This window comes from Paenibacillus sp. F024 (assembly GCF_057814255.1).
In genome coordinates, this window is the sequence record NZ_JBVASZ010000001.1 from 173,015 (window position 1) to 288,357 (window position 115,343).

Here is a 115,343-nt window from a genome sequence, read left to right on the forward strand (position 1 = left end):
TGCATCAGGTAGACGATGATCGACAAGATATAAACAGCGGATCGGACCGAAGTCCACGGAACTTTAATTAAGACGGGCATAGTTCTTACACAGACCTATTCAAAGAAACGGCTTCGTTTCTTCTATATACATAAGAGAATATGAGCAGGAGAATGATTAAACCCATACCTGCAATGTTGCATGAAGGAGATGGAATAACGATAAGCCCCCCCGCCACAAGAGCCCAGCACCGTCGGAACCACCCGATCCTGTGATGAATATAGCCTTGAAAGACAATACCAAAAGCAACGACGCCCAAGATTCCGCTCGATATGGCCAATGCAATCTCCCCATAGCTGCCGATCATCAAATAAGCGGGATTGAGTACGAACATAAATGGAATGACGTATGCCACAAAAGCAAGACGAGTGGCGGACATCGCGGTTAGCATCGGTTTTGACTCGGCTACGGCCGCGGCTGCAAAGGCCGCCAAAGCGTCAGGAGGCGTAATGACCCCTATGGAAGCCCAATACATGACAAACATATGAGTGAGAAGTACCGCATTCGCAGCAATGGCATCTACACCGGTTACCTCCAGCACGGAGATGAGCGCAGGAATGGTAACCGCAATTTGAACGATGTAAGAAGCCGACGGAGGAAGCCCCAAGCCTAATATAAAGGAGGTTAGAGCGGTCAAGGCGAGCGCCAGCAGCAGGTTCCCTCCCGCCAGCTCCCCGAGAGATACCGAAAAACGCAGTCCCAGGCCGGTCAGGCCGAACATACCGCTGATCATGCCTGCCGTCGCTGTGGCTACCGCAATCATCAGCATGCCTTTGGCTCCGTCCCGAAGCGCATCCAGTATCGATTGAAATTTCATTCTCGTTTCTTTGCGCAATGCGGAAATGATGATGATGCTTAATATGGAGTACGTTACAGAGTACGAAGGACTATAACCTAATACTAATAAAACAAGCATAATTACAATCGGCAGCAGCAAATGACCGCGGCGCTTGAGGCTGGACCTCCAATCCGGAAGCTCCTTTCTTGGAATCCCTTCCAGACCATGCTTCACAGCCTCCAAATGAACCATAATGCCAATTCCCCAGAAATACAGCAGAGCCGGCAAAAGTGCATAAAAAGCGATTTCGATATATGGAATACCCGTGTACTGCGTCATAATAAAGGCAATAACCCCCATAACCGGAGGCATGATTTGGCTGCCGGCGGAAGCTGCAGCTTCCACACCACCCGCGAAATGTGCTTTATATCCGGTTTTCTTCATTAACGGGATGGTCGATGTTCCCACCGTCATGACGTTTGCGACTGCGCTGCCCGACAGCATTCCGTGCAAAGCGCTCCCAATGATCGCCACCTTGGCGGGACCGCCTTTCGTATGACCGGCCAAGCCTAATGAAAGATCCATCAACAGCATCCCAAGGCCTGATTTGGCAAGGAATGCGCCGAATAAAATGAATAAAGCAATATAGGAAGCGCTCGCACCGAGCGGAATGCCGAAGGTCCCTTCCGTCCCCATGTAATTCAAATCGATAATACTGCTCAAGTCGTATCCGGCATGCGCGAGGATGCCCGGCAAATAAGGGCCGGCAAACCCGTAGATTAAAAATACTAAGGCAATAATGGGCAATGACGGCCCGGCAAGCTTTCTCGTAGCCTCCAAAACCAAAGCGATCATCGCGATACCCAGCAGGGTCTCCGTTGCGGATAAGGGCGTAATCATCGGATATCGTTCGCCAAGTATGTAATCATAGTTCAAATATAAATAACCCATGGAAAGTACCGTCAACATCATTGCAGTACTGTTAGAAATGATGTTCACGATGCGGCTTCCGGTTTTATACGGATGCAGCAAAAATATAAGCAGCATAGCCATAGACAGATGTATAAAACGCTGCAAGAATGTTTCGAACGTTCCGAAGAACCCCGTATACAGATGATAAATGCTAAAGGCATACGTTATGAATAGCACGAGCTTTTTCAAGAAAATCTGCATGTTCACCAAGCCTTTCTTGGAAAATTCAGTGATGAATTACACCGGCGTATTATTTCAATAAGCCTTTTTCCAGGAAAAACTTCTTTGCCCCTGGATGCATCGGTACGCCAATATCCACCGGCAGTTTTTCCTTAGTCACCGGTCCCATGGCAGGATCGATTTTCTTCAACTCGTCCAGATTGTCGTAAATGGTTTTTGTCACTTGGTAAACCAAATCCTCCGATGCATTCTTATTGGCAATAACGACTAACGGGGATTGAACGGTAACCACATCGTGATCCAGTCCTTTATAGGTTCCCTTCGTCAAAGCAGCTCGAACCAAACCGGGATTGGACGAGGTCATTTGATTGATTTTATCTTCGGGAATCGGTAGCAATTCCATATCTTTGCTTTGAGCCAAATCGGTCAATACCGCAAAAGGTGACGGCACCGTCCAGAACAATACATCCAAGCGCCCGTCTTTCATTTGCTCCACGGAATCTGCAAAGGATAGGTTCTGAACGCTCCCCATATCCTTATAGCTCATGCCATAGGCCTTAAGAATTCTGGCTGCAATATCTTCGGTCAATAACCCTTTAGGACCCACATTGATTTTTTTGCCTTTGATATCTTCGATGTTGGTGATCCCGGAATTTTTCAACACAACGATATGTGTGGTATGCGGGAACAACGAGAGGACATACTGCACATTCTCATTCTTCTCTTTAAACGGAGGATTACCCGCGTAACCGTCCACTGTCGGCATCGCCTGAGAGAATCCCAGCTGCCCCTTCCCTCCGTTAACTGCAATAACATTAGCTACACCGCCACCGGGTTCAATACTGACTTGCTTTACATTACTCATGTTCTTCTTCAACCCTTCGGTAATCCCTACGGCTAACGGATACCATGAACCGGATTGCGGAGCAGCCATGAATCGGAGGTCTATGGGTTGACTGGAGACCGGGGCCGAAGCGACCCCTCCATTGGCTTGCCCTTGCGCTTCCTTCGTTGTCACAGCCGGCTTGGCGCTGCACCCGATCACAAATACAGCTACAAGCGTCAGAAAGGTAAACGTTTTCAATTTTGCATTGTCAGACATACGCTATTGACCTCCTTGACAAAAGTAAAATACGAGATGATTACTTATTTATCTTCGTATGTTTGAGCGGATTAAACAAGATAACCGTTCCGTATTTTGGAACATGCCGAGTTAATTTCACAAATGACGGCTCTAAGCTTCTTCACACAAAAAAGAACAGCACCCTATGCAGAAGGCACTGCTGCACTTTACCTCATTTCAAGGCCGGTATATTTATTACCCATACAACCCGACATACGTGCTCTCATTATACAAAAGGAGGCCTGTGAAACCGGATATAATACGAGAATCCCTTCGCCCGCAAGCTACTGTCAAAATCGGGTGAATGAGAGCCAATCAATGTTCCTACCATAACAGCCTGGGCCAAACCTGGATTATGCGCCACTACAGGATCCAAATAAGCAAGTCCCGCCAAAGTCGCTCCAATAATCAGATGGCTCCCTGTATCCATGTTCTTCATCATCCTCACAATACCATTAGTCTTGTAACTGGATACATGTTAAGAAGCGGATTCCATTCCTTCGTTACAGTCATTTTGTTCCTGATGAATTCCCCATCTTTCCTCAACATTAAACCAGTAGAACCATTGGTCAGGAGTCATTTCGATTTTTTGTTCCAATATCTTATTTAAAGCATTGGTCGCCTCACAACGCTGATGGGTTTCATATTGTTCGTTTAAATATAAGGGTTCGTCAAAAACGAGACGGTGGCGAATACCCTTGGTTCGGTATCCGTGAAAAGAAATGACCGGGATACCATATTCCAATGCGAGATGTGCCGTACCGTGAGGGCTCCTTGTTGCTCTGTTGAAAAACATTGCAGGGGGAAAGCTGCGGCGATAAAAATCACCCATAAGGAAGACTAGACCGTTTTGTTTTAAATGGTTTCGCAGCCTGCGAGTAAGCTGCAGAGGCGGGACGTCATCGTAATCTAACCCGCAGCAGCCCATCTGCTGAAACTTTAGATACAAAGGACGGAGCTCCTTGCTTTCTGCCGTAGCCACAGTCAAGCAGGGATACTTTTGCGACAAATACCAGTAATAGCTGGAATGTACCGGTTGCTTGAAGCAGCTGCTTCATCATATTCCCCAGCACCTTTTTTCTCCATTTTACCGTGAACACAAAGAGCACCCAGCTTAAAAAATAACAAGCTGAAAGAACGGCCCACCGGGGATTAAACCCATCCATCGGTTATATCGATGTTCATGCCTTGTTATTTTTCCTATCCAGGCGTACAATGGAAATCCTCCTTCTCCGGTTAGATGATGTCAAATCACCTTAGGAAATCTTTTTGTAGCTGTCCGTCATCTTTTCAGCTTCCAAAATAATGAAAAAATCCGCTGTATTAAAAATATGATCATAGGCGGGCTCGCCCCCGTTTTCAGCACCTAACCACTTACCCATATGAAAGCTAGCACAACCTTTTCAGCTGAAATCGTTGCACGAGCTTCGGAAATGAAACACTTTACTATTAACTCTATTTTTAAATTAACAGTGAAACATCATCGGATTGTTATACCGGAATTAATTTTTTGTAATTTCGGATTTATCAGATTATACTTTTTAGTACTTTTTTCAACGAACAATGGGCCTTATCCAAGTTGAAGACTTGGATGAGGCCCATTGCTCGTTTATGTTATATCTACTGTTTAAGAGCTACACTCTGTCGAGGTTGACCCGGTTTAAGGTTAACAATTCCGATACCCGAAAGAATCAGAATAATCCCTATCAGGACGCTCCAGCTCAATTGTGTCTGAAAAACGAGTGAGCTGGAAAATACCCCCACAACAGGAACTAGCAATAAACTCATGGAAGCCTTCGTAACCTCGATTTTGGTTAAGATATAAAACCATAATACATAAGCCAAGGAAGAAGCAAGTATTCCTGCGAAGAGGATAGCGATCACGCCCTCCGTACTCCAGGTGACGGCATCGTTTCTTTCAAAAGCCAACGACCCCAGAAGCAGCAGGATGGCTCCAATCAACATTTGATACCCTGTAAACTGAACTTTATCATGGGAATGGAGCACTTTTTTCATGATAATATTGCAAAAGGCCCAGCCTACCGCTCCCAAAAGGATTAATAATTCCATCCACAGCTTTGTTCCATCCCCATCAAGCTGAGCGGGATTAATCTCCATGACCATAACCAGTCCGATAATCCCAATAGAGACTCCCGTTAATTTTATTTTTGTTAAGCGTTCACCGGGAATAAAGAAAGGAGAGATGAGCGTCAACCATAGGGGCATCGTAAAATTCAATACAGATACAAGTCCCGTATCCATATAATGAAATGCATATTGGGATACTGTATAGATATAGGTAATCTGTAGAAATCCGCATATGGCGTACCATTTCCAATCTTCTTTTTTAGGCAGCGGAATCCGCTTGAACCAAATGATTAGGAAAATGACCAAGGATCCTACCAGAAAACGCAGGGCGGAGAACATCATCGGCGGAAAATATTGTCCTCCAATATCCATCACGACCCAATTAAACCCCCATATGGAGCATAAAATAATAATTAACCAATTCACACGTACTCATCTCCCTAAAAAGAAAAAAATAGGGAGCAAATACTCCCTTTTAAGGCGTCAAAAAGATTTTTGCATGATGGACCTTCCCCTGAATCAATTCCTGGAACGCCTGATCACCATCCCATAAGGATCGAACCTCCGACCATTCCGATTCCTGTATTTTCCCGCTGTTCAAGAGTTCAAGCGAGTCGTAAAAATCCTGTTTGTCATAAGAGAAGGAGCCCAAAATAGCAATTTCACTGCGAATACAAACATTGATCGGTATTTGCGTATGATCGATGCCAAGACCTATGTTCATGATGGTGCCGCCCGGATTCACCAGCTCCACAGCTGCAGAACGGGTAGCCTGGAAGCCGGCAGCATCGATGATGACATCAATTCCGGAAGGCCCCATAGCTTCTTTGATCTTACTTATGTAATCCGGCGTCTGGGGAGTAAACACGCCATAGGCCCCTAATTTTTCAGGTGTTCTCAAGCGGGCCTCATTCGTATCGACTACGATGACTTTGGCCGCTCCTAAAATTTGTGCAACCAGAAAGCTTAGTAATCCGATCGTACCCGCTCCAAAAACGACGACGTTGGCAAACGGATGTCTCTCCATTGCTCTTCTGGCTGCCCGAAGCGAACATGCCAAAGGCTCAGCCAGCGCCGACCGAAATGGGCTTATTCCTTCTGGAAGGACATAAGCGGCAGAAGCCGGTACATGAACATACTCCGCAAATGCTCCTGGACGGTGAATGCCGATGATGGCCCGTTTCGCACAAAGCTGCACCAAACCTTTCCGGCAGGAATTGCACGTGCCGCAGGAAAGCAGCGGATTCACCACTACACGGTTTCCTTTGGAAAACCCGTTGGTCTTTGATCCTGCGGCTTCCACGGTTGCACTGAATTCATGCCCCATCACCAGCGGAGGCACACGAAGGCTGTTATGCCCCAAATACCCTTCGATTTCTGATCCGCAAATTCCTACGGCATCTACCTTCAGCAGCAGTTCATCTTCCGCAAATGCGGGAACCGCCGCCTCCTGCACTTCCATTTTTTTAGGCCCTGTCCAAACTAAAGCTTTCATCTCTCATCATACTCCTCAGTAATTATATTTTCAATGCTCATCTTTTTCGCCATTTTAGGAAAATGGGCGTCAGAAGGGTTATTAATGCTAACGCTAAAAGTCCGGCTGTAATCGGTCTGGTAAAAAAGATATCATAGCTGCCTTCAGAGATGACAAGGGATCTCCGCAGATTGCTTTCGGCCATCGGACCCAGGATGAGGGCCAGAATGACAGGGGCGGCTGGAAACCCATAGCGCTGCATAAAATAACCTATGACTCCCGCAATCAGCATAACCCATACGTCGAAGAAGCTGTTGTTTAATGCATAAGCACCAATGACACACAATACTAGGATGATGGGCGTCAAATATTCTTTTGGAACTTCGAGCACCTTCACAAAGAAGCGGATTCCCGCCAAGCCGCAGACAATGATCAATAGATTTGCGATAATCATTCCAATGAATAAGGCATAGACGACGTCCACGTTATTTTGGAACAGCATCGGACCCGGCTGCAAGCCCTGCACCATAAAAGCACCCAGTAAAACCGCCGTTACCGCATCTCCCGGGATCCCCAAGGTCAACAGAGGAATCATGGCTCCTCCCGTCGTTGCGTTGTTGGCAGACTCAGGGGCGGCAACCCCTTCCAAATGGCCTTTTCCGAACTTTTCCTTTTCTTTGGAAAATCTCTTTGCTTCATTATATGCGACAAAGCAGGCTACATCTCCCCCCGCTCCCGGGATCATCCCGATAAACGTTCCGATCCCCGTCGAACGAAGAATGGTTACAATAAGCCTTTTGAATTCCACCCATTTTAGTCCTGCCTTATTCATGACAACGGTAACTTTTTCCTTCAACCTCATCGTTTCCATGGACTTAAACGCTTCTGAAGCCGCAAACAAACCGATCATCACGGGAATGAAATTCAATCCGTTCATCAAATTCACTTCACCGAACGTAAACCGGGAAAAACCGCTGACCGGATCGACACCAATGGTAGCAATCAATAGCCCGATGACCCCGGTAATCAAACCCTTGATCATGGATGCTCCAGCGATGCTTGTAATGATGGAGAGACCGAACACAGCAAGGCCGAACATTTCTGGCGCACTAAATTCCAAGGCCCAATTAGCAAGTTTAGGCGCTAGCAAAATAAGTACGATCACGCTGATCGTGCCCCCGATGCCTGAAGAAAGCGTAGACACCATCAAGGCCTTTTTCCCATGCCCTTGCTGCGCCAGAGCGTAACCGTCGAGAGCAGTCGCCGCTGCCGCCGGAGTTCCGGGCGTCCGCAGCAAAATCGCAGAGATGGAACCGCCATAAATGGCTCCAAAGTAAATACAAATCAAAAGAAGAACTCCCGCAACCGGCTGCATGCCGAACGTTAAAGGCAACAGCAGGGCCACTCCCATGGTGGCGGTCAAGCCCGGTAGAGATCCGATGGCAATGCCAGCGATGACGCCCGCTAGCATCATGAATAATACCTGGATCTCCATTACTTGAACGAAAGCACTGAATAACATGCATGTTCCTCCTTTCTATCCGAATAATTCCCCGCTTGGCAGCGGAACGCCCAGAAACCTTACAAAAAGAAAATAAATGATTAGCGTTACGCCTGCTGACAGCGCGATTAGCGGTATCCACTTTCTAACTCTGACATAAAAAAGAAACACAAACACAACAATCGGGGTAGCGATCATAAAACCAAACCAGGTAAACAACATTAAATAGGCAAATAGGAGTGCCATGACCGTGATAACTCCAAGCAGAGGATCATCAGGTTTAGGGGACCGGTCGCTGAACGATTGAACCAACAATATGATGCCCAGAATGCACAAAAATCCGCTTAGCAGCCTTGGAAAAAACGCCGGTCCAGTTTCCACACCCTGCAGGTCTGGAAAAGACTGTGTCATGGCATACACTGTTCCAGCCAAAGCGATAACCAAAATACTACTGATCAAATTAGCCGTCCTCATAGATGACCCCCATCATAGATTTTGGTAAGAAAGTGTTCAGCTCCACTGAAAATTTCACTTTCATTAGCGTTAAAAAAGGAGACTGAGAACCATCTCAGTCCACCTTGTAAGAGCTTTCTTATTTCACAAGACCCAGGTCAGGAACGATCTGTCCGAAAGCATCATGGCTCTCTTTCATTAATTGTGCAAAGCCTGAGGAATCCTTGATTTCAATCCCCAAACCGCTTTTATTCATATAATCCTTGAATTCAGCCTCCTCGGCACCCTTCATAAAGGCGTCTGTCAACACTTTTACCACATCATCCGGCGTATCTTTAGGAACAACGACTCCGCGCCACGGACCTAGATAAAGAGTCTTCACACCTGTCAATTCTTCCAGTGTTTTGACGCCTTTCAGAGCATCAGACGGCTTCTCATCTACAATGGCCAGCGTTTTTAACGTACCGGCATCAAAATGAGCCTTCACCTCCGCAGGGCTGACGGGAACCATATCAATATGCCCGCCAAGCAAAGCTGTAACGGCCGGAGCCGCTCCATCATAAGGCACATGGTTAAACTCTACCCCCATATCCTTGCCCATGGCGGCCGCAGCCAAATGCCAGATGGATCCTGGTCCGGAGTTGCCGACTTTAACTTTCCCCGGATTCGCTTTTGCATGTTCAAAAAATTCCTGTACCGTGTTCCAAGGTGCATCCGCCTTGACAGTAATGGCGGATGGATCAAAATTGATCTGGGCAATCGGTTTAAAATTCTCATGAGTAATTTGAGTTAATTTCAGATGTGGAAGCGTAGTCAATTCAACGGTAACCATCGTTGCCGTATAACCGTCCGGCTTGGCTGTAGCCCCCTCGGTAAATCCGACCGCACCGCCGCCGCCTGTTTTATTGACAATGGTAATGGTTTGCCCCAAATGTTTTTCGGTTGCTTTAGCCAAAGCCCGTGCTGTAGCATCCGTTCCACCTCCAGCTGCATAAGGTACAATCAATGTAACCGGTTTCGTAGGGAAGTTGGGTTTAGCTTCAGAACCATTTCCACTGCTTGCCGGCGCACTTCCGCCTCCTCCGCAAGCCGAAAGGGCAAGCATGCCTGCCAGTGCTGCGGAAGCATACCATTTGTTCCATTTGTTCCATTTTTTCATGATTCATTACCCCTTTTCCTTTAATTTAGATATGAACCTTGAAAGGCTGCTTGTTCAAACCAGATCAGCTCAATCAAGGAGTGATCTCCCTCGTAATCTTCCACTTCCTTCTTCATGGGCTCGTCGACGCAAACAATCCCTGCTTTATAAAGCGCTTGCAAATCATGTTGGCATTGGCAGCACAGACTACACAATCAACGAAAAAATGGTTTATTATAATAAACCGTGTTTTATATACAAAATGTTACCATCATAATACCATAGGATCATTCCATTATTCAACTGATTATCCAAGATTCATCTTAGCCGCTTCCTTTTTCTAAACCCAAATAAGACTGACCACTTGTGGTGGTCAGTCTTATTTGGAACGATAATACGTATATTCATGAGCCGATTTTGTTCATGAGAGGATATATTCACTGCCTCAGCCGCTCACAACTTATCAAAAAAAATCTGCAGATTGCTCGTGACTGTCTTGCCCTAAAAAATAAGTCACTTCACTGAAAGCCCCCAATGGGGTAATTTCGTATAAATATCGGCGAAGCAGGTCCTTTTCAATATCCGTAACAGAGGTAGATGAGCAGAGCTCAAAATGAATCGTTCCCGTAATCACATCGTAATGGCTAAAGGTTATCCTTCCATTGGAGAACATTTCATTAATCACTTCGAGAATTGAATTTAGATCCAGGCTCCTGTTCATTGCCGCTTGAACGATGGGCTCCGGAAGCCCATCAACTTGCGGTACTTGATCGGTTTGAACCATGTCATAAGATTTCACTTTGTAACAAACATGCTGAAGTAAATGACCGGAAGCATATTTCTTCAAGCTGGTCATATCCTTCTCGGATAATTGCAAATCATCGTCCCACGCATAGATCGTGACTTTATTATTGCCGGTCGTATGGATTCTTACATATCTAAGATGAGGATAACTTTTTCTAATCATATGCTCCGATAATAAGCGAGTTCCCACGGTAATCACCTCGTCAAAGTAAGATGAAGAAGTTCAAAAACCTGTGATAACGCTTACATTCCAAGCTGACTTGCCGTATCCCTGTGTCCCTCCTCCCGTAGAGACATTGATACTACATTCTATTTTACCAAAATACATTTCAGAATCACACCTTGAATTTTGCAGCCCCAATATAAGTATTTTAAAATTTAGATCGTATCAGGGTGGAAAAGCATCTTCCACCCGGACAACTTTGATGGTGTATGCTTACGCCTAAGCCACCCTATGTTGTTTTCTTTTCAGAACGGTTCCTTGTCTGTTTTTCCATACCGATCGCAAAAGTTTTTTTGAATTCCTAACCAATAATCGCTTACGTCGGCCTTCAATCGCAATGAGACGCCTTTTCATGATTTTCTTTCTTCGCATCGACACGGTTCTTCTTACCGGTTTTCTGGGTGTGCTCTTACTTGATTTTCTGAATGTCCTTCTCATTGCTCTTCTTCCAGAGACTTTTCTTTTTAGCCTTGATCTTCTTCGGGCTCCCCTGATTTTCTTGAGACGTGAACCGACTTTCCGTCTCCACTTTTTTCTCCGAGCCTTCTGACGACGTCCCCTCGTACTTTTTGCCGCCGACTCATCCTGTCCCGTATCATCACCTGTCAACCAACGATTCAAATCAATCAGCTGTTGTCCGCTAACCGGATGAGCAAAATAAAAATAAGGATGAGATATCGCTTTTTGTACCTTTGTCAGATCAACCTCTTTGTCATCATTCATCACATTGAGAATCCGGTCTCGGGGATACTCACGGCAGCGTGCTTTTAAAGCAGCGGCAAGTGTGACGAAAAAGAACTCCTCAAACCGCAGGACCTCCGATTCTGTGATTTTGCGGTCCGTATCAGCGTCCGAAATGGTCAAGAGCATTTTTTTCACGATGTCATAGCGATAGACTTGAGCAGGAAAATAAGCCTGGAGAAATCCGTTTTCTCCCAACAGGGAGCTCCACTTCTTCCGTTCTTTCCACATCGAACGCTTGGAGTCGTTATCCGCCTCCTCCTGACTCGAAATTTTCGTCAGCTCCCATCCCATACAATCTGAATACTTCATGGTCCTTTCAAGGAAATCTTCATAACCATGTTTAACAAACAGCATTTGGCTGTCAAGGCTCACTAAGTATTCATACTCCACCTTATTTTCATTCAGCCACTTCATGACGTCCAGCATGAATGGAGCCGCATTTTCCGAACGAACAGGACGGCTATGCGGACATAAAGTCACATTCAGGTTAGCCGTTAAATCCGGATTGGACCCTCCATTGTAAACGACGATGCCCGCATTCGGATTATAATGACGGATGTTCTTCAGCTGGGCGGCCAGCATATGCTCCTCCTGATCGGCCAACAGCGCAAACATGACTTTTTTCTTTTTCAGCACACCGTCATAATGTGTAGGATTCCATTTCACTTCAACTTCATATTCTTTGGTAACGCGCTGAAAATCATCCCATCGGTTCGTCGAGATGTTCTGATATAACGTTCCTCCGCCGACGGGCCGCGTATGCTTCATGGGGACTTCATCGATAATTCCTATTTTTTTATGCGGATAACCGAGCACTTTGGGCCATACGAAATCCAGTCCATAAGCGGCTTGGCTTTTTTCAAACGTAGGCCAGAGCTTACGGAATGCCTGCCTTGAATAAATCGGCACCATAGGTTCAACAAATTGGGAATATCTCAACGAATACTCCGGATTTACACACGTGATTTTATGGGAGTAATACGAATCTTTTGTCAAAGCCGGCTGTGCCAATTCCAGTTCATACTGCATGAACAGTTCAAACATTCGATTGATATCGGAAGCATTCGTGCTGATATCGTCATCCGGCAGCCAAATCGCATCATAATGCTCAATCTGCTTTCCGAATAAGGCAATAATGTCCTTCAATATGGGCCACTTGACCCCGGGTGTTTCATGATAAAAATCACAATCCTCTGAGAACCGCCCCGGCTGACTGTCGTAATAACTGAGGCAAAGATCGAAATTTTTGTCCTTTGCCGGCTGCAGCCACTCAGGGTGGAGAGAAGAGTCCCCTACTCTGGCGATAACCAAAAATCGCTTATCGCCCTTCACCTGAAATTGGTTCATCTCCGTTCTCCTTTCTATAATATCGAGCACTGATTTCAAACTGCCTGCTAAATTGTATGCTCTTATCCAAAGCATGGACATGGACCAGTAACCTGAGTCCTTTAAAATCAGGCGACCGACCATATTTACCGAACACCCGCTTTCGTCCAATCCAATATCCGCATTAACCATACAATATAGGTACATCAGTCACATTCGAAAGAAGGGGTGCTGAATGAACCATGCGAAGTTCAAAGCAAAATAGCCGCGGTAAAAAAATATGTTTCGCCATACTGGTCCATAACAAAAGAGAAGTTATACGCGACCTGACAGATAACATCCGTTATTTTTGCCCGAACAGCAGTATTGTCTTATATAACGGCAGCGACGATCCCGATTTATGCAATGGCATCGAATATCCTGTTTGTCCTGCAAGTAAAAAGCTTAAATACGGATTTCTCGCCTCATTCATGCTGGACATCATGGAATGGTTAGAAGGGATCCATTATGATTATGACTATCTAATCAGCTTGGACTCGGATGTTTTGTTCGCAAGAGAAGGGTTTGAAGAATTTATTATTCAGGCCATGAAGAATACGGAATATATGGGAGTAGATATGACGGTTCCCAGAAAAAGCTGGTATCCCGGGATATTGTTCAGAAGAGAAAGAGAACTGTGGCGTTCCTTATTCAAGGAAGATCCCTTCTTAAAAGCATTTAACGTAGGACAAGTGTTTGGACGGCTGTTTGTTAAGGCCTTACTTTCATGCGATCAATTGAGTTTACTTAAACAAAATTTGAAGAAAACCCATTGTTTTGCTATTGAAGAAATTGTCTTTGTCAATATGGCTAAACTCCTTGGATTTGAACCCAAATCATATCCCAGCCATGTCGGGCGCTCCATTCGGTACCGTCCCCACTATTCCTACGGTGAATTTATTCAATGCATGAATGAAAATACAAGCTCCTTTCTCTTTCATCCTATTCATCGCAGAACAAAAGATGAGATCCGATGGATCATCAGAAATTTGATGAATTCGAGACGGGCCAAGGATCAAAAAAATTGGGCGAAATATATTGACGGCGTCATGCTGGATACGGAAAATATTCTCTGCCCGCCTGCGTTTAACCGCAGAAAGCTTGGCGATAAGGAATGGTTTGAATTTGTTGCTCCATTAAAAGGAGGAGGACTGGGACATTGGCGGCAGAACAATGACGACCGTGGATTACATTGGTTTGGTCCCATGGTGTTCGGTTCCGGACAATTTGATGCGGTGGCCATAATCCACAGCAGATACAACGTGCTTGAGATGGTTGCGCGTAAAGGAGATCAATTGATTCATTTCTGGCGGGATGAGCAATTTGGTTCTGAGGAATGGTTCGCCCAGGATGTCTTTGCAAGAGGAACGAAAGGTGCATTCGGGTTTATTGAAAGCAGTGAAGGTAACTTCGAAGTCGTAGCTCCCCTGAAAAAAGGCGGATTAGGTCATTGGTGGAGAAACAATGACGCGCCCGGTAATCCCTGGATCGGTCCCAAAGTTTTTGGTAAGGGACATGTACATTCGGTTTCACTCATTCAAAATAATTCAGGGAAGCTGATTGCGATAACCGAGTCTGACGGAAAAATAAAATATTACCGGAGAAAGGATGATAAAGCCCTGACCTGGGAAGGACCTTGGACATAAGTTTTCGATGACTATTGATTCTGTTGAAAAGAGGTGATATGCCATGCTTGATGCGGTCCAATATTTAGGGCCGATGGATAGAGGATGGACAAAACCCCAGTTGTTTCGATGTACCGACGGAAAAAAATATATCATCAAATTCAAAAACAATCCGTTAGGCAGAAAAACGTTAAGTAATGAAATCATAGCATACAGGCTTGGGTCGATGTTAAATCTTCCTATGGCCGAGTGTCAGGTGGTTTATTTTTCCGAGGGTCTCATTCACTTGTATCCTGTTTTAAAGAATTTGAATATTGAAAGCGGGCCCCACTTGGGAATTTGTTATTATGATAACGCATATGAAACAAATGATAAAAAGTTGATTTCCAAGTGTAAGAATCTGAATAAAGCGTCCGGAATGATTGCTTTTGACCACTGGATTCATAATTGGGACCGGCATAATCGATCGACGTCCAATCTCTTAATAGCGGAAGAAAAAATCGTTTTGATTGACCATGCCAACTGCTTTGACGGTCCAAGATGGTCCGTTGATTCACTGAGACACAATCAAAACAAAGCTACGGTATATTGGGGCCAAATGTATAAGAGGTTTGTCCAATACATTGATGGTAACGATCCCTTTCAGAATGACCTGAAAGCAATCGATTCGCTGAGCAAATCAGAAATCAAAGAAGCTCTTGAGGATATTCCTAAAGATTGGGGATTAAGACCGGTTGAGATCGGGGCATTAGCCGATTATTTGATTTATCGAAAGTCACGTGTATACAAGGCCATAGAAAAGCTGAAGCAGCATTTTCCAATCTGGTCATCAAATCAAAACTAATCGAACGACGGTATAGAGCCTTTACTAATGATAAGGGCTCTATAACCCGGACCGTAAAATACATAAGCTTCACTTCATCAAAACTTTGTCCACTTTTCATACAGTGACGGGTCCAATGGTTTGACATGTTCTAAAAACGAGTCCAGTAATCCCAAATTTTTCAGGCTGGTAAGCAGCATACGCGGAGCAGAGCTGATATGCCTGTAGCAGTTTGTTAAATCAATAATCTTAAGCTGCGAATTTTCGGTCACAAAGATGTGGCGTGCGGCGGCATCGATCCTCGTGAAGCCTAACCGCTTCATTTCGTGTAACATAAACAAGATTTGTTTCACCATACTTTTGGAAATATACCCTCTATCTGATAAATATTCCTTTATTGTAGGACCCTTAACATATTCAATAATGATATAGTTCGGCCCGTACTCATACAGCTTGGGAATGATCGGCGAGCCTTTTGCCGCCTCATACGCTTTTCGCTCCCTCTCCGCATACTTGCTATTTTTATATACTTTAATACAGCAATTCAAAGAAATCTGAAAGACTTTCCCCTGATCTCCCTCTCCGAGGAAGATATAATCCTTATTGTTATTCGATTCCGTCATCACATGCCTCAGCCTTTCTATTAAATTGATTAAGCAAGGTACTCGTCCCATACATCAGCTGTAAAATCACATAGTGTATCAGGATGAGGAGGTGAAACGAATGACAGACTATAAAGAAAATTACGAGACACTATCATTCTGCTCCTTGCTTCATAATCCATCCTATCGTCATGTTATGATCAGCTAATCCTTAACCTCTTTTTAAATTAGGAGCTGAAGGGTTGTTTTCTATTTATAAGGCGGCGGAGCAAATAGTTCTACTTGTTTACGAAAAATATGTTCATGATCGTCCCGATCCATAATGCCGATTTCAACGGTCCAGGTACCGGGAAAAGGTGCATACTCTCCTTCAGCCGAATATCTTTGGCTGCTATCATCAACCGTATCTTTCTTTAGCGGAATCGTAATCGGAGCGATCTCCGGTTGGCTTTGAAGATAGAGACGAATTTCCGCTCGCTTGGGGTTTACAGCAGGTTCAGAAACCGTAATATCGACAATAAATCGGTTGATACCGCCAGGCGTATTGGGAGTGATCTGTGCTAATATTCTTATCTGGTCCCCCTGCGCCTCCCATGATAGAGGCTTATTGGAAGGAATCGGATTCTGATGAACCAATACACCAACGATCATAACGATGACAACCATCAAGCCCATCTCGTATTTCAGCCGTTTACCTATGCTGGTAAAGCACTTCTGTTTCAAGAAACGATTCAAAACAGCTCCTGCTACGATGACGACCAACACCATCGTGATTTTGATACAAATCAGAACCCCCCAAGAAGAGTAAAACAGATATCGAAGCTTCGGTAAGAACAATATAGCGGAAACAAGGCCTGAAACGGATAATAAAGCGATACACCCCATTGCAGTCGGCGAGAATAAAGATAAAAAATCACGCATGTACAATTGATATCTGCGCCAAAACATGAGGATCAATAAAAGGCCTCCCGCCCAGACCGCCGCTGAAAGCAGATGAACAGTATTCATCGGAACGGTAATCATCGGAGGGCCCTTGGTGATGGCATGCCCGATTAAGCTCTTGAAGCTTATCGTAAGCACGATCCAAATTCCATCCCATAATCTGGAGCGCAGAAGGAGTAAGAACCCGGTAATAGACAGCGCAAGCAGAGCAAGCCAGGCCAGGCCATAAATCGATCCCAACGGCAGCACGAGCTCATCAGTACCTTTTAAGCTGGAGACAATATCTTTTGTTGATAATGACATCAGGATCAGTAAAGCCAGCAGATGAAACTGCTGCAATACAAGAGCGCCGAATTGATAACGTTTCCTTAATTCATATTCATCTGTGAGAGGACGAAACCAAATTCCCCAAAAAACCCAGCCTATCAAAAGAAGAAAGCTTAATAAATATAGTGTATTGGCTCCATATAAAATATATTCGGAAATACCGCGATGTAAAGCTGTATGGTTCAATTCATGATCTTGATCTGATCGGGAAGTCCCGATATAGAAAATATATGTTCCCCGTACAGGATGGCCATCTTCAGATAAGACCCGATACGAGACGGTATACACCCCATTTGCCAAAAGAGGCAAATCTAATGACAAGACTTTTTGATCACCGCTTAGAACCGCTTCCTTGTCCGCTGCTTGCCTTCCCTTTCCGTCAAATACTTTCACATCATAGAGCTGCTGGTCGATGCTTTCGTTGAATGTCAGACGAATTTCTGTCGGTGAAGACATCCATTCGCTATCAGGAGCCGGATTTGCTCCAACAAGGGATGCATGAGCGAAGGTGTCTTTCGGCAGGATTGAACAAAACAAGATTACGTACAGAAGCATACGATACATCAAGCGCAGCTTACTCATTATTTTATAGCCTGCCAGAACTCCCATCCCCTCCCTATAATCGTCTGATGCTTACTGTAAAGCTTCATGCCCTCAATGAAAAACACAATAAGCCGAACGAAATAAAAACGAGGAACGTACAAAATAGGATTAAAAAAAACGGCTCTGTAGAATGCATTCCAAGCATCGGTCCCATCAAGCCGGACATCATCCCGCTTGACACGCCAGTTAATATCGTCTGGTAATCGACCAGCGCTCCAAACAGGATCCCCGTGACGATGGCGATTGTTGTGGTAACAACCGTAACCATAGCCTCATGGGAAGGAAATTGGGAGCCAATGACAGTACCTACAGATAAACCGATCACCCCGCTGGCCGTCATCGCAATATTCATTCCCAGATGATAGCCTATGAGATAGCGGGATTTGAATAAAAAGGTATATGAGCCTGCAGCAACGATAATATAACTGAGCAAAATAACCCAATACAACGAAACCATATGAAATCCCCCTCCTATCACTTTATGAACGGATGCGGTGAATGTGCTTATCTCCTCGAAAAAGGTTGCTTGACAGGTACAGTTTCTATTCATGGCAAATAATCTAATTAGAAAGAAAGGTGGTTTTATCATCATGAACAATTCATCCGACGGCCGTCCGAATCCGGAAGAAGAAAGATTCACATCCCCGGCCAGTCCGCTGCCCGATTATGAGTTAAAAATGCTGCAAAAATATATTCATGATGTAAACCTTCAAAAGCTAAGTGAGGCCTTACCCCGTCATAAAAAGAATCTGATGCTGATCAAATTTTTTAAACATAAGCGAAACCAACGCGTTGAGGTGATATCGACCCTTGGAAATCAGGAGCATCGTACCATAGGAAAGGTGACGATCATAGGGAGGGATTTTGTTGTTCTGACCACTCTGCTGAACCGTTTATGGATACCCTACACACGGATACAATCAGCTAATGTCCCCGTTGGTCTTCCTGATGTTTCCGATACACATCAGCATCTGGTGTTCGATGATTCATTGAGAAAAAAGCTACACAATTTGGCAAGACTGTTGGAGTACATGATATCTTAAAGCAGCAGTTTTATGAGGATTCACTTCAAACCAATCTTCATAGCTGGAAAGGAGCCCGCATCACCATATTCACAAATGCAGCCGTGTATTCCGGAAAGATTGTTCAATCTACCGCCGGCGCTATCACTCTTCAAGAGGCTAATGCTGAAGCAGCCATAAAATTGCGTGATGTGGACTATATTAAGCTTGAAAGAATAACGAGAACAGTCCCTTATGTTCTGAATCTTCTCCTCCGAACATACAACCAAATCCTGAAACGCTGAGAGGTTACGCGGTCCATAAAAAAAGCCCGCAGGGCTGCGGGCTCATCATATTTTTCTTTGCGTCCCCTTGTTTCTCCATCGCCGATTGCCTCCCGGGCTGAGTTCATACCATTCTACTTCGTTTCATCAGAAGGAGTTCTTTCAACTATCTTAACAGGTGCTATCGCGTATATCATGTAATCCTTCAATGGCGCCAAATCTTGATGAAGCTCGCCCAGCACGCGCACGAAACCCCAAAGCCCCAACTCCACGTCCCAGCGAATATTACCTGACCGGTACATATAATCTCCCGGAATATTGTAAATTCCTCCGGCTCCGTAACCAAGATAAAAATCGTCTGAGGAGCCTACAGTATTTTGCCCGCGTACGCTAATGATCGTAGAATTCAAATCGTCAGGATTGCGATACCAATTATGCCCATGGACTACAAAGGCATGGGCCCGCGCCCTATCGGAAGGGAAGACGAAACGAATCGTTACCCGGTCTCCGGCATAAGCCAGAAAAACAGGAGTGGACGGGTCTCCATGAACTTTAGAGCTGAATACTTTTGAAATATCAGGATTTCGCTCGAGCCGATGCCTGAAGCGTTCAGCCCTGTAGTTGAAACCGCGCGAGCCTTGATCCTCAAAGTCTTCAATTTCCGCTTCTTCATTATCCATCCATATCGGCGCTTCAGGGTCAATGATAAGATGGCCTTCTTTATCGACTAATCTTACACCGTCGTGCATGAGCAGGACGAACTCACGGAACTCGCCCAGCAGTGGATTGGAAATAATCACCTGGCTCCCTGTGAGTGTTTCTTTGCGGGTTACGGGATCCAGGTATTTGGAGCCTCTCGGCTCTGTAATCAGAATGCCGAACGCGCCATGATGGCGATGATTTCGTAAATCCGCCATATCCCACAAGTTGCACGAGCCTACATCCAGGTCAACGTACCATCGATAGGTGATACTATCCCCCGGGCCTACCGTTTGATCCGGATTGAAGCCTACAGTGGCGCCATCGGAACCCTGTACATGGTAAACAAGAAACTGAGGATGAAGAGAAATTAAATGATGGAGGAAACGAGCCTTCTACCGGCACTTCGGGGTACCCATGAATCGTCTCATAGTGAACATCGCCTGACAAACGGTTATGCAGCGTAACCTCTACGCAATCTCCGACATTAACCCGAAGAATAAGCGGTTCCGGATTCTTCTTTTTGTTCAAGATGTCCGGGACATCTTCTGCAAGGGCGAACACGATGCCAAAAGGATCGTGGTCTCCCGCTTCGTTATATACGATACATGTTTGCAAAGCAACGACCTCATAACGGCGAATGACAGCATTCGGCGAATACGGGTGCCCAGGGTCCGAAGCTGGAGGCGGCAACTCCCCTGCTGGCACGGGCAGCGGGTTCTTCCTCGCGGGTGGCGGATCCCTATCGGGCAGCGGCAATACATGCGGCACTTCGGTTTGATAGCTGCGAATAAGTCCCCAATTCCCAAGCCACAAGTCATCGATCGATCCAAAGTGGTAAAGCATATCGAAGTCGCCTTCTCCGTCAATATAAAACTCCGCGGTAAAATGTTCCGATAAGCCGATATGCTGCTGCTGCACAAGCTCGGATTCCAGATCACGGCGTTCCTGATGCCATCGCTGCCGGTGCAGATTAAAGCTGTGAGAGTCTTCGTGTGAGCCCTGGAACAACCGGATACGTACGGGATCGCCGTTGTACGTTTGGAGCAGCGGAGTACATGGATCTCCGTGGACATAAGAACTAAACACGTATGCCGGATCGCAGTTTTGCGGAAGGCGAAACTGCAGAGGCTCATTCCGGTAATTGATTGCCATCACACCCGGATCGTCGGGCGAGCTCGGAAACGGCGGCTGGTTCAATGGACGCCCTTTGGCATCGAACAACAGCGCAAAATCGTGCACGAATAAGGTAAACTCACGAAAATCGGGAATCAAAGGATTCACGATCATGGCTTGCGTACCGGATCGTATTTCCTCACCGGTTCGAGGATCAAGATACTTGGAGCCTCTTGCCTGAATGTTAATCCCAGCAAATAACCCATGCTGCTGATGCGAATTCGCGAACAGATGGTCATGAAAGAATGTTCCCCTGAGTTCAACATCCGCGAACCATTGATAATTTCCCGTTTCACCCGGCATCACACTAGAATCATAGTTCCAGCCCACATTCGCCCCGTCTGCCGACAGCGGATCGAATTTCACGAAGTGAATATGCGTAGCCGCTTCATACGTACGGTATAAGAGCTGAAACGCATTACCGCCTAATGTTTCCGGGAGCTTGTTAGTGAATTTTATCTTGATACAATCACCTGCATTGGCGAATATAGTTAAAGGCTCGGGTTTCTTCCGACCGGTACGAATATCCTCCTCATCCTCGGCCAAAACATAGATACGACCCTCAGGATCGTGCCATCCCTGTCTGTTATATATAATAGGAGTCTGCATGGCTACGATATGGTATTCCCGTTTCGGGGTTACTCCTTCCACGCATGGGTTAACGAATACGGCTCCCGGTTGTGCATTGGGAGCAAACTGGTTCTTTTCCAATTTCGTTGCTTTACGCCCTCCTTTAATCCCAAGAGGCGGCCGTGGAGCCTTATATCCTACCACACCGGGGATAAATCCGGGAAAGCCCGGCTTCTTCGGAGTAGGTCTTGGCGGAAGAGGTCGACCAGGCAGCGGTTGTAACGCCTGGATCGGGATTCCGCTCGGGTAACATTGACTTCCATCCTGCAGCGTATTGAATATGCGCTGCATCCCCCACATGCCCTCACCAAAATGGGGGTACAAATGGCAGTGGATAATGACGTCCCCGAATGCGCCCTGCAGACTGCCTGCACCATATAAATGAGATACGGTGTAAGAGGTTTGCGGTGAGATGGCCTGTGAATCGATGATCTCCGAATCCTGATCTTCCGATTCGAACAGCCACTGATGAACGTGATAATGAAATATATGTGTTTCTTTCACACCGCCATGGATAAGACGGATTTTTAAAGGGTCTCCCACGTATGCACGTAAAATCGGTGTAGCGGGATCTCCAAATACCCAGGAATCGTGGTGAACCTCTTCTCCCTCACAGTCGGGACATACGACGCCTTCCTGCATCAGCCGCAGCCGGTTTCGCATCGGCTCCGCACGATAGTTTACGCTATGGGTCGCTTCCGGCTGAAGCGTATGCGGATCGATTGGCTTTTGCCCCGTTAAATCATCAACCTCCATCTCGTCATGGAAAAACCAGGCGTATTCGCGAAATGACGGCAGCAGCGGATGATGCACATCGGCATATACTCCGCTATTCAGGGCTTTACCGGTTACCGGGTCTGTCCACCAAGAGCCCTTAGGTTGAACAATGAGCGCTCCGAACAGTCCATGAACATGGCTTCCCCGTTCACTCGACAACGCATTGCCAAGATCGGAAAACAAATGAATGCCTTCAAGATTCACTGACCAACGATAGATTTGAACATCCCCTGGAGTGCAAGGCGGCGCGGTTGAGTTTTCGTTACAGCCCACAAACGCGCCATCCGACGTCTGTACATGATATTCAGCCCGTTGGATGTGAATGGATGTAGGAAACGGAAGCTGATTTTCAAACAAAATTTCAATATCGTCCCCTACGTTGGCCCGAATAACGAGCGGCTGGACCAAATCGACGGGAGTAAACGGATTGCAGGAAATCTCTTCCTTTACCAAGTCTTCATTTTCTTTAAGAACGTACATCATGCCGTTGGGGTCGTGATCGCCAAAGCTGTTGATCACGATATGAACCGGAATCGCTACAATGTGATAACACCTAAACAAGGTTTTCACTCCTTTCTTCGATCAGCAGTCCAAACGGGGGATTTTTGCCCCATGATCGCCTTCAATATAAAACACTTCAATCTGATCAATATGAACTATCATCTTTCTCCCATCCAACTCGTTAATGTTTGTCGTTTCCGTTTCTATGATTACATAATCGCTGACCACTGTCTCTATGATACCGATAATCATAAAGGGATATTGGGGAATCAAAATAAACGCTCGCTCGTTCTTACCCTTCTTAAACGCTTCAGTTAAGGATACTTGTCTAATGGCATTAATATCCTGCGATTGCCTACTCTGCATAAAAAATAACCTCCTCATTTGATTTATGTTAACGGCAACCGGGTATCGGGATCAAAAGGCATGAAAATGGCAATTTGCTCAATCGGGAAGCGGAGCGGCGTGGGAAAACGATAAAAGGGTGCATTAAACATTTTGATAATGACCGGGTCGAGTGTAATGTAGCCGTTGGCGACATGGGTTAGCTTGCCGGTAAATATGCCTCTGAAGGTTTGTCCCAATAGATTTAATTGAGCCGATTTGGTCACAATTAAAATATTTTGATCCAGCATTTCTATAAACATTTTATTTTCCGGTAATGTAGAATCCGAACCATGTTGAGTCATGCTTTATTCCTCCTCGTATTCATATGCTTTGCTAAACGACGATGCTTTCTTGGGTATTATCATTTCCACACCTTTCTTACGATCTCGAACGCTTCCGCATAGGGGACCCCGACCGTCATTCCCCTGACCCGGGCCAAATAGGCTACGCCGTCATAGGAACGCGGATGCGGAAACGGACGCATTTCTACCTCGTAGTGCTTCAGAGCCGCCAATTTGTCATAGATGGTGTCGCTAATGTCTACATAATAATTGGGCTTAAAAGTTCTATCGTCTGTATGTCCTGTCCATTCACTGGAAGATACGGTTTCAAAGCATACTATTTCCAATAGAGCACTGCCAGGAAGAGGGCGCGCAGCCGTCATCACCGCTTGAAACGTCACTTGATGATCGCGGTTTAAATCACCGTAATGATGAGTAAAAATCATAGCCGGATCGTATGTGGCAATTAATTCTTCGATTTTTTTGTTAACCACATGAAGCGGAGAGCATTCAAGCTCCAGATTGGGAAAATTCAAAAAAATCGTCTCATGGATGCCCAAATGCTGGTTCGCCTTCATTGCTAATTGACGTATATGATGGTCCTCTTCCTTTCGGCCTTTGGCCGTGATGACGGTAATCACCTCATATCCATTTTGAATCAATTTCTTGATCGTCCCTCCTGAACCCAGCAATTCATCGTCAGGATGAGCCGCAATGAGGAGAACGCGTTTCTTCATCTTTGTCATCCTTCCTTAATTGGAATATCGCGCGTGTGGATGCCTTAAAAGACATCTTTTTCTTAGATTATGATAGTTTTATGCAGCAGCAAGACTAAAAGAAACGGTTAGTGCGGAGGTCCTGACAATTTCAATAGACCAAAAAGATACCCTCTGCCTTCCCGGGTACCCAGCTTTATTATCCATATCCTGATCCCTTGTGGGATCATATCATTAAATGTCGATTTCTCTGAGTGACAATGGAGTAACACAGAATTATAATAAGATTACAAAAAATGTTCCATGAGTTTTTTCCGGGATTCTTCCAGTTAGGGGCGATCGATGATGCTACCGTCTAATGTTGAACAAATGAGTCTCGCTATCTTGAATTCACTGATGAATCAAATTGCTTTGATTGATACAAAAGGCACAATTCAATTTGTAAATAACGCTTGGAAAACGTTTGCCCTAAACAATGGCGGTGATTTGTCCCGCTACGGGATCGGCGCGAATTATTTGGATTATTGTGATCAGCACAGTGAGGTGTATGAAGGCATCCTCTCTGTGCTCTCAGAGAAAAAGACATCCTTCTCTTATGAGTACCCTTGTGATTCCGCCGATGAGAAAAGATGGTTTTTAATGCATGTGACTCCCTTAATCGTTGAATTTGAAGTGATAGGCGCAACAATTGCTCACATCAATATCACAGACCGTAAAATCATGGAAGAAAAATTGCTGGAATTAGCCATATTGGATCCGTTAACATCTTTACATAACCGCAGATATTTGGAAAAGAAATTCAAAGAAGAAATGGCCAGAGCCGCTCGATATCATCACCCTTTATCGTTTATCATTTTGGATATTGACCATTTCAAAACGATCAACGATACCCATGGCCATCTCGCCGGAGATGAAGTGTTGGTCAAGATTGCGGACACCGTACTTGAGAGCACAAGAGAAACCGATATTTGCGCGAGGATCGGCGGAGAGGAGTTTGCTATCCTGTTACCGGAAACCGATGAAAAGGAGGCCCTTTCCATCGCAAGAAAAATACATTCCGCCATTCAACATTTACAGATTCCTATGGAAAAATTGACTTTGTCTGTCACTGTCTCCATGGGGATCATGACCAAGTCAACGGACTTCGATATGCAAGAGATGATAGAAGAAACCGACAAAGCGCTTTATTCGGCCAAAAACAACGGGAGAAACAGGATATGCGTTGTTTAAATGGGAAATGGGGCTTCTCGCGGGGCTGTTTTGATTCAAAAATCAAGGATGGCTACAGCTCTCACTGGAGATCCGTCTCCATCCTTAATTTTTAGAGGAAAGCCGTAAAACATAAAGGTTGTGCCGCAGGGCAGCTGTTCCAGATTAATCAAATTCGTATAAGTGATAATGCCTATCTCCAGAAGGCTTCTCTCCAATTCTTCCGTAAGCTTTCCTCCCACAAAAGTCGGATTGGCTTGTTTGATCCGCTCAAACTGTTCCATTCCGATCTCTTCCATAAAAAATAAGCCTTGTCCAACCGGCCACTCCCAATCACAGGTGACTACCTGCGCCGGGCCGCAAAATCGTTCCACTGGGATCTGATCAATGGCTTTACCTTCCTTATGCATATGGGAGAAGGCATCGACATGAGTACCGGCATGGGTGCCCAACGTCATTTTACGCAGCTCCCAGGTATGTTCTTCATGGGTATGGACCACTTCGACCTTCACCTCCGGATCACCCGGATAAACTGGCATACGATCAAAAATCGTCACCGACAAATCAATGACCCTCATGTCTTCCTCCTCTATGTATGCTTGCGCTTTTTTTGTTGAGCCTTACCCGTTTGATCGATTTCATAATCATCTTTAATCAGAGTGATCTGATAGCGTATCTCTTGGGAATGCAGCAGGGTCGCTGGATTCATCATCAATAAGACAAGCAGCAGTATGGGGATCAAGGTTTCTGCCTCGTCAATGAACGGCTAAGTCTATTGTACAAAAAATGGCCCCAGCACTTCAATGGGGCCGTTCGGCTTTTAATCGACTAATCGACTAGTTGTATGTACCATAAATAGGAGGTGCCAATGAAGCAACTTTCCTATTTTGTTTTCCCCGTGTTTTGTTCCTAACCTTCAATAACTCCGCCATAATGCTTATGCTGATTTCTTCAGGTCCTTCCGCTCCTATATTCAAACCGATAGGCGAAAAGATATATTCAGGCAGCGGATCGGGCATTGCTAAACGCTCTGTTCTTCGCCTAGGCCCCAGCACTCCCAGATAGTACGGAGGTGCTTGCATTAAATTACGCAAAATATATTGGTCCCGCTGAAAACTGTGAGTCATAACTAGAACATAACTTTTATCGTCTATTGCTGTATTTTTGAAATACGTTTCCGAATGCTCTACGATGAATTGATCTACCGTCGGGAATTGTTCCTCTCGGCGGAGATCCCCTCTCGGATCAATGATTGTCACATAGAAATCGGATTGGTAAGCCAACCGTGCCACAGGTTCTACGTCGGGTCCTGCGCCAAAAATGTATAGTTTTTCTCTGGGCTCCAATAACTCAAATAACAAGTCCGGGCCGATTTCGGGTAAGCGAAGGAGTTTGATTTTCCTTCCGCTTTCAATAAATTTTCCTACCTCTGGAAGAAGCATCTCCGCAAATGGTTTTATCCTGTCTCCAAGTACCGCTTCCTGATTTGCATATATAATTTGGAACCCCCCGTCAGGATCTTGACTTATGCTTTTTACACTCACAACCGTGTTTCCCGATTCCAATAAAGATTCCGCCTGCGGCCAAACAGGCTCATGATGAAACTGTGGTTTATATGTCCACTCGCAGGGCTCCACATATATTTTTATACTTCCGTTACAACCTGCTCCTTGACCCCAGGACAAATCATCCTCCGATCTCAAGTCGTACGTCAACGTTTTGGGTTGCCGGCGATGAATGACTTCTTGAGCGTGATAAAACAAATCTTCCTCTAAACATCCTGCACTAATCGTTCCATACGTTTTCCCGTGTTCACAAATTAACATCTTCGCTCCCGGGTGTCTGTAGGCGGAACCATCCACATCAATAACGGTCGCCATAGCGAATCTGGTTTTAGTTTTTTCTTTCATTTTCCTTAAAAGTCTGTAAAAATCATTCATGTTCCCGTCCCCCTACCACGTGAATAAGCTGAAGACGCAAAGTTATGCCCAAATGTAAAGTGCCGGATTCCGGGGTGCTGCGTTTCTTTCACAACACCCCGGAAAATCAAATCCGATATCCCAAAGACGATTCCTTAAACGAATCATAGTCTTCGGCAGCTAATAAGCCGAAGCTTCGGTCATGCTTACGTACCGGCGCTGTTGGAGCGCATCACCGCCGCCGCCTGCTTTACCGCACTGACAATGTTCTGGTATCCCGTGCACCTGCACAGATTGCCGCTGATCGCTTCTCGGATTTCCTCTTCTGACGGATCCAGATTTTGAGCAAGAAGATCGTGCGCCGAGAAGATGAAGCCGGGCACACAATAGCCGCACTGGAATGCGTCCTGGTCCCAAAAAGCCTGCTGGACCGGATCTAGTTTTTTTCCATCGGCAAGGCCCTCGATGGTCGTAATGCTTGCTCCGTCAACGCTGGCGGCCAAAATGAGGCAGGATTTCATGGTCTTCCCGTCTACAACGAGGCTACAAGCGCCGCAGTCCCCCCCGTAGCAGCCGATATGAGTTCCCTTCAGGCCCGCCTGATCTCGAACTACTCTAGCAAGCAGATCACGATCTTCGATTTGGACGCTGTGTTCCACCCCATTGATGCAAAGCGAGATTGAGCGCCGGGGAACCATTTGCTCCTTGGAGGACCCCAGCATGGAAGACGGTGTGCTCATATGTTTTTAACCTCCTTTAGATTCTCAATGGCACGTCGGGCCACAACACCCACGACTTCCCGCCGGTAATCACCTGCGGCCAGCACGTCGCTCCAAGGATTTACAACCTTCGCACGGACGATATCGGATATATCAACGCCCTGAAGGATCCCATCCTCATCCATGACCGACGATATGTCAATCCTCAGCGGCCTCGGCTCCACTGCGCCAAGCGTAATCGATTTTTCGCCGGTATCTTCATTGAGGATTGCTGATGCCGTAGCAATCGGCCAGCTGCTTGCACTAATCTTTAATTTGTAATATCCGGCTCGCAATCGGTGACGAGGAATGACCAATGATGTAACGAACTCTCCCGGGTTGAGATCGACACAAAATGCGTCGAGAAAGAAATCCGCAGCAGCCACCTCTCGCTCACCCTCCTTACCGGTGACCTGCAGCTTCGTGCCAAGAGCTGCCAGAACAGCAGGGATATCAGACGATGGATTCGCAAAGCAGGCTGAACCGGCCAGGGTACCCAGGTTGCGCACTTGGCTGCCTCCCGTGATTCCGCGGGCAACCTGCGGAAGCAAAGGAATGGCTTCAGCCAGCGCCTGCGAGGCCAGCACGTCACTATAGGTGACCATAGCACCAAGCCTTACTTGGTCGTCTTCCACCTCAATGGTGTTTAGGCCAAGTCCGCGCAGATCGATAATGTGATTCGCTATGACCTCATGCCGATTCATCCTCGGCAGCAGCCAAGAGCCGCCGCCAAGCACTACCGCATCGTTTTCGTATTCATCCAGCATAGAACAAACTTCCTCTGCCTTTGCAGGACGATGATACTTTAGCTGGGTATGAATCATGACCGCACCCCCGATCGGATTGCTTTTAGAACGTTAGGCGGATTAAGGGGCATATTGTGGATACGTACCCCTAGCGGATGAAGTGCGTCGTTTACGGCATTCGCTATGCTTGCAATAGCTCCGCCTACTCCGCTTTCTCCGGCCCCTTTCATCCCGAACATCGAATAAGGAGACGGTGTTTCCTGATGATCCAGTTTTAGATTCGGTATATCGGCCGCACGCGGCATAAGGTATGTCTTAAAGTTCGTCGCTAAAGGCTGTCCGTCCGGACCGTAGGGACTCGATTCAAACAGCGCGCCGCCAATGCCCATAGCAAGCGCCCCATGAAGCTGTCCGTCGACAAAATTTCGGCTGACGATCGTTCCACAGTCACCGACAGCGAAATATTCCTTCAAATCTACTTTCCCGGTTTCCCGGTCAATTTCGACCACACACAAATGTGTAGAGTAAGGAAAGCTCGGGTACGCAGAAGATCTCCCCTTGTCATCGGGTAGGTTGATTACATTGCCCGGCTGTGCGAAGCGTGTGGACTCCAACTGAGGCTCCTCCAGCCCCCGGATCGCAAAGGCCCTGCGGTAAATCTGATCTACCACATGCTTAAAGGAAAGACTTTTTCCTCCGTCTTTATTCACACGAATTTCCCCGTCTGCGAAAATAAGCTCATCCGGCTCCGCATCTATAAGCACGCCTGCAGCCGTTGCCAGCTTCCGCTTGATGTCTCTCGCCGCAAGTACGGCTGCGGCTCCGCCTATCGTTATGCTCCTACTGCTGAAATTTCCGTAGCCGTACGGAGCTACGTCGGTGTCTCCCTGCAGCACGTCAATATGGTCAACGGATATCCCAAACTCGCGGGCGACGAGAACTGCGATGCTCGTTTCATTTCCTGAACCCGGACTCGTTACGCCGGTCATGACCGTCACACCCCCGGACGGGTTCACCCGGACCGTGGTAGTATCGTAACCGCGCGACAGGCTGCTGGCGAAGTCACCGCCTTCCGGCGTCAGTTCAAAGGCCATCCCCACGCCAACGAGCCGACCTTCTTGCCGGGCCACCGCTTGGTTGCTACGCAGTTGCTCATAATCGGCAAGCTTTAGCAGCTTCTCCAGCGCACCAATATAATTGCCGCTGTCTAGTCTTTTGGACTGTGTCCAATATGGAAATTCGTCAGCCGGGATGAAGTTGCGTCTGCGAACCTCGGCAGGGTCCATGGACAACTTCTCGGCAATAAGGTCAACCATCCGCTCGATGGCAAGCGCGGCCGCCTCTTTGCCGTAGCCGCGCGCCCCTGCCCATGGCCCTTTGTTCGTTACGACAGCAGCCGATTCAACATCATAGTTTGCTACTTTGTACGGACCGGGAAAAGCCATGGCGGCAGGGTAGATCATACTCCACCCGCCCCAGGACGCCAGGGCTCCGACGTTCCCGAGAATCCTGTTACGCATAGCAAGGATTTTCCCTTCGCTGTTGAAGGCGACCTTAAAGCGATGCTCGAACTCGCGGGCGCCGGCAAGCAGCGAATCCGCGCGTGGCTCAAGATACTTTACCGGCGCACCGACAAGCCGGCTGAGGATACAGACAAGCGATTCCTCGTGATAGCCAAAAAACTTTGCACCGAAACCGCCCCCTACACGCGGTTGGACAACTCGAACGCGTGTCTCCGGCACATCAAGTATGGTCGCTAGACTTGTGCGAAGCAGATGGGGATTTTGCGTTGAAGCGTACAGTGTAATCCGGTCTGTAGGATCCCACCATCCTAAATAGCCGCGGGGCTCCATCGGCGCGGTCTGGTACCGCTGAATATGAATTTCATCCTCGATAACGTGCTCCGCCTCCTCAAGGACCCTGTCGGTATCGCCCTCCGCATAGGCAATTCGGACGATTACATTATCTTTCCAATCATCGAAAACCAAGGGTGCATCTGGTTGGAGAGCGTCCGAGAGCTCGACAACCGGTGGAAGAACCTCATATTTTACATCTATGGCATTAAGCGCAGCCTCCGCGTTGGCAAGAGAATCTGCAACCACCGCTGCCACCAAGTCGCCGACAAAGCGCACTTTATCAACGGCCAAGCATCGAAATTCGAACGTCTGGCCGCCGATAAAGGACGGGTCGAAAAATGAGTGCAGCGGACCCGCATATTGTAAAGCTTCCTGACCTGTCAGAACCGCTTTGACTCCAAGTGACGCACGAGCACGGCTCGTATCGATACTGACGATCCGCGCATGCGCGTGCGGGCTTCGCAGAATCGCCGCATGCAGCGTTCCGGGCAGCTCGATATCGTCTAGATATCTGCCTTTACCAGTCAGTACAAGGTCTCCGTCTTTCCTACGAACGCTGCCGCTGGAGTGTGACGTTTGAGATGCTGACGGTATCGAAGAAGTCATATTCATATCGTCCTCTTCCTTTCCATTTTGAGCGGTCACTTACTTAGAAGCCTTATGTAGATGCAATCGTTGGTCACCATGGGTTAGCAAAGAACCCGACTTACATTCTGGAATTTTCTGTAAGTTGGTAAATGGGCATCACCTCCGGATGGAGTCGTTTGAAGCCGGTTTGTGCCTTTTATTTATGATTTGCAGAGAAAGAAAATCAATAGAGGGGATGGATAATGAAGATATGACAGCGCTTTCGAAATGTAATTCTGAAGATATGCCTTAGAAAACCATCCAAAACGGTATTCTCACTGTAAACGATTGAATAGCCTCTAAACCACGGGAATTTTCATAAGAAGCTTCAAAGAACTAATTCTTGGCTAATTTCAAAATCTTTCTTGCTTCATCGGGGGTTGCGATTTCCTTGCCTAACTCGGCAACAATACGCTTCGTTCGTTCCACAAACTCCGCATTGGATTTCGCTAAGACTCCCTTGGAATAATAGATGTTATCTTCCATTCCGACGCGGACATGTCCGCCGAGCGAGAGTGTAGCAAGCAATATGGGAAGATGCATTCTCCCAATACCGAAGGCGCTCCACGTCGCATTTTTCGGAATTAAATTTTTCAAATAGACTAAGTTTTCGACAGAAGCGCCAATACCTCCCGGAGCACCAAGGACAAACTGATAGTGAGGAGGCTCTTCCAATACTCCATTTTTCAAATAATATTCGGCGTTATAGATCATGCCGGCATCGAATATTTCAATTTCGGGCTTCACGTTATTTTCATTCATCTTTTGCCCGAGCTTCTCAAGAAAGCTCGGTGTATTCATGAATACGGATGTATGCCCCCAATTCATGGTACCGCAATCAAAGGAAGCCATTTCGGGCCTCAAACCGATGAATGGCTTCATTCGCTCTTCATCAGAGGCAGCCAAATCGCCTGAGGTGGTTAGGTTGATTACGATATCGCAGCGTTCTCTAATCAGCTTTACCGTTTGTTCAAATTTCTCAAAATTCATTGAACCTTTACCCTCATCGTCCCTAACATGAATGTGGGCTATAGAGGCTCCAGCCTGATAACACGAATAAACTTCATCCGCTATTTCGTTCGGCTGTAAGGGTACGTATGGCGTATCTTTCTTTGAAGGCCACGCTCCTGTAGGCGCTACGGTTAGTATTACTTTTTCCTCCATGTGATCCCTCTTTCCAACGTTCAGATCGATCATTATGTAACATGGATTGACTCATTCATTGAAATGATCTTATGTTCTGTAGATAGGCCAGACATCTTTTCGCCGATGCTCCGGGAGCCGTTAGGAGCGGAACAGAAGAATGCACCTGACCAGCTACATGCTCCATGCTGTATTGAGACAGAACAATCACGTCCACCTTCCCGTCTAACTGCTGAATCATGTTCCGTATTTGTTTGTCATGCTGTTCTTTTTTTCCTTGGAAGAGCAAATGTATAAGTCCTGGTTCTACTAAAGACTCCACATGAATACCCGGTTTTTTTCTTTCTAAGTAGCCTTGTAATGCCACGGGAGTTTCCCTTAGAGAAGAAACTAATCCGATACGATCATATCCCAATGCTTCGTCAAGCATCGCTTCATCCGAACGGAACAGCTTGACGGGATAAAGCGGCTGTAAAATGTCCGTGGCGTCATTAAAAGCGGAACAAGTGAGCTGAATACAATCCACGTCCGATTGTGCAGCTAAATTCAGAAGTAACGAAAATCGCCGGATAATTTCAGGTGTTAGCGATCCTTCCTTCCCTAGCATGGAAAGCAATCCCGTATCCATGAAATGAAACAGCTCTACTTCTTGCGACTCTTGTTGAAATGCTCTAACCATTGGATCTACGGCAGTTGTTGTAGCATGAATCACACCAATTTTCATATGTAACCTCGCATCTGTGGTTAAGGTAAGTTGTATCGTCCATGATCTTTTCAAGAAAATGCATCAGCGCTGGAGCTAAGTGAAAATCCACAACGGATAGTAAGCGTTTTCATCATTATCTTACTACATTTAATCCCGCTGGTAAAATACATATAAAGAATACATTTTATTGAAGATTTGCATAACTCAAAAAGCGGATGGACCGTTAAATTACAATATTATTTAGAGTAATCTATAACCCGATAGAAATAAACTTATCCTCCAAATATTCATCGATTCCTTGGTGTCCTCCCTCACGTCCGATCCCGCTGTGCTTCATTCCCCCAAACGGAGCTTGCGGAACGGCGGGAAGCGCGTCGTTCATACCGATCGTTCCGAATTCCAACGATTCCATCATTCGAATCGCGCGGTTAAAATTCTGGGTATAGAAATAGGCTGCCAATCCATATTCCGTATGATTTGACATTCGAACGGCTTCTTCTTCCGTATCAAACGGGATGATTGGCGCAACCGGTCCGAACGTTTCTTCGCGCATAATGACCATATCGTCTGAAACATTCGTTAGTATTGTCGGTTCATAGAACAGGCCGTTAGCAAATTCATTCCGGTCGAGCCTTCTGCCTCCTGAAATGACACTAGCCCCTTTATCTATTGCGTCCTGAACATGCTTTTCCACTTTGTTAAGGCCTTCAATGCTTACCAAGGGGCCCACTTGTACATTCGGGTCCGTACTGATGCCCACCTGCAAGGACCTGACCTTGTTTGCGAATATCTCTGTAAATTGGTCAATAACCGAACGGTGGACGTAAATACGGTTGGCGCAAATACAGGTTTGTCCTGCGTTTCTAAACTTGCTTGTAACAGCGCCGGCCGCCGCCAGCTCTAAGTCGGCGTCTTCAAATACGATAAGCGGAGAGTGACCTCCGAGCTCCATAGACAGCTTCTTGAGACCCGGCGCCGATTTGGCGACCAATTGCTTCCCAACCTGAGTCGAGCCGGTGAAGGAGATCTTCTTGACTGCCGGATGTTCAAAAAATTCATCGGTGATTTCCCCGTAATGACCGGTTACGATGTTGATCACACCTTTTGGGAAACCCGCCATTTCTACCAATTTCGCAAAAGCTATGGCGCTGACCGGCGATTTTTCAGCCGGCTTAACAACCCCGGTGCAGCCTGCCGCCAAGGCTGGCCCAAGCTTTCTAGTAATCATCGCAAGAGGGAAATTCCATGGAGTGATCGCGGCAGTCACACCCATCGGCTGCCTAATCACCATTAATCTTTTGCTCGCTACGGAAGCAGGGATCGTTTCTCCATAAATCCGCCGTCCTTCCTCCGCATACCAGCCCAGAAAGTTTGAAGCGTAAACAACCTCACCCGCAGCCTCGGTGACCGGTTTTCCCATTTCAGTACTCATGAGCTCTGCCAATTCGTCTTTGTATTCAAGCATTAAACCTTTCAGCTTTATTAAATACTCTGCTCGTTCATATGCCGATAATCGGGCCCATAGCGGAAAAGCGGCTTCCGCAGCCTGTATGGCTTGTTTCGTTTCTTCACGGCCTCCATTAGGCACCTTGCCAACCACCTCGTTGGTCGACGGGTTAGTCACTGTTAATTCCGATCCGTTATACGAGCGTAACCATTCTCCGTTGACATACATTTTCAAGTTAGAAAAATCGATAAGAGATATCATGTAAATGCCCTCCAAATAGATTTAAATGTAATTTTGTCCTTACATTAACGGATAATGACGGATTCACTTACCTTAAAAGCCGCTTCTGTCTTTTCCCGAATTTCTTCAACCGTAACCCCTTCCTGGGTTTCTACCAAAACCATGCCTTCTTCCGTAAAGTCAAAAACGGCCAAATCCGTGATCAAGCGATGAACAACACCCTTCCCTGTTACTGGAAGTTCACATTCTTTTTTCACCTTCGATTCTCCCCGCTTGTTTACATGTTCCATTACGACAAGAATCCGCTTTACCCCGTTAACAAGATCCATCGCACCGCCCATACCTTTGACCATTTTGCCGGGAATGATCCAGTTCGCCAGGTCGCCTTTTTCCGAAACTTCCATGCCGCCTAAAATCGCCAGGTCCAAATGACTGCCGCGAATCATGGCGAATGATTCGGCACTATCAAAGAAGGAGGCACCTGAAACGACGGTCACCGTTTCTTTGCCTGCATTGATTAAATCAGCGTCTTCTTCACCTTCCCAAGGATAGGGACCGATTCCTAACAGACCATTTTCGGAATGAAGCATCACTTTGTAGCTCTCAGGAATTTCGTTGGCAAGGAACGTCGGTATGCCGATTCCGAGGTTTATGACCATACCATCCTGTATTTCCTGCGCAGCCCGTTTAACAATTTTCATTCTGCTGTCCATGATGCCCTCCCCCTCTATGTTTTTATTCGAACGGTTCGCCGTTCTATCCGTTTTTCATAATTGTCACCTTTCAGCAGCCTTTGCACATAAACACCGGGAGTGTGGATTTCGTCAGGGTTCAGCTCTCCGGCTTCAACAATTTCTTCGACTTCCGCAATGGTTATTTTTCCGGCGGTTGCGGCGACAGGATTGAAATTTCGGGCCGTTTTTCGATAAATTAAATTTCCGAACGTATCTGCCTTCCAAGCTTTGACTAAAGCAAAGTCGCCGATGATTCCTTGTTCCAAAATATAGGTTCTCCCGTTGAATTCCCGGTGTTCCTTCCCTTCAGCCACTTGTGTACCGACACCTGTCGCAGTATAAAAAGCAGGAATACCCGCTCCGCCTGCCCGAATCCGTTCGGCAAGCGTGCCTTGAGGTACCAATTCCACCTCAATTTCATTGTTTAATAATTGGGTTTCGAATACTTTGTTTTCCCCGACATAGGAGGAGATCATTTTCTTGATTTGTCTGTTGGCCAGCAGCAGGCCAAGTCCCCAGTCGTCTACTCCGCAATTGTTGCTGACCACAGTTAGATCCTTCGTTCCTAAATCCCTTAAGGCTAAAATAGACTTTTCCGGAATTCCGCTTAAACCGAAGCCGCCTACGATTAATGTAGCCCCGTCATGAATATCCGCAACCGCTTCCACAAACGATTTCTTGACTTTTTCATTTATCATAGGAGCCCTCCCTGCTAAGTCAGTTTTCGATTAATCTTCAAAAATGGCCACAGGACGCGCCCATCCGGCGCTAGCCCCTTTGATCTTCACCGGAAATACAGAAACCTTGAACCCGAACGGTTTCGGCAGCAGCCCCAGGTTAGCCAGTTTTTCAATTTGACAGTACTCTTTATCTTTCCCGACAAAATGAGCAGCCCACAATACTCCATCGCGGGGATTTTTTTTGTAGTCTTCCGCTTGCAATCGAAACGGTATATCCCATCCCCAGCCATCGGTCCCCATCACTTTGATTCCTTGGTCGATAAGCCAATGGGTCGCTTCGGCCGAAACCCCTACGTGCGATTGGAAATAATCGTCCTCATAAAACCTTTTATCCGCATCTGACCTGATCATTACGATATCAAAGGGCTTCAGTGTGTATCCGATATGATCAAGCTTTTGCTGAATATCTTCAACCGAAAGCTCATGTCCGATCGGCTTATCTGTAAAATCCAGCAATACTCCATCCCCGTAAAACCATTCTATAGGCAGTTGATCAATCGTACGGGCTGGTTTTCCTTCACAAGTAGGCCAATAGTGATATGGCGCATCTACATGTGTCCCCGTGTGTGTGGCCAATGTAATATTCTCAAGAGCCCAGGCTTTGCTTTCGGGAAAATCTTCCTTCTTTAAATCAAACAATTTGGCGGCATTGATAGCTCCGGTTTCATGGGATTCATATCTGATTTCCGGAACAAACGGTTCCTTCGCTTCATTATCAATCGGCACACTGAGATCATAGAACCTCATATTCTCTCTTTTCATTCGACATCTTCCTCCCATAGTAGTTTAATATACTGAATATTCGATAAATTCATCACGGTCTTTCCCGTTAACGGTAAAAGGGGGTGTGTCCCTATTCAGTCTTACGGTCTTTCGATGATCGTTGCAATGCCTTGCCCCCCTCCGATACATAATGTAGCAAGTCCGTGACGAGCTTTTCTACGCTTCATCTCATAGATGAGAGTTACCAAAATCCTTGCTCCGCTGGCCCCGATCGGATGACCCAAGGCAATCGCTCCACCGTTAACGTTCATAATGCCGGGATCAAAATCAAAATGGCCGGCAAATGCCAGCGATTGAGCGGCAAACGCTTCGTTCGCTTCGATGAGATCGATATCCGACATTTTCAATCCGGCCTTTTCCAGCGCCAGTTTAGCTGCCGGCACGGGACCAATCCCCATGATCGCCGGATCAACGCCGGCAGCTGCGTTGGATCGAATGACTGCCAGCGGTTCAAGCCCGAGGGATAAAGCTTTCTTTCGGGTCATGATGACTAAAGCAGCAGCGCCGTCATTAATTCCTGAAGAGTTTCCGGCCGTTACCCTACCCTCTTGTTTAAAAGCAGGCCGCAGCTTGAATAGTTCTTCCAGGCTTGTATCCGAACGTGGATATTCATCCCGATCTACACGAATCGGATTCCCCTTGCGCCTCTGAATATCTACAGGCACCGTTTCTTCCAAGAAACGACCCTCCGCCATGGCAGCTCCCGCTTTTTTCTGACTTTCATAAGCAAACCGGTCAAGCTGTTCACGCGTAAGGTGGTATTGGTCGCACAAGTTTTCCGCCGTAATGCCCATATGATAATGGTTAAACGCGCACATCAAGCCGTCGTGAATCATGCTGTCAACTATCGTTTGATCACCCATTTTAAATCCTGAGCGCGCTCCTTGAAGCAAGTAAGGGGATTGGCTCATGCTTTCCATTCCGCCCGCCACAACAATTTCGTTCTCTCCGCTTCGGATCGATTGCCAGGCAAGCTGTACAGCCTTCAGCCCTGATCCGCATACTTTATTGATTGTCATTGCAGGCGTCTTCTGCGGGACTCCGGCGTAAAGAGCAGACTGACGGGCTGGATTTTGTCCTAATCCTGCTTGCAGAACGTTGCCCATGATCACCTCATCGACATCGGCCAGATCGATTTTGGCCCGGTTCAAGACATCTTTTATAACGAGTGAGCCTAATTGAACTGCCGACACATCCTTAAGCATTCCGTTAAAGCTGCCAATAGGGGTGCGAGCGGCACTGACGATGACAACATCTTCGGTTCCCACAACCAACTCCTCCTCCGGTGTTACATAAATCCATAATTGGTATTTTCATTTAATTGTAGTTTACTACAAGCGCTTTCATAGGTAAAATACATATGAAGAATATGATTTATGAATAATGATTATAAATTGAGGTGTGGTTATGGATATGCGTCAGCTTAGCTATTTTTTAGAAGTTGCCCAACACGGCAGTTTTTCCAAAGCAAGCCAGAATCTCTATCTTTCGCAGCCCACCTTAAGCAAAACGATAAAAAACCTTGAAGAAGAGCTCGACGTGCTTTTGTTCAATCGCTCAACACGGCATATCCGCCTTACCGATGCGGGTGAAATCCTGCAAACCCATGCGCAGATTATTATGAATTCGCTTGAGAACCTCAACTCCGCCTTGGCTGACGTGAAGCAGATTAAAAGCGGCAAATTTACATTAGGACTGCCTCCGGTGATTGGAGCCAGCTTTTTCCCAAAGATTCTTGCACGGTTTCACCAATTATACCCGAAAGTCGAGATCCAGCTGGTGGAAGAAGGCGGTAAATTAATCGAGCAGTCTTTGTTGGAGGGAAGCATTGACCTTGGCATCATGGTGCTTCCCGTCGATGAGGAATTGTTTGAGGTTGTGCCTCTGATCGAACGCGAGCTCGTGCTCGTAGTGAATCCGACACATCCTTTAGCCAATTGCAGCCAAATTTCGTTAAAGGACTTAAAGGAGGAATCTTTTATTCTGTTCCGTAAAGGCTTTGCCCTGCATGACCGGGTCCGCGATGCATGCATTCGTAACGGTTTTGAGCCAACCATCATCTACGAAAGCGCACAATGGGACCTTATCAGCGAAATGGTTTCGGCCAATCTCGGCATCTCACTTTTACCGGAAACCATCTGTAAAAAGCTTGATCCGGCTCAAATCCGCTGTATCCCAATGATTGAACCTAAAGTCCACTGGAACATAGCGATCATTTGGCAAAAACACCGGTACCTGTCTTATGCGGCTAGAGAATGGATCCAGTTTGTGGAGAAATTCTTCGGGAGTTATCCTACAAAAATGAACTCTTGATCCGTGTATGCGGTGTTCTTATACGCTTCATTTATCCCCAATTGATTTACTAAATCTTTAGAAACGTGCTTTACTTTCAATGTTGTATTCCATGTATTTTGAAATGGCGTTGGAGTAATTATGATCTCCTTATGGTTAAGCCACCTCGCGCTAAGCGGTTTATCCCCTTCCATGTTAAAACCATTAGAATTTTTAAAACCCGTCATATACCATGGGTGTTCATTTTCTTTCTTTACTCCTGCTTGATTTAAACATACATACAAGGAAATATCATCGCATAGCTGCAATAACCGAAAATGCCTCGAAACAACATTTGGACTTATGTCTTTTAGCGCGACTCTAATTCTTTCTTGTCTATAACGCTCGTGATGATAAAAACGAACACATTCACCATTCGTGGAGTTATGAAATATGGGAAATGATGTATAGTGGAGACTGCATAAAAGAGCAGCATATGGGTTTCCTTCCTCAATTTCATCCATTCCGATTCTATACAAGGCCAATTTAGGTAACAGCGGGTAATCCATAAACGAAAACGGTGATGAGGTCCGGTCATTCCAAATCGGTGTATCATCGAGCCTTATCCAGCTTCTATCGTGCTCATGCACAGCACAGACAACGTCTTCAAAATAATCATCTTCTACGAAAAACGGCTTTTTAAAGTGACTTGCAATCCTTCCTGACAGTTTCGCGTGGTCATGTTGTGTAATCATGATAAACTCTTGTTCCGTCTCACGAATAATCACCCGATCACTTCCCTCATAAATGCTGGACACGTTCACGCTTCTGTTTATGGGAATCGGTTTGAAGCTGTGGTTCCGCTTGAAAGGAATGCATCTTCGTTCCTCCTTGTCAATGAACAACCAAGTTCATTGTACAAAAAACGGCCCCATCACTTCAATGGGGCCATTCGGCTTTTCATGGAGGTTCAGTATATAATTTTTACGCTCCGCGTTTGCGGCAAATACTCTACATGGGCTCCTAATACCTCGGACAGCAAGCGTACCGGTATCATCGTGAGCTCGTTTTCCAATCGGGCCGGTGATTGAGTGGGTTGTTCGATACCGTTAATCGCATACTCGTTACGCCCCGTAAAGAATGTGATCTCCCGGCCGCTCTTCGTATAGATCGCGGCTTTGCGCTTATCATCCCATGTAACGTCAGCGCCTAGTGCGGCGGCTAAGTCCCTAACCCATAAATATGAGGTGCCTTCGTCAATCAACGGAGCTCTTTTCAACAGAAACTTGATGTTATCCAGTGTATAGCTATCATCGTCCAGCTTGAAGGTGACCACGTGCCGGACTTTCTCTTTTTGCTCTGCCGCCAGCTTCATATACGCTGCAATATCTTCGTGCAGCTTCTGCTTACCGATGCCTTCGACCGGCTCCGTATGAAAATTCCATGATTTCTCAAGCGTTTTGGATACTCCGTTCTCGGTGACACCCAGCTTCACAAACGCGGAATATGAGGTGTCAGGCTGCAGCGGCTCGGGTGGAATTAAGATGACGCTGTTAGTTAAATGATCATCATTGCTCGGACTGTTTTGCAGCAGCTTCACCGGTTGACCCGATTCATCCTTCAGCGTCGATTCAAGCAGCCGGATTTCGCTAATGCCGCTTCCCGTTACCGAAACCATAAGCGGGTATCCGACAGGATATTTTCTTGAAGCATACATGCGAATGGGATCCGGCGTTTCATAGCCGTCAAAAAGCAGCGGGACATAAGGATCTCCCGGAGCGGGTGATACCGTCATCTCCGTATCGGATTTTTCTCCATACCCGAACACAATGACCACATAATCTCCGACCATATCAATACCCGCTTCCGTAACATGAGGCATTAAAAAGGGCTCGCGGTGATATGGCGCATCAAAGAGCTTATCGACGGACTCCACAAGATTTCCCGTATTGAAGGATACATCTTCCCCCACGCCGCGATAATACCCGGCATATACTGCGCGTTCAGAAAGGGTTGCCCCGGTATAACCGGGCATGCCTTTCCTTTGGTCATGCAGCGAGTCCGAAGTCGTCTGCGCAATACGGTTCATATTCAAATATTGGGCATGATTCTTGGCTGCTAACGTCAGATTCCTGTTTAGCTTTAAAGGCTTTAACCCGTACAGCATCCGATAATCATTGATCGCCTTCAAGCCCAGCTGATGAGTCTGTGAGAAAGTGGCAGGAACCTCGCTTAAAGGATTCCTCGCTATAGTGAACGTCCAATCCAAAAAAATAGGCTGGTAACCGATAAATTGCAGCTGTACTTCAACCGAATGCTCTCCTGGCTCTAATCCCACAGCCGGTGTATAGGTAAAACTCATCGTTTCTTGATCAAAGGTCCCCGGTACCTGATTTTGATCCAGCTTCATCTGAAACGAACCGACCTGTAATCCGTTCCAATCGCCTAGCTCAAATCCGATGACCGGTTTGGATATGCCCACCGTTCCTTTCGGATAAACCTTATAAGTGAAAGCTCCCGCATCCGCTCGGGGAGCCGGAATCATCAGCATGGCCATCATCATCCAAAAAGCGAATAACAACTTCCATGTCCTAGACGCAATACCCTTTTTCACCTGTCATTTCCCTCCAATCATGTATGCTTAGGCTACTCCCTGCCGACCTCTTTTTTTATTCATTGCCCTCCCCCCAATTTCCTTCCGCCAAATGAAAAATAAACCGCCGATAGGCGACCTATGATTAAACGATCTCGGAATGGTAAACCGATCTGTCGTGATAAGTCATGGATTGCACGGAATCTCTTTGAATATGAGCCAATATCATTTCCTGAATGGTGAGAAACACCTGAACATAACGACCATCAAATTGCGAACAACTCTGCCGCAGCAGCTCTTCACGGGCTTGCTGGATGGACATCCCTTTTCTGTAGGGGCGATCCGAAATCATGCTGTCGAATGCGTCCAGTATCGAACAAATGCGGGCATATACCGGAATGTCGGTACCTTTCAAGCCGTCGGGGTAACCCGTACCATCCCAACGCTCATGATGGTAATGAATGATGTCAATGATATCCTGATCGGTAATTCCTTCCATGACGGCCATCTGAACGCCGAAAAACGCATGGCGCTTCATAAATTTCCATTCTTCCAGGGTAAGAGAGGCTTTCTTTTGTAAAATGGACTCATGGATATGTACCTTGCCAATATTGTGCAAGCAGCAGCCTGCAATCAATTTTTGGGTTTGCGTTTCATCAAAATCAAGATAGGCAGCCATCAACTTAGCCATTTTTCCAATTCTTATGCTGTGTTCATAGGTAGCTATATCTTTTACTAACAGCTGAGTAAGTCCGCTTACTGCCTGCTCACCGATCATTGACATCATCCTTTCCGTGTCATGCCTCACACTTGTTCTCTATTCATTCACGTTAATCGCTTCGCATACTCTTGGTATCTGATTACGGCACAATCCAATTCTTTGCTTAATGCTTTGACTTCCGGGTCTGAAAAGCACAGCTTCATGTTGAATATGCCATGCATTCTAAGTCGAATCATTTCAATCTCTTCCGATAAGTGTTTCAGTCGCTTTTCATTAAAAACACAGTACATGGCCTCTCACCGTCCTTGCAGAGTAAAAGCAAAATTCCTGGTAACGAATCTTCCATGCATCCCGAATTTCGTATAGAATGAAAAAAAGAAAACCCTCCGAATGAAGGGTTTTCTCAACCTCATTCCGGCGGCTGGCTGGCATGGTGTGTTTTCACACGTTAGCCCCTATAGCTTTGCGACACCACTTTTCAATGGCTGTGCCTTTATCGGACCATCACTTTAATGTAAAATGTTGGCGATTTGATAGAAAATATTAAAGTAAATTCCAAAACTTTCGACATCGATAGAGTAAACCAATGATGTTTCGACATTATTTTATTTTATTCTAACACATTTTCCACAATTTGACTATATTATATCCAAGTCTCGTACTAGTATGGTACTCGCCCTGCCAGGACTTCGTGCGAAAAAACACCGTTACGAAAATCGATTCGCTGCCGGTGCTTTTGACAATGCCGATATTCAGTACCTTTTACGGGTTCGATCGTTTTACATTGAGGGGGTTGCTTCCCCAATTGAACACCAATCTGCTAACCCAAAGTTTCCGTCAACCCGATCATCACCAGCAGTCCGATGATGAAAGAAAAGGTCGCCATTCTTTCATAGCCGTGTCCGTGACTCTCCGGGATCAGCTCCTTGTAAACGATAAACAGCATGGCTCCTCCAGCAAATGCAAGACCGTACGGTATAAGTCCGGAAACATAAGCGGTCAAATAAAAACCAATAATACAGCTGGCAAACTCCAGCATCCCCGTGAATAAAGCGAACAATATCGCTGTGCTTTTACGAGCCTTTTGCATAATTAGAAACAACGCAACCAAGAAACCTTCCGGGGCGTTCTGCAGACCCATGGATAGTGCGACCAGAGGTCCTAGCTCCTCTTGGCCGCTCGCATAGCTCACCCCGACGGAAAGCCCTTCGGGCAAATTGTGCAGTGTCATCGCCGTCAAAAACAAGACGGACTTTCGTTCAAGCGTTAATTTGCCTGAAATCCCGCTATCTCTGGCATGCGCAAGGTCGATATGCGGAACCAGCTTTTCGAGCAATGTCAGCGCTATGGTGCCAAGCAGCACACCGATGCAAAGCACTGTCAAGCCGGACATCGCCAGTGCAGAAGGAATCAGGCTGTACATGGAGGCGGATACCATAATGCCTGCCGTAAAGGCAAGCAGTACATCCTTGGCTCGATGAGATAACTCTTTCATAAAAAGGACCGGAATTGCGCCCAACGCCGTCGCAAGCGACGATGTGAAGCCTCCCCACAGCATAGCTTCCATAGACATCCTCCATCAACATTAGAACTTAAAGCCGCATCAGGCTGAACCGAAATAATAAATGAGTGTCGCATTCAAGACAAACAGCAGCGGAATGCCGTAAACAAAAGAAGGATGCTTTGTCTTATGTCTCCATTTCCGCATGCCTATCCACATGCCTAACGCTCCTCCGGCCGCAGCGATGAAAAACAGCGTTTTCTCGGCTATTCTCCGGCTGCCTTTTTTCGCCTGGGATTTATCGTAACCCATGATGCCAAAAGCGATCAGGTTGATAGCCGGCAAATAGAACATCCATAATTCCACCGCGGTCTCCTCCCGTGCTGATTTAATAGTTGATTTCCGCTGCCAAAACCATTCTTTATTTTGGCCGGCTCATAGAAATGACGATATCTGCTCTGTCCTGTTCTGTCAAGCCCTCTCCTGAGACAAACGGCAGACGATTTTGCTTAAACCATTCATGCAAAAAACCGCCCTAAGGCGGTTCGGTAAGAAAAATTAGTTACCGTTTCGGTGCCGTTTGGCCGGCATTTTTTTATCGGGGTGTCCGTCCCCTTGATGCTTCCGGTTTTTTTCATCCTTTTGCTGCGTATCATGCAGCTTCTCGACCCATTCCTCGGTGCTTCCGCGCAAATCATCTCTCATTTTCTCCATCCCTCCTTCCATTTCCCTAGTATCTCCAGCGGTGTGAAAACTATAGGTTTTCATTTATGCCTTTTTTTCTTGCCAAACGGCAGCGTGATCGCAAAGGTTTTGCAGATCGGCTTTCGCTTACCTTCTCTGTGATAGTGCAGCGCGGCATTAATTTCGCCTCCAAGCACGATAATAATGCTCGACAAATACAGCCACATGAGCAGTACAATAATCCCCCCGATGCTGCCGTAGGTTTTGGTATAGTTGCCAAAGTTATTTACATAAAACGAAAATAACAATGAAGTCAAGACCCAGCCAAAGGTGGCGAACACAGCGCCGGGCAGCACTTCTTGGAACGTCAGCCGCAGGTTCGGCGTATAGCGGTACAAAAGCACAAACACAATCAGCATAATCATGAGGGGGATGGCAAATTGTCCGATTCTCCAGAAAGCATCGAAGCTGCCGGGCATTGGCGAAAAGGTATACAAAGCCTCTCCGATAAGTCGACCAAAAACCAGCATGATAAATGCGAACAATATAACCATCGCCAAAATAACGGTGAACAGCACGGAGATGCCGCGCACTTTCCAGAAAGGACGGTTCTCTTCTTCATCATAAGCTTTATTCAAGGCCTTGATCACCGCATTGACCCCGTTGGACGCCGACCATAGTGTGGCTAGTAATCCGAGAGACAGCACGGAACCGCTTGTCGAGCCGTCAATTTCTTCGAAAACACTCATAATCAGCTGACTGGACGTTTCCGGCATGATCTGAGTCAGACCTGCTATCCCGTCATGGGTGTTCAATTCGGTAAAGCTGAGAACGGCAATAACGAAAATCAGAAACGGAAAAAAGGACAGAATCAAATAGTACGTCAGCTGCGCCCCCATCGCAGGAACATCGTCATCCTGGAAGCGGCAGTACAGGTTAAAAAGAAAACTTGTCCAGCGGAACCGCGGTTTCGTGGATTTTCCCATACCGGAAGTTTTGCCGAAGCCGTCATAAGAAGCTTGTCCTCTTAAGTCCTCTTTTAATTTAGTTGACATCGCTCCTTCCTCCTTCCCGATATAAATATGTAGTACTTAACCTCAGCTCCTGCATATGAAACAGTCACGCCAGGGATTAGCGTCTTTGCATGTCCCCGCTAGATCATGTGATCCTACTAGACTCATTCGCTATCAAGCATCCGTCACAGCTTCATTATATTCATCGTTTGCAGGACCGATGCCTGCCTTCGACTTTCAAAGCTTGTTTAAACTGGAGAAATAGTAAAAGTAATCTAAGGAGGAGAGCACATGTTGAATCTGGGGGTTATTCTCATCACGTATGAAAGCGCAGCCGGGAAGACCGTGAATAAACTGATCGTGATGTAATCAGGCTTACTTTTATAACGGTGCATGGTGAGCATAAGAAAAAATACAGTCATCGTTTCCAGCGCGGAAAATAGGATAGAGATAATGAAATGAATTCCATTTTACCGCAATGATTCATTTTGGTTTATCTTCCTATCTATAGTTTTCAACGTCGGATTCACAGGGCTCCTTTTCTATGTTCCACAAAAAAAAACAGACCCTTCAAAGGGTCTGCCGCTATACAAGCGCGAGGACAAAAACGGCTAGCGTTTCAGAATCTTCGTCCAAAAGCCTCCGCGGAACGTCCGGGGTTCGTAGGAAATGACGAATGCCTTGGGCGCGATATTTTCAATAAGGCTCATCAGATTTTTTTCTTGATTCCTTTTGGCGAGCACCTGCATAACAAGGCGGGGGCCATCCCGTCCCTCCGCCAACCAGCTCGTAACGCCAAAGCCCTTCTCGCGCAGCGTGAACGGAAGCAAGTTGGCTTCATGATCGACTACGATCTGCAGCGTCGTATAGCCAAGCGCCAGCCATTCCTCAATTTTAATGCCCAGCCAAACGCCCGCACCCCAACCAAGACAATACGCGGCTAAATTAATCGGTTCATCTATATTTTGCAGCACGATATTTAGTGCCATTAAATAGATGAATACCTCAGCCATACTGATCAACGCAGCCAACAATCGCCTTGCTTTCATCACCAGAATGATACGGATCGTAAATAGAGATACATACACCACGTTCATAACCACAATCGTGATTACGATTTCGAGCCCGTTCAAACGGCAAGCCTCCTTTCCTGTCGCCTGATGTTCGGAAACCGATGGAGTTCTCGTCCGGATACAGACTCTTCCCATTGTGAATCAAAATGACGGAAATTTCAACCTCGCTTCATATGAACTACTTACCCTGTTATCGCAAACATCTAACAAACAAATTGAACATATTCCGAACAAATGAGCTAATCCATAGATACGCCGCGATCTTGGTATATAATGAAAATATGTTAAGGAGGTGTGCTATTTATGACTTTGAGAACGCCTATAGGGCGCCTTCGTCTCGCTGCTTTATACGAAGGAATATCTTATCTTGTGCTGCTCTTGATCGCGATGCCGCTCAAATATTTTGCCGGTATTTCCATCGCCGTCACGATCGTAGGAGCGCTGCACGGACTGCTATTTGTGCTATTTCTTATCGCGGTTGCCCATGTGATGTTTGTACATCGTTGGTCCATCATGCGGGGAATCGGCGCCTTGATCGCATCGCTCGTTCCATTCGGCACGTTTGTGCTCGATAAGCAGTTAAAGCGCGATCAACGACAGTAACCTCAAAAAGCCCGATCCCGCGGGTACATAACGTTATCCTTGTTCGCGCGGCGCATCTTGTTTCTCCAATAAGAGAATGAGATGCTCCAACGCTTCAAGCTCGTCTTTCCCTCTCGTTTGGACCGTAAGCTTCGTACCTCGGCGAATGGGGAGCAGCATCATGCCTAATAAGCTTTTGGCATCCAATTGGAGATTCAAATCTTCATACCTGAACATGACATCCGAGCTGAATAGGCTAGCTTGATGCGATATCCATTGCAGCTCCTGCGCCTCTAAATCCTTACGTACGGTAACTTCGCACATTCTCATAGGCTGCATCAGTCCTCTCCTATTAAATTTACTATATCATAATTTATCCAGTAAGCGTTTGCAAGGTTCTTTTTGCGGGTCCTGAAGACCCTTCAACTAGATCTTGGATGCTGAAATTCTCTTCATCAGCCACTCTTGGATGCAGTCCGTTACTTTTTCCAGATTGGAGTCGCCTTCTTCAGAAATAAAAGGATCGCTGCGACGGAAATAATCCGCATGGCCTCCGATTAATGAAAGCTGCATTCGGGAAACCGGCGCATACTTTTCCGGACTCCAACGCCACCATCCCCCCGCTGTTCTTTCCCATCCTCCCCAACTGCCCATTCGTGTCACGGGATCCGACCGGCGGCTATTCTCACCGATTCGGATATAGAGCGTGTCCTTCCGATCCTCAGGGTAAACAGCGCATTTCGGCGAGCCGATTTGAACAATAAAGTGCCTTGATTCGCCGTCTTTAAGACGATCCTGCAGCAGTATGCGCGATGCATGCGCTGCAGCCACCCCGCCCCCGCTGTGCCCAATGAATACACGTATGCGGGATCGTGCCTCATCGCCGCAGCCGCTAACCTCTTTCGCCGTTCTGCGGCCTCCGACAGAACGGAAATACTGCTTGGGACCCAACGCTGTATCATGGATAATTTCAAGCGTTTGGGCAGCCGTTTTACGGCTCCAATCCCCGTAAGGAAATAAAAGCCGCGAGTTCACGGTCCAGCCCGCTGTCACGAACCGTTTGTTTAACTCAAAGCGGAAATCTTCCATGAAATTCGGTGATGTGGCCATCCCGCTTATGAAGTAAAGCTGCAAATCTTTATTTTCACTGCTCATGATTCTGAACACCTGCAATGCGCTCCATCAAGCTTGGATGCGTCGATCGGAACAGCTTCACCAATAGCGGCGGATTCATTTCACTAAGAGAAGCTGCGGCCAGCTTCTGATACATCGTCACCGCTCCATCCGTACTGCCGATTAACTGAATCGCATAGGCGTCCGCCGACCGTTCCGCCTGTCTGGATACGAAATTAGCAGCAGGACTAAGAGCAAAGGAAAGCAGAGAAAGGATAAGCAGCAGAACCGGAAGGGCGGCAGCCTCATCCGGTTTTCGGATGCCCCATTGAAAGCCCCACTTCCGAATCACTCTCGTATAGAGGCTGCCGCCGATCCATAGCAGGAAAAAAGAGGATGCCACAGCCCCTACGGCACTCCACTCCAAATGATGCATGACATAATGGCCCATCTCATGAGCCATGATCAGCAGGATCTCATTCTCGTCCAGCCTTTGAAGCGTCGTATCCCAAAGCACAATCCGCAAGCTGGGGCCAATTCCATTGACATAAGCGTTGAGCGCATTCGTCTTATCCGACACATTCACTTCATACACCCTATGCGCCGGAATATGGGCTTTGTCCGCCAAAGCCAGAATTTTCTGCTCAAGCTGCGGATTGGACATGCGGTTAAACTCGTTATACAGCGGATCTATCACCACCGGCTGAATATACATCATAAACAGAACGAACGGTACGCAAAGAAGCCACAGCTTCAGCCACCAGGTTCCTCCGCGGCGAATAAAGTAGAATACAACCGAAGAGACAAGCACCAGAATCACAAAATTGACCGAGAACGAAACCGCATTGTCCCTGATCCAGCTCCATGGCGATTGTGTCGAGACACCGTAGTAACGGGCCAGAGCAAATCCGGTTATCCGAAGCGGCAGCAGAGCGGCAAAGGTTACCAGGCTTAGCAAAAGAACAAACACGGGAAACCGGACATAGCGCGGCAAGGCTGTGTGCGCCAGCTTATCCTGCCAGCGGGAGGCCGTTCCCGTGAACAGCAGTACGAGGTAAATCGCCCATTCCCAAGGATAGCGAATAAAAAAGAGCCAATTTCGCAGCGCTGAATACACCACGCTTTGCCGCTGCTGCGTTTCCGACAAGAAGGTGGCGGGGTCTGCGGCGGTTCCTTTAAGTGCACCCGGAATCGGAGCATTCGAAGCCAGCCACAAATAAATCCCCATTCCGATGGCATACAGAGCGAACAACCCAAAATAACCATTGAAGAACCTGGATTTCGATGCCATGTCGTCTCCTTTGATCTAGATTATTACTAATTATATCGCTCTCCGGTGGAATTTCCTAATCTTGTTTTAAGCAGCATCGAACTCGCCGGCTCGACCAAGGTCCAGTACACGGACCGTCTTCGGACGGTTTTCAGCCGGCCGTGCATCGTTTACAATAAAACTATAGACAATCCTAAAAGGGATAGGTGAACCATAATGAAATGGAATATAAAAAGCGTGAGCGGCGCCGTTATGATTGCGACCGGCATTTGGGGATTGATCGCTTGGGGCGGATTGGCTGCCATGTTCGCTTACCTGATCGCTCTGGTCATGGTCGGTTTCGGCTATAAGCTGTGGATCGAGGCGGATTCCACTTTAAAAAAAGTTTGCAGCGGACTGGTTATGGCCGCCGGGATCGGCCTCATGCTGTACTGGCTGCTGAAGCTGCTTAATTTGGTCATTGCCGCCGCCTTGATCTACTTTGGCTGGAGATTGCTGCGCAGTGGTCAATCGAGACCGAGAATTTTTCGTTTTTAACATAGAGCAAGCCGCCCGGATATCCGGTGCGGCTTTTTAGTTGCCAGAGCATGACGATGGCCTGACGATTACTTTTCCAAGGACTCTGTCAGTAATTACTGGGCTCAAGCCTGGTTTCGAGGCTTGGCACGATGAGTCGCAACGGCGGCGAGGGGATCGTCCGGCCAATAATGCTTCGGATACCGCCCTTTTAAATCTTTCTTCACCTCAAAGTAGGCCTCCCTCCAAAAACTGGCCAAATCCCTTGTCACTTGTACGGGACGCTGGGCCGGGGACAGCAGGTGAAGCACAAGGGGGACTTTTCCTCCTGCGATACGCGGCGTCTCCCGAAAACCGAACAGCTCCTGCAGGCGTACGGCAAGCACCGGTGCGTCGGGGTCGCTGTAATCGACAGGAATGCGTGAGCCGCTCGGCACCACGATATGTGTAGGAACATTCTCATCCAACGCTTGCCTCTGCGGCCAGGACAGCATAGATTCGAGCGCTGCCGTCAAATTCACCCGCTGCAGGTCGTCTCGGCTTCTCATGCCATACACATGCGGTGCAAGCCAGTCCTTCATGCCGGCAATAAGACCGGAGTCCGATACATCGGGCCACTTGGGATGATACCTGTACATATAGCCCATACGGTGACGCAGCTGTTTGGCGGCTTTGGTCCACGGCAGTATGGATAAGCCCTCCTCCGCGATCCCCTCAAACAAAGCTTCAAGCAAGCGAGCCGGATCAAGATTGGACAATGGCGCTTCCCGCAGAACAAGCGCTCCGAGCCGTTCACGCCGTCTTGCCCTTACCGTCAGAGCATCATGATCCCAGGCAACGGTATCTTCTGTTACGATTTGCTCCGCATGGTACTTGTAAATGTCATCCGATTCCAGCGGAGCCGCCAAGTGAATTCGACTCTCCACTCCTTGATCATCAAGCTCTATTGCAGCTATATAAGGCGCATATGTTAAGAGCTGCTGTTGTCCGAAAACAGCCCCGCGGCCGCTGCTGAGCAAATAACGCCCACCGCCCCTGCTCTGTGCTATCCGATCAGGGTAAGCATAAGCAAGCAGCCTGCCGCAAGCTTCGGCATGTGCTGCAGCCTGCTTCAGCGGTATTCCAAGCGACTGCTTCCATTGCTTCGCTTCCGTCCTTACCCTTTGCCTGACAGCAGGATCTACCGCGTACCCGGCAGGCAGTCTCTCCGGCTCGACCAGCGCTTCCACACGCAGCCTCAAATCTGCATCGGGTGTTCCGTTCGCAAAGCGAAGCATATCCCGATCGCTAAGCAGCGCCGCGATATCGCAAGCCAGTCCCCCATAGCCCAAAGGAAGGGCCTGAAGAACCATATGCGCCAACCTGGGCGTCATTCCGAGCTCCGCCATCCGTCGTCCGTGAGCGGTGATCGTTCCCGCTGTATTCAGAGCCCGAAGCTGCTGAAGCAGTTCACAGGCCTGCGCATATGCGGCAGACGGCGGCGGATTAAGCCAGGCCAGACCCGACGGGTCGGAAACGCCCCACGCGGCCAGCTCGAGCGCCAATGGAGCCAAATCCGCTTCCATGATCTCGGGTGTCGTATACGGAGTGAGGCTTCTCTCATCCTGCTCCGTCCACAGCCGATAGCACAGTCCGGGAGCCAATCGGCCTGCCCGCCCGCGTCTTTGATCCGCTGAAGCGCGGGACACCGGGACCGTCTCCAGCCGGGTCATCCCTGTACGCGGGGAGAAGCGCGGTACCCGCATCAGCCCGCTGTCCACCACAACCCTTACCCCTTCCACGGTAAGGCTGGATTCAGCGATGGACGTCGCCAGCACAATCTTTCGTTCGCCGGGACCGCATGGCGCCACCGCCCGATCCTGCGCTTCCTGCGGCATCTGGCCATACAGCGGAGTCACCCGAATATTAGCGCCCAGGTTGGAGCCGGCCAGAAGACCTTCCACCCGGCGGATCTCCGCCGCACCCGGCAGAAAGACCAGAAGATCCCCTTCCCCTTCCGACAACCCGCGGAGGATTTCCCTAACGACCAAAGGTTCAATACGGCCTTCCGGCCGGCGGCTCAGGTACTTGGTTTCCACCGGAAAGCTGCGGCCTTCGCTAACGACAACCGGCGCATCGTTCATCAGCGCAGCTATAGGAGCGGCATCCAACGTGGCTGACATAACCAGCAAACGCAAATCCTCACGCAGTACAGCCTGGGCCTCCAAGCATAATGCCAGCCCCAGATCTGCTTGCAGGCTGCGTTCATGGTATTCATCAAAGATGACGAGCCCCACCTCCTCGAGGGCAGGATCGTTCTGCAGCATACGCGTCAGTACCCCTTCGGTGATCACTTCGATTCGGGTTTTTGCGCTGACTTTCGTATCCGAACGCACCCGATAACCGACGGTCTCTCCCACCTGCTCTTCCAGCATCGCGGCCATGAAGCGCGCAGCTGCCCTTGCGGCCAACCGCCGGGGCTCCAGCATCACAATTTTTCGCTGACCAAGCCACGGCTCGGAAAGAAGCTCAAGCGGCACGCGGGTCGTCTTTCCGGCTCCTGGAGCTGCGACCAGCACAGCGTTGGGATGTGTTCTGAGCTTGTCCTTCAGCTCCGGAAGGACCGATTCAACAGGCAGTTTTAACAATGAGCATCACTCCGATTATCCAACAATTCATCCACCATTGTACCATAAGCAGAGGAAAGGTATAGCTGCAAACAACAAAGCCCCGAATCGCCGGGGCTTTGTTTCCTGTCATTTAAAAGAATGCGATTCCGAGCAATCCGGATAAAGCAATCACCGCAATAGGGTGCATCCGGTATTTCATAATTGCGACAATACTTACACCAATGATCATCAAGGTACCTACGGTTTGCCAGGATAGCAGATCGGACCCGCCGTTGGGTATTCCAAAATGGATGGCTGCATAAACAATCATTCCCGTCACTACAGGCTTTAATCCGTAAAATGTCGTCTTTACCCAATCGGCATGCTGCACTTTATAAAAGAAAGCGGAAATCACAATGATAAGCAAAAGCGAAGGCATCACCATTCCCAAGGTGGAAGCCGCCGCTCCTCCGATACCTGCCGCTTTGTAGCCTATTAACGTCGCGCTGTTAGTGGCAATCGGTCCCGGCGACATTCCCGCAAGCGCCACCAGCTCGGAAAACTCCCTTTCGGAGATCCAGCCGTACTGAAGCACTTGATGGCGGATGACAGGAATCATTGCATAGCCGCCGCCAAACGATACGAACCCGATTTGCAAGAATACAAAAAACAAACTCCAAAGCATAGGGGTCACCCCGATCCGTTAAATCCCGTCGGCTATATAATAATCAGCATACTTATAGCCGTTAGATGTCGTAGCTGCTGCCGCTTCTTTATTGTAGCGCACAGCAACCCCAAGTTTACTTTTAATAAAAATAAGAATATGCCCGACAATGAGCCCGATGACAATGATAACCATTGGAGAAAAATGAAATACCAGCAGCAGAACGACCGTACACATTGCCGTGACCAATGTCGTTCGATCCACCAGAGCCGATTTACCCATGTTGTAAGCCGAAATGATAATTAACGCCGCAATCGCACCTTGAATTCCTTGAAATGCAGCTGCTATTTTCGGATAATCCATCACTTGGCTGAAGCCCAAACCCAATAAAAACACGATGACGAACGTCGGCAGTGTAATGCCGGCCACCGCCGCTGCAGCTCCTGGTATTCCGGCCAACCGGTACCCGATGAATGAGGCTGCATTGACCCCGATTCCTCCCGGTGCCGATCCGGCCACGGATAAGATTCCGCTCATCTCCTCCCGTGAAACCCAGTGCCGCTTATCAACTACTTCCCTTTCGATGGCCGGAATCATCGCGTATCCGCCGCCGAAGGTGACAGGGCCGATTTTGAAAAAGGTCCAGAAAATGCTTGCCCACTGCTTGAAAGATGAGTTTCGGCTTTTCACGCGACTCCCCCATTTCCTAGATTGTTAACTCTATTATACCTAACTTTATTCCATTTTGAAATAATCATATGACCATTTTCTAAAAAGATATTCAATTCCTCGGTATTTATTTTAACAATATTTCACGATAATAGAATAACATCCAAATTGAACATAAGTTTTATCCAAATTGAAATAATGTAGGTAAAACATATAAGATTACACTGGAATAGTCGGAATAAAAAGCGTCTGATCGAAGTCTATAATCTTGACTGGCGTAAGGTATCAAAGCAACGGGCAGAAGAGTTCAATAGAAAACGGGTATAATTTGGAGTACAATAATAAGAGGAAAAAGTATACTACCGGCGGACTTGAAAGGGACATCTCAGCATGGAAATTTACGAAGAATCAAGAAAATTCATCATCACTTGCTATGAGGAGCTCGGAAAGGGAATAGACGAGACTCACGAAAGAATATTGGAAATATGGAACATGATCAAACAGGATGGAACTTATGAGCAGTCATTTGAGGAATTGGAACACGGGGCTAGAATGGCTTGGAGAAACAGCAATCGATGTATAGGACGCTTATTTTGGCAGTCACTCAAAGTGTTCGACGAAAGAAGTCGACAAACCGCTGAGGAAGTTGTGACAGCTCTTTACCGCCATATTGAATATGCAACGAACGAAGGAAAAATCAGGCCAACCCTCACAGTGTTCAACCCTAAGATTCGGATCTGGAATCACCAACTCATTCGCTACGCCGGCTACGAAACAGATCAAGGTCTCATGGGCGATCCGCATTCAGTGCGATTTACACGTATTTGCGAGGCGTTAGGATGGCGGGGTAAAAAAACGGCATTTGATGTCTTGCCATTAGTTATTCAAGTAAATGAGGAAAAGCCTGAATGGTTCCCCATTCCTGACGACTTAGTAATGGAAGTCGGCATTCGTCATCCGGATTTACCTCAATTCATTGAATTAGGACTCAAGTGGTACGCTGTTCCCATGATTTCAGACATGGCATTAGAAATAGGCGGCATTACCTATTCAGCAGCACCGTTCAATGGCTGGTATATGGAAACAGAAATCGGTGCACGTAATTTCGCCGATACTCAGCGGTACAACATGTTACCCAAGGTGGCTCATGTCATGGGGCTCAATACCAAAACGGACACATCGTTATGGAAGGACAGGGCACTGGTCGAGTTAAACATCGCTGTGTTGCACTCTTTCAAGGAACATGGTGTCACCATTGTCGATCATCACACTGCAGCGAAACAATTTCAACTTTTTGAGCAGATCGAATCTGACGAAGGGCGAAATCTAACGGGGGATTGGTCATGGCTAATACCCCCAATTTCACCGGCAACGACACACATTTTCCACAGTCATTATGATAATACAATCATTAAACCCAATTTTTTTCAGCAATCCCCTCTTTTTTGACAAGCAATCAGGCATTACTAATGCCTGCTGCTGTTTCTATATTTGAGTAAGCCTAAACTTTATTTTCAGCGGACATCTGATATTAAAAAAAGACCCGGCTCAGCGAGCCAAGTCTCTCCATTTAACGCTATATTTCTACCCCACTTCGGGTTCATAGCCAAGTCCGCTTCCGGTAAACCCTTTATATTCATGGGTATGCCGCTTAATCCGGCTTACCGTGACATAAAAGCCGCCTTTGAATTCAAAGGGTTCATCGTCCACAACGCCTTCAATAGCGTGAACATGTGAGCCGTCCGGCAGCGGGATGGCCATACCCGTCGTACCGAAAAAACGGTGAAAGTGTCCGGCATTCACGGAAGTATGGCCTTGATACGTATGTACATGCCCATCCGTGGCGCTTCCGTTGACCGGATATGTAAAAAATTCGACCAGATGCACATGGCCAAGCTCAGGGGCGGACCATCCGCGAAACAAATGGGCATGCGAAGGCGGTCTTTGCGGATAAAGCGGCATTGAAATGCAATAATCCAAAAAGGATGCTTCCTGGACTTTGCTCATTTGCTCTTTGTTCCTGCTGTCCGGAAAGCTAAAATCACTGAGCGGCAGCCTCTGCCGAACGTTACCATCAGAACGTTCACCCTTCCCGCTATTTTCATTCTTTAATGGCTGGCCTTATGTGATCATTGTACGCGGGAAAGCTGCAAACTATTTCCATTTACGACTTGATAATTTGCTTGACTCGTCCGACTCGACCGTCCGTAAGTCTCACTTTAATGCCATGCGGATGCGTCGGTGAATTAGTCAACAAATCCTTTACAATACCGCGGGTGAGCTTGCCTGTTCGCTGATCCTGCTTCAGTACAATATCCACTTCCATACCCGGAGCGATCTCTTTACGATTCCGTCCATCCATCATGATTATTTAGCCTCCGGCAGGACAAGCCAGCCATTAAAAATAGCATAATAGAAGAAGAATGCACTAATGAATCCGAGAGCGAGAAAAATAAATCCCGCGGTCTTTTTTTTCTGAAAAAATAAAACAAAGGCTGCGCTGAAGAATGAACCCATTACAATCAGGCAAAGCAGCAGTTTGATCGTCGCCATGTTACTCATAAACCCCTTTCGGTTGCAATAGCAAATTGGTGCTTTTGTCTATCAAAATACCATAATTCAATCCGAAAAAATACTCCGTCCCGCGATATTCAATGACAAATTTATGAAGAAGAAAAGGACGTTTCACGAACGTCCCCATCCTTTTACCTCTATTTCTTAGTGGAGAGCCAATCCGCCAGTGCAGCGATCTCGTTATCCTTCAGCGTATTCTTGAATGCTTGCATTCCTGCTCCGCCATTAGTGATTCTGTCCGCAATTTGATCCCTGCTCAGCCTGGCTCCGGCCTTTTGCAGGTTTGGACCCACTGCACCTGACAGGTCGGCTCCGTGACAGGTGACACAGTTGCTCTTGTATATGGCTTCCGCATTTACCGTTCCTCCGCCGCCGGTTGCCTGGGGAGGTGTTGTACCCTGAGTTGTGCCCTGATCACTTTTGCTGCCTCCTCCGCAACCGGCAAGTCCTGCAGCAATGATTAAACCTATAGCGATGACAGCCCATTGTCGTTTCAAGCGACAACCTCCTTTATTACATTCATGGAGCCTATATCCTAGGAAACCTCCGTTTATTCCTTGGGATAAACGAACAGTACCAAGATTAGTTTCCTCGATTTACAGGTTATCTTATACATTGAACGCCAATTTCTTTCTTCCGGTGGAGCAGCGGCAAAATAGAACCCGGTCGGTGATCCTCCCGGGTTCTTCATTTATTTATGATGGTGCTTCGAACCGATAGATCCATGTTCATCTACGTAAGTAACGGATAGCTCCGTGTATAAAACGCCTTTTTGCACCTGTATCCTTTGCTTCAGCTCTCTTAATTCCGAAAGATTACCGCGCACCGCGATGACCTCCAAGCATTGATCATGGTTCAAGTGCACATGCATCGTAGAAATAATATGATGATGGTAATCGTGCTGCAGCTCCATCAAATACAAGGGCAGATCCGTCACATGATGATCATAGACCATAACGATCGTTCCCGCCACAAGCTGATCCCCCGGCAATCCCCCGGGTTCAAGCAGCACTCTTCTTACCAAATCCCGAATCGCTTCGGATCGGTTAGTGTAGCCTTGCTCTGTAATATACTGATCAAACTGCTTAATTAACTCCTCCGGCATAGATACGCCGAAACGGGTTAGAACATCTTTTTCCACCGGGATTCACCTCATTCGCATTACGCTTATCCTTATATTGTAACATAACTGGCCAACGAGATGAATTCCGGCGGCTAATCCCTTACTTAACGGAAGAGCCTTTAGACTCGAGCCGATGGAGACTCACTTCATTTATGGTTTCTCTATTTCATAATGCAGATCATTCAGTTCCTCCAGCAGCTGCTGCTTCTCCGTTTCCGTGAGCACGGAATGGGCATTGATCTCATCCATCAGTGCCTTTAATTCGGCTTCATTGTTCGGATGTATCGTAAATTTGATAAGATCCACATTAACAGCCTCCTTTCATCACTCATTTTTGTGTAAATGAAGTCTGGACTCCAGACCCTTAATATTTTCTACCTAGTATCCTGCTCCAACTTCCGACGTATACCCAGCACTGAAAATTAAAAAAACCGACATGCAGCCTGTCGGGCTGCACATCGGTCCTAAATTCAAAATTTATTCACTGCAGGAGGAGCTGGCTACCTTTCCTTGCTCCACCGTGATCGTCTCCGATATCGTATCGCGAATCACTGTCATAACAAGCTGCAGCAGATAATTAATATCCTCTTGAGACTGCTTAAACTCACTTACGATCGGAATTGCATCAAGCTCATCCTGCAGGTCCTCGATTTCCTTTTCAATTTTGGCCACCATTTTCTGGTTCTCGAACGATTCGAAGGCCACAATTTCCTTCTGTTTTTTCTTAATGGCACTAATCAGCATCTGGATTTGATCATTATTGGCGATCTGCTTTTCTGCCTTTTGAAAAAACTGAACCTCGTTAGAGGTAGACAAAAGTGCTGCGAGCTCCTTCGCTTTGGACATGATGTCCTCACGGATAATTAAATCCTTGTTATAGTGCAACTCCATGCCACAATCCGTATATTTTTGCTCCGCCATACGCGTCACACGCCCCTAACCTTTTTCTTAATGAACTACTGCTTCCTGTACCCAATCGCCTTTAATATAGAACGTTGGGGTTTCTGTAATCTTTACTTGCACAAACTTGCCGATTAAATCCTTCGGCCCTTCAAAATGCACCAGCTTGTTCGTACGCGTACGGCCTGCCAATACGTTTGAATTATTTTTGCTTTCACCTTCGACCATCACTTCAAGCGTTTGACCCTTAAGGCTTTCATTGCTGGCCTTGCTGTATTCATTGAGAACATCGTTTAGGCGGTATAGCCGTTCTTTTTTAACTTGAAGCGGAACGTTATCTTCCATATCCGCAGCCGGCGTTCCTTCCCTAGGGGAGTAAACGAACGTAAACGCGCTATCAAAACCAACCTCTCGCACGAGCGATACCGTTTCCTCGAACTGTTCCTCGGTTTCACCCGGGAATCCCACGATAATATCCGTCGTCAGGACCACATCGGGTATCGCTTTTTTGATTTTGCTTACAAGCTCCAAATAATGCTCCCGCGTATACTTACGGCTCATTCGCTTTAAGATCTCATTGCTGCCCGATTGTACAGGCAGATGAATATGCTCAACCAGGTTCCCCTTTTTGGCCAGAACTTCGATCAGGTGATCATCAAAATCTCTTGGATGCGAAGTCGTAAAACGTACTCTCGGGATATCAATTTTACGGATATCATCCATGAGATCGCCGAAACGGTAATTGGAATCTTCAAAATCTTTGCCGTATGCATTTACGTTCTGGCCAAGCAGCATAATTTCCTTAAAGCCCTGCCTAGCCAAATCCCGCACCTCAGCGATGACATCCTCCGGACGGCGGCTACGCTCCTTACCCCGCGTATAAGGCACGATACAGTAAGTACAGAACTTGTCACAGCCGTACATAATGTTGACCCAGGCCTTGATGCCTTCGCGCTTTTTAGGCAGGTTCTCGAAAATGTCGCCTTCCTTGGACCATACCTCAACCACCATCTCTTTGCTGAACATTGCTTCTTTCACAAGTACAGGGAGGCGGTGGATATTGTGGGTACCGAAAATCAAATCAACAAACGGGTGCTTCTTCAGAATGCGGTTGACCACCGATTCCTCCTGGGACATGCAGCCGCAAACACCGAGAAGAAGCGATGGCTTTTCCGTCTTCAGATGCTTCAAATGCCCCAGCTCGCCGAACACCTTATCCTCCGCATTCTCACGGACGGCGCATGTGTTCAGCAGTATAATGTCCGCTTCACGGCGATCTTCCGTTGCCCGATATCCCATCTGCTCAAGCAGGCCCTTGATCGTCTCCGTATCATGCTCATTCATTTGGCAGCCGTACGTTTGGATCAAATAATACTTGTCCCTTCCTAGCCCACGCAGCTCTTCGGGTATATCAAAATTGTAATGAACCTCTATATCTTCCTTCCCTCTCTTTTTAGCGTCCGTAAGAGAAGGAGGTTGAAAATATATCGAATAATCTTTCTCGGATTTTTGTTTTGTCGTCATAACCTTAAATTCCTCCTGAACTGCAGTTTGCCGCGAAGATCATACCCTTTATTATAACATTAGCACGGCATTCATTTCAAAAGAATTCTCTGCCTATGAAGACAAAATCAATCCGATATCCCCGTTCTTTATTCCGGCCGCATTGGCTTCATCGGTATCGATGTGCATATCAAGCGCATAATGCTCCGAAACACGGGCAATAACCTGCTCGAAAATAACCGCTCTTTCACCTTCAACCCGGACACTTAGCCTCTGTTTATCCGTAATCCCCCACTTCGCCGCATCCTTGGTATGAAAATGAATATGTCTAGCCGCCACAATCACGCCTTCCTGAAGCTCGACATCTCCGGCTGGGCCGACAACCCGGATCCCCGGCGTCCCCCCAATATTACCCGACTCTCTAACAGGCGGATTGATCCCCAGTGTAAATGCATCGGTTCGTGAAATTTCCAGCTGCGATCGACTGCGGGCCGGGCCAAGAATACGAACCTTCTCAATTTGCCCTTTCTCGGTAATGACGGTAACCGTTTCTTTGGCCGCGAACTGCCCGGGCTGCGACAATTCTTTTAATACCTCGAGTTTATAATTCGAACCGAACAGCAGCTGAATATGCTCTGTCGATAAATGAATATGTCTCGCGGATACACCTATAGGCACCTGCTTCACAGCGCACGCTCCTTTTTCTTCCACTTGGACTTCTCTTCACATTATACCCAACCCATATGAAAAAAGCATACGGTAAGTACCGTATGCTTTACTAAAGTTCGAAAAATTATTTAAATTCAGCCACCAATTTTTCAAAATCTTGCTCGCTGAGTTTCAAATCTTGCTTGGCAAGTCCTTCCGGTTTGAAGCCGGTAACCATATTTTCGTAGCTCTTCTTGGACTTATCCTGATAAATTAAGCCGGTAACCAAGCTGTTGGTTTCCATAATCTTGGTCATAGCCGCTACCCGGTTCGACGGATCGTACTCTGGAGTTTCCTCCAGATCAACGATATGCTCCTTGAACCACTCATAAGTATTCACTTTATTGAAAGTAACGCAAGGGCTGAACACGTTGATAAAGGAGAAGCCTTCATGCTTCATTCCTTCTTCAATCAACGCAGTCAACTGCTTCAGGTTACTCGAGAACGATTGGCCTACGAAGGTTGCGCCCGCAGCCAGAGCCACTTCCAGCGGAGACAGCGCGGACTCGATCGAACCGGATGGTGTCGATTTTGTCTTGAAGCCTTCAGCGCTTCGCGGAGAAGTTTGACCTTTCGTCAGGCCGTAGATTTGGTTATCCATGACAATGTACGTAATGTTAATGTTACGACGGATGGCATGAACAGTATGGCCCATACCGATGGCAAAGCCGTCGCCGTCGCCGCCTGCCGCGATAACGGTCAATTCGCGGTTAGCCATTTTCAAGCCCTGAGCGATAGGAAGCGAACGTCCGTGAACACCATGAAAACCGTAAGCATTGATATAGCCGGAGATACGGCCAGAGCAGCCGATCCCAGAAACTACGGCAAGCTGTTCCGGTTCCAGACCGACATTAGCAGCCGCTCTTTGAATAGCCGCTTGAACGGAGAAGTCTCCACAGCCCGGGCACCAGTTCGGTTTAATATTGTTACGGAAATCTTTTAACGTTGCCATACAAGGTTCAACTCCTGACAGTATTTTGTGATTTCAGCCGGCAAGAATGGGTTACCGTCATATTTCAGCATGCTTTTGATTTTATCGGCATAGCCTACGTTAAGTTTGATCAGGGAAGCGAGTTGGCCGGTCGCATTGTTTTCAACTACAACCACGGTTTTCGCCTTTTCAATATAAGGCTTCAGCTCTTCAGCCGGGAACGGATGCAGCAGACGCACCGTGATGTGGTTCGAAGTGATGCCTTTGCCATTCAAACGACCTCTGGCTTCGTCAATCGTTCCACCGATAGATCCCATGCCAATGATCAGCAGGTCTGGATTTTCGTGTGGAGCATCAACCTTGATCGGGTCTGTTACTTTCACATGCTTCATTTTACCCATCCGTTTGTCCATCATCTTCTTACGGTTGACAGGGCTTTCGGACGGACGGCCGTCTTCCGCATGCTCTACGCCGGTCACATGGTGGATACCATACTTTTGACCAGGCAGCGAACGAGGAGAAATTCCGTTCTCGTTTTCTGCGAAGGCATAACGCTTAAACATTTGGTTTTCTTCAAGCTGCGGCAGATCGCCTGTTTTCAATGCGCCGCGGTTGATTTGAATTCTATTGTAGTCGAGCAGTTCGCTCGTTTGTTTGCCCAAGGACAGCTGCAAATCCGTCAACAGAATGACGGGCACTTGGTACATTTCGGCCAAGTTGAAGGCTTCAATCGTATCGTAGAAGCACTCTTCGATCGTGGAAGGCGACAATACGATTTTTGGAATTTCACCATGCGTCCCGTGAATCATCGCCAACACGTCGGATTGCTCTTGCTTTGTCGGAAGTCCTGTACTTGGACCGCCGCGCTGCGTATCCACGATAACGACAGGCGTTTCGGTCATACCAGCAAGGCCGATCGCTTCCATCATCAGGGACAAACCAGGACCAGCCGAAGCCGTTAACGCGCGAACGCCTCCGTAGTTAGCGCCAATCGCCATCGTACATGCTGCAATTTCATCCTCGGTTTGAATAACCGTACCGCCGAATTTCGGAAGCGTCTTGATCAGGTATTCCATAATCTCGGATGCCGGGGTAATCGGATAAGCAGGCATGAAACGGCAGCCTGCGGCTACTGCGCCGAGACCAATAGCATCGTTACCGATCATAAACAGCTTGGTTCTGCCGTCTGCCGGCTCCAATTGAAACTCAGGAAGCGGACCGCCCGTAAGCTCAAGCACAAATTCAGCCGCTTTACGAACCGCTTCAACGTTTTTCTCAACAACAGCCGCGCCTTTACGGCCGAACTCTTCTTCTACCGCTTTATTAAACACTTCGAGAGGCAAACCGAGCAGTGCCCAGGATGCGCCGGAAGCAGCCATATTCTTAAACAAGGAAGTGCCCAATTCTTCTGCGATTGCCGTAATCGGAACCGGGAATAATCTGGCTTTTACGCCATCAGGAATAACCGGATTTACTTTTGCATCGGCAATAATCACGCCGTTCTCACGCAGTTCGTGTGCATTTAAATCGATGGTCTCTTGGTCAAAAGCTACGAGAATATCCAAATCGTCTGAAATGGCCCGAATCGGTTTCGTGCTGATTCTGATTTTGTTGTTCGTATGCCCACCTTTAATCCGTGAGGAAAAATGACGGTAGCCGTACAAATAGTACCCAAGTCTGGTCAATGCCGTGGAAAAAATTTTATCGGTACTTTCCACGCCTTCCCCCTGTTGTCCTCCGACCTTCCAAGATAATTGGCTAATCACCGTTGTCCACTCCTTTTAAATTCGCTGACGCTGCAGCTTACCACTTCAAAACTATTCACTAAGCAAGATAAAAATTTTTTCTCACCTGTCAAACAAATTTTATGACGTAAAGCTTTAAAAAGCAAGGGTTTATAGCGAATTTTAAGTATAGTTATTTTAGATTGAATCCATATCAATTTGAGAATATATTAGTTGTCTTATATCTATAATCAAGATGTTAATTTTTAGTGAACAGGCAGGTGACTGCTCAAAAACGTATACCAATTCCCGTGCAAAAATCCGTTTACCTGATCATGGGTAAACCTCTTGTAAAGCGCTGCGGCCAATCGATCGTACTGACCGGCATGCTCCAAACCCGGAATGTGACGTTCTATCCCGTCAAAATCCGAACCCAGTACAAGCTGGCGCTCGCCGCCCAATGCACAAATGTATTCCATATGTTTGACGACATCGTCAATACTTGCCCTTCCGCCGCTTTCCACAAACCACGGTACAAACGTTACGCCAATCCTTCCGTCCACACGGATCAATGCTCTGATTTGCTCATCGTCCAAATTTCTGGGATGCCCGCACAGCCTTTTGGCGTTGGAATGCGTAGCGACAAAAGGCTTCGAAGACGCTGCGGCCAAATCCCAAAAAGCAGCGGCTGACAAATGCGACACATCCAATAGGATACCCAGCTCATTGCAATCTTTAATAAAGCTTTTTCCTTTGCGCGTAAATCCCCCTTGCCTGGGTTCGAGCACCCCGTCCGCCGCCCAGTTCGCATAATTCCATGTCACTCCGATCATACGAACCCCCAGTTGATATAGAGCATGCGTATAAAGAGGGTTCCCATAAAGGGCATCGGCGCCTTCCAAAGTCAGCATAGCTCCCGGAATACGACCGTTCATGACGCTTTCCAGGTCACCGCGGGTTTTCACAGCCTGCATAAGACCTCCGCGAACAACCTTTCGATAAAAAATATTTATATACTCCAAATAATGGTCAAAATGTGGCTGAGTTATACGTTCAGGCAAATAAATAGCAAAACATTGCAGCTTTACATTGGACTGAAGCATTCTTGAATAGGTCACGTCCATAGGAGCGGTCTGCGTATCGTAAAAGTCAATATCCGGGTTTAAGTACATTTTATACAGCACATCACAATGCCCGTCGATCACCTTCATCAGCTCATCCTCCTTCGGTTCCAAAAAACAAAAAAACCTGTCTACAATGTAAACAGGTGTTTTGGTACAGCCGTAAATGCATCTTCTTTTACCTTGGTTCCACAATCAATTTAATCGCCGTTCGATCTTCACCGTCAATTACAATATCAGTAAACGCTGGTATGCAGATCAAGTCAACACCGCTGGGAGCCACAAATCCTCGAGCTATGGCTACGGCTTTGATCGCTTGGTTCAGAGCGCCTGCACCGATGGCCTGGAGCTCAGCAGCCCCGCGTTCACGCAGCACCCCAGCGAGCGCGCCGGCAACGGAATTTGGGTTGGATTTTGCTGAAACTTTTAATACTTCCATGAAAAGTACCTCCTCGGGAATGATGATAGCTTCCAGTACTATTCATATTCTAGGAATTTACCGATAATTCCTTCTATTCGAAGATGGTATTTTCAAAAATATTAGAATTATTCGTCAATTTATGCTTTTTTATCGGTTTACCTATTCCAGTAGAACTCCATCTTCATCCATGCGGATGAGTCGGATATTTCTCCCGAGCCCGCTGACCGGATCCAAATCGATGCAAACCGCATGAAAATGCCACTTTCCTTCATCCACTACAAACCGGACAGGCAGCTGCGTCTTAAATTTCTGGAGCACGGCATTGCGCTCCATGCCAAGGATGCCGTCCCGCGGTCCGACCATCCCTACATCGGTCACATAAGCCGTACCGAGCGGAAGGATGCGTTCGTCGTTGGTTTGCACATGCGTATGCGTGCCGACGACGGCCGACACCTTCCCGTCCAAATGCCAGCCCATCGACAGCTTTTCCGATGTGGCCTCGGCATGAAAATCGACAAATATATACTTTGTTCTTTTCCTTGCCTGCTCCACCAGCTCAATCGCTTTTTCAAATGGACAATCCAGCGGCGGCAGGAAGGTACGTCCCTGTAAATTGATGATAGCAAGCTCCTGATCCTTCACCTTAATGAAGGTCATACCCCGCCCCGGCGTCCCTTCAGGAAAATTAGCAGGACGCACCATGCGGACTTCCTTATCGATGAAATCGAATATCTCCTTTTGGTCCCACGTATGGTTTCCCATCGTTATCCCCTGTACCCCAATCTCAAAGAGCTCTTTGGTAATCGCCGAGGTAATCCCCCGTCCGGCGGCGGCATTTTCTCCGTTTGCAATAATCCAGTGAGGATTGTATTTTGTTTTCAGCTTGGGTAAACACGTTTTGAGTGCCTTACGTCCAACAGAACCGACGATATCGCCTATAAATAAAATTCGAATGACTTTTTCCTCCCGACTGATTCCCATTCGTTATGTAATTAAAGAGAAGTGGCTTTTCAGCCACTTCTCCTCTAGTGTATGCAAATTATTTAGCATATTCTACAGCACGTGTTTCGCGGATTACCGTCACTTTGATATGGCCTGGATAATCCAGTTCACTTTCAATCTTCTTCGTGATGTCTCTGGCCAAACGGAAGGCTTCGGTATCATCGACCTTCTCCGGTTGAACCATGACGCGAACCTCACGGCCGGCTTGGATGGCATACGATTTCTCTACGCCCTCGAACGACTCGGAAATCTCTTCAAGCTTCTCCAGACGCTTGATATACGTTTCAAGCGTTTCTCTGCGAGCTCCAGGTCTGGCCGCGGAAAGAGCGTCTGCCGCACCGACCAGCATGGCGATGACTGATGTCGCTTCACAGTCGCCATGATGCGAGGCAATACTGTTAATCACCACAGGATGTTCTTTGTATTTCTTTGCAATTTCGACACCGATTTCTACGTGAGAGCCTTCCACCTCATGATCAAGCGCTTTGCCGATGTCATGAAGAAGTCCGGCACGCTTCGCCAATGTCACGTCTTCTCCCAGCTCTCCAGCCATCAACCCGGTCAGATATGCAACCTCCATAGAGTGTTTCAGTACATTCTGACCATAGCTTGTACGGAATTTCAGGCGTCCCAAGATTTTGATCAAGTCCGGATGGAGACCATGAACGCCGGTTTCGAACGTAGCTTGTTCGCCGTATTCGCGAATACGCTCGTCGACCTCCTTGCGGGATTTTTCCACCATTTCCTCAATTCGGGCAGGGTGGATTCGTCCATCGGCCACCAGCTTTTCAAGCGATGTTCTGGCAATTTCCCTCCGGATCGGGTCAAAACCGGATAAAATAACAGCTTCCGGCGTATCGTCGATAATTAAATCGATGCCCGTCAATGTTTCCAAAGCCCGGATGTTACGACCTTCACGACCGATGATACGGCCTTTCATTTCTTCATTCGGCAGCGCTACGACCGATACGGTGGTTTCAGCGACGTGATCGGCGGCACATCTCTGAATGGCCAGCGTGATGATCTCTCTGGCTTTCTTGTCGCCTTCTTCTTTAGCCTGTTGTTCAATTTCTTTAATTAACTGTGCGGTTTCGTGGCGAACCTCCTGCTCAACGTTCGTCAGGATGATGTTCTTGGCTTCTTCCATCGTCAACGCGGAAATCCGCTCCAGTTCGGCAACCTGATCTTTATAAATCTGATCAATTTGCACTTGGGTTTCTTCGATTCGCTTCTCCTTGTTGGCGACCTGCTCTTCTTTTTTCTCAAGAGATTCTAATTTTTTATCCAGCGATTCCTCTTTTTGCAACAATCGTCTCTCTAGTCGTTGAGTTTCATTCCGACGGTCACGAATGTCTTTTTCAGCTTCGGTTCTGAACTTGTGAATCTCGTCTTTCGCTTCCAGAACCGTTTCTTTCTTCAGTGCTTCCGCTTCTTTGCGAGCATTGTCGATAATCTGTGCGGCAGCTTGTTCAGCACTGGAAATCTTCGCCTCTGCAAGGGACTTGCGGATAAAATAACCAATCCATAAGCATAGAGCACCAACAACGAGAACAATCAGGATCCAGATGACTGTGTTTGGCATCCAGTTCACCTCCTCGTTGTCTCTCCAAGGGGTAAGCTTGGGATAATCAGGTTTTTTATCCATTTTACAAGCGCTAGAAAAAAGTAAAAATTGGCGATTTTACTTTGGGAATTTTCCCTTTGGCTGGTAGGGAAAATTCACTGTATAAAGATTTATACATAATCATTTTATCTTTTGATAAAGAAGCTTGTCAAGATGATTGTCGATTTGTTGAATTTTATTTTACGACATAAATTATTTATGTTATTTAGTTTCATCAACGAGCCTGCACTTATTCTTCATCCAAATCCGGCACATGCCACTCTTCTTCTTGCCCCTGAACGGGCAATCGGCTCAACACTTTGCTTACTACAGAACCCGGATAGCCCCTGCGCTGAAGAAAACCTATAATTTTACGGCGAACTTTAAGTGCGTCCTTATCCAGCTCGACACCATACCGTTTCATGGTCAATTGATAGGCCATACGGTATTCCGTCTCTTCATCCACCTGCTCCAGTGCCTCTGTTATTTGTTCTTTATTAATTCCCTTTTGCTGAAGCTCCTGCTTAATCCAGCGGCTCCCTTTTTTTTGCGATTCTGACCTCTGTTTGGTCAGCTGCTCCGCAAAGAGCGAATCGTTCAGATAGCCTTCCTTTTGGAGACGCTCCATCGTCACTTGATTGATTTCGGCTGAATACCCTTTTTGCTTAAGACGTGTCAGCATCTCATGCTCGGAGCGCAGCCGGCTGGAGAGCAGCCGGATCGCGTCAAGATATGCTTTGTTTACCTCTTCTGCGTATATGATTTGCTGCAGCTTGGAGGCGTCAACAACCTCACCTTTCAGCAGCCTATGCTTGACCAATACATCCTCATGTACGGAGAAAGCAAAATTTTCGTCAATAAATACATTGTAACGCCGCCTGGCTCTCCTCTGCTGCTCGACTTTGGTGATGACTCCCAGGGCCAGACCTTCGTCTGTATGATCCGTCACCTGTAACCTCCTCCTTGCAAACAGCAAGGGCACCTTTCACTCCTCGTAAAGGTGCCCTTGCCTTGATTGGTGAATCGCGATGTACATTAATGACGCATCGGACTAACCGATGCGTCATTGATGTTATTCAAAAGGTACGGCAAAATCCTCTTCTTCTTCTTCATCCGTGTTCGGTCCGACTGCCGTGATCAGGTTGCTGTTATCCCGAATCTGCTTCTCGATCACGTCCGCAACGTTCTTGTTCTCCTTCAAAAACTGCTTCGCGTTCTCGCGTCCTTGACCCAGACGATCATTATTATAAGAGTACCATGCACCGCTCTTTTGGATGATATCCATCTCCGTTGCAATATCTACGAGACTGCCTTCTCTGGATATGCCTTCACCGTACATGATATCAATCTCCGCTTGCTTGAACGGGGGAGCCACTTTGTTCTTGACCACTTTGATCCGCGTGCGGTTCCCGACCATATCGTTGCCTTGCTTAATGGTCTCCACGCGGCGCACATCAAGCCGGATCGAAGAATAAAATTTCAATGCCCGTCCGCCCGGCGTCGTCTCCGGGTTTCCGAACATCACGCCGACCTTCTCCCGCAGCTGGTTGATAAAGATGGCAATCGTCTTCGATTTGTTGATGGCACCCGACAGCTTACGCAGCGCCTGAGACATTAAGCGAGCCTGCAAGCCGACATGGGAATCCCCCATCTCTCCTTCAATCTCAGCTTTTGGCACAAGTGCGGCAACAGAGTCAATCACAATGATGTCTACCGCTCCGCTCCGTACGAGCGCTTCTGCAATCTCAAGCGCCTGTTCACCGGTATCCGGTTGGGAAAGGAGCAGCTCATCAATATTGATGCCGAGCTTGCTGGCATACAGCGGGTCCAAGGCATGCTCCGCATCAATGAAGGCAGCCGTTCCTCCCGCCTTCTGTACCTCAGCGATCGCATGCAGCGCCACCGTGGTTTTACCGGAGGATTCCGGTCCGTAAACTTCTATAATTCTACCTCTTGGGAAACCGCCGATTCCCAATGCGATATCCAATGCAAGCGAACCGCTGGGAATGGTCTCCACCTGCATATGGGTAGATTCGCCCAATTTCATTATGGATCCTTTACCAAACTGCTTCTCGATTTGACGTAATGCATTCTCTAAGGCTGCGCGCCGGTCTGTCAAGAGACTCACTTCCTTTTTCATAATTCGTATAATTACATCATAGCGGGTTTTCCACCCGTTGCCAAGCTATTTTTCGAACATACATTCGCATGTGATGCAAAAGAAAAACCGTAACAAAGGTTGTCGGTTTGTTACGGTGCTTCCGCTAATCTACATTATACTGGATTTTCCGGATGGTGGCAACTACGATTTTAAAAGTTTCCAAAGCTGGTAGAGCGCGCTCTTGGACGCTCTCAGCTTGATCGTATCCCGGTTTCCGGACAGCTGCAATTTGACCACGAAAGCTTTTTCTCCCCGCTTGGCGATGCCTGCGTAAACGAGTCCCACAGGCTTTCCTTCAGATTCGTCCGGGCCGGCTACGCCTGTAAGAGAGACACCATAGTCAGCTCCCGTCCGCTCAGCGACATTCTCGGCCATCGCCGCGGCGGTTTCTTCGCTGACCGCACCTGGAGCATCGATCCCCTCCAATTGCTCCATAGGAATTCCCAGCAGCTTATGTTTTGCTGCGTTCGAGTAGGTGATAATCCCTCCCAAAAACGCATTGGAGCTTCCTGTAACGGACGTCAGCATGTCGCTTAAACGTCCTCCTGAGCAGCTTTCCGCTACAGCCAGCTTTTTTCCTTGAGAAGCCAGTGTCTGCAGAATATGCTGTTCCAACGATATGTCTTCCGCCGCATAAATATATTGCCCGAGCCGGTTACGGATTTCCTGCTCCATCGGCTTCAGCTTGCCGGCGGCTACTTCGGCCGATGCCGCCCGTGTCGTAAGACGGATGGCGACTTCCCCTTCTTTGGCATAAGGAGCAATCGTCGGATCGGACTGAACTTCAATCAGATCTAACAACGCGTGTTCAAGAGAAGATTCGCCGATCCCTGCAAACTTGAGCATCAAAGAATACAGAGGGTGAATATGGTCCATCTTGGATTCGATCCATGGACGGGCATATTGATCAAACATCGGCTTCATCTCTTTAGGGGGACCCGGCAGCAGGATATAATGCGTCCCCTCATGTGTCACCGCATTGCCAACCGCAAGCCCCGTATCATTAGCAAGAGGATCGCTGTGCTCCAGCATGAGCGCCTGACGCATATTGCTTTCAACCATAGGTATCCCGCGGATTTCAAAGAAAGCTTTCATTTTGTCCAGCGACGGCTGATGCAGCACCAGGCTTTGTCCCAGGTCCTCGGCAAGCACATCTTTAGTCAGGTCATCCTGTGTCGGACCAAGTCCGCCCGTGCAAATAATAAGATCCGCACGGCTTTTGGCTATGTGCAGCGCTTCTTTCATTCTTACCGCATTATCCCCTACGACCGTCTGAAAATAAACGCCTACTCCGATTTCCGCAAGTCCGCGGGCCAGATACTGCGCATTCGTATTGACGATCTGTCCCATCAGCAGCTCTGTGCCGACCGCAATAATTTCCGCTTTCATACGCTTCCCCTCCGGATAAAACAAAAACAATAGGAAAACCTACTGTTTTTGATCGTCAAAGTTTATCACATGCTTGTTTTTAACAAAGTAATCGATACCCGAATAAACCGTTATGATGGCTGCGATCCAACTGGTGATCACGTCAAACGGGAAATTGATGAACGCGAATGGAAAATTGTTAAGGAGCAGCGCAATGATCGCCGTGATTTGCGCCGCGGTTTTCCATTTCCCCCACTTGCTCGCCGCCATGACCATGCCTTCCAGCAGTGCGATTTGACGAAGCCCCGTTACGGCAAATTCACGGCTGATAATGACGATGACAATCCAAGCCCCCAGCTTATCCATCTCTACCAGGGAAACCAGAACGGCGGATACCAGAAGCTTATCCGCCAACGGATCCAACAGCTTGCCGAGATTTGTGACAAGCTTCCGTTTCCTGGCAATATACCCGTCAAGACTATCCGTACTCGCCGCCACGATGAAGATCAGCGCCGCGATAATCTGATTATACGTGATGCTGAACTGCTCGATCCGGATATGAGGAAATTTCACGTTGACGAGCAAGAAGAACATAATAATCGGAACTAAAAATATTCTCGCCAATGTGATCCGGTTGGCCAAATTCATGCCACAACCTCCCCGGACAAATCAAATTCGAAGGAATGGGTAATCCTTACCTTTGCAATCTCGCCAATCGCAAGCTTGGAACCGCGGGCAAACACCTCACCGTCGATTTCCGGAGCATCGAACATGGAACGGCCTACATAAACATCGCCCCGGCCATCATATTTCTCGATTAAGACATCGATGACTTGACCGATCCGGCTGCTGTTTCGCTCGCTTGAGATTTCGCGTTGAATTTCCATCAGCACATTGGAACGATACTCTTTCACCTCATCCGGAACTTGATCGGGCAAACGTGACGCCGGCGTATCTTCCTCCTTGGAATACGTAAACACCCCAAGCCGGTCGAACTGAACCTCACGGATAAACGCCTTCAGATTCTCGAAATCCTCTTCCGTTTCACCCGGGAAGCCGACGATGATCGAGGTACGAAGTGATACGCCCGGAATACGCTCGCGAATTTTGCGAATCAGCTCGCGAGCGTCACGCTGCCGGCCCGGCCGGCGCATACGTTTCAGAATACTGTCCTCGCTGTGCTGCAAAGGCATATCCACATATTTGCATACCTTAGGATTATTGGCCATGACGTCAATCAATTCGTCGGTGAAAAAGCCTGGGTACGCATAATGAAGCCTTACCCACTCAATGCCTGCAACCTCGCTCACTTTGTTCATCAGCGTCGGAAGCATAAACCCGTCATAGAGATCGGTGCCATAATTGGTGGAATCCTGAGCGATCAGACTGATCTCCTTTACCCCTTGAGCAGCAAGCTGCTCCACCTCGGCAAGAATCGACTCCATGCTGCGGCTGCGAAACCTGCCGCGCATGATCGGAATACTGCAGAACGTACAGGCGTTGTCGCAGCCTTCGGCGATTTTGACATAGGCTGTATAGCGGGGCGTAGTTAATCTTCTCGGCAATCTCTGCTCATAGTTAAATACCGGATTACCTACCATAACCGGTTTTTTGCCGGATAATGCCTTATCGACAATATCATTGATTTTGTCAAAATCACCGGTTCCGACGATTCCGTCGATTTCCGGCATTTCATGCATCAGTTCTTCCTTGTAGCGCTGAGTCAAGCATCCCGATACGATCAGCGCCTTCAGCTGACCGGTTTGCTTCAGTTCCGCCATATCCAGTATGGTATTCACCGACTCCTCTTTGGCCGCATCGATGAATCCGCATGTATTGACAATAATGACCGTAGCTTCTTCCTTCTCCGATACTAAACTGTAACCACGTTCGTGAATAAGTCCGGACATGATTTCGGAGTCAACCAAATTTTTCTCGCAACCCAGGGTCACAACTTTCACTTTCTCTGTCATGTAAGATCCTCCACCTGTTCCTTCTAAACGACTAGTTACAAGTATAATATAACCGTTTAAAGAGTGTCAAAAGCTGAAAAAGCCTTACGAACGCTTCTTTCCGTAAGGCAATACGCCCATCCTGCAGTCGCTACCTGAAATTGATAAATTGCAATTCCAGCGGCAAATCGGCTTTGCGGAGCAGCTGCATGACCTGCTGTAAATCATCCTTGCTCTTTCCGGTTACCCGAATTTGATCCCCCTGAATTTGACTTTTTACTTTCAGCTTAGAGTCGCGAATCAGCACATTGATTTTTTTGGCATTGTCCTGATCGATGCCTTGCTTCACCTTAATCTTCTGACGAACCGTGCTTTGTGCAGCCGGTTCCACCTTCCCGTAGTCTAAATTTTTCAAAGAGATTCCCCGTTTAGCCATTTTGGATTGGAGGATGTCGAGTACATTCTGAAGCTTAAACTCATCGTCGGATATGACAACAAGCTCCTCCTTTTCAAGCGCTATGCTGCTCTTGCTGCCCTTAAAATCGAATCGCGTGGCGATTTCTTTCTCCGCCTGGTTAATGGCATTGTTCAGTTCCTGGATATCCAATTTGGAAACAATGTCGAATGAATTTTCGCTGCTCATAAATGATTGATCATCCTTCCCTAACAACGTCACATTTATATTAACAAAAAAGACACCTTCAGCACAAAGCCTCCGAGTGTCTCTAGCTGCATAACGTGTGCAAATCCAAGTCATAACCAATCGACGCACATCCTCTTTGCTTTGGGTATGCTTTACCATTATGACCTGTAAGAAGGCAGACGATACTAAGAAGGCAGAAGGTCGATCTGAATTCTTTTAACATTCGCTTCGTCCCCTACGTTAATCGGAGTGCCGTTGACTTTCAATTCCACGGCGCTGGCTTTTCCCAAAACCACACGGACGGTGTTTGGAACGGTCCACGTTTGTGTATTGCCATTCAGGAAGTTTTGCGAAGCAAGCACCTTTCTCTCGCTCCCTGCGGATTCCACCTCAACCCAGCATTTGTCTCCGGTCACAGTCATTTCGATATTCAGCTCCTGCACCCCCGCAACCGAGTAAAAGTCGGTATTCCGCTCGCTTCTGACTAGCTTGACATCACTTTTCGGGGGTTCAGGCTGAATAGGCGCCTGTTCAGGCGTTTGCTGAGTCGTGTTGGCACTAGCATCCCCATCGGCTGGCGGCGTTTGGGCAGCGGGAGCGACCTTATCGGTCATCGTCTTGGGCAATTCGTTCGAAGCATCTTTGGAGCCTGAGGTATAATTCAGATTAACAAAGTAATAGATAATCCCCAGGATGAGCACGACGAAGGAAATAACCATAACATTGGACGCCCATTTGCCGATCCATTCCGTATTTCGGATTGTCCGTTTGCTGCGGATCGGCTCAATGACTTGTTCAGGCTCGGAAGGCGGGATTACATTCTGATACAGATTCAGAACCTCGTTCGGATCCAAACCGACAGCTTCGGCATAGCTTTTAATAAACGCCCGTACATAAAAATTTCCAGGCAGCACTTTGTAGTTGCCATCCTCGATGGCCTCCAGATACCGCTTGCGAATCTTAGTCGTCTCTTGCAAATCATCGAGAGATATTTTATTTTCCAGTCTGGCTTTTTTTAACATCTGACCAAGATCGGACACGTTGTCACCCCTTTCAAGAACAGTGGAAGCCTTTTGGACAGGAACAAGCCCGCGTCAGCCGCGCTTAATACTCGTCAAGCCCCGATGTGAACGTCTCATATGTAATTTCTTCTTCCGGTGTATTGCGAAGCTCAACGATGCAGTCGAAATGATCATACGTATATTCGGACTCACGGATAAAAATATCCGGATGTTCTATGACTTTGGTCGACGGCATGGCCATAATTTCCTGCAGAAGCGCGTAATGCTTCTCATTGGAACGCAGAGTGGACACAATACCATCAATAATAAACACGTTATTCGGATTCATCTCGTCCTCGGACAGCTGGCTGCGGACGGTTTGACGAAGCAAGGTAGACGAAACGAAGGTCCACCTTTTATTCGAACATACGCTTCCCGCAATAATCGATTCAGTTTTACCTACTCTCGGCATACCGCGTAAACCCACGACATGATTGCCATCCCGTTTGAATACTTCGCCAAGAAAATCCACCAGCAGACCAAGCTCATCCCGCGTAAAACGGAACGTTTTCCGATCGTCCGAATCCCTTTCAATGTAGCGGCCGTGTCGTACAGCCAAAATATCAACCAGCTTCGGCGTGCGCAAAGCCGTTATAGTTATATTATCCACTTTTTTAAGCATTTTACCCATTAATTCCACTTTTTCTTCATCTTTTGTTTGTAAAAGCATCCCCCGGGTCCGGTCTTCCACCCCGTTAATCGTCACGATATTGATGTCGAGCATTCCCATCAGGGAAGCAATATCACCCAAAAGCCCGGGACGGTTCTTATGTATCTTGTATTCCATATACCATTGTTTGATCTCTTGATTCATTTCTGTACTCATATCCTGTTCTCCGATCCGTATTTTTGGTTCTCACACTCGGAAGTATTCTACAAAATACGATAAAATCCTCCCGTAGCTATCCAATTTATTCGCGAGTCGTGACGAATTTTATTTCAGAATGGGAATAAGGCTGTATTCCCGGCTGCCACTGTCCCTGATCCAACATCTCCTTGATCGAGGTCAATAGACCCGGCCACTGCAGTTCAATGTGGGTTGAAGCCATATTCATTACCGGAATCCGCAAAGCGTTCAGCCGCTGCAATTGCGAGGCTTCTAGCGGAGCATAGACAGCAATCCATGACGGACCGCTCATCTGAACCTGATGCTGTAATTGTGAAAACCAGCCTTGCGCATCGGCCAAGCTGATATTCTCCGCTTCCTCAGAAGGCGCCCACTGCGAAGGAATCGGATAGGCGGACGTGGTAACCCATTCAATGCCCAGTTCGCTTACAAGCTGCTGGCGTACCCATTCATCCCATTCACCCTGAAATTGTTCCTCTGTTACCATCTTAAGCGAGATATTCGGATCGGTTATCGCGGAGGCCTGCCGAGTGATCGCGTCATCGAGCATAATCCATTTGCGCTCGGGTACCGACCTCGCTTCCGGCAAAACATGTTGGACCAGCTCATGTCCGGCAACTAAAACAATATCATAAGACCGGGTTTTGACCTGATTCAGCTGCTCTTCTGTCAAATCCGACAAGTCCTGCATCCATTCGAAAGACGTTTGCCTTTGTTCCCGCCACTCCAGCAGTGTGGTTTGAAGGGTATTCTTTACTTGATCCGAAAGTTCCGGACCGGTCATTACAAGGATCGATGCTTTTGACTGCAGCAGGGCCGGATCAATCTCGGGGATTTGCTTGCCGCAGCCAGCCGCTGTCACCGCCATGCCAATTAACGATATTCCAATCATCCACCGTTTTAGACTGTTCATCAAAACGTTTGTCAACCTCTTTTCTGCCTGTTCCCATGTTCCCTTTTTAGTATAACAGAAAAAGCAAGGAAAAGCCTCCCCATGAGAGAGGAGGCTTTCGTACAATTCCGGTATGATTAATTGTTCGCTTTGGCCAATTTGACCATGATCCGAGCCATCACTTTTCTTTCCTGCTCGTCACTGACATCCCAAAGCTCTTTGAGTACACGTTCTTCTTTGTTCTCCGGATCAATCTTATTGGCCAAAAAATCGCCGATCTGGAATGCCAGATTCGCAATTGTTTCCTCGGTCATTCCGGCTTTTTCCGCCTGCTCTACACGCTCACCCAAAAATTCTTTCCAACGTTCGAACACCTTCAGCACCGTAGCCATGCCGCAATTCCTCCTTTGTAAGAATGAATGGTCGTTGCAATTATAATGTCTGCAATAACGGAGGGGATTATACGGCAGGCTTACGTCAGCCAGCCGCCGTTGGGGCTGATGATCTGACCGGTAATATAGCCTGATTCGGGCAAGGCGAGAAAATAAACAAGCGACGCGATTTCATCGGGTTGACCAAATCGTCCGATTGGTATTGCGTTTTCAATAGCCGCTTTCTCCTCGGCATCAAAACCGGCCATCATCATCGTGTCTACTGCACCGGGCGCTACAGCATTAACGGTAACCCCGGACGGGGCAAGCTCCTTGGCCAGCGCTTTAGTAAAGGCATTAATGCCCCCTTTGGCAGTGGAATAAGCGACCTCGCAGGAAGCCCCGGAAATGCCCCAGATGGAAGACACATTAATAATCCGGCCGTACTTTTGAGAAACCATATGAGGCATAAATTGGCGGGTCATAAGAAAGGTTCCTTTCAGATTGATTCCCATCATCTCGTCCCACTGCTCTTCTGTCACATCCGCGAGCATTCCATAATGTGACACCCCTGCATTGTTCACAAGAATATCGGGAACCATTCCGTGCTGCAGCAGCTTCTCTTTCATTCGCTCCACCTGTTCCTGCGAACGCAAATCGGCCGTTACCGTAAGCACACGGGCACCCTGGCCCATACAGCTTCTTGCGGTTTCGTTAGCCGCTTCATGAGACTGCAAATAGTGAATCACAACGTTCAAGCGGGCAGAGGCAAAACGGCGGGCGATCGCCGCACCGATGCCCCGGCTCGCCCCCGTTATCAATACCGTTTGTTCAGTAAATTGTTTACTCCTGTTATGCTCCATGGGAATCACTTGTCACAATAGATGCTGCAAGGCGGCTCCAGTCAAAATGGCTGTGAAGCAGCTCGTTCACATCGGCAGGCTCCAGTTCTTCGTAAACAGGCAAAATTTCAAACAGCTCGATGCCTTTAAACCGGTACTTCGTAAACTCATTGGCGATAGCTTCAGGTGAATTAAGCTGTCTAAGAAAAGCGCCGATTTTTTTCTTCTTGCTCCGCTCAAAATCAGAAACGGCGATGCCTTCCGATTTCATTCGATCGATTTCCTCTTGGACTCGGGAAATTAATTTCTCCGGATCCTTGGTATCACCGCCCATCACGGTAAACGCATAGTTCTCCGCTATGTTATATTCCGATCCAAAGCTGTCAAAGATCAGCTGCTCATCGTACAGCTTCTGATAAATGGCGGAGGTGGGGCTTACGAGAATATCCAGCAGTACCTTCATGGCAAGCTCCCGCTTCAGCATCTCGCGTCCTCTAAGCGGCTGACCCGGCTCCTTGCAGCCAAAAAGACATTTAGGCAGTGAAACAGGAAGCACAGTCACTTTTCGCGGCGCCTTCACCCCGGCCGGTTCCTCATCGAAGTATCGGCGTATTTCCCCTTGCGGTTTGAACGTTTTGGCCCCCTGATTTTGTCTGACCAGCTCCATGATTTCCTCTGGTTCCACTCCGCCAACCACGAACAGACTCATATTGCTTGGATGGTAAAAGGTACGGTAACAATCATATAGCATTTCTTTCGTGATTTTTTCAATCGATTCCACTGTTCCCGCAATATCGATGTGAACGGGATGGATATGATACATCGTCTCAATCAGGCCAAAATAGACGCGCCAGTCCGGATTGTCTTGATACATATTGATTTCCTGACCGATAATGCCCTTTTCCTTCTCCACGTTCTCATCCGTAAAATACGGATTTTGCACAAAATTCAGCAGCGTGGTCAAATTCTCCTTGATATGCTCGGTAGCGGAAAATAAATAAGCTGTTCGGTCGAAGCTGGTAAAGGCATTAGCCGAGGCTCCCTGCGCCGCAAACACGGAAAAGATATCGCCGGTTGGTTCTTCAAACATCTTGTGCTCGAGAAAATGCGCAATACCGTCAGGTACTTTGCGCCGTTCTTCGCCTACTACCTGAAAGTGATTATCGATGGAGCCGTACTTTGTAGAGAACGTAGCATACGTTTTCTGAAAGCCTTCTTTCGGCAAAATAAACACGGATAGTCCGTTGGGAAGCTGCTCCGCATACAAGGTTTCTTTTACATGTGGATAAGGGATGACCTGCATTTATTCTCCTCCCTTGCGGTCGCGCAGAAAATAAATGGTGTCGAGCTGCACCTTCTGCGCCATATTCCGGATTTGCTCCGGCGTCGTTTGTTCGACTTGTTCGATCAGCTTGGGAACCGTCCGCTCCGCCCCTGACAAACGGTTATTAAAATCAAAAGCAATCAATTCGAATGCGGAATCCTGAAGCTCTCGCAGATGCCCCGAAATCATCGCTTGGGTTTGCTGGAGCTCGATCTCGGATATATTCCCTTCTTCCATCGCTTTTAGCTGCTCTTTGATGATGGTAACTGCTTTTTCATAGTTTGCGATCTCAATGCCCGATTGGATCGTCATAATCCCCTTATGGCCGTCCAGACGTGAGGAGGCATAATAAGCCAGGCTTGCTTTCTCCCTGACGTTTGTAAACAGCTTGGAGTGCGGATAGCCGCCCAATATACCGTTATACAGCAGTGCTGAGGGATAAGATTCGTCCGCATATGAAGTCGGGATACGAAGACCCATGTTCAGCTTGCCTTGACTTACGTCGAGCCTCTCCACTACTTCTTTCACCTGTGCCGCATTCCTGTGTCCGATCTTGAGACTGTAGGAGGAAGCCTCTGAACGATTCAACGAAAAATAACGGTCGACCAGCGGAAGCACTTGCTCCAAATTCGTATTTCCGACAACATAAACATCCATGGGCGCGCTTTGCAGCAGTTCTTGGAACCTCTCCGTCAATGATAAGGCTTCTATGGACGCCAACGCGTCAAGCTTACCCAGCGGATGCAACCGGTAAGGCTCATCGCTGCACATTTCCTCAATGCAGCGTTCGGCCGCATATTTAATTTTATCGTTTACGATGGCCTGAAGCCGTTTTTCCAATGTCGCTTTTTCCGATTCGATATACTTACCGACCAGCGTACTTCCGTCGATTGCCGGCTCGGTTACGGCTCCGCCCATAAACTCAATCGCTTGCTCCAGCAGCGAGCGGCGGCTGGAAACGAATTCGTCTTGGATGACATCCATTCGAAACTGTATCATTTGATAATCGCCGCGTTTATAGATGTCAAAACCAAAGCCTGCTCCATACATGTCATCCAACCGTTCCCGGAACTGCTTTGTCTCCGGGTACGCTTTGCTTCCGCGCCGAAGCACGAAAGGGATTAATGCTGTCGGTGTGACCGTCTCTTCATCAAGAGGACTGCCGACATATACCGATAACGCGAAGGTCTTGAACTGCTCCGTCGGGAGCACATGCACGCGCACGTTGCGAACCGTACCGCGCTGAAATTGAGTATCCTTCAATGACGAAACAACTCCTCTCATGATTGCGTTCATCGCTTCCTTCACACATGATCCATTATATTCCTCTATAAACAGAAGAAGCAACCGCAACAGGGTTACTTCTACTTGATGCTTTATTTGCAGAAAATATGTTTTCCGATTTGTTTGACCTGAGGACGGGTCCAAATCCAGGCCGACGTCGCGGTCTCCGGATTGAAATAATACAAGCAGCCCCCGCTTGGGTCCGAACCGTTCAAAGCGTCTTGTACTGCTCTGCGCGCCGTATCGTTAGGAGTCAGCCAAATTTGTCCATCGGCTACAGCGGTAAATGCTCTTGGCTGAAAAATGACACCGGAAACGGTGTTCGGGAAGCTTGGCGACTTCAACCGGTTCAAAATCACCGCCGCTACGGCGACTTGTCCTACATACGGCTCCCCCCGGGCTTCCCCGTAAACGGCGTTAGACATGATCTTCAAGTCCTGCTCTGACAATCCAAGCCGTGTTGATGGCGTCATCCCTGTCGGCGCTTCAGCCGCACGCTCCTGGGCTGGGGCGCCTCCAGCCGGGGCTTGTCCCTGTCCTCCGCCGGTGACCCAAGGAGGCAGATCCTCCGCTTTGGGCTTCCAGGCTTTCGTCGCTTCCCAAAGCTTTAATTTGGTCTGATCTCCCGCAATACCGTCAACCTCCAATCCGAACTCGGATTGAAACCACTTGAGCGCTCTTAAGGTCTGGTAGCCGAAATCGCCGTCCACCCTTCCTTTATAAAAGCCCAAAAACTTAAGACGCCCTTGAAGCTCATATACATCGGCAGTAGAGGACGCCCCATAACGGATTTCATTCTTGCTGAACGTTTGCTCTGTGCCAAAGCGGTGCTTAAGCTGAAACCCGGCAGACAAAACCAATATCAGACAAACGGTAATCACAACAAGTCGTTTATTCATGTAAGCATACTCACCTTTCCCACTTCGTTTTGATAACCTTTTTACGGTTATTATGAGAAAGGGAGTCAGCTTCTATTCAAGAAGAAATGGGAATCGCTGGGCGCCATGCACGACGTTCATCACGAGCTCATACGGTTGATCTGATACTGCTCAAGAGAAACAAGCACCTCGCGAGGCTTGCTGCCCTCATACGGCCCGACAATTCCTCGGGCTTCCATCGTATCGATCAGCCTCGCCGCACGCGTATATCCTACTCTCATCCGGCGCTGCAGCAAGGAAACGGAGGCCTGCTTGGCTTCAAGTATGATCTGAACCGCTTGATCGTACAGCTCGTCCTCAAATTCATTTTGCTCATCCTGCTTTTCTTCCACTTGAGGCACCATATCCTCAACATATTCGGCCTGTCCTTGAGTCCTTACAAAATTTACGACAGCCTCCACCTCGGAATCGGACAGAAAAGCCCCCTGCACACGAACAGGCTTGGAAGCGCCCATCGGCAAATAAAGCATGTCCCCGCGACCCAACAGCTTTTCAGCGCCCACGGCATCAAGAATCGTCCGCGAATCCACCTGAGATGAAACGCCGAAAGCAATGCGTGAAGGAATATTTGCTTTAATGACACCGGTGATGACATCGACGGACGGCCGCTGGGTAGCGATGATCAGATGGATCCCCGCAGCCCGAGCCATTTGTGCCAAACGGCAGATCGCATCCTCCACATCGTTGGCAGCCACCATCATCAGATCTGCCAGCTCGTCCACGATCACGACAATATAAGGCAGCGGCGCTCCCGTTTGGGTTTCCTTCAGCATGGCATTATAGCCCTCAATGTTTCTCGTGCCGCTCTTGGAGAACAATTCGTACCGTTTCTCCATCTCAACGACGACCTTTTTCAACGCCAAGGAAGCACGCTTGGGATCCGTAACTACCGGTGCCAGCAGATGCGGGATCCCGTTATACACATTCAGCTCAACCATTTTCGGGTCAATCATCAAAAATTTAACTTCATCCGGCTTCGCTTTATACAATACACTCGTGATGATCCCGTTGATGCAGACCGATTTACCTGACCCTGTAGCTCCGGCAACAAGCAAATGCGGCATGCGTGCCAGATTGCCTACAATCGGCTGTCCCGAGATATCCCGGCCCAGTGTGATCGACAACTTCGAAGCGGCATCCTGGAACGTCGGGCTTTCCATAACCTCCCGCATTGTGACGACGGATACCTCCGTATTGGGCACCTCAATGCCGATCGCAGATTTTCCCGGAATCGGAGCCTCCATCCGTATATCCTTGGCAGCCAAGGCAAGCGCAATATCGTCCGTTAAGCTAACGATTCGGCTCACCTTCACACCGACATCAGGCTGAATTTCATACCGGGTCACGGCCGGACCACGTACGACCTCAAGCACTTTTGCTCTTACGCCGAAGCTTTCCAGCGTCGCCTCCAGCTTACGCGCAACGGCTTTATAATCGAGCGAATCGCCGCCTTTGCCTGAAGACGGTTTGGATAAAAGCTGGAGTGAAGGCAGCTCATAAGGAATATCCAACGGCTTGTTTTTCATTTCGAAATTCTCCGGGCTTCCTTCACCTTGCTCAGGCTCTTGCCCTAGGGCTTTAGAGCCGGAGGCCGCACGGTTCTCGCCCTTGATTTCCACAGCAGAGGCAGTCACCGTCTCCTGTTTCACCTGCTCCTGAAAATCCCGGATAACCGGGATGGCCGGATCATACTGGACACCCGAGGCAAATTCATTTTCCTGTAAAGGCGATTGTGGAGCCTCTTCTCTCGAATATACCGTCACCATCTCCTCGCCGACGTCGGAAGATGGGTCCGTGATGATCGAAGCCGAAGCTTTATCAGACGGTTTGCCGCGTCCTTTGGATGGACTTAGCAGCTCAAAGAAGAGGGCGCTCTTTCTTCCAGGCTCACGTTTTTTCCTTTCCGGCTTGAGCGTTTCCTCATCATATTCTTCATCGGGTTCCGGAACATAAGCGGCGGCCTGCTTTCTTTTCTTCTCGTTATTGACAAGTGCAAGCTTTCGTTGATGACGTTCTTGCAGCTTGCGTTTGATGTACTGACCTAACAACGTATCGGCAAAAGGCTTTCGCCCTCCCACGCGGTTAAACACATCGCCTAGCGAAAGGCCTGTCACCAACAGAAATCCTGAAATAAACAACGTATATTGGATCAGCCGCGCGCCCAAATTATCAAACAAATAGTACAACACGGAGTAGAGCAGGGCTCCGATCATCCCGCCCCCTACTCCGGCGGTCAAAATATCCTGGCCCTCCATTGTCGGCTCAAGCCCGTCTACCATGCTGATCCATGTTTGCGACCATATTTGACTTGCGGTAAAATCCGTTCTTTCATAAAGCTGGGCAAACAGGCTGATATGGCTCATGAGCAGTAGGGATAGAACGATTAACAGCAATCCCGTTTTGCGGGATGTCCTCCAGACCGGCCACGACCGCTTCATCATGGCATACAAAGCAGCGTATATGAACACTAACGGGATAACAAAGTCCCACGTTCCAATCAGAAAGCGAAACAGATAGGTCAGGGCGCGGGCTACTGAGCCCTCACGGGATAAAGCGATGATAGACAATGTCAAAATCAATATGCCGTACAGTTCAAATTTCAAGTTCGTTTTAAGTCCTTTGGCTCTCTTCCTCTTCTTGGACAAGGCCGCTCACCCCCGAGGACTCATTATACCATAAACTGGGGTGAAGCTGAACGAAGAGAATGTAAATTCGATCCTTAGCCCTGCAGCGCCGGCTGAAATTCAATCAGCCGACCGGGGGCATACTGCGGATTCAAATAGTCCTGCGGGTTGCAGCTGATTAATCGGACGATGGTCGCCTGCTGTGCATTAATGGGCTGTACCTGCATCGTGACACCATTTATGACAATTTCAATCGGTCTGGGAAAGTCCTCATGATCTATGCCATCCAATACCGCTTCAAGTGGAAGTACGGTATAATGAATCATTGAACCATTCCTCCTCCTTTTATTCTACGCCGTTCTTCGATCATCTCGTTGAGCTTTTGAATGGCCTCCCCGACACCGCCCAACCCGTCGATCAATCCATAACGGACAGCATCCGATCCAATCACTGTCGTTCCGATATCCCGGGTCAGCTCTCCCGTTTTGAACATCAGCTCTTTGAATTTCGCCTCTTCCACTCTAGAATGGCCTGTGACGAATCGAATGACCCGCTCCTGCATTTTATCCAAATATTCAAACGTTTGCGGCACTCCGATGACCAAACCGTTCAGTCGAATCGGATGAATAGTCATCGTAGCGGTCTCCGCTATGATGGAATAGTTAGCCGATACCGCGATGGGAACACCGATACTGTGCCCTCCACCGAGAACCAGCGTGACGGTAGGCTTGGATAAGGTTGCTATCATTTCTGCAATAGCAAGACCCGCTTCCACATCGCCGCCGACCGTATTCAGAATGATCAATACCCCTTCAACTTTCGAATTTTGCTCCGCCGCGACAAGCTGCGGGATCAGGTGCTCATATTTTGTCGTTTTGTTTTGCGGCGGAAGGACAAGATGCCCCTCTACCTGTCCGATAATCGTCATGCAAAAAATATTAGATTCATTTGCCGGAACAGTGGTTTGGCCCAGCTGCTGAACCGCTTCCACCGTAGCGTTCCTTTTTGCATCTTCTGTCATGGGTTGTGTCTGCTGCTCTTGATTATTGGTAAATGCCATGTCATATTCCCCCTAAGGTGCTAAAATCTCCCCTTAGTATGCTCCCTATGCGAAAAAATATGCGCGAAATACATAAAGACCGCTCTGTATCCTTGTCGGACACAGGCGGTCTTTTTTCATGTAAGTGACATTTATTTAAGTTAACGGTGCTATGACTGGTGGACTGTATCAGACTTCCATAATAATCGGAAGAATCATCGGTCTTCTTCTGGTTTGTTCATATAAGAATCGTCCGAGCGCGTCCTTCACATGCGTTTTGAGAGACGCCCATTCATTTACATTCTCGTTCATCAGGCGATGCAGGGTGCTGGTCACAATCCGATTCGCTTCTTCAAGCAGCCCTTCCGATTCCCGCACATATACGAAACCGCGGGAAATGATATCCGGGCCGGACAGAATAGCGCCATCCTGCTTGCTGAGCGTCACTACGACGACGAGAATACCATCTTGCGACAGCAGCTTGCGGTCGCGCAGCACGATGTTGCCTACGTCGCCCACACCCAATCCGTCAATCAAAATGTTGCCCGCCGGAACTTTGGAGCCCTTGCGCGCCACGCCATCTTGAATTTCTACGGTATCGCCGTTATCCACGATGAAAATATCTTCCCGCGCTATACCTACAGACTCCGCCAGCATCCCATGCTGACGAAGCATCCGGTACTCCCCGTGAATCGGGATAAAATATTTCGGACGCATCATATTGAGCATCAGCTTCAGCTCTTCTTGGCTTCCGTGTCCGGAAACGTGTACGCCTGTAATCGAGCCCGGCCCGTAAATCACATGAGCTCCAATCCGCATCAGTTCGTCGACTGTACGTCCCACATAGCGTTCGTTACCCGGAATCGGGGTAGCCGCAATAATGACCGTATCTCCCGGTAAGATGTCCACCTTCCGGTGAGTCGAACGCGCCATACGTGTAAGGGCTGACATCGGCTCGCCCTGCGATCCCGTCGATAGAATAGCAACGCGGTCTGCAGCGAGTTTATTCACTTCTTCAGGCTCGATCAGCATGCCGTCCGGAATGTGCAAATAACCTAGTTCGCTTGCAATGCTGACTACATTGACCATACTGCGCCCGATAACAACAAGCTTTCGGCGAGTGCTCTCGCAGGCGTCGATCACCTGCTGAATCCGATGGATATTGGACGCAAATGTAGCAATAATGACACGCTGCTTCGCTTTGCGGAATACCTCTTCAATCTCTGCACCGACACTGCGTTCCGAACCGGTATAGCCCGGGCGTTCCGAATTTGTGCTGTCCGACAACAAGGCCAGCACACCCTTTTGACCGATCGCTGCCATTCGATGAAGATCAGCATACTGCTCATTTACAGGCGTCTGATCAAACTTGAAGTCCCCGGTATGCACGACATTTCCTTCAGGTGTTTCCAAACACACACCGACCGAATCCGGAATGCTGTGATTTGTTTTGAAGAATGTCGCGGTCATGGAGCCCAGCTTCAATTCAGAATCGGCTGTAATGACGATTCGTTTCGTTTCGCCAAGCAGACTCGCTTCCTTTAATTTCGTTTCAATGAGTCCCATAGTCAATCTTGTACCGTATACCGGCACATTCAAATGCTTCAACACGTAAGGCAATCCGCCGATGTGATCCTCATGTCCATGGGTAATCAAAATCCCCCGGACTTTATCGCGATTTTCCGTCAGGTAGGAAATGTCAGGAATGACAATGTCGATTCCAAGCATGTCCTCCTCTGGAAATTTCAATCCGCAGTCAATCACAACAATATCGTTCGCGTATTGCACAACATACATGTTCTTTCCGATTTCACCTACGCCGCCCAAGGCGAAAATCGTTAATTTATCTATATTTTTCTTAGACAATACATTAACCTCCTCAAATTAATTGACGACGATTCAGACATGAGTAAAACCAAAATATACCGCACCAGTCACTTGCCACCATTATACATGAACAAATTAACTATTTACAAGCCGATAAGTATCACACGATCAGCCGCTAGTAATTCGTATTGTATCCCAAAAAAAGAAAACCGATGCCAGAATGGCACCGATTCATTCGAAGACCTCATTCAAACAGGGAAGCAATGAATTGTCCTTCTTGTTCGGTAACATTCACGAGCGGTAATCGCACTCCACCCGCCGAGATTCCTCTGAGTTGAAGCGCATGCTTCACCGGCGCAGGATTCGGCACGCGGTGCGGACAGAAGAACAATCCTCTGAATACCGGAAGCAATTGACCGTGAAGTCTTGCCGCACCCTGTACATCTCCCTGTAAATAGCATCTTATCATATTTTGCATTTCTTTTCCAATCACATGGCTCGCAACACTGATGATGCCTTGTGCACCTACGGACATAGCTGGAAGCGCAGCACTGTCATCACCGCTGTAGACAAGGAACCCCGGAGCAGCACCGCTTACGATCTGGGTCAGCTGGTCCGTATCCGCACAGTCCTTCGTTGCGACAATATTGGGAATCTGAGATAAACGAATCGTCGTATCGGCGTCGATATTTACTCCGGTTCGTCCTGGCACATTGTACAAAATAACCGGGATGCTTACCGATTCGGCGATTGCTTTAAAATGCTGATACAGGCCTTCCTGAGAAGGACGATTATAATAAGGAGCTACCAACAACAGAGCATCCACTCCGAGCTTCTCCGCTTCCTTGGATAAATGGATAGAGTGAGCCGTATCATTGCTGCCCGTACCCGCAATAACGGGACAGCGTCCATTGACATGCTTCACCGCGGCGCGGAAGAGCTCCAGCTTTTCTTCCTCTGTCAGTGTTGGCGATTCTCCCGTTGTACCGCATACGACGAGGCTGTCGCTTTGCTGCTCTTGGATTAAATAGTCAATCAATTTCTCAAACCCCGTAAAGTCAACCCTCAGGTCGGCGTCAAAAGGCGTTACCATTGCCGTTATAAGTCTTCCAAAATCCACGACAAACTCCTCCTACTTCATTGTTCTGTATAATTTGAACTGCTTATGCAATGCTCTCACCGCTTTGACCATGTCGTCCTCCTGAACCAACACCCAGATGGTCGCATTGGAGTCTGCGGACTGTAAAATTTGAATATCCTCTTCCGTCAGCGCTTCGACGATAAGTGCCATAATTCCCGGAACACCGTTCATGCCCCCGCCGATAATCGACACCTTGGCGCAATTTGGCGTAATTTGGGGCGCGAGCCCCAGCTCCGCCAATGTATCGGCAGCCCGATTTGCCTCATTATCAAACACCGTATAGACCACACCGGAAGGATTCACATTGATGAAATCAACGCTGATCCTCTGCCGGGCCATCGCTTTAAACACTTTAAGCTGAAGGTCATAGCTTCCTTCCTTGGCCAATACACGGATTTGTGAGATCCCTGGAACATGAGCTATCGCTGTAACAAAACGATCCTGCACCGATCCGGCTTCCGCCTTGATGGCATCGGAGTGTGTCACAAGGGTTCCCGGATCCTTCGAGAACGTAGAGCGCACACGAACCGGTATGCCGGCATGCATTGCAACTTCCACTGCTCTGGGATGAATCACTTTGGCACCCAAATGCGCCATATTGCATATCTCCGTATACGAAACGACCGCCAACGGCTGTGCATCGGCAACGATTCGCGGATCCGCCGTCAATATTCCGCTCACGTCGGTAAAGATATCCACAATGTCCGCCTTAAGCGCAGCGCCTAAAGCCGTTGCGGATGTATCGCTGCCGCCTCGTCCGAGCGTCGTGAAATCACGCGCCGCCGTTTCGCCTTGAAAACCGGCAACAATGACAACGTTTCCTTGTTCGAGCAGTTCCACGATATGCCCTGGCTGGATGGAGGTGATTTGAGCGTTGCCGAATGTATCATTGGTCCGTATCCCGGCTTGCGCTCCGGTCAGTACTGTTGATGGAATGCCTGCCGCATTCAATAAGCTGCATAAGGTTGCCGCCGAGATCAGCTCTCCGCAGCAGAGCAGTATATCCTTCTCCCTGTCAGGCAAACAGTCTCCATTCTGATGAATCCAATCCAGTAATGTATCCGTTGCATAAGGCTCGCCCTTGCGTCCCATAGCCGATACGACTACAACTAGTTTGTACTCCTGCTTCAACGCATCCTGAATGTGCTCAATAACGTGTGCTCTGGCTTCGGCTGTGGAAAGGGACGTGCCTCCGAATTTCTGCACCAAGATCTTCAAGCAAGATCTCCCCTTTCTCGATTAGCCTTTCTATGATTCAGCAAAAACCAAGCTTCCCGCATCATGCAGGAAGCTGATTGGTAACCCGGATTTGTCCGCAATTATTTTTCGATCGCGATGTATTCCGCAATTTGTACCGCATTCCAAGCGGCGCCCTTCAATAAATTATCGGATACAATCCACATGTTCAGAGCCCGAGGGTTGCTCAGGTCGCGGCGTATGCGTCCTACGAACGTCTCCAGCTGACCAGCCGCTTCTGTAGCGAGCGGATACAGCTGCTCCTCCGCGTTATCCTGTACGATGATCCCCGGCGCCTCAGCGAGGAGGTTCTTCACTTCCTCCACGTCAAAATCACTTTTCAATTCGATATATACGGATTCCGAGTGTCCATAAACAACTGGAATGCGTACGCATGTAGCTGTGACCTCCAAAGATTCGTCGCCCATAATCTTTTTCGTTTCGTTGATCATTTTCATTTCTTCATAAGTAAAACCGTTATCCACAAATTTATCAATTTGCGGAATGGCGTTAAACGCGATTTGATGCTTGACCGGAAGCGATCCCACCGGCAAAATTTGCGGATCTACCGGCTGTCCGTCCAGTACAGCGCGGGATTGGCGCAGCATTTCATTAATGGCGCTTGCTCCTGCACCCGATACAGCCTGGTATGTGGAAACGATAATGCGGGAAATGCCATAACGGTCATACAGCGGCTTTAACGCCTGAACCATTTGAATCGTAGAGCAGTTCGGGTTTGCGATAACACCCTTGTTTTCATTAATTTTATCGATATTCACTTCCGGCACCACAAGCGGTGTTTCCGGGTCCATCCGGAAAGCGCTGGTATTATCCACACAGATTGTTCCATGCTTGATCGCTTCCGGCACTAGCGTGCGGCTGACGTCGCCCCCGGCGCTGAACAAAGCAATATCCACATTGCGGAAGCTTTCCGGCTTTGCTTCTTCAAGTGTAATCTCTTGACCTTTGAAGCTGATCTTTTTGCCCGCTGATCGTGCAGATGAAAGAAGCTTGAGTTCACCAATGGGGAAATTCCGTTCGGCCAGCAAACGGATAATTTGTTCTCCTACAGCACCTGTTGCACCTACTACAGCGACATTAAACAATTTTTGATTCGACATGTGTACGTCTCTCCCCTATGATGAAATAAGTAAATGTATGATCAGTAATTAAACCGTTCAATCAGCATTGGCTGCAGCTGCTTGCCTTGGAGCGCCGCTTCGCACGTTTCCATAATCAAGTCCATCCGGGCTACAAGCGAGTTCGGCTTGGCCGTCGGATTATCCTGACCGAAAGGAACAAAATAAATATTCTTCGTAATCAGCAGCTTGCCTACGTTCATCGCGTTCAGGCCAAGACCGTCATTTGTCGAGATGGCCAGCACAAGCGGCCTGCCGTTACGCATTTGCGCCTTTGCGGCCATCAATACCGGACTCTCGGTCATGGCATTAGCCAATTTACTTGTCGTATTGCCCGTACAAGGAGCGATAACCAGTACATCCAGCAGCTTCGAAGGTCCGAGCGGTTCTGCATCTACAATTGAAGAAATAATATCATTTCCTGTGATCTGTTTCAACTGTTTTTGCCAACTTTCCGACGTTCCGAATCGCGTATCTGTCGTCATGATGGTATTGGATACAATCGGAACCACCTTCGCTCCCGCATCTATAAAGCGCTGAATTTGCGGCATGACTTCTTCAAAGGTGCAGTGAGAACCCGTCAGAGCGTAACCTACCGTAAGACCCTGCCAATTCATTTTACCTATTCCTCCTTGAATTTGCATCCTCCATAAGGATCCGTGTAATCGTATCGGCAATGATGCGCCCTGCCGTTTTCGGCGCGACGATCCCCGGAAGCCCAGGTGCAAGAATCGCCTTGACTCCCCGTTTCTCGGCAAAGCGAAAATCCGTTCCGCCCGGCTTCGAGGCAAGATCAATAATGACCGCCCGATGAGGAATATTGGCTATGATTTGAGCTGTGATCACCATCGACGGTATGGTATTAAAAAGCAGGTCGACATGAGATACATTGGAGATCAGTTCCTTGGTGTAAAAAGGGTTCATTCCCATTTCCACGGCCCTGGCGTAATACTCCGGTTTATGCACTCCGACCCTTACCCTGGCTCCCATACCCTGAAGTGTTCTGGCCAGCGTGATCCCCGTCCTGCCAAAGCCAAGCACCATCGATTCGGAGCCGTGCAGTGTAATATCCGTATTTTGAATGGCCATCATGATAGCGCCTTCGGTGGTTGGTATCGAATTGTAGATCGCCACATCATCCCGGTCGAAAAGCTCTATCAGCTCTATCCCCTCTTTAGAACAAAGCTCGCGCAAATAAGGCTTCGCCATTCCGGCAAACACCTTTGCTTTTTTCGGAAGCGCAGCTATATGTTCACCCTCGAGACGCAATTCCTTTGACGCAAAGAGACTTTCCACATGTCCATAGTCGTCCGTACCTACAGCAGGCAAAATGACGGCATCCATACTTTCAAGCGCCTCAGGCGTCAGCTCTGCCTTGGTAATTCCGCTGGAACCGTTTTGCAGATTGTCGAATCCGATCAGAACTACGGTAGCATCCAGCTCGGAGCATTTGTGAATGACTTCGAGTTGGCGGGCATCCCCGCCGATCAGCGCCACTTGAATTCCGGTCAGCATCATTCTCACCTCTTTCTAAGTCGCTTCGATAAATCATCTTATGCGTGAGCCCAAAAATGGGTTCCTCTGCTCCAAAAGAGAATGCAAAGAGCTCCAAGCATCGCTTCGCCGATACCTGAGGTCACCTTCTGCTTGCTGCTTATCCTGCTCAACAAAAAAACGCTCTTCCGTTCTCAAGCCGAAGCTTGATACGAAAAGAACGTCTTCTTCCGAAAGAAATAACTTTATTTGGTTCCCGTATGCCCGAAGCCACCTGCTCCGCGCACCGTATCGTCGAGCTCTTCCACTTCTGTAAGCCGGATCCGCGGAACCAGCTGGAAAACCATCTGTGCAATCCGTTCCTTGCGTTCGATCACGAAAGGCTCTTTGCCATGGTTGATCAGCAGCACTTTAACTTCGCCGCGATAATCCGCATCAATCGTACCGGGACTGTTCAAAGACGTAATGCCTTGTTTGAAGGCAAGCCCGCTGCGCGGCCGGATCTGCGCCTCCAGCTCCTCAGGCATAGCAAGCGCAAAGCCGGCAGGAATAAGTGCACGGGCACCCGGTTCGAGTGTCACAGGCTCACTCACCGCCGCATACAAATCAAAGCCGCTGGCAAGCTGCGACATTTTCTGCGGGAGAGGAATGTCTTCATTGCCAGGGAGACGTTTGATCTTTACATCGAATTCGTTAAACAAGCTGATCCCTCCTGAATCCGGCGATGGCCTCATCCGATTGCCCTACCATTGCCAAAGCAAACGGCGTAGAAAGCAGGCTTGCGCTCAGCTGTTGAATCTGCTCCAGCTCCACTTTATCAATCCGGTCGATCATTTCATCCAAGCTGTAATGCTTGCCCAGCATCAGTTCATTCTTGCCAAGGCGGTTCATACGGCTGCTGGTGCTTTCAAGACTCAATATGAGACTGCCTTTCATTTGTTCCTTGCCCTTTTTTAATTCCGCAGGCGTTAACCCGTTTGCCTTCAAATCGGATAACAGCTCCATCGTCGTCTTAAGTACCTCTTCCGTCTGCTTGGGCGCCGTTCCCGTATATATCGTAAACATACCGCCATCCTGATACGAGGTATGATAAGAGTAAACGGAATACGCAAGTCCGCGCTTTTCGCGAATTTCCTGGAACAGCCGGGAGCTCATCCCCCCACCGATGGCATTGTTCAGCAAAATCATGGCATAGAGCTGATCATCTTTGGCTGAAAATCCCGGAAACGAAAGGCAGATGTGGTTTTGCTCCGTCTTTTTCTGATGATACTGAAGGTCACTGTGAAAGCTGAGCGGAAGCATGGCGCGATCCCCGCCTTGAACGGAGAATTCACCGAAATGGCGCTCCATCAATTCAACTACGCTGTCATCAACATTGCCGGCAATACTAATAACCGTGTTTTCTATCGTATAACGGGATTTCATATAATTTCGGAGTGTATCGGAATTCATGGCCGCCAAATTATCCTGCGTGCCGATAATCGTTTGCCCGAGCGAGTGGCTGCCGAAAGCCGCTTTGGCAATCAGATCGTGCACCATGTCGTCGGGTGTATCCTCATACATGGAAATTTCTTCGTAAATGACATTTTTTTCTTTTTCAAGCTCCACCGTGTCGAACGTGGAACGGAAGAACATATCCGCTAACACTTCCACGGCCATAGGCAAATGCTCATCAAGAACTTTGCAATAATAGCACGTGTATTCTTTGGACGTAAATGCGTTCACATTCCCGCCGATGCCGTCGAAAATTTCAGCAATATCCTTTGCCGAATATTTATCTGTTCCTTTGAATAGCATGTGCTCGATAAAATGGGAAATGCCGTTATTCGTTTCACTTTCATCGCGAGATCCGGTTTTGACCCAAATGCCGAAAGCCACGGAACGGCCTGTCGGAATTTTCTCCACCAAGACTCTTAGCCCATTGTTAAGTATGTATTTGTCCAAGCCCTTGAGCCTCCTTAAGTCCTGCTATGTATTGTTACGCCTAGAGGATAATATTTAGATATTAACATTAATGCTCAGTCGACTCAACCTTGGGTACCCGCTGCGGGGAAATGACTTCACTGACGGTGCCCAGCTGCAGGCCCTTGGATTTGATGACGCGAATCATTTCCGGGAGTGCTTTGCTGCTGGAGGAAGTCGGATGCATGAGAATGAGCGATCCGGGTTCGATTCTTGTATCGATTTTACGGATAATGGTGGAAGGATCGGGTTTCTTCCAGTCTACGGTATCTAGCGTCCAAAGGATGGTTCTTAGCTTCATGCTATGCGCGATATCAACCGTCGTCTGATTGAAATCCCCTGAAGGCGGTGCAAACAGCTTATTATTTGCGCCAAGCTCATTTTTCAGCAGCTCTTCCGTTTTGCTGATTTCGGCGGCGGCCTGCGCACGGCTTAACCTACTCATATCCTTGTGCGAATACGCGTGATTGGACATCTCGTGCCCCTGCTCCATGATCGTCCGCGCCATAGGAAGATTCTTCCGAAGCCACGATCCGTCGAAGAAGAACGTGGCGTGCACTTTTTCTTTCTTCAACGTTTCCAGCATGGACGGCAAATATTCTTCTCCCCAAGCCACGTTGATCATAAACGCAGCCATCGGCTTATTCGGGTTTCCCTTGTAAATTGGATGAGGTCCGAGCTGATCCAGGCTGACTTGAGGAGAGACCTCCCTGAAAATAAGCTTGGGCGGGTTTGGAAATGACTCGCGTTCCGCCTGACGCACGGTTCTCTCCACATCGATTTCAAGTCCATTATAACCGGGTATCGCCTTCCAGACCGGGTCGACTTTCGCATTAATCGGCGCGACATTCAGCCGGTTGGCCTCCGCTTGAATATGCTCGAGCAGCTTTGCTCTGCGGTCATCCGTATCTTCACGCCACACCTGTCTGGATAACTGGCTTAGAGGAGATTCGACCGAATCCGCTGCGGCGCCGCTTTGGATCGCATGCTGTACAAAGCGGTCTACCTGAGGCGATTGCTGCACCAAGACGAGCATTGTGCCAAAGCAAGCTGCCGTAAACAACCATTGATAGCGTTTCATTCCCATTCTCCTGTCGTTCCTCGTTTGTCCCATTCATATGCCTTTGAGGACAAGGATAGAACCGACAGAAGCATCTGGCAAAACAAAAAAGAGACAGACTGCTCTGACTCTTTCTTCGTTCACGCTTTTATTAAGCTGGACTATGGAGTATTAGGTTTGTGCCGGAACTTGTGCCGTCAATACCGCTTTACGTGATAAATTCACGCGTCCCTGGGCATCAATTTCAGTGACTTTAACTGTTATGGCGTCACCAATCTTCACCACATCCTCTACCTTGCCTACGCGTTCAGTAGACAGCTGCGAGATGTGCACCAAGCCTTCTTTGCCCGGTAAAATTTCAACAAAGCAGCCGAATTTCTCAATGCGCTTCACCGTGCCGAGGTAGGTTTCTCCTACAACGACCTCACGGACGATGCCTTCGATAATTTGACGGGCTTTCTCGTTCATCTCCTGGTTCGATGAGGCAATGAACACACGGCCATCCTGCTCGATATCGATTTTCACGCCGGTTTCCTCAATGATTTTGTTGATGATCTTACCGCCTGCACCGATGACATCACGGATTTTGTCCGGATTGATCTGCATGGTGAGAATTTTTGGCGCATATTGCGACAACTGGGCTTTTGGCTGATCAATGCGACCAAGCATTTTGTTCAATATGAACATCCGGCCCTTCTTCGCCTGCTCCAACGATTCCGTTAAGATGGCACGGTCAATACCGTCAATTTTGATATCCATCTGCAACGCTGTTACGCCTTTTGCCGTACCTGCCACTTTGAAGTCCATATCCCCCAGGTGGTCTTCCATTCCTTGAATATCCGTCAATATAGAGAAGTGTTCTCCGTCTTTAATCAGTCCCATGGCTATACCCGCCACCGGTGCCTTGATAGGAACGCCCGCGTCCATCAGAGCCAGCGTGCTCGCGCAGATACTGGCTTGCGACGTCGAGCCGTTGGATTCCAATACCTCGGAAACGAGTCGAATAGTATAAGGAAATTCGGTTTCCGAAGGAATAATGGGCTCAAGCGCACGCTCTCCCAGTGCTCCGTGACCGATCTCACGACGACCCGGCGGACGCAGCGGTCTGGCTTCTCCTACACTGAACGGAGGGAAGTTATAATGATGCATAAACCGCTTCGACTCTTCCAAATCCAACCCGTCAAGAATCTGTACATCGCCAAGCGCGCCAAGAGTACAAACACTGAGCGCCTGTGTTTGGCCGCGGGTAAAGAGTCCTGATCCGTGTGTACGAGGCAGCAGATTGATATCACATTCGATCGGTCGGATTTCTTCCAGTCCGCGTCCATCCGGACGAACTTTGTCGTGCGTAATTAAACGGCGCACTTCTTCTTTCACGATATCGTAAAGTGTTTCTTTCACATCGGCCATCTTCTCCGGAGTTTCAGCGTAGACCGCAGCAAAGTGCTCCTTCGCATCGCTGTTCACCGCGTCGATCGCCTCTTGTCTAGCGTGCTTCTCCGGAATCTTAATCGCCTCGACTAAGCGCGAGCTTGCATACTCCCGAACCGCTTGATTCACATCTGCTTCAACACTGTGAAGCTTGACTTCCATCTTCGGCTTGCCGACTTCGGCTGTGAACTGCTCTTGGATCGCAACGATTTTACGGATTTCATCATGACCGAACATAATGGCTTCGAGCATCACTTCCTCCGGTACTTCTTCGGCTCCGGCTTCCACCATCATGATGGCATCCTTGGTTCCGGCAACGACCAGATGAATGTCGCTTTTCTCAGCCTGCTCGACCGTCGGATTGATGACGAACTGACCATCTACTCTTCCAACAATGACGCCGCCAATCGGGCCGTTAAACGGAACGTCCGATATGCTGAGCGCTGCGGACACGCCGATCATCGCCGTAATTTCCGGCGCGCATTCCTGGTCCACACTCATCACCATGGCTACGACCTGAACATCGTTACGGAAGCCCTCCGGGAACAACGGACGAATCGGACGATCCGTTAAACGGCTGGCGAGTATCGCTTTCTCACTCGGACGTCCTTCCCGCTTAATAAATCCCCCAGGAATTTTTCCTACAGAGTAAAGCCGTTCCTCATAGTTTACCGTCAGCGGAAAAAAATCCAAATCCTTCGGTTCGGCCGATGCCGTAACCGTACACAGTACAACCGTCTCACCGTAGCGGGCTACAACAGCTCCGTTGGCCTGCTTGGCCAAACGTCCGGTTTCGAGAATCAGCGGACGACCCCCGAGATCCATCTGCACCTTTTTCTCCATAAACAACCTCCTAAAATTTGCGTTCGCTCCATGGAATCCATATGCACGAGAATCGCTTATGTAGTGTTAGCGTCCGGCTTCGGAGCCATTCTCCGCAGCGGCCGCAACTATTATCTATATTGCATTCTGCATAATGACTAGTATTTCCTTCTTTTTGCGAAAATAGTAGCCGAAAAAAAGCAACCCCGCAGTCCCCATGCATCCATCTGCCATAGGCCTGGCGTGCACAAAGGACAAACGTGGTTGCTTTTGTTGTGACCGTAAATTAACGGCGCAAGCCGAGCTTTTCGATCAGGGTGCTGTAACGCTGAACGTCTTTGTTCTTGAGGTACGTCAGCAGCTTACGGCGTTGGCCTACCATTTTAAGCAGACCGCGACGAGAGTGGTGATCCTTCTTGTGCGTCTTCAGATGGCTGGTCAAATTGACGATGTTTTCCGTAAGAATTGCGATTTGCACTTCAGGAGATCCTGTATCGTTCTCATGCGTTTTATGAGTTTGGATTAATTCCTGTTTGCGTTCTTGAGTCAATGCCATTCCAATTCACCTCCATAAATAGTCTAATCATCCTTTAGCCCAGAGATCGTCGGAGTGTTCGATTCTCCATGCCAAGGCTTCTTTATTGTCCCGCTTTTCAATCCCAATGGGACCCAGTCGAGCAACGAAACAAAGTATATCATATTTCGTCTATAAAAGTAAAATCATATTATAAGTTTGGCATGGATCTTCGCTCGGCTACGATAGAACGTGCATGCTCCGCATCCATGCGGATTTGAGAAATCAACTCCTCAACGGAGGCAAACTTCCTTTCAGGGCGAATAAACTCCAGCAGCTCCACTTCAATTGACTCACCGTAAACCATTTCGGAGAAATCAAACAAATGGGCTTCCAGTACGGGCTGTAAAAGTCCAGTATCGAACGTCGGCTTGACCCCGACATTCATTACGCCGCCAACTTTTTGTCCACGCACGGAGGCAAGAACGGCGTACACGCCATAGGCCGGGATCACGAAAGCTTCCGTTACCTCGATATTTGCCGTAGGAAAACCGATCGTACGGCCGCGTCCGTCACCGTGAACCACTGTCCCTTGAAGCTTGTAACAGCGTCCCAAAAGCTCACCGGCTTCCTTCACATCACCGCCTAAAAGCAGGCTGCGGATTTGCGTACTGCTTACCTTCTCTCCGTGACGAAGGAACGGACGTATCACCTCTACGGCAAACCGCCCTGCAGCCAGCTCGCAAAGGATGTCCGGTGTACCCGCACCCTTAAAACCGAAGGTAAAGTCAAATCCGACAAATACCGTGTTCACTCTTAAAGGAATAAGCATTTGTTCGACAAACTGCTCGGGGGACACACGCATCAGGGATTCGTTAAAATCAACAATGTAAGTCGTATGAACTCCAAGCGCTTCAAGCTGCTCCTGCTTAGCAGCAAGCGGTGTGAGCAGCTGGGTGTATTTATCAATCCCAAGAACTTGGCGGGGATGGGGGTGAAACGTCATAATTGCAGCCGGAAGCCGCAATTCGGTCCCCCGCTCCACCGCACGACGAATCACTTCCCGATGACCGAGATGTACTCCGTCAAATTCGCCGATAGCCAGCACTTGGGAGTCGGCATTACACGCCTCAGGCAGCGGAAACTTTAGCTGTACCGTATGCATCGTACTTTATTTCACCTACATTTCTATAGGGCAGGCACAGCCGCCCATCCTCAAGAAAAGATTTTGTTTGGCAATAAAAGACCGTGCTGAGGGTCCCATTCAAAAATACCGATCAAACGCCCGTCGCCCGAGAATCCGGCAATAGGCTTACCGGGTTCCGCTTGCGAATGGTTCGTCTGCGGCCAATCCGGCCTCAAACGAATTTTTTGTCCTAACAGCGCTTGACGGGTGGATTCATTATCCAAACGGACCGACGGCAAACAGCTTCGCACATGTTCCATCGGGATCAGCTTTTCCGAGAGAGTGCCTTGTTCGTGCAGCTCTTCCACCTGTTCTAAGGTCAAGCACTGATTCGGACCGATGTTCCCCGAAGACGTTCGCACCAATTCTCCCATCACCGCAGGAATCCCAAGCGCTTCACCAATGTCGGAGCACAGCGTTCGAATGTATGTTCCCTTGGAACAGTTCACTCGGAACCGGACCTCAGGAAATTCTCCCGACCAATCGGTTTTCAACACATCTATACTATAAATCGTCACGGTACGGGCCTTGCGCTCAACCTCAACGCCCTGCCGCGCAAGCTCGTACAAGCGCTTGCCCTCCACCTTCACTGCAGAAAACATCGGCGGTACTTGCTCGATGGTTCCAACGAACTTTGCAATCGTTTCAGTCACCTGCTGAGGCGTCACCTTGTTTCCGATGTTCTCCACCCGCTGCAGTTCTTGTCCGCTCAGATCCTGCGTATCCGTTGAAAGACCCAAACGCAGTACGGCTTCATAAGATTTTGGCATCTCCTGCACGTACTCGACCAACCGGGTGGCTCGACCGATACAAAGCGGCAGCACACCTGTCACTTGGGGATCCAGTGTGCCTGTATGGCCGATCCGCTTGATTCTTACGATCCGGCGGACCTTTGCCACAACATCATGGGAGGTAAAGCCTTTCGGCTTCCAAACCGGTAAAATGCCCTCGAGCGTCATGTGAGTTCCTTCCCTACTTCCTGGACAATCAGTCCAATCGCTTCCTCAATACTGCCGCTAATCGTACAACCGGCCGCACGTACGTGTCCACCGCCTCCGAAGCGCTTGGCTATGACAGCCACGTCTGCGCGACCCGCAGAACGTAAGCTGACTTTTACCGTGCCGGGCCGCTTCTCCTTGAACAGCATTCCGACCTCAACGCCCTCCACATTGCGGGCATAGTTGACCAGTCCGTCCATATCCTCGGAAGTCGCATTGGTAGAAGACAAATCTTCCTGGGTAACATAAAGCCAAGCCGCCCGATCGTTATGGGCGAAGGACAGCGTACTCAAGCTGCGCTTAAGCAGCGACACCTGAGCGTACGTCATCGTTTCGAGCAGTCTCTCGGCGAGCTCATGTCCTTGAACGCCATGCTCCAGCATAGCTGCAGCAATCTGCAGCACTTTAGGAGAGGTATTGGAGTAACGGAAGCCGCCTGTATCGGTAAGAAGACCGGAATATATGCAAATATTCAACTCAAGGGTCAGCTCCAAGCCAAGCTCCAGCGCCAGATCATACAGCACTTCTACTGTAGCTGCAGCATCCGCCCGTACCAGATTGACTTGCCCAAAGTTATCGTTTGTCGCATGATGATCAATATTTAACAGCTTATATTCCTCTGAAAAGCAGCCCTGAACTTGGCCAATACGCTCAAAGTCAGCGCAGTCAACCGAAATGACGGTCCCGAACTTCCGTTCGGGATATTCCGATTCATAAGGGATGACAGAGAACGATCCGGCCATGTACATAAACTTCTCCGGAATGCGCCCCTCATTGATCAATGTAAAGCTTTTATTGAGGGACCGGAGCATCCATGCCATAGCAAACGTAGAACCGGCGGCATCCCCGTCAGGCTGGACATGGGATACCACCAGAAAATCGTCGTTATTGCGAATAAACTCAGCCGCTGATCGAAGCTGCGCTTCATAACCGGAATCGATCATACATTCGGGTTCTCCTCTTTAATTTGCTGAAGGAGCCCTTGAATCTTCGAACCATAATCAATCGACTCGTCGAATTTGAACAGCAGTTCCGGAATCTTTCGCATCCGAATTCGCTTGCCAAGTTCCGAACGGATAAAACCGGTACTGCGGGTCAGTGCCTTCAACGTTACTTCCTTTTGCTCATCGGTGCCAAGAACGCTCAAAAAGACTTTCGCCTGAGAAAAATCATTCGTTACATCCACACCAGTTACCGTAATAAAACCAATGCGGGGGTCTTTTAACTCCGACTGGATGATTTGACTCAGCTCTTTTTTGATTTGCTCTCCGACTCTGCCCACACGAATTTTAGCCATATGCGGATCACCTCTCTACAGTTTCCATTACGAAGGCTTCAATGGTGTCTCCTTCTTTAATATCATTGTATTTGTCCAGAGATATACCACATTCGTAACCTTGAGCGACCTCTTTGGCGTCGTCCTTGAACCGCTTGAGGGAATCGATCTTTCCTTCGTAAACCACGATGCCGCCACGAACCAGGCGTACTTCGGCGTTGCGCGTGATTTTGCCATCAGTCACCATACAACCGGCAATCACGCCGACTTTGGACACTTTAAAGATATTGCGCACTTCCGCATGACCGATAACGACTTCTTTATATTCCGGATCAAGAAGCCCTTTCATGGCCTGCTCAATCTCTTCCATCACTTTGTAGATGATGCTGTGCAAACGAATATCGACTTTCTCCTGATCCGCCGTATTCTTCGCCTGCGGCTCAGGACGGACGTTAAATCCGATAACAATCGCATTGGAAGCCGAAGCCAAAATAACATCGGATTCCGTCACGGCACCTACGCCGCTGTGAATAATTTTAACCCGTGCGCCTTCGACATCGATTTTTTCGAGCGAGCCTTTGAGAGCTTCGGCAGAACCTTGTACGTCAGCCTTAATAATGACGTTGAGATCCTTAATCTCGCCTTCCTTGATCTGTTTGTACAGATCGTCCAGCGTTACGCGGGCATTGGCCCCCATCTCAGATTGACGCAATGTCACCGCGCGCTTCTCAGCAATGGCTCTTGCTTTACGTTCGTCTTCAAATGCGAGGAACGGATCTCCAGCCTGCGGAACCTCGGTTAAACCTGTAATCTCAACCGGTGTGGAAGGTCCTGCTTCTTTGAGCTTCCGGCCTTTGTCATTTACCATCGCACGCACGCGGCCGAAGCAAACGCCGGCAACGAAGCTGTCGCCTACCTTAAGCGTACCGTGCTGGATCAGGACGCGTGCAACCGGCCCTTTACCCTTATCCAGCTCGGCTTCGATGACCGTACCTCTTGCCCGTTTATTCGGGTTGGCTTTAAATTCCTGTACTTCGGAGACCAGCAAAATCATGTCGAGCAGGTTTTCAAGACCAATGCGCTGTTTAGCGGAAATGTTGCAGAAGATTGTATCTCCGCCCCACTCTTCCGGCACCAGTTCGTATTCCGTCAGCTCCTGCTTGATGCGGTCTGCGTTAGCATCCGGTTTATCGATTTTGTTAACCGCAACGATAATCGGTACGTTAGCCGCTTTGGCGTGGCTGATCGCCTCAATCGTTTGCGGCATAACGCCGTCATCCGCTGCTACAACAATGATCGTAATATCCGTCACTTGAGCACCGCGAGCACGCATTGATGTGAACGCTGCGTGACCGGGAGTATCCAAGAACGTGATTTTTTTGCCGTGAGTTTCCACTTGATACGCACCGATATGCTGTGTAATGCCTCCGGCTTCGCCTTCCGTAACATTCGTCTTGCGGATCGCATCCAGCAGTGTCGTTTTACCATGGTCAACGTGACCCATGATCGTTACAACCGGCGGACGCTCCAGCAAATCAGCCTCGTCGTCATTCTCCTCGAACTGCTCGAACTTATCTTCCTCAACCGGAATTTTCAGTTCAACCTCCACACCATAATCGGAAGCCAGCAATTGGATTGCATCCAAATCGAGTTCTTGGTTGATTGTAGCCATGACACCCAAGAACAGCAGCTTCTTGATTACCTCGGAAGCGTCCTTGTGAAGTGCCTTAGCCAGCTCACCTACCGTCATCGTTCCGCGAACGATAATTTTCTTAGGCGTATTGTCGATTTTCGGCTTTGGAGGCTCAGACGGATTTTTGCCGCCTTTGCCTTGGAACCTTTGGTTACCGCGGTTTTGAGGCCCTCTGCCGCCGCCGGATTTAAAATCATCAAAACGTCTTTGACCCGGTTTTGCTTTCTGTTTTCCTGCGCCTCTATTGTTTGCTGCATTATTATCGTCCACTTCAACATGAGCCGCATTGCCAACCGGCCTGGATGGTCCGGAAGCTGCAGGACGGTTGCCGCCGCTGCGCTGGTCAAATCCGCCTCTGCGGGCATCTCCTCTTTGACCCTGTTGGCCTCCGCCTTGCTGGCCTTGAGCTTGCGGCCGCTGTCCGGGACCTCGTCCTCCTTGGCTGCCGCCGCCCGATGAGCCTTGGCCTCCTCGGTTAAAACCGCCTCCCTGGCCTTGACCCGAGCCTCCCGGACCGCGGCGCTCCCCTTGAGGACGTCCGCCTCCTTGACCGCCTTGACGATTCTGACCTTGCCCTTGTCTGTTGTCGCCCTGCGGTCTGCCGGATTGTCCGCCTCCCTGGCCCTGTGGTCTGCCAGTAGAAGGTCCGCCGCTTGGTCTAGGCGCCGCCGATTGAACCTGCGCTGCCGGCTGTCTTTGCTCCGGTTTAGGCTGAACCGCTACCGTCTGCTGCTTAGGTTCTTGGCGTCCCGCCGGTTTGTCGACCGGTTTATCGGCCGATTTGGCGACGGCCGCTGCTCCGTCGTTTCTTTTTGCTGCCGCATTCGCTTTAACATCTTTGAAAAACTTCTCTACACTTTCCACCGCATCATTCTCCATTACGCTCATATGATTGTTAACCGGCTTGCCCAGTCGTTTTAAAATCGTGATAATCTCTTTACTGCTCATGTTCAGTGATTTTGCATACTCATACACTCTAACTTTATCTTTATTATTGTCTTGTTTAGTCAATACAGTCCACCTCCGTGCGTTCTCCTACTGCTTCAACATGCGCGCAAATCCCGCGTCCGTTACCGCAATAACGACCCGCGTTTCCTTACCGATGCTTGCCCCAAGCTGATCCCGACGGCCGTACTGATGAATAGGAACTCCATAATAACTACATTTATCGTTAATTTTTTTGAAGGTGCCTTCGGATGCGTCTTCGGCAATGATCACCAGCTTCGCCTGGCCGCTTCGTACCGCCTCAATGACCATGTCTTCTCCGGTGACCAGCTTTCCCGCCCTCATGGCCAGACCTAAATTAGAAAAAAATTTATCATTCTTCATGTTCATCGCCCACCGCATCTTTCATGGCAATAAACTCGTCTTCCGCCTGAATGAAATCCTGTTCCAAGGTATCGTAAATATCCGGATGGACCGGAGACTTCAATGCTCGGTCCAATGCACGCGATTTTTTGGCCAGCCTAAAGCAGGACTGCTTTCCGCATAAATAAGCTCCGCGGCCCGCCCGCTTTCCCGTCAGATCGATATGAAGCTCGCCGTCGGGAGTCTTTACCACACGGATGAGTTCTTTTTTCGACATCATTTGCTGGCAGGCAACGCATTTGCGCAGAGGTGTTTTTCGCTGCTTCATCGTTTCATCCCTCCCGTATGGATAATCAACCGCCCCGCCCGTTTTAATCGATGCTGACCGAATCCTGATGCATTTCTTCAGATTCCGATTTAGGACGTCCGTACTCCTGTTCCGCTTGCGTTTCGCTCTTGATATCGATCTTCCAACCGGTCAGCTTGGCGGCAAGCCGCGCATTCTGTCCCTTAATTCCGATCGCAAGGGATAGCTGATAATCCGGAACAATCACTCGAGCCATTTTTTCGCTTTCGAACACCTGTACTTCCAGAACCTTGGAAGGACTGAGGGCATTGGCCACATATTCTTCCACATTCTCCATCCAGCGGACAATATCGATTTTCTCACCTTTGAGCTCGCTGACGATCGTTTGTACCCGCATGCCCTTGGGGCCTACGCAGGAGCCGACCGGATCCACCTCATCATTGCGGGAATACACGGCGATCTTGGAGCGGAACCCGGCTTCCCTGGCTACCGAACGGATCTCTACGACACCATCGAAAATTTCCGGAACCTCCAGCTCGAACAAGCGTTTAAGCAGCCCTGGATGGGTACGTGAGAGGACAATTTGCGGACCTTTGGTCGTATTTTCCACTTTTGTGATGTATGCTTTAACCCGATCGCCTTGCTTGAATTTATCCGTAGGCATCAGCTCGGTAAGCGGCATAACCGCCTCGATCTTGCCAAGATCAATGTACAGATTACGCTGATCCTGACGCTGTACGATCCCGTTAACGATATCTTCTTCCTTGTCCACATATGCGTTATAGATCAAACCTCGTTCCGCTTCGCGAATCCGCTGCGTAACAACCTGCTTGGCAGTCTGCGCCGCGATACGTCCGAAGTCGCGCGGTGTCACTTCAATTTCTACAATATCATTCAATTGATAGTTTTGGTTCATTTCCCGGGCGGCATGAAGCGAAATCTCCAGACGGGGATCAAGCACTTCGTCTACTACGGTCTTGCGTGCATAAACTTTAATAAGCCCGGTGTGGCGGTTGATATCGACACGAACGTTCTGGGCTGTATTGAAGTTTCGCTTATAACTGGAAATCAAGGCCGCCTCGATGGCATCGATGAGCACTTCCTTGGCAATGCCCTTTTCTCTTTCAATTTCATTTAATGCTTCAATAAAATCCATGTTCATTTGAATGGAGTTCCCCCTCTCGTATAATGCGAAACCTGACTAAAAGCAAAGCTTCATCAGAACACAATGGCAAGACGTGCGCTTGCCACCTTCGCAAAAGGAATCACATGCTGCTTCTTGCCGATCTCAACTACAACCGTTTGCTCGTCAAACGAAATCAGCTTACCCTCGAATTCTTTTAACCCGTCAATCGGCTCATAGGTGGTAATGAAGACATGCTCCCCTACCGCTTTGTAATAATCTTGTGTTTTCTTTAAAGGGCGCTCCGCTCCCGGAGACGAAACCTCAAGGAAATAGGCAGTTGGGATCGGGTCCTTTTCGTCCAGCTTTGCACTCAAATATTCACTGATGCGCCCGCAGTCATCAATGTCAATGCCGCCTTCTTTATCGACATAAACGCGCAAAAACCAGTTGGCGCCCTCTTTAACGTACTCAATGTCGACCAACTCAAATCCGTTCTCGTCCAAAAAGGGCTGGACCAGCTCTTCCACTGTGGATTTGATATGTGTGCTCAACCTGTTTCCTCCTATTCAGTCGCATGAATGCCTTATACAAAATGTAAAGAGTGGGTTTCCCCACTCTCTGGTTACGAGATATAACATTGTTACCGTAGAAGATTATACCATAAGTTCCGTTCATTTTGCAATCATAATGAAAATGGCAACCCCGTCCGTTTAAAACAGCGAAAGCTGGTTTGTTTCCGGCAAACCGCGGAAACATCCCATGCCGGCCAGAATTTCAACAATGGTTTTCGACGCTTTGCTGCGCGTCTGGAAATCCTCGATGGACAGGAACGGCCCATCGTTTTTGGCAGCCGCAATATTTTTGGCCGCGTTTTCTCCGATCCCTGCGATCGCGGAGAACGGAGGAATGAGCGAATCGCCGTCGATCAGAAACTTCGTAGCGTCCGATTTGTACAGGTCAATGCTCTTGAACGTGAATCCGCGCGCAGTCATTTCCAATGCCATCTCGAGAATAGAAATCATATTTTTTTCTTTCGGCAGAGCTTGAAAACCCTTTTCCTCAATCTCGATCAGCCTGCGAAGAATAGCGTCATAGCCCTGGCAGAGGAGGTCAATCTCAAAGTCCGTCGCCCGGACAGAGAAATAGGTCGCGTAGTAAGCGATCGGATGGTACAGCTTAAAGTAAGCGGTACGCACGGCGGAAATAACGTAAGCTGAGGCATGCGCCTTAGGAAACATGTACTCGATCTTCTCGCAGGAGTCGATGTACCATTGCGGGACATTATGCTTCTTCATGTCTTCCTTCCACTCATCGGTAAGCCCTTTACCCTTACGCACGCTCTCGGTAATTTTAAACGCGAGTCCCGCATCCATCCCCGCTTTATAAATCAAGTACAGCATAATATCGTCACGGCAGCCAATCACGGTTTTGATTGTACATATGCCTTTTTTGATCAGCTCTTGCGCATTGCCGAGCCACACTCCGGTTCCGTGGGACAATCCTGAAATTTGCAGCAGATCCGCGAAGCTGCTCGGTTTCGCCTCTTCCAGCATCTGACGAACAAATTTCGTCCCCATCTCCGGAACGCCGTACGTCGCAACCGGTGTACGGATCTTCTCCGGCGTCACGCCAAGCGCTTCTACGGAGTTGAACATACTCATCACCTTCGGATCGTTCATCGGAATGGTTGTCGGATCCACTCCCGTCAAATCCTGCAGCATCCGCATCATGGTCGGATCATCGTGTCCCAGTATATCAAGCTTGAGCAAATTGGCATCAAACGCGTGATAATCGAAATGCGTTGTCTTCCATTCCGCACTGGTGTCGTCGGCCGGGTATTGAACAGGGGTAATATCATTCACATCAATATAATCCGGAACGACAACGATACCCCCGGGATGCTGTCCTGTGCTTCGCTTAACCCCGGTACAGCCCATAGCCAGTCGGTTCAGCTCCGCGCCACGCCACTTTTGACCTTTCTCTTCTTCATATTTTTTGACAAAGCCGTATGCCGTCTTTTCCGCTACCGTACCGATCGTCCCGGCTCGGAATACGCTCTTCTCGCCAAACAGCACCTTCGTATAGTTATGAGCATGCGGCTGATATTCACCGGAAAAGTTAAGATCGATATCGGGAACCTTATCCCCTTTAAAGCCTAGGAACGTTTCAAACGGAATGTCTTGGCCTTCGCCTTTCAGCTTCTCGCCGCACTTCGGGCAGTCTTTATCCGGAAGGTCGAAGCCGCTTGGAACCGATCCGTCGAGTATCCATTCGCTGTGTTGGCACGATTTGCATACATAATGAGGGGGCAGAGGGTTAACCTCGGATATGCCCAGAAACGTAGCAACGACGGAAGAGCCGACAGATCCCCGGGAGCCGACGAGATAGCCGTCCTGGTTCGATTTTTTTACCAGCCGTTCGGAGATCAAATAGTTTGCCGAAAAGCCGTACTTAATGATCGGCACCAATTCCTTCTCCAGCCGCGCCGTCACCACTTCCGGAATCGGCTCCCCGTAAATCTGCCGCGCGGTTTCGTAACAGGTGTTGCGGATTTCATCATCCGCTCCCTCGATAATCGGTGTGAACAGCTTTGTCGGGAAAAGCTCCAGCTCCTCGAACTGATCGGCAAGCTCGGAGGTGTTCTTGACTACAACCTCGTAGGCTATATCTTTGCCCAAGTATTCGAATTCTTCCAACATTTCTTTGGTTGTCCGGAAATGAACGTCCGGCTTACGGATATCTTTCAGCGGACTAAAGCCCGTAATTCCGTGAATCGTAATATCACGTGAAATTTTTTCGCGCGGATGCAGGTAATGCACATTACCTGTGGCAATGACCGGCTTGCCGAGTTTGCGCCCGATCCCGATAATTTTGCGGTTCGCATCCTCCAGCTGCGCAGGACTTCCCACCAGACCTTTTTCCACCAAATGCATATTGATGCCGGTCGGTTGAATTTCCAACACATCATAGAACGCAGCAACATTCTCCGCTTCCTCCAAGGATTTGTTGAGCACGGTCTCAAAAAACTCGCCTTTTTCGCACCCGGAAGCAATAATAAGCCCTTCGCGCATTTCCTGAAGCTTGCTTTTGGGAATGCAGGCCACCCGGTGAAAGTATTCCGTATGGGATAAGGATACTAGCGTGAACAAATTCTTTTTGCCTGTCATGTCCTTGGCATAAATACAGCAGTGAAACGGCCGCTGTGTAGCCAGATTCTTGCCGACCTGATCGTTAAGGCGATCCAGCTGCGTATATCCCCTGTCCGCCGCTTCCTTCAATAGATGAAACAGTACGAACCCGAGCGCAATCGAATCGTCGATCGCCCGGTGGTGATTGTCCAAGCTCACCTTGAACTTATCCGCCAACGTATTGAGCCGGTGGTTTTTGAGTGTCGGGAACAATAGACGCGACAGCTCCAGCGTATCCAGCACCGGATTTTTCACTTCTTGCAAGCCAAGCCGCTTGCCATTGGCCTGAATAAATCCGATATCAAACCTGGCGTTGTGTGCCACCAGAATACTGTCCCCTACAAACTCGATAAACTTGGGAAGCATCTCTTCGAGCTCCGGGGCACCCTTTACCATATCATCGGTGATGTTGGTCAGCTGCTGAATGTTATATGGTATCCGCTCATGAGGATCGATGAACGTAGCAAAACGGTCAATCTCCTTGCCTTCTTTCATTTTGACGCCGGCGATTTCAATAATTTTGTTGCTGGTTACGGACAACCCGGTCGTCTCGATGTCAAAAATAACGTACTCTGCCTCGGCAAGCGAGATGTCGGTCGCATTCATGACCACTTGAACCGAATCGTCAATCACATTGGCCTCAAGTCCGTATATGACTTTAATGCCGTGCTTCTTTGAAGCTTTATAGGCTTCAGGGAAGCTTTGAACCCCGCTGTGATCCGTCACGGCGATCGCTTTATGCCCCCACTTGGCCGCCGTTTTAATATATTGATCCACAGGCGTAATGCCGTCCATCGTGCTCATCGACGTATGCAAATGAAACTCAACGCGCTTCTCCTCCGCATTATCCTTACGGTCCGGCGGCGCTACGACTTCATTAATATCCGATGGAATCATAACCAGCTCGGGGATTTGCATGAAACGGTCGTACTCGACCCGCCCGCGCAGCTTCAACCATTTGCCGTTGGTAATGAGGTTATAGATTTTAACGTCTTCCTTCGTTTTGGCGAACGCCTTAACCATAATGGAATCGGTATAATCCGTGACGTTAAACATATATAAGGTGCTTCCGTTTTTCAACTCCTTGACGTCCATGCCGAAAACAGTTCCCTGCACCGTAATTTTCTTCTCCTCGTCCTGCACCTCTTGCAGCGGTACAGCCGGTTCCTTGATATCATAGCCAACCATCAGCTTGATTTCTTCATCCGACTGCGAAGCCGCCTCGTTCTCCGCTTCTACCGCCGTCATGATAAAGCTTGTGACCTCTTTTTCTTCCTGCGCAATCTGCTTTGCAAATTTTTTCATCTCTTGCTCCCGTGATCCGCTCACGGCATACTTCACATGAAATTCAACGCCGAAAAAATTACTGAAATAGCTTTGAATCAAACCGCCGATATTTTTCTTCTTCGCAAGCTCAAGCCCGATGGAATCCAGCAGATGAAGCGTCAGCACATTTTCCTTAACTTCAATATGCGCTTTGGTCATCCACCCGTTGATGGATGCCGCTTCTCTTTGCACCCACTCGATAAACATACCCCAATACTCGTGCGCCACCGCTTCGGGCTTCACATCGGCGGTGTACTGAAGCACGAATCGAATCGCGGCGATATGTGAAAACTTATCGCGTATCATCTTGCAGAAGGAACGGTAAATGTCAGAGGGCACGACTTGCCTTTTAACGATAAAGAAGACCCATTCCTTATTTTTGCGACTCGTCTCTACCTTATCAATGTACCCGTCCGAAAAAAAAGACTGAACGACATCCGTCGGAACGCCCGCCTGATGCATCAGCATCTCAAACCTGTCGCGCTTTTGCGCCGCACTGCTGCTGCTCATCTTGACCTCCTCTGTAACTTCTGACCGAAGCCTGTTCGATGAAGAACTATTCTTGTCATATAACCAAAAAATAAGGGGCTTGTATGGACAAACCCCTCATGTTTGGTGTCTTCATATTTTAGTAAGCTCGTCCGAACAAAACGGTATGCTTGGCGTCCGAACCGCAGACGAGGCATTTGGTTTTGGTCGTACCGGGCTCAAAAGGGATATTGCGGCTCGTGGCGCCGGTCTCTTCCTTCACATGCGCTTCACAAGCCTCGGAACCGCACCAGCCGGAAAGAGCGAAGCCCCGTTTCTGTTCGAGGAACGACTTCAGCTCATCCATCGAGTCCGCCTCCGTCATATTTTCATCCCGGAAGCGCTTGGCTCGATCATACATTTCCTGCTGCGTCTCCGTCAATAGCTTTTGTACTTCTTCTACAAATTGGTCTTGGGATACCATACGCTTCTCACCGGTAATCCGGGATACCAATACCACTTGACCATTTTCCATATCGCGCGGTCCAAGCTCGACGCGAACCGGAATACCCCGCATTTCATATTCATTGAATTTCCAACCCGGACTTTGATCTTGACGGTCATCCACTTTTACACGCACGCCGGCCTTCTTCAACTGATCATAAAGCTCATTGACACGGCCCACCACCTGATCCCGGGTTTTAGGCGGTCCGATCGGAATCATTACGACCTGCGTCGGAGCCACTTTCGGCGGCATAGCAAGCCCGCGGTCATCGCCATGAACCATGATCAAGGCGCCGATCAGCCGTGTGCTCACGCCCCACGAGGTTGTGTGGCAGAATTGATGCTGGTTCTCCCGATCCAAATATTTGATGTCGAAAGCTACGGCAAAATTCGTACCCAAATAATGAGAGGTGCCGGCCTGTACCGCTTTTCCGTCCTTCATCATAGCTTCGATAGAATATGTATCGACAGCTCCGGCGAATTTCTCAGACGGTGTTTTTTGTCCCATGATGACAGGAATCGCAAGAAAATTTTCCGCAAAATCACGGTAAATTTCCAGCATCTGCATCGTTTCTTTACGGGCATCCGCCTCATCCTCATGCGCCGTATGACCTTCCTGCCAGAGGAATTCACTCGTACGCAGGAACGGTTGGGTACGCTTTTCCCACCGGACAACGTTTGCCCACTGGTTGATGAGCAGCGGCAGATCCCGGTAAGAGTTGATCCACTCGGAATACATATGCCCTATCATCGTTTCGGAGGTCGGGCGAATAGCCAATCGTTCTTCCAGCTTCTCCCCTCCCGCTTCAGTTACCCAAGGAAGCTCGGGATTGAACCCTTCAACGTGTTCTTTCTCCTTCTGAAAAAAGCTTTCAGGGATAAACATCGGAAAATAGGCGTTGCGGTGTCCGGTTTCTTTAAACCTGGCATCCAGTTCTCTCTGGATATTCTCCCATATCTCATAGCCGTCCGGTTTAAACACGATACAGCCGCGCACCGGAGAATAGCTCATTAGATCCGCTTTTTTGATTGTATCAATGTACCAGCGCGAGAAATCTTCGCTTTGCGGCGTAATTTCCTTTACAAATTGTTTTTCCTGTTTTGAATTCGACGTCATTATGATTTTCCCCCTACAGAAGGCAATTCGTTATCCGTTGATCAAACGTAAAATATCGTTATAGGTTACGGCTATCATAAGCAGCATCAGCATGGCGAAGCCGACAAAATGAACCATGCTCTCACGGCTTGGATCAACCGGTTTGCCGCGCACCGCCTCAAGTCCCAAAAAGACAAGACGGCTTCCGTCCAAAGCCGGAATCGGCAGGAGATTGAACAGCCCCAAATACAGACTCATGATTGCGGTCCAAGAAATATACTGCGCCCATCCTGCGCTGGCCTGCTCACTTGTAAATTCAACAATCCGGACAGGACCTCCCAGATCGTCCATCTTGAACTGCAGCGTTGCCAGCTTCCCGAAGCCATCTAAAATAAGCATGGTAGCAGAGGAAAGACTATTCCAGCCGCTCTTCAGTCCTTCCATTACGCTAGCCGGTCTTGTCTCGGCAATAAGCGATACGCCAACGCGTATGACACCGTCCTTATCCATTGCCGGTATCACCTGCTTTTGGATGTTCTCCCCATTACGTTCAATCGTCCAAACCATGGGTTGATTCACAGAGCCTTGAATGAGTGACGTCAGCTTGTTGCGATCCGCTCCGATATTTACTCCGTTGACGTTTAAAATCAAATCTCCTGCTTGAAGCCCTGCTTGCTGAGCGGCGGAACCCGGTACCGTATCGGCAATTTTGACTTTATCCGGCACGCCGGCAATAAAAACCACCGCTACGAAAAGAACGAATGCCAGGATAAAGTTCATCATAGGCCCGGCAAATATCGATAGAGCTCTCTGGCCGACCGTCTTGCTTCCAAATTGACGGTCCCAAGGAGCAATTTGCGTTTCTTTGTCTTTGCTGACCATCATGGCTTGGGGATGAACGGGCAACCGCAGGATTTCGCCGTCAACGTCTAGACGAATGAACAGCTTTTTCTCCAAATCGATCTGCTCAACCACACCTTCCAAGCTGCCTGTACGACTGTCAAAGTCGTTCAAATAAATGTGAGTGACTTGATCATTAGCCAGCTTTACAGCAATGCGCTGCCCCGGGTTAATCTGTACGATTTCCGGATCTTCTCCGGCCATTCTTACAAAACCGCCGATCGGAAGAAGACGCAAGGTATAACGGGTTTCATCCCGTTTAAAGGACAGCAGCTTCGGTCCGAACCCTATCGCAAACTCTCTAACCAAGATGCCTGCGCGTTTAGCAAAATAAAAATGTCCCCATTCATGAATCGATACGAGAACAAAAAACAAAAGTACAATTTGAAATATATTCTGCAGCGTCGCCAATGCTTTTACGGCCTCCTTAAGCACGAATGTTCACATCAAAATAGTCAGGGAAGGGCGTTTTTCCTTATCTTAAGATTAACATTAATGATGAAAGGAATACAAGCCAGCCGCCCCGTGATATGAACCTATGATCGGTTTACCGGAAAGATGCTTGCTGCTTTAAGCTCCCATGATGCTTGGGCTTACACGCTACGCGCGGTCAGCCTTGCCCATCGGTCGATTTCAAAGATCGCAGTTAAATCGGGAAACGCAACCGGCTCGTGCCGGGTCATCACTTGTTCAATGACATGCTCGATGTCCAAAAAGGCAATCTCCCTTTTTAAGAACCGGTCCACCGCTACCTCATTGGCCGCGTTATATACCGTCGGCATGGAGCCGCCGATTCTGCCGCTTTCATAAGCCATGCGCAGACACGGGTACCGCGAGAAGTCCATCTCACGAAAATGCAGCTTTCCGATATCGGCCAGACGCAGCCTTTCAACCGGTGTTTTCACCCGGTTCGGATACGTCAGAGCGTATTGAATCGGCACTCGCATATCGGGAAGCCCCATCTGAGCAATGACGCTGTAATCTTCAAACTCTACAAAGGAATGAATGATGCTCTCCGGATGGATAAGCACTTCAATCTGATCATAAGACAAATCAAACAGCCAATGGGCCTCTATCACTTCCAAGCCTTTGTTGACCATGGTTGCCGAATCGATCGTAATCTTTGCACCCATCGCCCAATTCGGATGCTTCAGCGCATCCTCTACCGTAACGTTCTTCAGTTCGTCGCGGGTACGGTCGCGGAAGCTTCCTCCGGAAGCAGTCAATGTAATCGTATGTATTTGATCCTGGCGTTCGCCTTGCAGGCACTGGAAAATAGCCGAATGCTCACTATCAATCGGCAGCAGACGAACCCCCCGCCGATTGGCAAGATCGGTTACCAAATGACCCGCGCTGACCAGGGTTTCTTTATTGGCCAAACCGATTTGTTTCCCGGCTTCTATGGCCGCAAGCGTCGGTGCCAGTCCTTGACTTCCAACAACCGCCGTAACGACAAACTCGGCATCCGTACCCGCAGCGATCTCGATCAGTCCCTCTTCCCCATAATACACCTGTACATCAGAGGGAATTTCCAGTGATAACTGCTCTGCCAGCTCCTTTGTCGCTACTGACGCCTTGCTTGGACGGAAGTGCCGGATTTGCTCCGCCAGCAGCTTGATATTATGCCCCCCTGATAAGCCTTCCACCTTGTACTGCTCCGGATAATGAGAAATAACATCCAGCGTTTGCGTACCAATGGAACCCGTGGAGCCCAGGATACTGATTTTTTTAACCATTCTTTACCTCCGGCTTAATTATACGTAAGGAATCAATGACAGCAGGTGCAAAAACGGAAAAACAATTAACCAGCTGTCCGTCCGGTCCAACACGCCGCCATGACCCGGAAGAATCGCACCGGTATCTTTGATGCCTTTGACCCGTTTATATGCAGACTGCATGAGATCACCCATTTGGCCGACAACGGCAATGACAAGTCCGATCCAAACCGCACGTGCGTAATCGA

111 protein-coding genes, 1 pseudogene and 1 riboswitch (2 of these 113 running past the window's edge) are annotated in these 115,343 nt (G+C 48.2%); of the genes and pseudogenes, 8 read left to right on the plus strand and 104 right to left on the minus strand.

All coding sequences use genetic code 11. The features are described 5' to 3' along the window. From ACZYR9_RS00835 to ACZYR9_RS00890, 12 genes are all read right to left on the minus strand, one after another. On the minus strand, positions 1 to 26 hold the 5' portion of the coding sequence (locus ACZYR9_RS00835; protein WP_488976554.1) for a hypothetical protein. It extends 1,069 nt beyond the left edge of the window; only the first 26 of its 1,095 coding nucleotides appear in the window; it begins with the start codon at positions 24 to 26; its stop codon lies beyond the left edge, outside the window. Between the two features lie 59 nt (positions 27 to 85). Further along, entirely contained in the window at positions 86 to 1,990 is a 1,905-nt protein-coding gene (locus ACZYR9_RS00840) for a TRAP transporter permease (protein ID WP_488976555.1), read from the minus strand. Between the two features lie 49 nt (positions 1,991 to 2,039). Next, positions 2,040 to 3,071, minus strand: coding sequence for a TAXI family TRAP transporter solute-binding subunit (locus ACZYR9_RS00845; protein WP_488976556.1), 1,032 nt, complete (start codon positions 3,069 to 3,071; stop codon positions 2,040 to 2,042). A 247-nt stretch (positions 3,072 to 3,318) separates the two neighbouring features. Then, on the minus strand, positions 3,319 to 3,522 hold the full coding sequence (locus ACZYR9_RS00850) for a metal-dependent hydrolase (RefSeq protein ID WP_488976557.1): 204 nt from the start codon (positions 3,520 to 3,522) through the stop codon (positions 3,319 to 3,321). Between the two features lie 48 nt (positions 3,523 to 3,570). After that, positions 3,571 to 4,041 carry an LpxL/LpxP family acyltransferase gene (locus tag ACZYR9_RS00855; protein ID WP_488976558.1) on the minus strand — a complete coding sequence of 157 codons (471 nt, stop codon included), beginning with the start codon at positions 4,039 to 4,041 and terminating at the stop codon, positions 3,571 to 3,573. Positions 4,042 to 4,712: 671 nt separating this feature from the next. Further along, positions 4,713 to 5,606 (minus strand): DMT family transporter, encoded by an 894-nt coding sequence (locus ACZYR9_RS00860; RefSeq protein ID WP_488976559.1) that lies wholly within the window; start codon positions 5,604 to 5,606, stop codon positions 4,713 to 4,715. Between the two features lie 49 nt (positions 5,607 to 5,655). Further along, positions 5,656 to 6,675 (minus strand): alcohol dehydrogenase catalytic domain-containing protein, encoded by a 1,020-nt coding sequence (locus ACZYR9_RS00865; protein WP_488976560.1) that lies wholly within the window; start codon positions 6,673 to 6,675, stop codon positions 5,656 to 5,658. Between the two features lie 37 nt (positions 6,676 to 6,712). Then, the gene (locus ACZYR9_RS00870; RefSeq protein ID WP_488976561.1) at positions 6,713 to 8,176 is read right to left on the minus strand and encodes a tripartite tricarboxylate transporter permease; all 1,464 of its coding nucleotides are present in this window, start codon (positions 8,174 to 8,176) and stop codon (positions 6,713 to 6,715) included. A gap of 15 nt (positions 8,177 to 8,191) precedes the next feature. Next, positions 8,192 to 8,629 (minus strand): tripartite tricarboxylate transporter TctB family protein, encoded by a 438-nt coding sequence (locus ACZYR9_RS00875; RefSeq protein WP_488976562.1) that lies wholly within the window; start codon positions 8,627 to 8,629, stop codon positions 8,192 to 8,194. 118 nt (positions 8,630 to 8,747) lie between these two features. Further along, complete coding sequence (locus ACZYR9_RS00880; RefSeq protein WP_488976563.1) at positions 8,748 to 9,767, minus strand: tripartite tricarboxylate transporter substrate binding protein; 1,020 nt, start codon at positions 9,765 to 9,767, stop codon at positions 8,748 to 8,750. Between the two features lie 442 nt (positions 9,768 to 10,209). After that, a complete protein-coding gene (locus ACZYR9_RS00885) occupies positions 10,210 to 10,740 on the minus strand; it encodes a hypothetical protein (RefSeq protein ID WP_488976564.1) in 531 nt (176 codons plus the stop codon). A gap of 252 nt (positions 10,741 to 10,992) precedes the next feature. Further along, a complete protein-coding gene (locus ACZYR9_RS00890; protein WP_488976565.1) occupies positions 10,993 to 12,864 on the minus strand; it encodes a DUF707 domain-containing protein in 1,872 nt (623 codons plus the stop codon). Between the two features lie 221 nt (positions 12,865 to 13,085). On the opposite strand from ACZYR9_RS00890, the gene ACZYR9_RS00895 reads away from it, so the two are divergent. Further along, entirely contained in the window at positions 13,086 to 14,528 is a 1,443-nt protein-coding gene (locus ACZYR9_RS00895) for a hypothetical protein (RefSeq protein WP_488976566.1), read from the plus strand. Between the two features lie 43 nt (positions 14,529 to 14,571). After that, positions 14,572 to 15,351: a HipA family kinase gene (locus ACZYR9_RS00900; protein ID WP_488976567.1), complete on the plus strand. Its 780-nt coding sequence runs from the start codon at positions 14,572 to 14,574 to the stop codon at positions 15,349 to 15,351. 77 nt (positions 15,352 to 15,428) lie between these two features. On the opposite strand, the gene ACZYR9_RS00905 is transcribed toward ACZYR9_RS00900, so the two are convergent. From ACZYR9_RS00905 to ACZYR9_RS00915, 3 genes are all read right to left on the minus strand, one after another. Further along, the gene (locus ACZYR9_RS00905; RefSeq protein WP_488976568.1) at positions 15,429 to 15,953 is read right to left on the minus strand and encodes a kinase; all 525 of its coding nucleotides are present in this window, start codon (positions 15,951 to 15,953) and stop codon (positions 15,429 to 15,431) included. Between the two features lie 228 nt (positions 15,954 to 16,181). Further along, the gene (locus tag ACZYR9_RS00910) at positions 16,182 to 17,783 is read right to left on the minus strand and encodes a copper resistance CopC/CopD family protein (protein ID WP_488976569.1); all 1,602 of its coding nucleotides are present in this window, start codon (positions 17,781 to 17,783) and stop codon (positions 16,182 to 16,184) included. 64 nt (positions 17,784 to 17,847) lie between these two features. Further along, complete coding sequence (locus tag ACZYR9_RS00915; protein ID WP_488976570.1) at positions 17,848 to 18,261, minus strand: hypothetical protein; 414 nt, start codon at positions 18,259 to 18,261, stop codon at positions 17,848 to 17,850. A 133-nt stretch (positions 18,262 to 18,394) separates the two neighbouring features. Between ACZYR9_RS00915 and ACZYR9_RS00920 the strand changes: the two genes are divergently transcribed. Further along, entirely contained in the window at positions 18,395 to 18,847 is a 453-nt protein-coding gene (locus ACZYR9_RS00920; protein ID WP_488976571.1) for a hypothetical protein, read from the plus strand. A gap of 376 nt (positions 18,848 to 19,223) precedes the next feature. Here the strand turns inward: ACZYR9_RS00920 and ACZYR9_RS00925 are convergent. The 4 genes and pseudogenes from ACZYR9_RS00925 to ACZYR9_RS00940 all read right to left on the minus strand — a co-directional run bounded on the left by ACZYR9_RS00925 (position 19,224) and on the right by ACZYR9_RS00940 (position 24,277). Beyond that, positions 19,224 to 22,932, minus strand: a pseudogene (locus tag ACZYR9_RS00925) (multicopper oxidase domain-containing protein). A 21-nt stretch (positions 22,933 to 22,953) separates the two neighbouring features. Further along, entirely contained in the window at positions 22,954 to 23,238 is a 285-nt protein-coding gene (locus ACZYR9_RS00930) for a hypothetical protein (protein WP_488976572.1), read from the minus strand. 23 nt (positions 23,239 to 23,261) lie between these two features. Further along, positions 23,262 to 23,561, minus strand: a complete 300-nt coding sequence (locus tag ACZYR9_RS00935) for a hypothetical protein (RefSeq protein ID WP_488976573.1) — start codon at positions 23,559 to 23,561, stop codon at positions 23,262 to 23,264. A gap of 59 nt (positions 23,562 to 23,620) precedes the next feature. Continuing rightward, positions 23,621 to 24,277 (minus strand): PIG-L deacetylase family protein, encoded by a 657-nt coding sequence (locus ACZYR9_RS00940; protein WP_488976574.1) that lies wholly within the window; start codon positions 24,275 to 24,277, stop codon positions 23,621 to 23,623. 321 nt (positions 24,278 to 24,598) lie between these two features. Between ACZYR9_RS00940 and ACZYR9_RS00945 the strand changes: the two genes are divergently transcribed. After that, on the plus strand, positions 24,599 to 25,486 hold the full coding sequence (locus ACZYR9_RS00945; protein WP_488976575.1) for a sensor domain-containing diguanylate cyclase: 888 nt from the start codon (positions 24,599 to 24,601) through the stop codon (positions 25,484 to 25,486). 35 nt (positions 25,487 to 25,521) lie between these two features. Here the strand turns inward: ACZYR9_RS00945 and ACZYR9_RS00950 are convergent, their stop codons facing one another. From ACZYR9_RS00950 to ACZYR9_RS01010, 13 genes are all read right to left on the minus strand, one after another. After that, complete coding sequence (locus ACZYR9_RS00950) at positions 25,522 to 26,043, minus strand: cyclase family protein (protein ID WP_488976576.1); 522 nt, start codon at positions 26,041 to 26,043, stop codon at positions 25,522 to 25,524. 11 nt (positions 26,044 to 26,054) lie between these two features. Continuing rightward, positions 26,055 to 26,207 (minus strand): hypothetical protein, encoded by a 153-nt coding sequence (locus tag ACZYR9_RS00955; RefSeq protein WP_488976577.1) that lies wholly within the window; start codon positions 26,205 to 26,207, stop codon positions 26,055 to 26,057. Positions 26,208 to 26,301: 94 nt separating this feature from the next. Further along, the gene (locus ACZYR9_RS00960) at positions 26,302 to 27,405 is read right to left on the minus strand and encodes an XdhC family protein (protein ID WP_488976578.1); all 1,104 of its coding nucleotides are present in this window, start codon (positions 27,403 to 27,405) and stop codon (positions 26,302 to 26,304) included. A gap of 185 nt (positions 27,406 to 27,590) precedes the next feature. Continuing rightward, positions 27,591 to 28,124, minus strand: coding sequence for a (2Fe-2S)-binding protein (locus ACZYR9_RS00965; protein ID WP_488976579.1), 534 nt, complete (start codon positions 28,122 to 28,124; stop codon positions 27,591 to 27,593). After that, entirely contained in the window at positions 28,121 to 28,966 is an 846-nt protein-coding gene (locus ACZYR9_RS00970; RefSeq protein WP_488976580.1) for an FAD binding domain-containing protein, read from the minus strand. Before ACZYR9_RS00970 ends, ACZYR9_RS00965 begins: the two co-directional genes overlap by 4 nt. After that, on the minus strand, positions 28,963 to 31,356 hold the full coding sequence (locus ACZYR9_RS00975) for a xanthine dehydrogenase family protein molybdopterin-binding subunit (protein WP_488976581.1): 2,394 nt from the start codon (positions 31,354 to 31,356) through the stop codon (positions 28,963 to 28,965). The genes ACZYR9_RS00970 and ACZYR9_RS00975 overlap by 4 nt, the downstream gene beginning before the upstream one ends. A 351-nt stretch (positions 31,357 to 31,707) precedes the next feature. Further along, the gene (locus tag ACZYR9_RS00980) at positions 31,708 to 32,535 is read right to left on the minus strand and encodes a beta-keto acid cleavage family enzyme (protein ID WP_488976582.1); all 828 of its coding nucleotides are present in this window, start codon (positions 32,533 to 32,535) and stop codon (positions 31,708 to 31,710) included. Between the two features lie 55 nt (positions 32,536 to 32,590). Beyond that, positions 32,591 to 33,292 carry a hypothetical protein gene (locus tag ACZYR9_RS00985; RefSeq protein ID WP_488976583.1) on the minus strand — a complete coding sequence of 234 codons (702 nt, stop codon included), beginning with the start codon at positions 33,290 to 33,292 and terminating at the stop codon, positions 32,591 to 32,593. A gap of 178 nt (positions 33,293 to 33,470) precedes the next feature. Next, positions 33,471 to 34,928, minus strand: coding sequence for an NAD-dependent succinate-semialdehyde dehydrogenase (locus ACZYR9_RS00990; RefSeq protein ID WP_488976584.1), 1,458 nt, complete (start codon positions 34,926 to 34,928; stop codon positions 33,471 to 33,473). 44 nt (positions 34,929 to 34,972) lie between these two features. Further along, positions 34,973 to 35,620 carry a 3-oxoacid CoA-transferase subunit B gene (locus ACZYR9_RS00995; RefSeq protein WP_488976585.1) on the minus strand — a complete coding sequence of 216 codons (648 nt, stop codon included), beginning with the start codon at positions 35,618 to 35,620 and terminating at the stop codon, positions 34,973 to 34,975. Positions 35,621 to 35,634: 14 nt separating this feature from the next. Next, the gene (locus ACZYR9_RS01000; RefSeq protein ID WP_488976586.1) at positions 35,635 to 36,339 is read right to left on the minus strand and encodes a CoA transferase subunit A; all 705 of its coding nucleotides are present in this window, start codon (positions 36,337 to 36,339) and stop codon (positions 35,635 to 35,637) included. A gap of 30 nt (positions 36,340 to 36,369) precedes the next feature. Then, a complete protein-coding gene (locus ACZYR9_RS01005) occupies positions 36,370 to 37,143 on the minus strand; it encodes a cyclase family protein (RefSeq protein ID WP_488976587.1) in 774 nt (257 codons plus the stop codon). Positions 37,144 to 37,244: 101 nt separating this feature from the next. Further along, on the minus strand, positions 37,245 to 38,432 hold the full coding sequence (locus ACZYR9_RS01010) for an acetyl-CoA C-acetyltransferase (protein WP_488976588.1): 1,188 nt from the start codon (positions 38,430 to 38,432) through the stop codon (positions 37,245 to 37,247). Positions 38,433 to 38,571: 139 nt separating this feature from the next. Between ACZYR9_RS01010 and ACZYR9_RS01015 the strand changes: the two genes are divergently transcribed. Beyond that, positions 38,572 to 39,477 carry a LysR family transcriptional regulator gene (locus ACZYR9_RS01015; RefSeq protein WP_488976589.1) on the plus strand — a complete coding sequence of 302 codons (906 nt, stop codon included), beginning with the start codon at positions 38,572 to 38,574 and terminating at the stop codon, positions 39,475 to 39,477. Here ACZYR9_RS01015 and ACZYR9_RS01020 read toward each other — a convergent pair. The 9 genes from ACZYR9_RS01020 to ACZYR9_RS01060 all read right to left on the minus strand — a co-directional run bounded on the left by ACZYR9_RS01020 (position 39,453) and on the right by ACZYR9_RS01060 (position 47,080). Further along, on the minus strand, positions 39,453 to 40,223 hold the full coding sequence (locus ACZYR9_RS01020) for a DUF3891 family protein (RefSeq protein ID WP_488976590.1): 771 nt from the start codon (positions 40,221 to 40,223) through the stop codon (positions 39,453 to 39,455). The genes ACZYR9_RS01015 and ACZYR9_RS01020 overlap by 25 nt on opposite strands. A gap of 182 nt (positions 40,224 to 40,405) precedes the next feature. Beyond that, positions 40,406 to 42,049 (minus strand): stalk domain-containing protein, encoded by a 1,644-nt coding sequence (locus ACZYR9_RS01025; RefSeq protein WP_488976591.1) that lies wholly within the window; start codon positions 42,047 to 42,049, stop codon positions 40,406 to 40,408. Between the two features lie 124 nt (positions 42,050 to 42,173). Continuing rightward, positions 42,174 to 42,806, minus strand: a complete 633-nt coding sequence (locus ACZYR9_RS01030; protein ID WP_488976592.1) for an HD-GYP domain-containing protein — start codon at positions 42,804 to 42,806, stop codon at positions 42,174 to 42,176. A 47-nt stretch (positions 42,807 to 42,853) separates the two neighbouring features. After that, complete coding sequence (locus tag ACZYR9_RS01035) at positions 42,854 to 43,039, minus strand: Spo0E family sporulation regulatory protein-aspartic acid phosphatase (RefSeq protein ID WP_488976593.1); 186 nt, start codon at positions 43,037 to 43,039, stop codon at positions 42,854 to 42,856. Positions 43,040 to 43,162: 123 nt separating this feature from the next. Beyond that, positions 43,163 to 43,251, minus strand: a riboswitch (cyclic di-GMP riboswitch). 318 nt (positions 43,252 to 43,569) lie between these two features. Further along, positions 43,570 to 44,316, minus strand: a complete 747-nt coding sequence (locus tag ACZYR9_RS01040) for a ZIP family metal transporter (protein WP_488976594.1) — start codon at positions 44,314 to 44,316, stop codon at positions 43,570 to 43,572. A gap of 36 nt (positions 44,317 to 44,352) precedes the next feature. After that, positions 44,353 to 44,616 carry a DUF1294 domain-containing protein gene (locus ACZYR9_RS01045; protein ID WP_488976595.1) on the minus strand — a complete coding sequence of 88 codons (264 nt, stop codon included), beginning with the start codon at positions 44,614 to 44,616 and terminating at the stop codon, positions 44,353 to 44,355. A 192-nt stretch (positions 44,617 to 44,808) separates the two neighbouring features. Beyond that, on the minus strand, positions 44,809 to 44,955 hold the full coding sequence (locus ACZYR9_RS01050; protein ID WP_488976596.1) for a DUF4023 domain-containing protein: 147 nt from the start codon (positions 44,953 to 44,955) through the stop codon (positions 44,809 to 44,811). 59 nt (positions 44,956 to 45,014) lie between these two features. Next, positions 45,015 to 45,989, minus strand: a complete 975-nt coding sequence (locus tag ACZYR9_RS01055) for a YihY/virulence factor BrkB family protein (protein ID WP_488976597.1) — start codon at positions 45,987 to 45,989, stop codon at positions 45,015 to 45,017. A gap of 569 nt (positions 45,990 to 46,558) precedes the next feature. Further along, on the minus strand, positions 46,559 to 47,080 hold the full coding sequence (locus ACZYR9_RS01060; protein WP_488976598.1) for a DUF2179 domain-containing protein: 522 nt from the start codon (positions 47,078 to 47,080) through the stop codon (positions 46,559 to 46,561). 243 nt (positions 47,081 to 47,323) lie between these two features. Between ACZYR9_RS01060 and ACZYR9_RS01065 the strand changes: the two genes are divergently transcribed. Further along, complete coding sequence (locus ACZYR9_RS01065; RefSeq protein WP_488976599.1) at positions 47,324 to 47,623, plus strand: DUF3817 domain-containing protein; 300 nt, start codon at positions 47,324 to 47,326, stop codon at positions 47,621 to 47,623. Between the two features lie 33 nt (positions 47,624 to 47,656). Here ACZYR9_RS01065 and ACZYR9_RS01070 read toward each other — a convergent pair whose 3' ends face one another. From ACZYR9_RS01070 to ACZYR9_RS01080, 3 genes are all read right to left on the minus strand, one after another. Further along, on the minus strand, positions 47,657 to 47,941 hold the full coding sequence (locus tag ACZYR9_RS01070; RefSeq protein ID WP_488976600.1) for an HPr family phosphocarrier protein: 285 nt from the start codon (positions 47,939 to 47,941) through the stop codon (positions 47,657 to 47,659). 87 nt (positions 47,942 to 48,028) lie between these two features. Then, a complete protein-coding gene (locus ACZYR9_RS01075; protein WP_488976601.1) occupies positions 48,029 to 48,757 on the minus strand; it encodes a hypothetical protein in 729 nt (242 codons plus the stop codon). Then, the gene (locus ACZYR9_RS01080) at positions 48,747 to 50,006 is read right to left on the minus strand and encodes a M48 family metallopeptidase (RefSeq protein WP_488976602.1); all 1,260 of its coding nucleotides are present in this window, start codon (positions 50,004 to 50,006) and stop codon (positions 48,747 to 48,749) included. Before ACZYR9_RS01080 ends, ACZYR9_RS01075 begins: the two co-directional genes overlap by 11 nt. Before the next feature lie 195 nt (positions 50,007 to 50,201). Here ACZYR9_RS01080 and ACZYR9_RS01085 point away from each other — a divergent pair, with 195 nt between their 5' ends. Continuing rightward, the gene (locus ACZYR9_RS01085) at positions 50,202 to 50,522 is read left to right on the plus strand and encodes a hypothetical protein (protein ID WP_488976603.1); all 321 of its coding nucleotides are present in this window, start codon (positions 50,202 to 50,204) and stop codon (positions 50,520 to 50,522) included. A gap of 104 nt (positions 50,523 to 50,626) precedes the next feature. On the opposite strand, the gene hrpB is transcribed toward ACZYR9_RS01085, so the two are convergent. The 3 genes from hrpB to ACZYR9_RS01100 form a co-directional block, all read right to left on the minus strand. Next, the gene (hrpB, locus tag ACZYR9_RS01090) at positions 50,627 to 53,128 is read right to left on the minus strand and encodes an ATP-dependent helicase HrpB (RefSeq protein ID WP_488976604.1); all 2,502 of its coding nucleotides are present in this window, start codon (positions 53,126 to 53,128) and stop codon (positions 50,627 to 50,629) included. A 112-nt stretch (positions 53,129 to 53,240) separates the two neighbouring features. After that, on the minus strand, positions 53,241 to 53,774 hold the full coding sequence (locus tag ACZYR9_RS01095; RefSeq protein WP_488976605.1) for a chromate transporter: 534 nt from the start codon (positions 53,772 to 53,774) through the stop codon (positions 53,241 to 53,243). Positions 53,775 to 53,792: 18 nt separating this feature from the next. After that, entirely contained in the window at positions 53,793 to 54,443 is a 651-nt protein-coding gene (locus ACZYR9_RS01100; protein ID WP_488976606.1) for a chromate transporter, read from the minus strand. Positions 54,444 to 54,812: 369 nt separating this feature from the next. Between ACZYR9_RS01100 and ACZYR9_RS01105 the strand changes: the two genes are divergently transcribed. Continuing rightward, a complete protein-coding gene (locus tag ACZYR9_RS01105; protein ID WP_488976607.1) occupies positions 54,813 to 55,871 on the plus strand; it encodes a nitric oxide synthase oxygenase in 1,059 nt (352 codons plus the stop codon). Between the two features lie 135 nt (positions 55,872 to 56,006). On the opposite strand, the gene ACZYR9_RS01110 is transcribed toward ACZYR9_RS01105, so the two are convergent. The 57 genes from ACZYR9_RS01110 to ACZYR9_RS01390 form a co-directional block, all read right to left on the minus strand. Beyond that, a complete protein-coding gene (locus ACZYR9_RS01110; RefSeq protein ID WP_488976608.1) occupies positions 56,007 to 56,429 on the minus strand; it encodes a YmaF family protein in 423 nt (140 codons plus the stop codon). Positions 56,430 to 56,586: 157 nt separating this feature from the next. After that, positions 56,587 to 56,784, minus strand: coding sequence for a YwbE family protein (locus tag ACZYR9_RS01115; RefSeq protein ID WP_488977119.1), 198 nt, complete (start codon positions 56,782 to 56,784; stop codon positions 56,587 to 56,589). Positions 56,785 to 56,789: 5 nt separating this feature from the next. Then, positions 56,790 to 56,975 carry a hypothetical protein gene (locus ACZYR9_RS01120; protein ID WP_488976609.1) on the minus strand — a complete coding sequence of 62 codons (186 nt, stop codon included), beginning with the start codon at positions 56,973 to 56,975 and terminating at the stop codon, positions 56,790 to 56,792. Positions 56,976 to 57,133: 158 nt separating this feature from the next. Continuing rightward, positions 57,134 to 57,493 carry a c-type cytochrome gene (locus tag ACZYR9_RS01125; protein ID WP_488976610.1) on the minus strand — a complete coding sequence of 120 codons (360 nt, stop codon included), beginning with the start codon at positions 57,491 to 57,493 and terminating at the stop codon, positions 57,134 to 57,136. Between the two features lie 194 nt (positions 57,494 to 57,687). After that, positions 57,688 to 58,137 (minus strand): nickel-responsive transcriptional regulator NikR, encoded by a 450-nt coding sequence (gene nikR / locus ACZYR9_RS01130; protein WP_488976611.1) that lies wholly within the window; start codon positions 58,135 to 58,137, stop codon positions 57,688 to 57,690. Between the two features lie 132 nt (positions 58,138 to 58,269). Beyond that, the gene (locus ACZYR9_RS01135; protein ID WP_488976612.1) at positions 58,270 to 58,425 is read right to left on the minus strand and encodes a hypothetical protein; all 156 of its coding nucleotides are present in this window, start codon (positions 58,423 to 58,425) and stop codon (positions 58,270 to 58,272) included. A gap of 171 nt (positions 58,426 to 58,596) precedes the next feature. Next, positions 58,597 to 59,040 carry a YlbF/YmcA family competence regulator gene (locus ACZYR9_RS01140; protein ID WP_488976613.1) on the minus strand — a complete coding sequence of 148 codons (444 nt, stop codon included), beginning with the start codon at positions 59,038 to 59,040 and terminating at the stop codon, positions 58,597 to 58,599. A gap of 27 nt (positions 59,041 to 59,067) precedes the next feature. After that, the gene (miaB, locus tag ACZYR9_RS01145; RefSeq protein WP_488976614.1) at positions 59,068 to 60,543 is read right to left on the minus strand and encodes a tRNA (N6-isopentenyl adenosine(37)-C2)-methylthiotransferase MiaB; all 1,476 of its coding nucleotides are present in this window, start codon (positions 60,541 to 60,543) and stop codon (positions 59,068 to 59,070) included. Between the two features lie 93 nt (positions 60,544 to 60,636). After that, the gene (gene pduL, locus ACZYR9_RS01150; protein WP_488977120.1) at positions 60,637 to 61,209 is read right to left on the minus strand and encodes a phosphate propanoyltransferase; all 573 of its coding nucleotides are present in this window, start codon (positions 61,207 to 61,209) and stop codon (positions 60,637 to 60,639) included. Positions 61,210 to 61,315: 106 nt separating this feature from the next. Continuing rightward, a complete protein-coding gene (locus tag ACZYR9_RS01155; RefSeq protein WP_488976615.1) occupies positions 61,316 to 62,182 on the minus strand; it encodes a 2-oxoacid:ferredoxin oxidoreductase subunit beta in 867 nt (288 codons plus the stop codon). Then, on the minus strand, positions 62,170 to 63,927 hold the full coding sequence (locus ACZYR9_RS01160; RefSeq protein WP_488976616.1) for a 2-oxoacid:acceptor oxidoreductase subunit alpha: 1,758 nt from the start codon (positions 63,925 to 63,927) through the stop codon (positions 62,170 to 62,172). The genes ACZYR9_RS01155 and ACZYR9_RS01160 overlap by 13 nt, the downstream gene beginning before the upstream one ends. Positions 63,928 to 64,151: 224 nt before the next feature. Then, positions 64,152 to 65,096 (minus strand): dipeptidase, encoded by a 945-nt coding sequence (locus ACZYR9_RS01165; protein ID WP_488976617.1) that lies wholly within the window; start codon positions 65,094 to 65,096, stop codon positions 64,152 to 64,154. 88 nt (positions 65,097 to 65,184) lie between these two features. Beyond that, positions 65,185 to 65,445 (minus strand): stage V sporulation protein S, encoded by a 261-nt coding sequence (locus ACZYR9_RS01170; RefSeq protein ID WP_006286829.1) that lies wholly within the window; start codon positions 65,443 to 65,445, stop codon positions 65,185 to 65,187. A 141-nt stretch (positions 65,446 to 65,586) separates the two neighbouring features. Continuing rightward, positions 65,587 to 66,381: a TIGR00282 family metallophosphoesterase gene (locus ACZYR9_RS01175; RefSeq protein ID WP_488977121.1), complete on the minus strand. Its 795-nt coding sequence runs from the start codon at positions 66,379 to 66,381 to the stop codon at positions 65,587 to 65,589. Between the two features lie 85 nt (positions 66,382 to 66,466). Then, entirely contained in the window at positions 66,467 to 68,011 is a 1,545-nt protein-coding gene (gene rny / locus ACZYR9_RS01180) for a ribonuclease Y (protein WP_488976618.1), read from the minus strand. A gap of 271 nt (positions 68,012 to 68,282) precedes the next feature. After that, positions 68,283 to 68,981, minus strand: a complete 699-nt coding sequence (locus tag ACZYR9_RS01185; protein WP_488976619.1) for a RecX family transcriptional regulator — start codon at positions 68,979 to 68,981, stop codon at positions 68,283 to 68,285. A 123-nt stretch (positions 68,982 to 69,104) separates the two neighbouring features. Next, entirely contained in the window at positions 69,105 to 70,151 is a 1,047-nt protein-coding gene (gene recA / locus ACZYR9_RS01190; protein ID WP_488976620.1) for a recombinase RecA, read from the minus strand. A gap of 183 nt (positions 70,152 to 70,334) precedes the next feature. Further along, the gene (locus tag ACZYR9_RS01195) at positions 70,335 to 71,582 is read right to left on the minus strand and encodes a competence/damage-inducible protein A (protein WP_488976621.1); all 1,248 of its coding nucleotides are present in this window, start codon (positions 71,580 to 71,582) and stop codon (positions 70,335 to 70,337) included. Positions 71,583 to 71,621: 39 nt separating this feature from the next. Next, positions 71,622 to 72,209, minus strand: a complete 588-nt coding sequence (pgsA, locus tag ACZYR9_RS01200) for a CDP-diacylglycerol--glycerol-3-phosphate 3-phosphatidyltransferase (protein WP_488976622.1) — start codon at positions 72,207 to 72,209, stop codon at positions 71,622 to 71,624. Further along, the gene (gene rimO, locus ACZYR9_RS01205; RefSeq protein ID WP_488976623.1) at positions 72,206 to 73,534 is read right to left on the minus strand and encodes a 30S ribosomal protein S12 methylthiotransferase RimO; all 1,329 of its coding nucleotides are present in this window, start codon (positions 73,532 to 73,534) and stop codon (positions 72,206 to 72,208) included. Before rimO ends, pgsA begins: the two co-directional genes overlap by 4 nt. A gap of 130 nt (positions 73,535 to 73,664) precedes the next feature. Further along, entirely contained in the window at positions 73,665 to 74,156 is a 492-nt protein-coding gene (locus ACZYR9_RS01210; protein ID WP_488976624.1) for a YajQ family cyclic di-GMP-binding protein, read from the minus strand. A 185-nt stretch (positions 74,157 to 74,341) separates the two neighbouring features. Next, complete coding sequence (locus ACZYR9_RS01215) at positions 74,342 to 75,196, minus strand: helix-turn-helix domain-containing protein (RefSeq protein ID WP_488976625.1); 855 nt, start codon at positions 75,194 to 75,196, stop codon at positions 74,342 to 74,344. A gap of 64 nt (positions 75,197 to 75,260) precedes the next feature. Then, on the minus strand, positions 75,261 to 76,043 hold the full coding sequence (locus ACZYR9_RS01220; RefSeq protein WP_488976626.1) for a DUF3388 domain-containing protein: 783 nt from the start codon (positions 76,041 to 76,043) through the stop codon (positions 75,261 to 75,263). A gap of 85 nt (positions 76,044 to 76,128) precedes the next feature. Continuing rightward, positions 76,129 to 76,977 carry a hypothetical protein gene (locus ACZYR9_RS01225; protein WP_488977122.1) on the minus strand — a complete coding sequence of 283 codons (849 nt, stop codon included), beginning with the start codon at positions 76,975 to 76,977 and terminating at the stop codon, positions 76,129 to 76,131. Positions 76,978 to 77,093: 116 nt separating this feature from the next. Continuing rightward, positions 77,094 to 77,348, minus strand: a complete 255-nt coding sequence (locus tag ACZYR9_RS01230; protein ID WP_488976627.1) for a DUF3243 domain-containing protein — start codon at positions 77,346 to 77,348, stop codon at positions 77,094 to 77,096. An 80-nt stretch (positions 77,349 to 77,428) separates the two neighbouring features. Next, positions 77,429 to 78,190, minus strand: coding sequence for an elongation factor P 5-aminopentanone reductase (gene ymfI / locus ACZYR9_RS01235; protein ID WP_488976628.1), 762 nt, complete (start codon positions 78,188 to 78,190; stop codon positions 77,429 to 77,431). Continuing rightward, positions 78,180 to 79,472 (minus strand): EF-P 5-aminopentanol modification-associated protein YfmH, encoded by a 1,293-nt coding sequence (gene yfmH, locus ACZYR9_RS01240; protein WP_488976629.1) that lies wholly within the window; start codon positions 79,470 to 79,472, stop codon positions 78,180 to 78,182. Before yfmH ends, ymfI begins: the two co-directional genes overlap by 11 nt. Next, positions 79,473 to 80,756, minus strand: a complete 1,284-nt coding sequence (yfmF, locus tag ACZYR9_RS01245) for an EF-P 5-aminopentanol modification-associated protein YfmF (protein ID WP_488976630.1) — start codon at positions 80,754 to 80,756, stop codon at positions 79,473 to 79,475. Positions 80,757 to 80,869: 113 nt separating this feature from the next. Next, positions 80,870 to 81,676, minus strand: a complete 807-nt coding sequence (sleB, locus tag ACZYR9_RS01250; RefSeq protein WP_488976631.1) for a spore cortex-lytic enzyme — start codon at positions 81,674 to 81,676, stop codon at positions 80,870 to 80,872. Positions 81,677 to 81,795: 119 nt separating this feature from the next. After that, positions 81,796 to 84,360: a DNA translocase FtsK gene (locus ACZYR9_RS01255; protein WP_488976632.1), complete on the minus strand. Its 2,565-nt coding sequence runs from the start codon at positions 84,358 to 84,360 to the stop codon at positions 81,796 to 81,798. A 74-nt stretch (positions 84,361 to 84,434) separates the two neighbouring features. Next, positions 84,435 to 84,665, minus strand: coding sequence for a YlzJ-like family protein (locus ACZYR9_RS01260; RefSeq protein WP_488976633.1), 231 nt, complete (start codon positions 84,663 to 84,665; stop codon positions 84,435 to 84,437). Then, entirely contained in the window at positions 84,662 to 85,399 is a 738-nt protein-coding gene (locus ACZYR9_RS01265) for a ClpP family protease (RefSeq protein ID WP_488976634.1), read from the minus strand. The genes ACZYR9_RS01260 and ACZYR9_RS01265 overlap by 4 nt, the downstream gene beginning before the upstream one ends. 168 nt (positions 85,400 to 85,567) lie before the next feature. Next, entirely contained in the window at positions 85,568 to 87,244 is a 1,677-nt protein-coding gene (locus ACZYR9_RS01270; RefSeq protein ID WP_488976635.1) for a ribonuclease J, read from the minus strand. A 205-nt stretch (positions 87,245 to 87,449) separates the two neighbouring features. Next, positions 87,450 to 88,325 (minus strand): 4-hydroxy-tetrahydrodipicolinate synthase, encoded by an 876-nt coding sequence (gene dapA / locus ACZYR9_RS01275; protein ID WP_488976636.1) that lies wholly within the window; start codon positions 88,323 to 88,325, stop codon positions 87,450 to 87,452. A 12-nt stretch (positions 88,326 to 88,337) separates the two neighbouring features. Then, a complete protein-coding gene (gene dapG, locus ACZYR9_RS01280; protein WP_488976637.1) occupies positions 88,338 to 89,564 on the minus strand; it encodes an aspartate kinase in 1,227 nt (408 codons plus the stop codon). Between the two features lie 101 nt (positions 89,565 to 89,665). Then, on the minus strand, positions 89,666 to 90,703 hold the full coding sequence (locus ACZYR9_RS01285) for an aspartate-semialdehyde dehydrogenase (protein ID WP_488976638.1): 1,038 nt from the start codon (positions 90,701 to 90,703) through the stop codon (positions 89,666 to 89,668). A 41-nt stretch (positions 90,704 to 90,744) separates the two neighbouring features. Beyond that, entirely contained in the window at positions 90,745 to 91,338 is a 594-nt protein-coding gene (locus ACZYR9_RS01290; RefSeq protein WP_488976639.1) for a dipicolinate synthase subunit B, read from the minus strand. Between the two features lies 1 nt (position 91,339). Beyond that, the gene (gene dpsA, locus ACZYR9_RS01295) at positions 91,340 to 92,236 is read right to left on the minus strand and encodes a dipicolinate synthase subunit DpsA (protein ID WP_488977123.1); all 897 of its coding nucleotides are present in this window, start codon (positions 92,234 to 92,236) and stop codon (positions 91,340 to 91,342) included. A gap of 224 nt (positions 92,237 to 92,460) precedes the next feature. Beyond that, positions 92,461 to 92,916: a dUTP diphosphatase gene (gene dut, locus ACZYR9_RS01300; RefSeq protein WP_488976640.1), complete on the minus strand. Its 456-nt coding sequence runs from the start codon at positions 92,914 to 92,916 to the stop codon at positions 92,461 to 92,463. Continuing rightward, positions 92,909 to 94,159, minus strand: coding sequence for a M16 family metallopeptidase (locus ACZYR9_RS01305; RefSeq protein WP_488976641.1), 1,251 nt, complete (start codon positions 94,157 to 94,159; stop codon positions 92,909 to 92,911). The genes dut and ACZYR9_RS01305 overlap by 8 nt, the downstream gene beginning before the upstream one ends. A gap of 67 nt (positions 94,160 to 94,226) precedes the next feature. Beyond that, positions 94,227 to 95,258, minus strand: a complete 1,032-nt coding sequence (locus tag ACZYR9_RS01310; RefSeq protein WP_488976642.1) for a polysaccharide deacetylase family protein — start codon at positions 95,256 to 95,258, stop codon at positions 94,227 to 94,229. A gap of 150 nt (positions 95,259 to 95,408) precedes the next feature. Then, positions 95,409 to 97,511, minus strand: a complete 2,103-nt coding sequence (gene pnp / locus ACZYR9_RS01315; protein ID WP_488976643.1) for a polyribonucleotide nucleotidyltransferase — start codon at positions 97,509 to 97,511, stop codon at positions 95,409 to 95,411. 265 nt (positions 97,512 to 97,776) lie between these two features. Next, positions 97,777 to 98,046 carry a 30S ribosomal protein S15 gene (gene rpsO, locus ACZYR9_RS01320; RefSeq protein WP_488976644.1) on the minus strand — a complete coding sequence of 90 codons (270 nt, stop codon included), beginning with the start codon at positions 98,044 to 98,046 and terminating at the stop codon, positions 97,777 to 97,779. A gap of 169 nt (positions 98,047 to 98,215) precedes the next feature. Beyond that, complete coding sequence (locus ACZYR9_RS01325; RefSeq protein WP_488976645.1) at positions 98,216 to 99,169, minus strand: bifunctional riboflavin kinase/FAD synthetase; 954 nt, start codon at positions 99,167 to 99,169, stop codon at positions 98,216 to 98,218. A gap of 50 nt (positions 99,170 to 99,219) precedes the next feature. Continuing rightward, positions 99,220 to 100,149, minus strand: coding sequence for a tRNA pseudouridine(55) synthase TruB (gene truB / locus ACZYR9_RS01330; protein ID WP_488976646.1), 930 nt, complete (start codon positions 100,147 to 100,149; stop codon positions 99,220 to 99,222). Continuing rightward, on the minus strand, positions 100,146 to 101,132 hold the full coding sequence (locus ACZYR9_RS01335) for a DHH family phosphoesterase (protein WP_488976647.1): 987 nt from the start codon (positions 101,130 to 101,132) through the stop codon (positions 100,146 to 100,148). Before ACZYR9_RS01335 ends, truB begins: the two co-directional genes overlap by 4 nt. After that, positions 101,129 to 101,485, minus strand: coding sequence for a 30S ribosome-binding factor RbfA (gene rbfA / locus ACZYR9_RS01340; protein WP_488976648.1), 357 nt, complete (start codon positions 101,483 to 101,485; stop codon positions 101,129 to 101,131). The genes ACZYR9_RS01335 and rbfA overlap by 4 nt, the downstream gene beginning before the upstream one ends. A gap of 7 nt (positions 101,486 to 101,492) precedes the next feature. Continuing rightward, on the minus strand, positions 101,493 to 104,168 hold the full coding sequence (infB, locus tag ACZYR9_RS01345) for a translation initiation factor IF-2 (RefSeq protein WP_488976649.1): 2,676 nt from the start codon (positions 104,166 to 104,168) through the stop codon (positions 101,493 to 101,495). A gap of 24 nt (positions 104,169 to 104,192) precedes the next feature. Continuing rightward, positions 104,193 to 104,486, minus strand: a complete 294-nt coding sequence (locus tag ACZYR9_RS01350) for a YlxQ family RNA-binding protein (protein ID WP_488976650.1) — start codon at positions 104,484 to 104,486, stop codon at positions 104,193 to 104,195. Continuing rightward, on the minus strand, positions 104,476 to 104,793 hold the full coding sequence (gene rnpM, locus ACZYR9_RS01355; RefSeq protein WP_488976651.1) for an RNase P modulator RnpM: 318 nt from the start codon (positions 104,791 to 104,793) through the stop codon (positions 104,476 to 104,478). The genes ACZYR9_RS01350 and rnpM overlap by 11 nt, the downstream gene beginning before the upstream one ends. Positions 104,794 to 104,836: 43 nt before the next feature. Then, on the minus strand, positions 104,837 to 105,934 hold the full coding sequence (nusA, locus tag ACZYR9_RS01360; protein WP_488976652.1) for a transcription termination factor NusA: 1,098 nt from the start codon (positions 105,932 to 105,934) through the stop codon (positions 104,837 to 104,839). 56 nt (positions 105,935 to 105,990) lie between these two features. Next, positions 105,991 to 106,449, minus strand: coding sequence for a ribosome maturation factor RimP (gene rimP, locus ACZYR9_RS01365; protein WP_488976653.1), 459 nt, complete (start codon positions 106,447 to 106,449; stop codon positions 105,991 to 105,993). Between the two features lie 159 nt (positions 106,450 to 106,608). Continuing rightward, on the minus strand, positions 106,609 to 110,922 hold the full coding sequence (locus tag ACZYR9_RS01370; protein ID WP_488976654.1) for a PolC-type DNA polymerase III: 4,314 nt from the start codon (positions 110,920 to 110,922) through the stop codon (positions 106,609 to 106,611). Positions 110,923 to 111,040: 118 nt separating this feature from the next. After that, positions 111,041 to 112,501, minus strand: coding sequence for a proline--tRNA ligase (gene proS / locus ACZYR9_RS01375; protein ID WP_488976655.1), 1,461 nt, complete (start codon positions 112,499 to 112,501; stop codon positions 111,041 to 111,043). Between the two features lie 30 nt (positions 112,502 to 112,531). Next, positions 112,532 to 113,791, minus strand: coding sequence for an RIP metalloprotease RseP (rseP, locus tag ACZYR9_RS01380; RefSeq protein WP_488976656.1), 1,260 nt, complete (start codon positions 113,789 to 113,791; stop codon positions 112,532 to 112,534). Between the two features lie 182 nt (positions 113,792 to 113,973). Continuing rightward, entirely contained in the window at positions 113,974 to 115,116 is a 1,143-nt protein-coding gene (locus tag ACZYR9_RS01385; RefSeq protein WP_488976657.1) for a 1-deoxy-D-xylulose-5-phosphate reductoisomerase, read from the minus strand. An 18-nt stretch (positions 115,117 to 115,134) separates the two neighbouring features. Continuing rightward, positions 115,135 to 115,343, minus strand: the 3' end of a protein-coding gene (locus tag ACZYR9_RS01390; protein ID WP_488976658.1) for a phosphatidate cytidylyltransferase. Its footprint extends 580 nt past the window's final position; the window shows 209 of its 789 coding nt (coding positions 581-789); its start codon lies off the right edge, out of view; the stop codon is at positions 115,135 to 115,137.

Bases quoted from the DNA above. Each gene is read 5' to 3' on its own strand.
- ACZYR9_RS00840 (WP_488976555.1), bottom strand. From the start codon at position 1,990: ATGCAGATTTTCTTGAAAAAGCTCGTGCTATTCATAACGTATGCCTTT.
- ACZYR9_RS00845 (WP_488976556.1), bottom strand. From the start codon at position 3,071: ATGTCTGACAATGCAAAATTGAAAACGTTTACCTTTCTGACGCTTGTA.
- ACZYR9_RS00850 (WP_488976557.1), bottom strand. From the start codon at position 3,522: ATGGATACAGGGAGCCATCTGATTATTGGAGCGACTTTGGCGGGACTT.
- ACZYR9_RS00865 (WP_488976560.1), bottom strand. From the start codon at position 6,675: ATGAAAGCTTTAGTTTGGACAGGGCCTAAAAAAATGGAAGTGCAGGAG.
- ACZYR9_RS00870 (WP_488976561.1), bottom strand. From the start codon at position 8,176: ATGTTATTCAGTGCTTTCGTTCAAGTAATGGAGATCCAGGTATTATTC.
- ACZYR9_RS00875 (WP_488976562.1), bottom strand. From the start codon at position 8,629: ATGAGGACGGCTAATTTGATCAGTAGTATTTTGGTTATCGCTTTGGCT.
- ACZYR9_RS00880 (WP_488976563.1), bottom strand. From the start codon at position 9,767: ATGAAAAAATGGAACAAATGGAACAAATGGTATGCTTCCGCAGCACTG.
- ACZYR9_RS00890 (WP_488976565.1), bottom strand. From the start codon at position 12,864: ATGAACCAATTTCAGGTGAAGGGCGATAAGCGATTTTTGGTTATCGCC.
- ACZYR9_RS00895 (WP_488976566.1), top strand. From the start codon at position 13,086: ATGCGAAGTTCAAAGCAAAATAGCCGCGGTAAAAAAATATGTTTCGCC.
- ACZYR9_RS00900 (WP_488976567.1), top strand. From the start codon at position 14,572: ATGCTTGATGCGGTCCAATATTTAGGGCCGATGGATAGAGGATGGACA.
- ACZYR9_RS00905 (WP_488976568.1), bottom strand. From the start codon at position 15,953: ATGACGGAATCGAATAACAATAAGGATTATATCTTCCTCGGAGAGGGA.
- ACZYR9_RS00910 (WP_488976569.1), bottom strand. From the start codon at position 17,783: ATGAGTAAGCTGCGCTTGATGTATCGTATGCTTCTGTACGTAATCTTG.
- ACZYR9_RS00915 (WP_488976570.1), bottom strand. From the start codon at position 18,261: ATGGTTTCGTTGTATTGGGTTATTTTGCTCAGTTATATTATCGTTGCT.
- ACZYR9_RS00920 (WP_488976571.1), top strand. From the start codon at position 18,395: ATGAACAATTCATCCGACGGCCGTCCGAATCCGGAAGAAGAAAGATTC.
- ACZYR9_RS00930 (WP_488976572.1), bottom strand. From the start codon at position 23,238: ATGCAGAGTAGGCAATCGCAGGATATTAATGCCATTAGACAAGTATCC.
- ACZYR9_RS00935 (WP_488976573.1), bottom strand. From the start codon at position 23,561: ATGACTCAACATGGTTCGGATTCTACATTACCGGAAAATAAAATGTTT.
- ACZYR9_RS00940 (WP_488976574.1), bottom strand. From the start codon at position 24,277: ATGAAGAAACGCGTTCTCCTCATTGCGGCTCATCCTGACGATGAATTG.
- ACZYR9_RS00945 (WP_488976575.1), top strand. From the start codon at position 24,599: ATGATGCTACCGTCTAATGTTGAACAAATGAGTCTCGCTATCTTGAAT.
- ACZYR9_RS00950 (WP_488976576.1), bottom strand. From the start codon at position 26,043: ATGAGGGTCATTGATTTGTCGGTGACGATTTTTGATCGTATGCCAGTT.
- ACZYR9_RS00960 (WP_488976578.1), bottom strand. From the start codon at position 27,405: ATGAATGATTTTTACAGACTTTTAAGGAAAATGAAAGAAAAAACTAAA.
- ACZYR9_RS00965 (WP_488976579.1), bottom strand. From the start codon at position 28,124: ATGAGCACACCGTCTTCCATGCTGGGGTCCTCCAAGGAGCAAATGGTT.
- ACZYR9_RS00970 (WP_488976580.1), bottom strand. From the start codon at position 28,966: ATGATTCATACCCAGCTAAAGTATCATCGTCCTGCAAAGGCAGAGGAA.
- ACZYR9_RS00975 (WP_488976581.1), bottom strand. From the start codon at position 31,356: ATGAATATGACTTCTTCGATACCGTCAGCATCTCAAACGTCACACTCC.
- ACZYR9_RS00980 (WP_488976582.1), bottom strand. From the start codon at position 32,535: ATGGAGGAAAAAGTAATACTAACCGTAGCGCCTACAGGAGCGTGGCCT.
- ACZYR9_RS00990 (WP_488976584.1), bottom strand. From the start codon at position 34,928: ATGATATCTCTTATCGATTTTTCTAACTTGAAAATGTATGTCAACGGA.
- ACZYR9_RS00995 (WP_488976585.1), bottom strand. From the start codon at position 35,620: ATGGACAGCAGAATGAAAATTGTTAAACGGGCTGCGCAGGAAATACAG.
- ACZYR9_RS01000 (WP_488976586.1), bottom strand. From the start codon at position 36,339: ATGATAAATGAAAAAGTCAAGAAATCGTTTGTGGAAGCGGTTGCGGAT.
- ACZYR9_RS01005 (WP_488976587.1), bottom strand. From the start codon at position 37,143: ATGAAAAGAGAGAATATGAGGTTCTATGATCTCAGTGTGCCGATTGAT.
- ACZYR9_RS01015 (WP_488976589.1), top strand. From the start codon at position 38,572: ATGGATATGCGTCAGCTTAGCTATTTTTTAGAAGTTGCCCAACACGGC.
- ACZYR9_RS01030 (WP_488976592.1), bottom strand. From the start codon at position 42,806: ATGATCGGTGAGCAGGCAGTAAGCGGACTTACTCAGCTGTTAGTAAAA.
- ACZYR9_RS01035 (WP_488976593.1), bottom strand. From the start codon at position 43,039: ATGTACTGTGTTTTTAATGAAAAGCGACTGAAACACTTATCGGAAGAG.
- ACZYR9_RS01040 (WP_488976594.1), bottom strand. From the start codon at position 44,316: ATGGAAGCTATGCTGTGGGGAGGCTTCACATCGTCGCTTGCGACGGCG.
- ACZYR9_RS01050 (WP_488976596.1), bottom strand. From the start codon at position 44,955: ATGAGAGATGATTTGCGCGGAAGCACCGAGGAATGGGTCGAGAAGCTG.
- ACZYR9_RS01055 (WP_488976597.1), bottom strand. From the start codon at position 45,989: ATGTCAACTAAATTAAAAGAGGACTTAAGAGGACAAGCTTCTTATGAC.
- ACZYR9_RS01065 (WP_488976599.1), top strand. From the start codon at position 47,324: ATGACTTTGAGAACGCCTATAGGGCGCCTTCGTCTCGCTGCTTTATAC.
- ACZYR9_RS01070 (WP_488976600.1), bottom strand. From the start codon at position 47,941: ATGCAGCCTATGAGAATGTGCGAAGTTACCGTACGTAAGGATTTAGAG.
- ACZYR9_RS01075 (WP_488976601.1), bottom strand. From the start codon at position 48,757: ATGAGCAGTGAAAATAAAGATTTGCAGCTTTACTTCATAAGCGGGATG.
- ACZYR9_RS01080 (WP_488976602.1), bottom strand. From the start codon at position 50,006: ATGGCATCGAAATCCAGGTTCTTCAATGGTTATTTTGGGTTGTTCGCT.
- ACZYR9_RS01085 (WP_488976603.1), top strand. From the start codon at position 50,202: ATGAAATGGAATATAAAAAGCGTGAGCGGCGCCGTTATGATTGCGACC.
- ACZYR9_RS01095 (WP_488976605.1), bottom strand. From the start codon at position 53,774: ATGCTTTGGAGTTTGTTTTTTGTATTCTTGCAAATCGGGTTCGTATCG.
- ACZYR9_RS01105 (WP_488976607.1), top strand. From the start codon at position 54,813: ATGGAAATTTACGAAGAATCAAGAAAATTCATCATCACTTGCTATGAG.
- ACZYR9_RS01110 (WP_488976608.1), bottom strand. From the start codon at position 56,429: ATGAGCAAAGTCCAGGAAGCATCCTTTTTGGATTATTGCATTTCAATG.
- ACZYR9_RS01115 (WP_488977119.1), bottom strand. From the start codon at position 56,784: ATGGATGGACGGAATCGTAAAGAGATCGCTCCGGGTATGGAAGTGGAT.
- ACZYR9_RS01120 (WP_488976609.1), bottom strand. From the start codon at position 56,975: ATGGCGACGATCAAACTGCTGCTTTGCCTGATTGTAATGGGTTCATTC.
- ACZYR9_RS01140 (WP_488976613.1), bottom strand. From the start codon at position 59,040: ATGGCGGAGCAAAAATATACGGATTGTGGCATGGAGTTGCACTATAAC.
- miaB (WP_488976614.1), bottom strand. From the start codon at position 60,543: ATGACGACAAAACAAAAATCCGAGAAAGATTATTCGATATATTTTCAA.
- ACZYR9_RS01155 (WP_488976615.1), bottom strand. From the start codon at position 62,182: ATGGCAACGTTAAAAGATTTCCGTAACAATATTAAACCGAACTGGTGC.
- ACZYR9_RS01165 (WP_488976617.1), bottom strand. From the start codon at position 65,096: ATGAAGGTGATCGACGGGCATTGTGATGTGCTGTATAAAATGTACTTA.
- ACZYR9_RS01170 (WP_006286829.1), bottom strand. From the start codon at position 65,445: ATGGAAGTATTAAAAGTTTCAGCAAAATCCAACCCAAATTCCGTTGCC.
- rny (WP_488976618.1), bottom strand. From the start codon at position 68,011: ATGCCAAACACAGTCATCTGGATCCTGATTGTTCTCGTTGTTGGTGCT.
- ACZYR9_RS01195 (WP_488976621.1), bottom strand. From the start codon at position 71,582: ATGAAAGCGGAAATTATTGCGGTCGGCACAGAGCTGCTGATGGGACAG.
- pgsA (WP_488976622.1), bottom strand. From the start codon at position 72,209: ATGAATTTGGCCAACCGGATCACATTGGCGAGAATATTTTTAGTTCCG.
- rimO (WP_488976623.1), bottom strand. From the start codon at position 73,534: ATGACAGAGAAAGTGAAAGTTGTGACCCTGGGTTGCGAGAAAAATTTG.
- ACZYR9_RS01210 (WP_488976624.1), bottom strand. From the start codon at position 74,156: ATGAGCAGCGAAAATTCATTCGACATTGTTTCCAAATTGGATATCCAG.
- ACZYR9_RS01220 (WP_488976626.1), bottom strand. From the start codon at position 76,043: ATGAGTACAGAAATGAATCAAGAGATCAAACAATGGTATATGGAATAC.
- ACZYR9_RS01225 (WP_488977122.1), bottom strand. From the start codon at position 76,977: ATGAACAGTCTAAAACGGTGGATGATTGGAATATCGTTAATTGGCATG.
- ACZYR9_RS01230 (WP_488976627.1), bottom strand. From the start codon at position 77,348: ATGGCTACGGTGCTGAAGGTGTTCGAACGTTGGAAAGAATTTTTGGGT.
- ymfI (WP_488976628.1), bottom strand. From the start codon at position 78,190: ATGGAGCATAACAGGAGTAAACAATTTACTGAACAAACGGTATTGATA.
- yfmH (WP_488976629.1), bottom strand. From the start codon at position 79,472: ATGCAGGTCATCCCTTATCCACATGTAAAAGAAACCTTGTATGCGGAG.
- sleB (WP_488976631.1), bottom strand. From the start codon at position 81,676: ATGAATAAACGACTTGTTGTGATTACCGTTTGTCTGATATTGGTTTTG.
- ACZYR9_RS01260 (WP_488976633.1), bottom strand. From the start codon at position 84,665: ATGATTCATTATACCGTACTTCCACTTGAAGCGGTATTGGATGGCATA.
- ACZYR9_RS01265 (WP_488976634.1), bottom strand. From the start codon at position 85,399: ATGGCATTTACCAATAATCAAGAGCAGCAGACACAACCCATGACAGAA.
- ACZYR9_RS01285 (WP_488976638.1), bottom strand. From the start codon at position 90,703: ATGTCGAATCAAAAATTGTTTAATGTCGCTGTAGTAGGTGCAACAGGT.
- ACZYR9_RS01290 (WP_488976639.1), bottom strand. From the start codon at position 91,338: ATGAATTGGCAGGGTCTTACGGTAGGTTACGCTCTGACGGGTTCTCAC.
- dpsA (WP_488977123.1), bottom strand. From the start codon at position 92,236: ATGCTGACCGGAATTCAAGTGGCGCTGATCGGCGGGGATGCCCGCCAA.
- ACZYR9_RS01310 (WP_488976642.1), bottom strand. From the start codon at position 95,258: ATGAAACGCTATCAATGGTTGTTTACGGCAGCTTGCTTTGGCACAATG.
- pnp (WP_488976643.1), bottom strand. From the start codon at position 97,511: ATGGAGAAAAAGGTGCAGATGGATCTCGGGGGTCGTCCGCTGATTCTC.
- rpsO (WP_488976644.1), bottom strand. From the start codon at position 98,046: ATGGCATTGACTCAAGAACGCAAACAGGAATTAATCCAAACTCATAAA.
- ACZYR9_RS01325 (WP_488976645.1), bottom strand. From the start codon at position 99,169: ATGCATACGGTACAGCTAAAGTTTCCGCTGCCTGAGGCGTGTAATGCC.
- truB (WP_488976646.1), bottom strand. From the start codon at position 100,149: ATGACGCTCGAGGGCATTTTACCGGTTTGGAAGCCGAAAGGCTTTACC.
- ACZYR9_RS01335 (WP_488976647.1), bottom strand. From the start codon at position 101,132: ATGATCGATTCCGGTTATGAAGCGCAGCTTCGATCAGCGGCTGAGTTT.
- rbfA (WP_488976648.1), bottom strand. From the start codon at position 101,485: ATGGCTAAAATTCGTGTGGGCAGAGTCGGAGAGCAAATCAAAAAAGAG.
- ACZYR9_RS01350 (WP_488976650.1), bottom strand. From the start codon at position 104,486: ATGAAGAATGATAAATTTTTTTCTAATTTAGGTCTGGCCATGAGGGCG.
- rnpM (WP_488976651.1), bottom strand. From the start codon at position 104,793: ATGAAGCAGCGAAAAACACCTCTGCGCAAATGCGTTGCCTGCCAGCAA.
- nusA (WP_488976652.1), bottom strand. From the start codon at position 105,934: ATGAACATGGATTTTATTGAAGCATTAAATGAAATTGAAAGAGAAAAG.
- ACZYR9_RS01370 (WP_488976654.1), bottom strand. From the start codon at position 110,922: ATGAGCAGCAGCAGTGCGGCGCAAAAGCGCGACAGGTTTGAGATGCTG.
- proS (WP_488976655.1), bottom strand. From the start codon at position 112,501: ATGACGTCGAATTCAAAACAGGAAAAACAATTTGTAAAGGAAATTACG.
- ACZYR9_RS01385 (WP_488976657.1), bottom strand. From the start codon at position 115,116: ATGGTTAAAAAAATCAGTATCCTGGGCTCCACGGGTTCCATTGGTACG.